At 45.6% G+C, this 115,343-nt stretch carries 87 protein-coding genes, 1 tRNA gene, 4 pseudogenes and 1 CRISPR repeat array (2 of these 93 only partly in view); of the genes and pseudogenes, 45 read left to right on the forward strand and 47 right to left on the reverse strand.

The genetic code is table 11. The annotated features are described in order from the left end of the window. The 4 genes and pseudogenes from D0A37_RS04110 to D0A37_RS04125 form a co-directional block, all read right to left on the reverse strand. Positions 1-176 (reverse strand): annotated as a pseudogene (locus D0A37_RS04110) (IS630 family transposase) (it extends 780 nt beyond the left edge of the window). A gap of 92 nt (positions 177-268) precedes the next feature. Continuing rightward, entirely contained in the window at positions 269-1,393 is a 1,125-nt protein-coding gene (locus tag D0A37_RS04115; protein ID WP_242721424.1) for an IS630 family transposase, read from the reverse strand. A 577-nt stretch (positions 1,394-1,970) separates the two neighbouring features. Next, a pseudogene (locus D0A37_RS04120) lies at positions 1,971-3,567 on the reverse strand (IS1182 family transposase). A gap of 107 nt (positions 3,568-3,674) precedes the next feature. Further along, a CRISPR array of direct repeats spans positions 3,675-4,946; the repeat unit is 37 nt; unit sequence GCCGCAATTAACCTAACTCCCTATCAGGGATTGAAAC. A gap of 183 nt (positions 4,947-5,129) precedes the next feature. After that, entirely contained in the window at positions 5,130-6,230 is a 1,101-nt protein-coding gene (locus D0A37_RS04125) for a precorrin-8X methylmutase (protein ID WP_242721426.1), read from the reverse strand. A 437-nt stretch (positions 6,231-6,667) separates the two neighbouring features. Between D0A37_RS04125 and D0A37_RS04130 the strand changes: the two genes are divergently transcribed. Further along, positions 6,668-8,605, forward strand: a complete 1,938-nt coding sequence (locus D0A37_RS04130) for a heavy metal translocating P-type ATPase (RefSeq protein WP_242721429.1) — start codon at positions 6,668-6,670, stop codon at positions 8,603-8,605. A gap of 674 nt (positions 8,606-9,279) precedes the next feature. After that, positions 9,280-9,636 (forward strand): annotated as a pseudogene (locus D0A37_RS04135) (GTP-binding protein); the annotation flags it as partial. Positions 9,637-9,653: 17 nt separating this feature from the next. Here the strand turns inward: D0A37_RS04135 and D0A37_RS04140 are convergent. After that, complete coding sequence (locus tag D0A37_RS04140) at positions 9,654-10,964, reverse strand: IS701 family transposase (RefSeq protein ID WP_242721432.1); 1,311 nt, start codon at positions 10,962-10,964, stop codon at positions 9,654-9,656. Between the two features lie 143 nt (positions 10,965-11,107). Here D0A37_RS04140 and D0A37_RS04145 point away from each other — a divergent pair, with 143 nt between their 5' ends. Beyond that, positions 11,108-13,588: a type I restriction endonuclease subunit R gene (locus D0A37_RS04145; RefSeq protein ID WP_242721435.1), complete on the forward strand. Its 2,481-nt coding sequence runs from the start codon at positions 11,108-11,110 to the stop codon at positions 13,586-13,588. A gap of 173 nt (positions 13,589-13,761) precedes the next feature. Next, positions 13,762-15,471, forward strand: a pseudogene (locus tag D0A37_RS04150) (elongation factor G); the annotation flags it as partial. A gap of 222 nt (positions 15,472-15,693) precedes the next feature. Here D0A37_RS04150 and D0A37_RS04155 read toward each other — a convergent pair. From D0A37_RS04155 to petP, 4 genes are all read right to left on the reverse strand, one after another. Next, the gene (locus tag D0A37_RS04155) at positions 15,694-16,098 is read right to left on the reverse strand and encodes a HEPN domain-containing protein (RefSeq protein ID WP_242721438.1); all 405 of its coding nucleotides are present in this window, start codon (positions 16,096-16,098) and stop codon (positions 15,694-15,696) included. A 1-nt stretch (position 16,099) separates the two neighbouring features. Next, on the reverse strand, positions 16,100-16,765 hold the full coding sequence (locus tag D0A37_RS04160) for a hypothetical protein (RefSeq protein WP_242721441.1): 666 nt from the start codon (positions 16,763-16,765) through the stop codon (positions 16,100-16,102). Positions 16,766-17,139: 374 nt separating this feature from the next. Further along, positions 17,140-18,234, reverse strand: coding sequence for a Get3/ArsA fold putative tail anchor-mediating ATPase NosAFP (locus D0A37_RS04165; protein WP_242721444.1), 1,095 nt, complete (start codon positions 18,232-18,234; stop codon positions 17,140-17,142). A 184-nt stretch (positions 18,235-18,418) separates the two neighbouring features. Next, positions 18,419-18,619 carry a cytochrome b6f subunit PetP gene (gene petP / locus D0A37_RS04170; RefSeq protein WP_006635715.1) on the reverse strand — a complete coding sequence of 67 codons (201 nt, stop codon included), beginning with the start codon at positions 18,617-18,619 and terminating at the stop codon, positions 18,419-18,421. A gap of 53 nt (positions 18,620-18,672) precedes the next feature. On the opposite strand from petP, the gene D0A37_RS04175 reads away from it, so the two are divergent. The 3 genes from D0A37_RS04175 to D0A37_RS04185 all read left to right on the forward strand — a co-directional run bounded on the left by D0A37_RS04175 (position 18,673) and on the right by D0A37_RS04185 (position 22,784). Beyond that, positions 18,673-18,942, forward strand: a complete 270-nt coding sequence (locus D0A37_RS04175; RefSeq protein WP_242721448.1) for a hypothetical protein — start codon at positions 18,673-18,675, stop codon at positions 18,940-18,942. A gap of 347 nt (positions 18,943-19,289) precedes the next feature. Continuing rightward, on the forward strand, positions 19,290-20,396 hold the full coding sequence (locus D0A37_RS04180) for a FecR family protein (protein WP_242721451.1): 1,107 nt from the start codon (positions 19,290-19,292) through the stop codon (positions 20,394-20,396). 573 nt (positions 20,397-20,969) lie between these two features. After that, a complete protein-coding gene (locus D0A37_RS04185) occupies positions 20,970-22,784 on the forward strand; it encodes a CHASE2 domain-containing protein (RefSeq protein ID WP_242721453.1) in 1,815 nt (604 codons plus the stop codon). Between the two features lie 149 nt (positions 22,785-22,933). Here D0A37_RS04185 and glsA read toward each other — a convergent pair whose 3' ends face one another. Further along, positions 22,934-23,860, reverse strand: a complete 927-nt coding sequence (glsA, locus tag D0A37_RS04190; RefSeq protein ID WP_242721455.1) for a glutaminase A — start codon at positions 23,858-23,860, stop codon at positions 22,934-22,936. A gap of 600 nt (positions 23,861-24,460) precedes the next feature. On the opposite strand from glsA, the gene D0A37_RS04195 reads away from it, so the two are divergent. Continuing rightward, the gene (locus D0A37_RS04195; RefSeq protein ID WP_242721457.1) at positions 24,461-24,805 is read left to right on the forward strand and encodes a hypothetical protein; all 345 of its coding nucleotides are present in this window, start codon (positions 24,461-24,463) and stop codon (positions 24,803-24,805) included. A gap of 8 nt (positions 24,806-24,813) precedes the next feature. Here the strand turns inward: D0A37_RS04195 and D0A37_RS04200 are convergent, their stop codons facing one another. From D0A37_RS04200 to D0A37_RS04210, 3 genes are all read right to left on the reverse strand, one after another. Then, positions 24,814-25,809: a YdcF family protein gene (locus D0A37_RS04200; RefSeq protein WP_242721459.1), complete on the reverse strand. Its 996-nt coding sequence runs from the start codon at positions 25,807-25,809 to the stop codon at positions 24,814-24,816. Between the two features lie 354 nt (positions 25,810-26,163). Beyond that, the gene (gene pap, locus D0A37_RS04205) at positions 26,164-27,651 is read right to left on the reverse strand and encodes a polyphosphate:AMP phosphotransferase (RefSeq protein ID WP_242721461.1); all 1,488 of its coding nucleotides are present in this window, start codon (positions 27,649-27,651) and stop codon (positions 26,164-26,166) included. 498 nt (positions 27,652-28,149) lie between these two features. Continuing rightward, positions 28,150-28,302 (reverse strand): hypothetical protein, encoded by a 153-nt coding sequence (locus D0A37_RS04210; RefSeq protein ID WP_242721463.1) that lies wholly within the window; start codon positions 28,300-28,302, stop codon positions 28,150-28,152. A gap of 102 nt (positions 28,303-28,404) precedes the next feature. Here D0A37_RS04210 and D0A37_RS04215 point away from each other — a divergent pair, with 102 nt between their 5' ends. Beyond that, positions 28,405-29,364 (forward strand): GNAT family N-acetyltransferase, encoded by a 960-nt coding sequence (locus D0A37_RS04215; protein WP_242721466.1) that lies wholly within the window; start codon positions 28,405-28,407, stop codon positions 29,362-29,364. Positions 29,365-29,490: 126 nt separating this feature from the next. Here D0A37_RS04215 and D0A37_RS04220 read toward each other — a convergent pair whose 3' ends face one another. Then, positions 29,491-29,661: a hypothetical protein gene (locus tag D0A37_RS04220; protein WP_242721468.1), complete on the reverse strand. Its 171-nt coding sequence runs from the start codon at positions 29,659-29,661 to the stop codon at positions 29,491-29,493. A 77-nt stretch (positions 29,662-29,738) separates the two neighbouring features. Between D0A37_RS04220 and D0A37_RS04225 the strand changes: the two genes are divergently transcribed. Then, the gene (locus D0A37_RS04225) at positions 29,739-30,449 is read left to right on the forward strand and encodes a TIGR03032 family protein (protein ID WP_242725349.1); all 711 of its coding nucleotides are present in this window, start codon (positions 29,739-29,741) and stop codon (positions 30,447-30,449) included. Positions 30,450-30,486: 37 nt separating this feature from the next. Here D0A37_RS04225 and D0A37_RS04230 read toward each other — a convergent pair whose 3' ends face one another. The 9 genes from D0A37_RS04230 to D0A37_RS04270 all read right to left on the reverse strand — a co-directional run bounded on the left by D0A37_RS04230 (position 30,487) and on the right by D0A37_RS04270 (position 38,242). Further along, positions 30,487-31,386, reverse strand: coding sequence for an ABC transporter ATP-binding protein (locus tag D0A37_RS04230; protein ID WP_242721471.1), 900 nt, complete (start codon positions 31,384-31,386; stop codon positions 30,487-30,489). Positions 31,387-31,511: 125 nt separating this feature from the next. After that, positions 31,512-31,859, reverse strand: coding sequence for an ABC transporter permease (locus tag D0A37_RS04235; RefSeq protein ID WP_445242534.1), 348 nt, complete (start codon positions 31,857-31,859; stop codon positions 31,512-31,514). Further along, the gene (gene tnpC, locus D0A37_RS04240) at positions 31,856-33,301 is read right to left on the reverse strand and encodes an IS66 family transposase (protein ID WP_242715862.1); all 1,446 of its coding nucleotides are present in this window, start codon (positions 33,299-33,301) and stop codon (positions 31,856-31,858) included. The genes D0A37_RS04235 and tnpC overlap by 4 nt, the downstream gene beginning before the upstream one ends. A gap of 49 nt (positions 33,302-33,350) precedes the next feature. Beyond that, on the reverse strand, positions 33,351-33,800 hold the full coding sequence (locus tag D0A37_RS04245; protein WP_445242476.1) for an ABC transporter permease: 450 nt from the start codon (positions 33,798-33,800) through the stop codon (positions 33,351-33,353). Between the two features lie 251 nt (positions 33,801-34,051). Beyond that, positions 34,052-35,095 carry a hypothetical protein gene (locus D0A37_RS04250; RefSeq protein ID WP_242721474.1) on the reverse strand — a complete coding sequence of 348 codons (1,044 nt, stop codon included), beginning with the start codon at positions 35,093-35,095 and terminating at the stop codon, positions 34,052-34,054. 505 nt (positions 35,096-35,600) lie between these two features. After that, a complete protein-coding gene (locus D0A37_RS04255) occupies positions 35,601-36,455 on the reverse strand; it encodes a hypothetical protein (protein WP_242721477.1) in 855 nt (284 codons plus the stop codon). A 63-nt stretch (positions 36,456-36,518) separates the two neighbouring features. Continuing rightward, positions 36,519-36,695: a hypothetical protein gene (locus D0A37_RS04260; RefSeq protein WP_242721480.1), complete on the reverse strand. Its 177-nt coding sequence runs from the start codon at positions 36,693-36,695 to the stop codon at positions 36,519-36,521. Continuing rightward, positions 36,664-37,689: an ABC transporter permease gene (locus D0A37_RS04265; protein WP_242721483.1), complete on the reverse strand. Its 1,026-nt coding sequence runs from the start codon at positions 37,687-37,689 to the stop codon at positions 36,664-36,666. Before D0A37_RS04265 ends, D0A37_RS04260 begins: the two co-directional genes overlap by 32 nt. A 208-nt stretch (positions 37,690-37,897) precedes the next feature. Next, positions 37,898-38,242, reverse strand: coding sequence for a hypothetical protein (locus D0A37_RS04270; protein WP_242721486.1), 345 nt, complete (start codon positions 38,240-38,242; stop codon positions 37,898-37,900). A 316-nt stretch (positions 38,243-38,558) separates the two neighbouring features. Here D0A37_RS04270 and D0A37_RS04275 point away from each other — a divergent pair, with 316 nt between their 5' ends. Together D0A37_RS04275 and D0A37_RS04280 are read left to right on the forward strand one after the other, a co-directional pair. Beyond that, positions 38,559-38,990 (forward strand): hypothetical protein, encoded by a 432-nt coding sequence (locus D0A37_RS04275; RefSeq protein WP_242721489.1) that lies wholly within the window; start codon positions 38,559-38,561, stop codon positions 38,988-38,990. Continuing rightward, on the forward strand, positions 38,884-42,279 hold the full coding sequence (locus D0A37_RS04280; protein WP_242721492.1) for a PAS domain S-box protein: 3,396 nt from the start codon (positions 38,884-38,886) through the stop codon (positions 42,277-42,279). Before D0A37_RS04275 ends, D0A37_RS04280 begins: the two co-directional genes overlap by 107 nt. A 55-nt stretch (positions 42,280-42,334) precedes the next feature. Here D0A37_RS04280 and D0A37_RS04285 read toward each other — a convergent pair whose 3' ends face one another. Further along, positions 42,335-43,402, reverse strand: a complete 1,068-nt coding sequence (locus D0A37_RS04285) for an ABC transporter permease (RefSeq protein ID WP_242721495.1) — start codon at positions 43,400-43,402, stop codon at positions 42,335-42,337. 153 nt (positions 43,403-43,555) lie between these two features. Next, on the reverse strand, positions 43,556-44,689 hold the full coding sequence (locus D0A37_RS04290) for an AI-2E family transporter (RefSeq protein ID WP_242721498.1): 1,134 nt from the start codon (positions 44,687-44,689) through the stop codon (positions 43,556-43,558). A 423-nt stretch (positions 44,690-45,112) separates the two neighbouring features. Here D0A37_RS04290 and D0A37_RS04295 point away from each other — a divergent pair, with 423 nt between their 5' ends. Continuing rightward, positions 45,113-46,900 (forward strand): efflux RND transporter periplasmic adaptor subunit, encoded by a 1,788-nt coding sequence (locus D0A37_RS04295; RefSeq protein WP_242721501.1) that lies wholly within the window; start codon positions 45,113-45,115, stop codon positions 46,898-46,900. Positions 46,901-47,425: 525 nt separating this feature from the next. On the opposite strand, the gene D0A37_RS04300 is transcribed toward D0A37_RS04295, so the two are convergent. Further along, positions 47,426-51,169, reverse strand: a complete 3,744-nt coding sequence (locus D0A37_RS04300) for a chemotaxis protein CheB (RefSeq protein ID WP_242721506.1) — start codon at positions 51,167-51,169, stop codon at positions 47,426-47,428. Positions 51,170-52,069: 900 nt separating this feature from the next. Here D0A37_RS04300 and D0A37_RS04305 point away from each other — a divergent pair. The 5 genes from D0A37_RS04305 (at position 52,070) to dpdE (ending at position 58,482) form a co-directional block, all read left to right on the forward strand. Next, the gene (locus D0A37_RS04305) at positions 52,070-52,408 is read left to right on the forward strand and encodes a HEAT repeat domain-containing protein (protein WP_242721509.1); all 339 of its coding nucleotides are present in this window, start codon (positions 52,070-52,072) and stop codon (positions 52,406-52,408) included. 81 nt (positions 52,409-52,489) lie between these two features. After that, positions 52,490-52,561 (forward strand) — tRNA-Gly (locus D0A37_RS04310). Positions 52,562-53,086: 525 nt separating this feature from the next. Beyond that, positions 53,087-54,034 carry an oxygen-dependent tRNA uridine(34) hydroxylase TrhO gene (trhO, locus tag D0A37_RS04315; RefSeq protein ID WP_242721512.1) on the forward strand — a complete coding sequence of 316 codons (948 nt, stop codon included), beginning with the start codon at positions 53,087-53,089 and terminating at the stop codon, positions 54,032-54,034. A gap of 258 nt (positions 54,035-54,292) precedes the next feature. Beyond that, positions 54,293-54,949, forward strand: coding sequence for a glutathione S-transferase (locus D0A37_RS04320; protein ID WP_242721515.1), 657 nt, complete (start codon positions 54,293-54,295; stop codon positions 54,947-54,949). Positions 54,950-55,146: 197 nt separating this feature from the next. Further along, complete coding sequence (gene dpdE, locus D0A37_RS04325) at positions 55,147-58,482, forward strand: protein DpdE (RefSeq protein ID WP_242721518.1); 3,336 nt, start codon at positions 55,147-55,149, stop codon at positions 58,480-58,482. Positions 58,483-58,596: 114 nt separating this feature from the next. Here the strand turns inward: dpdE and D0A37_RS04330 are convergent, their stop codons facing one another. From D0A37_RS04330 to gatB, 5 genes are all read right to left on the reverse strand, one after another. Beyond that, positions 58,597-59,829, reverse strand: coding sequence for a pentapeptide repeat-containing protein (locus D0A37_RS04330; protein ID WP_242721521.1), 1,233 nt, complete (start codon positions 59,827-59,829; stop codon positions 58,597-58,599). A 107-nt stretch (positions 59,830-59,936) separates the two neighbouring features. Then, entirely contained in the window at positions 59,937-60,575 is a 639-nt protein-coding gene (locus D0A37_RS04335) for a Uma2 family endonuclease (protein WP_242721526.1), read from the reverse strand. A gap of 80 nt (positions 60,576-60,655) precedes the next feature. Continuing rightward, positions 60,656-61,231, reverse strand: coding sequence for a Uma2 family endonuclease (locus D0A37_RS04340; RefSeq protein WP_242721529.1), 576 nt, complete (start codon positions 61,229-61,231; stop codon positions 60,656-60,658). A 43-nt stretch (positions 61,232-61,274) separates the two neighbouring features. Further along, the gene (locus D0A37_RS04345) at positions 61,275-62,441 is read right to left on the reverse strand and encodes a pentapeptide repeat-containing protein (protein ID WP_242721532.1); all 1,167 of its coding nucleotides are present in this window, start codon (positions 62,439-62,441) and stop codon (positions 61,275-61,277) included. Between the two features lie 357 nt (positions 62,442-62,798). After that, positions 62,799-64,301: an Asp-tRNA(Asn)/Glu-tRNA(Gln) amidotransferase subunit GatB gene (gene gatB, locus D0A37_RS04350; protein ID WP_242721536.1), complete on the reverse strand. Its 1,503-nt coding sequence runs from the start codon at positions 64,299-64,301 to the stop codon at positions 62,799-62,801. Positions 64,302-64,843: 542 nt separating this feature from the next. Between gatB and D0A37_RS04355 the strand changes: the two genes are divergently transcribed. The 3 genes from D0A37_RS04355 (at position 64,844) to D0A37_RS04365 (ending at position 73,832) form a co-directional block, all read left to right on the forward strand. Further along, a complete protein-coding gene (locus D0A37_RS04355; RefSeq protein WP_242721539.1) occupies positions 64,844-68,119 on the forward strand; it encodes a PAS domain-containing sensor histidine kinase in 3,276 nt (1,091 codons plus the stop codon). A 371-nt stretch (positions 68,120-68,490) separates the two neighbouring features. Further along, the gene (locus tag D0A37_RS04360) at positions 68,491-71,700 is read left to right on the forward strand and encodes an EAL domain-containing protein (RefSeq protein ID WP_242721542.1); all 3,210 of its coding nucleotides are present in this window, start codon (positions 68,491-68,493) and stop codon (positions 71,698-71,700) included. A 542-nt stretch (positions 71,701-72,242) separates the two neighbouring features. Then, positions 72,243-73,832: a glycoside hydrolase family 57 protein gene (locus tag D0A37_RS04365; RefSeq protein WP_242721546.1), complete on the forward strand. Its 1,590-nt coding sequence runs from the start codon at positions 72,243-72,245 to the stop codon at positions 73,830-73,832. A gap of 67 nt (positions 73,833-73,899) precedes the next feature. Here D0A37_RS04365 and D0A37_RS04370 read toward each other — a convergent pair whose 3' ends face one another. Further along, the gene (locus D0A37_RS04370) at positions 73,900-74,130 is read right to left on the reverse strand and encodes a hypothetical protein (protein WP_242721549.1); all 231 of its coding nucleotides are present in this window, start codon (positions 74,128-74,130) and stop codon (positions 73,900-73,902) included. 32 nt (positions 74,131-74,162) lie between these two features. On the opposite strand from D0A37_RS04370, the gene D0A37_RS04375 reads away from it, so the two are divergent. Continuing rightward, positions 74,163-74,597, forward strand: a complete 435-nt coding sequence (locus D0A37_RS04375; RefSeq protein ID WP_242721552.1) for a hypothetical protein — start codon at positions 74,163-74,165, stop codon at positions 74,595-74,597. Between the two features lie 68 nt (positions 74,598-74,665). On the opposite strand, the gene D0A37_RS04380 is transcribed toward D0A37_RS04375, so the two are convergent. Next, positions 74,666-75,739: a radical SAM protein gene (locus D0A37_RS04380; RefSeq protein ID WP_242721555.1), complete on the reverse strand. Its 1,074-nt coding sequence runs from the start codon at positions 75,737-75,739 to the stop codon at positions 74,666-74,668. A 448-nt stretch (positions 75,740-76,187) separates the two neighbouring features. Between D0A37_RS04380 and D0A37_RS04385 the strand changes: the two genes are divergently transcribed. From D0A37_RS04385 to D0A37_RS04395, 3 genes are all read left to right on the forward strand, one after another. After that, positions 76,188-76,982 (forward strand): ABC transporter permease, encoded by a 795-nt coding sequence (locus D0A37_RS04385; protein WP_445242477.1) that lies wholly within the window; start codon positions 76,188-76,190, stop codon positions 76,980-76,982. Positions 76,983-77,207: 225 nt separating this feature from the next. Further along, entirely contained in the window at positions 77,208-78,071 is an 864-nt protein-coding gene (locus D0A37_RS04390) for an aldo/keto reductase (RefSeq protein ID WP_242721558.1), read from the forward strand. Between the two features lie 268 nt (positions 78,072-78,339). Beyond that, the gene (locus tag D0A37_RS04395) at positions 78,340-79,017 is read left to right on the forward strand and encodes a GIY-YIG nuclease family protein (RefSeq protein ID WP_242721561.1); all 678 of its coding nucleotides are present in this window, start codon (positions 78,340-78,342) and stop codon (positions 79,015-79,017) included. Between the two features lie 278 nt (positions 79,018-79,295). Here the strand turns inward: D0A37_RS04395 and D0A37_RS04400 are convergent, their stop codons facing one another. Continuing rightward, the gene (locus tag D0A37_RS04400) at positions 79,296-80,144 is read right to left on the reverse strand and encodes a DUF3598 family protein (protein WP_242721564.1); all 849 of its coding nucleotides are present in this window, start codon (positions 80,142-80,144) and stop codon (positions 79,296-79,298) included. Positions 80,145-80,162: 18 nt separating this feature from the next. Here D0A37_RS04400 and D0A37_RS04405 point away from each other — a divergent pair, with 18 nt between their 5' ends. After that, entirely contained in the window at positions 80,163-80,972 is an 810-nt protein-coding gene (locus D0A37_RS04405; RefSeq protein ID WP_242721566.1) for an SAM hydrolase/SAM-dependent halogenase family protein, read from the forward strand. Between the two features lie 207 nt (positions 80,973-81,179). Here the strand turns inward: D0A37_RS04405 and leuS are convergent, their stop codons facing one another. The 4 genes from leuS to aat form a co-directional block, all read right to left on the reverse strand. Next, on the reverse strand, positions 81,180-83,738 hold the full coding sequence (leuS, locus tag D0A37_RS04410; RefSeq protein WP_242721568.1) for a leucine--tRNA ligase: 2,559 nt from the start codon (positions 83,736-83,738) through the stop codon (positions 81,180-81,182). A gap of 453 nt (positions 83,739-84,191) precedes the next feature. Continuing rightward, a complete protein-coding gene (locus D0A37_RS04415; protein ID WP_242721570.1) occupies positions 84,192-84,383 on the reverse strand; it encodes a hypothetical protein in 192 nt (63 codons plus the stop codon). Beyond that, positions 84,380-88,780, reverse strand: coding sequence for a HEAT repeat domain-containing protein (locus tag D0A37_RS04420; RefSeq protein WP_242721572.1), 4,401 nt, complete (start codon positions 88,778-88,780; stop codon positions 84,380-84,382). The genes D0A37_RS04415 and D0A37_RS04420 overlap by 4 nt, the downstream gene beginning before the upstream one ends. 267 nt (positions 88,781-89,047) lie before the next feature. After that, a complete protein-coding gene (aat, locus tag D0A37_RS04425) occupies positions 89,048-89,644 on the reverse strand; it encodes a leucyl/phenylalanyl-tRNA--protein transferase (RefSeq protein ID WP_445242478.1) in 597 nt (198 codons plus the stop codon). Positions 89,645-89,690: 46 nt separating this feature from the next. Between aat and D0A37_RS04430 the strand changes: the two genes are divergently transcribed. Then, positions 89,691-90,020: a DUF8822 family protein gene (locus D0A37_RS04430; protein ID WP_006633845.1), complete on the forward strand. Its 330-nt coding sequence runs from the start codon at positions 89,691-89,693 to the stop codon at positions 90,018-90,020. Between the two features lie 139 nt (positions 90,021-90,159). Here the strand turns inward: D0A37_RS04430 and rpsN are convergent, their stop codons facing one another. The 6 genes from rpsN to D0A37_RS04460 all read right to left on the reverse strand — a co-directional run bounded on the left by rpsN (position 90,160) and on the right by D0A37_RS04460 (position 93,534). Next, positions 90,160-90,462 carry a 30S ribosomal protein S14 gene (gene rpsN, locus D0A37_RS04435; RefSeq protein WP_242721574.1) on the reverse strand — a complete coding sequence of 101 codons (303 nt, stop codon included), beginning with the start codon at positions 90,460-90,462 and terminating at the stop codon, positions 90,160-90,162. Between the two features lie 180 nt (positions 90,463-90,642). Continuing rightward, complete coding sequence (locus tag D0A37_RS04440; protein ID WP_242721577.1) at positions 90,643-90,861, reverse strand: hypothetical protein; 219 nt, start codon at positions 90,859-90,861, stop codon at positions 90,643-90,645. A gap of 113 nt (positions 90,862-90,974) precedes the next feature. Beyond that, a complete protein-coding gene (locus D0A37_RS04445) occupies positions 90,975-91,226 on the reverse strand; it encodes a hypothetical protein (protein ID WP_242721580.1) in 252 nt (83 codons plus the stop codon). Positions 91,227-91,357: 131 nt separating this feature from the next. Further along, on the reverse strand, positions 91,358-92,035 hold the full coding sequence (gene nth / locus D0A37_RS04450) for an endonuclease III (protein ID WP_242721583.1): 678 nt from the start codon (positions 92,033-92,035) through the stop codon (positions 91,358-91,360). A gap of 207 nt (positions 92,036-92,242) precedes the next feature. After that, entirely contained in the window at positions 92,243-93,337 is a 1,095-nt protein-coding gene (rseP, locus tag D0A37_RS04455; RefSeq protein ID WP_242721588.1) for an RIP metalloprotease RseP, read from the reverse strand. A gap of 35 nt (positions 93,338-93,372) precedes the next feature. Further along, the gene (locus tag D0A37_RS04460) at positions 93,373-93,534 is read right to left on the reverse strand and encodes a hypothetical protein (RefSeq protein WP_242721591.1); all 162 of its coding nucleotides are present in this window, start codon (positions 93,532-93,534) and stop codon (positions 93,373-93,375) included. 57 nt (positions 93,535-93,591) lie between these two features. Here D0A37_RS04460 and D0A37_RS04465 point away from each other — a divergent pair, with 57 nt between their 5' ends. The 5 genes from D0A37_RS04465 to D0A37_RS04485 all read left to right on the forward strand — a co-directional run bounded on the left by D0A37_RS04465 (position 93,592) and on the right by D0A37_RS04485 (position 100,596). Then, positions 93,592-94,269, forward strand: coding sequence for an ATP-dependent Zn protease (locus D0A37_RS04465; protein ID WP_242721594.1), 678 nt, complete (start codon positions 93,592-93,594; stop codon positions 94,267-94,269). A 115-nt stretch (positions 94,270-94,384) separates the two neighbouring features. Next, positions 94,385-94,939, forward strand: a complete 555-nt coding sequence (locus D0A37_RS04470; protein ID WP_242721597.1) for a hypothetical protein — start codon at positions 94,385-94,387, stop codon at positions 94,937-94,939. Between the two features lie 59 nt (positions 94,940-94,998). Beyond that, positions 94,999-95,556 carry a Uma2 family endonuclease gene (locus D0A37_RS04475; RefSeq protein ID WP_242721600.1) on the forward strand — a complete coding sequence of 186 codons (558 nt, stop codon included), beginning with the start codon at positions 94,999-95,001 and terminating at the stop codon, positions 95,554-95,556. A gap of 213 nt (positions 95,557-95,769) precedes the next feature. Then, positions 95,770-97,200, forward strand: coding sequence for an MFS transporter (locus tag D0A37_RS04480; protein WP_242721603.1), 1,431 nt, complete (start codon positions 95,770-95,772; stop codon positions 97,198-97,200). Positions 97,201-98,238: 1,038 nt separating this feature from the next. Beyond that, positions 98,239-100,596 (forward strand): GumC family protein, encoded by a 2,358-nt coding sequence (locus D0A37_RS04485; protein WP_242721605.1) that lies wholly within the window; start codon positions 98,239-98,241, stop codon positions 100,594-100,596. A gap of 379 nt (positions 100,597-100,975) precedes the next feature. On the opposite strand, the gene D0A37_RS04490 is transcribed toward D0A37_RS04485, so the two are convergent. Beyond that, a complete protein-coding gene (locus D0A37_RS04490; RefSeq protein ID WP_242721608.1) occupies positions 100,976-103,438 on the reverse strand; it encodes a CBS domain-containing protein in 2,463 nt (820 codons plus the stop codon). Between the two features lie 259 nt (positions 103,439-103,697). Between D0A37_RS04490 and D0A37_RS04495 the strand changes: the two genes are divergently transcribed. Beyond that, positions 103,698-104,372 carry a HEAT repeat domain-containing protein gene (locus D0A37_RS04495; RefSeq protein ID WP_242721611.1) on the forward strand — a complete coding sequence of 225 codons (675 nt, stop codon included), beginning with the start codon at positions 103,698-103,700 and terminating at the stop codon, positions 104,370-104,372. A gap of 89 nt (positions 104,373-104,461) precedes the next feature. On the opposite strand, the gene D0A37_RS04500 is transcribed toward D0A37_RS04495, so the two are convergent. Further along, positions 104,462-104,875: a PIN domain-containing protein gene (locus D0A37_RS04500; RefSeq protein WP_242721615.1), complete on the reverse strand. Its 414-nt coding sequence runs from the start codon at positions 104,873-104,875 to the stop codon at positions 104,462-104,464. After that, positions 104,875-105,102, reverse strand: coding sequence for a hypothetical protein (locus tag D0A37_RS04505; RefSeq protein WP_242721618.1), 228 nt, complete (start codon positions 105,100-105,102; stop codon positions 104,875-104,877). The genes D0A37_RS04500 and D0A37_RS04505 overlap by 1 nt, the downstream gene beginning before the upstream one ends. Positions 105,103-105,235: 133 nt before the next feature. Between D0A37_RS04505 and D0A37_RS04510 the strand changes: the two genes are divergently transcribed. From D0A37_RS04510 to D0A37_RS04565, 12 genes are all read left to right on the forward strand, one after another. After that, positions 105,236-105,835, forward strand: a complete 600-nt coding sequence (locus D0A37_RS04510) for a hypothetical protein (RefSeq protein WP_242721623.1) — start codon at positions 105,236-105,238, stop codon at positions 105,833-105,835. An 83-nt stretch (positions 105,836-105,918) separates the two neighbouring features. Next, positions 105,919-106,173 carry a hypothetical protein gene (locus D0A37_RS04515; protein ID WP_242721626.1) on the forward strand — a complete coding sequence of 85 codons (255 nt, stop codon included), beginning with the start codon at positions 105,919-105,921 and terminating at the stop codon, positions 106,171-106,173. A gap of 99 nt (positions 106,174-106,272) precedes the next feature. Continuing rightward, a complete protein-coding gene (locus D0A37_RS04520; protein WP_242721630.1) occupies positions 106,273-106,632 on the forward strand; it encodes an ArsR/SmtB family transcription factor in 360 nt (119 codons plus the stop codon). Between the two features lie 116 nt (positions 106,633-106,748). Further along, positions 106,749-107,777, forward strand: coding sequence for a PstS family phosphate ABC transporter substrate-binding protein (locus D0A37_RS04525; RefSeq protein WP_242721633.1), 1,029 nt, complete (start codon positions 106,749-106,751; stop codon positions 107,775-107,777). Positions 107,778-107,878: 101 nt separating this feature from the next. Further along, positions 107,879-108,589, forward strand: coding sequence for an MIP/aquaporin family protein (locus D0A37_RS04530; protein ID WP_242721636.1), 711 nt, complete (start codon positions 107,879-107,881; stop codon positions 108,587-108,589). Positions 108,590-108,596: 7 nt separating this feature from the next. Continuing rightward, the gene (gene arsH / locus D0A37_RS04535) at positions 108,597-109,256 is read left to right on the forward strand and encodes an arsenical resistance protein ArsH (RefSeq protein ID WP_242721639.1); all 660 of its coding nucleotides are present in this window, start codon (positions 108,597-108,599) and stop codon (positions 109,254-109,256) included. 50 nt (positions 109,257-109,306) lie between these two features. Further along, complete coding sequence (gene arsC, locus D0A37_RS04540; RefSeq protein ID WP_190732266.1) at positions 109,307-109,702, forward strand: arsenate reductase, glutathione/glutaredoxin type; 396 nt, start codon at positions 109,307-109,309, stop codon at positions 109,700-109,702. A 167-nt stretch (positions 109,703-109,869) separates the two neighbouring features. Then, a complete protein-coding gene (arsS, locus tag D0A37_RS04545; protein WP_242721642.1) occupies positions 109,870-110,856 on the forward strand; it encodes an arsenosugar biosynthesis radical SAM (seleno)protein ArsS in 987 nt (328 codons plus the stop codon). Continuing rightward, positions 110,853-111,011, forward strand: coding sequence for a hypothetical protein (locus tag D0A37_RS04550; RefSeq protein ID WP_242721645.1), 159 nt, complete (start codon positions 110,853-110,855; stop codon positions 111,009-111,011). Before arsS ends, D0A37_RS04550 begins: the two co-directional genes overlap by 4 nt. Then, positions 111,011-111,736 (forward strand): TVP38/TMEM64 family protein, encoded by a 726-nt coding sequence (locus D0A37_RS04555; protein WP_242721648.1) that lies wholly within the window; start codon positions 111,011-111,013, stop codon positions 111,734-111,736. The genes D0A37_RS04550 and D0A37_RS04555 overlap by 1 nt, the downstream gene beginning before the upstream one ends. A gap of 302 nt (positions 111,737-112,038) precedes the next feature. Beyond that, positions 112,039-114,594 carry an ATP-binding protein gene (locus D0A37_RS04560; protein WP_242721651.1) on the forward strand — a complete coding sequence of 852 codons (2,556 nt, stop codon included), beginning with the start codon at positions 112,039-112,041 and terminating at the stop codon, positions 114,592-114,594. 248 nt (positions 114,595-114,842) lie between these two features. Next, positions 114,843-115,343: the 5' portion of a class I SAM-dependent methyltransferase gene (locus D0A37_RS04565; protein WP_242721654.1), read on the forward strand. It continues 399 nt past the right edge of the window; the window shows 501 of its 900 coding nt (coding positions 1-501); its start codon is at positions 114,843-114,845; the stop codon falls past the right edge of the window.

Consider the following 115,343-nt stretch of genomic DNA (forward strand, 5'->3'; position numbering starts at 1 on the left):
ACTCCACATCGGTCAGTTCTCGGAGTAATGTTTTTTGTTTCACGATATTGTTTAAGCAATTTTTGTACAAAACTCAGGGCTACAGAAAAACGCTTAGCTATTGCTTTTTGTGAAATGGGTTCAGTATGATAAGTATCAAGGATTTTTTGCCTAAAATCAATCGAATAAGCTTTCATTTTTAACAATGTATGAAGTTTGGTACAAGTAAACGTGTTGTGAGTCAAGCATCGTGTGCTTTCAAAAAAATGCTATTATGTGTGGTAAGCTGCTACGCAGCTAAACCGGATAAAATAGCATTGCCTTTATTTTTGATTTTTCGCTCCCATTTGATAACCATTTCTCCTTCATTTAATAATCTATGTAGTAATTCTGACAATTCTTCTACTGACTTAAACAGTCGATGTGCTATATATTCTTTCGCTGAATGCCAGACCAATTCAATCAAATTATAATCGGGGCTGTAAGGTGGCAAAAATTCTAAAATAATATGAGGCATTTCGGCTGATATTTGGCTCAGAATATCTTTCTTTTTATGAAAACTAGCATTGTCTAAAATAATTACAATCTTTATTCCTGATTCGGCAAAACTTTCAGCTTGATTACCCAGTTCTCTCCATTCTTGGACAATCGAATCATTTAAGGCATTAATTTGCTCATAAAACGTATTCGAGTCTCCTTTTTTTATGACAACAAAATTTAACCTTTTTTTGTCATAATATCTCAATCCACCCATGATATTTACTCTGCCTCTTCTCCTTTGACCTGTGATTTTTTTTCGACTACCTTTTTTACCCCAAGTTTTTCTTCTTATCACTCGCAAGCTAAATCCACTTTCGTCCCAAAACCATACCTGTAAAAGCTCTGGGGTTTGTTTTGTTATTTTTAAATACTCGGATAGCTTCTGTTTAAATACTTCTCTTTCAACGGGATTTTGTTTGTCCTCTAAACTATATTTAGCCCAAATGTAAACGTATTTTTTTTTATGTAATATCCTGGATATTTGGGAACCACTCAATTTAATTCCTGTGACTTTTTCTAAATATGTTGCTAGTCTGGCTGCCGTCCATCTCCCAAATTCATATCCATATTCTGCCGGAGCTTTATCGATTGTATCTATCAATATTTTTTCATACTCTGGAGTGACTTTGCGAAAATTACCTTGGCTTCTTTTATCTAAAAAACTATCCAAATTATCTGGGTCGCCATGAACTGACCAATAAGCTACCGTTGTGTAAGCAATCTCCATGAATTCACTGATTTGTTGATAACTTTTTCCGTCATTTATTAGCAATAAGATTAGAACTTTTTCCCTCACATAATTATCCTCAGACTCTTTTAATAGTTTAATGAGTCTCTGTTTTTGATTTTGAGATAGATGGTTTTTGGCTGGCATACATTATAACTAATTATCGCTTATTTTATATTTATATTATACAATCTAGCTGCGTATCAGCTTATCGCTTTCGCGTGGCTTTACTCAACCATGTAATTATAGTTCATTTGATCTTATCTTCTCTGTTTGACCCTCACGAGTGAGTGTCAGTAACATCATACCTCATCTTTCTGAGAAAGGCTATAACTCCCTATCAGGGATTGAAACCGCAATTTGAACAGGTTTTACTTGACGGAAACCAGGCCGCAATTAACCTAACTCCCTATCAGGGATTGAAACAGAAGATATTTATCCGCTACTAGGTGCAACTCCCAAGCCGCAATTAACCTAACTCCCTATCAGGGATTGAAACAAAGGCTCGGCAAGAAGCCAACAAAGCTAGTGCAGCCGCAATTAACCTAACTCCCTATCAGGGATTGAAACGCAAACAAACCTAACTAAAGCTAAAAAACAATGACTGCCGCAATTAACCTAACTCCCTATCAGGGATTGAAACAAATCGGTTGCACCTGCCGCGCACCAGCATCTAGGGCATCGGTACAGTATTAGGAGTTGACAACAAAAGAGATGTATGCAACTAGCCGGCCAATGAGTTCGACTCTATGCCCGGTTGAATTGGCAAAACCTTAGATATTCGAGCAATGACATGGAGGTTATGGACAACAGCGACTCGACGTAAATCGAAGAGATTTTTCCGTTGTCCAAGATACCGGGCACGGTCTCCCTGCCAATGACCAATATGGGCTAAAGAGTGTTCAACTGTAGTACGCCTTCTCAAGTCGAGACGACCAGAGGCAGTAGATTGACGCGCTCGCAACTCTTGCATTAAAGCTTCATCAGGATGAATTGATACACTACGTCCTCTTTTACTGTTTGTGCAGTCGGATCTCAGAGGACAAATTGCACATTCACTCGGAGGAAAATGAACAACTTTTCCTGGTTCAAATGGGATGCTTACTTGATTGGGACAACTCATTAAATGCGTATCCCAATCCAGGAAAAAGGAATTTTTATCAAACCGGCCAGAATTTCTGACCGGCCACGCCTTGCAAAATATCTTTAATTGCTTATCCCGCTGTATGACCCAATGACTAGATAAATAAGCCCGGTCAATATGTAACTCAGTTAGGTGAATATTTTGGAGTCTTAAGTCACGTTCTAGGTCAAGTGTAGCAGCAGATTCGGGAGTATTTGCCCTCCTTCAATGCCACCGCGCAAACTACACCGCTATCTAAATCTTTAAGGACGTGGCGTTTATACCCATCTATTTTTTTAGACTGGCTTTTCCGTCCATGCCGCATATCTGGGTCTTCAATAGAAATTCGACGGTCTTTTGCTACCCCTTTGCTTAGAGTAGGAACTCCTTGAGAGTCTAATGTCACATTTTGGGATTCAATGACTCGGGCAACATTGAGGGTCTCTTGGGCGAGGTCAAACCCATGACAATGAGACTGACCTTGCATCCATTCTTCTACCGAATCTAAGCTGTTTAGGATGATTGAGAGTGCCTTTTGACGCTCGATTGGATTATCCCAGTTCAAATCTAATGCCGTTTTTAAGCTAGAACTATTGAGGATGGGCGCACCGGCTTCATCGGCAATTTCTGCTGACTCCCGCCCCTGTCCAGCAGCTATCACACTCACTGCTTTACGCAAAGCATGACCCAATAGATTATATGTATCTTCGACTTTCCCGGCTCCCCATAAAGGGGAGGAATCTAAGGCAGCTTTGAGTTGAGATGAGCCAAACCCACCTTTTTGTTTGGCAATCTCTACGGTGCGGTCAATTAAACGTTGGTCCAGTTCTTTTTTAATTAAGCCCTTTCTGAATCTAACCAAAGTGGCTTTGCTGAAAGGGGGACTTTCACACTTGAGACAATCGAGAACTAACTGCCAACGTTGATCCATCAGCATTTCTTCAATTACTTCATCATCAGAAATCCCCAAATATGCTTGTAGAATAATTGCCAAGGCAAGTTGTGCAGGAGGAACTGGGCTGTGACCCACTGTGCTGTCTTTAAAAATTGTAGCGAGTTCGTCTTGAAACTCATCATTAAATATGAATGAACGGTTGAGTCGAAGAAACGTGAATAGCTTGGCTCTTTTGATGCGTTTGATAATCAACTCTTCATGGTCTGATAGTTCAATTGGAGGATGCCATAAGGGAGGACGCATAGGGTTTTTTCTTTCTTCCTGATGGTGAGAATTTAACAGGCTCCTCACTTCACTTATCATATCTACCCGGTTTTGTCAATGTCTAATACTGTACCGACGCCCTAGTAGCCGCAATTAACCTAACTCCCTATCAGGGATTGAAACACAATCCATTCGGTTGCCCTTTCAATGATTCCGCGCCGCAATTAACCTAACTCCCTATCAGGGATTGAAACAACACCGGCATACTCGCTATGCCAGCTTTCACAAAGCCGCAATTAACCTAACTCCCTATCAGGGATTGAAACTTCAATGGTACGCTTACGGTGAAGCCTCCGAAGGCCGCAATTAACCTAACTCCCTATCAGGGATTGAAACTTGGATTTAATGCCTACTTCACCTGATTCGATAGCCGCAATTAACCTAACTCCCTATCAGGGATTGAAACGCAGCCCTGGGCACATTAGAAAGTTACTTTGTGCCGCAATTAACCTAACTCCCTATCAGGGATTGAAACGTGGCGCTCAAGCTCCTGGAACTCAACCCCGCGCGAAAAGCCGCAATTAACCTAACTCCCTATCAGGGATTGAAACCTTGTAAGACAATCGGTAATACTCACCGCCGCGAGCCGTGCCGCGCCGCAATTAACCTAACTCCCTATCAGGGATTGAAACGTAGCTTTAGTGGCGGCAACAGCAGCGTGAGAAGCGCCGCAATTAACCTAACTCCCTATCAGGGATTGAAACGTATTTTGATTTCTGAATCTTGGCCGCCGCCTTTAAGCCGCAATTAACCTAACTCCCTATCAGGGATTGAAACGAGGTTTACAAGGCTCAAACTCAGCAAAACTATGTGCCGCAATTAACCTAACTCCCTATCAGGGATTGAAACGAGATACCACTGCCAGCAGCCGGGCCACCACTTCCACGCCGCAATTAACCTAACTCCCTATCAGGGATTGAAACGGAGTCCATCGGCGTGATTACCGAATCGACAAAAAGCCGCAATTAACCTAACTCCCTATCAGGGATTGAAACAGAATCTGCTGCATTAACCGGGATACCTACAGGCCGCAATTAACCTAACTCCCTATCAGGGATTGAAACTCTTTGGTTTGGATCGAGGTCACCATAACCCATGTGGCCGCAATTAACCTAACTCCCTATCAGGGATTGAAACTATATTCAGCTCGCCGGGGGTTTATCACCCGATTAAAGCCGCAATTAACCTAACTCCCTCTCAGGGATTGAAACGATTAGCTGGTCAATAACTCCCCCAAAGGGGTTGAGCGCCGCAATTAACCTAACTCCCTATCAGGGATTGAAACGCTAAAAGCTTCCTCCATGCGAGAAAGTTCCAGCACGCCGCAATTAACCTAACTCCCTATCAGGGATTGAAACCTTCGGAAGTATTCAGGAGAGGAGGAGACAGGAGGAAAGAGGGTATTCTTCTCCTGACTCCTGACTCCTGACTCCTGACTCCTGACTCCTTCTGAGCCGCAATTAACCTAACTTCCTATCAGGGATTGAAACGAATAAAAGAGCAAAAAACAAATTAAGCCACAATAAACCTAAATCCCATCTTCACTTAAGATGACAATGACAATTCGGCTTTTCAATCAAAGACTCAACCAAAGCATTCAAAGCAACCGCCGCCAACAACCCGCCGCCAAAAGTGCCGACAGTCGTAATATAAGCAACCCCCGATCGCACTAACCGCCGTTTCGCCACCGGAGAATGACTAAAACCGATCGGCATACCAATTACCAAAGCCGGTTGCAGTTGCCCACTCTCGATCGCCTCGCAAACCGCCATCAGCACAGACGGCGCATATCCTATCACTAATATACATCCCTTTTCCAGTTTCAACAACTTTTCAAACCACTCACCCTGCTGCCAGAATTCTTGTTCCGCTTCCGCCGCAGCATTGATGTGCGGATCATCAATTAAAGTTGCAATACTTGTTCCCAAATGCGCCAATCTAGTCCCATCCAAAGCCGCAAAAACAGGCGGCACATCAGCCACAATTTGACACTGATTTTTCAAAGCTTCCCGCGCCGATTTAATCGCCGTTTCGCTCAACTTCACAAATGGCAGCAGCGAACAATCACCGCAGGCTAACACCAGTTTAGAAAGCAAGTCTACCTCAATTTCCGAGCGATCGCGCAAATCCGGCAATAAATGCTGCAACGACTCCCCAAAATCCTCCGGGTGAGTGTGCGCCCCCGCATCCCAACCCTCCCAAAGTTGTTCCAACTCATCCAACCCCCCCTCAGTTTCCGCCTGCAACAGCCTTAATTGCGCCAGGGCGTCCGCTTGCACCGCTTGACAGGAAATATCCCGTCCCAGCAATCCTTCCAGCGCTGATGCCGTTTCTCTGAGGCGAACAATTTGCTGAATAACCGACAGATATTGCCGTTGCAGAGTCGCCATCAGCGCGTCAGGCGAAGCATCCGCGTCTGTTTCTAATAGTTTGCGGATGTGAGACAGTTGAAAGCCTTGCTGCTTGAGTGCGACTATTCTTTGCAGTCTTTGCACATCGCTGCGGGTGTACAGTCTGTAGTTAGAAGTCGATCGCACGGCCGGAGATAGCAGCCCCAAAGCGTGATAATGTCGCACCATCCGAGGGGTAATTGTGCCTTTTACCGCTTCTGTAAGTTGTTTGATTGTCAGGTATTCTTGCATGGGATTTTGGGAATTTTGGGATTCTATATTTGGTTCTCGAATTCAGCCACAGTCCGCCGAGGAATCAATTCCCCGTCTCATAGCAGAAGTCGGTTAAAGCTCACATTTTGCACCAATATCAATTACTTGTTTAGGAACAGGCAAGATGCCTGTTCCACAAGAGATCAATTTTATTGTGGAACAGGCATCTTGCCTGTTCTTGAGAATGGTGCAACATCTCAGTTAAAACCGACGGAAAGATTAAATTCAATTCTCAGCTATCTTCAATCCTCTTTCAGAGGACTTGCGCTATGAGACAGGGAATTCATTCCCTGTCGGACTCTGGGACTCAACGAAGGGCGAGTTGATGCTGGATTTATTTTGGTTTCACTCTTGACATTGACATTAATGTCAAGGTTTAGGGTAAAGGAGTCATTCTACCAAATCAAATTTCCCCAATGACTCCCAATTCCCTCCCAATCTCTCGCCTCTGGCGCCTCGCCGCAGAACATCCCGACGCTTTAACTGCCGCCCTGTGCGGAATTCTAGTAATCTTGGGTTCGCTAGCCCTGCAATTCGGCTGGCTGGGTTTAGCCGTATTCATCTTACCTGCGGCTTATGTTATCGGCGGCTATTCCAGTACCCGCGAAGGCTTAACTACGCTTTTTCAAGAACGCGAATTAGATGTAGATTTGTTAATGATTGTCGCTGCTTTGGGCGCGGCCGGTTTGGGGCTATGGCGGCAAGAATATCATTTAATTGTTGACGGTGCGGTGTTGATTTTAATCTTTGCAATTAGCGGCGCGCTTGAAGGTTATGCTATGCAGCGGACTGAACGCAGCATCCGCAGTTTGATGAGTTTGACTGCGGATACTGCTAGGGTGGTAATGTACGGCGGGGAACGGTTCGTTGCGATCGACAAATTGGAAATTGGCGATTACATTTTAGTCAAGCCCGGAGAAATCATCCCCACAGATGCGATAATTATTGAAGGCTACAGTGCGATCGATCAAGCCTCGATTACCGGCGAATCGATGCCCGTGGAAAAAACCAAGGGCGATGAAGTCTATGCAGGTACAATTAACGGTGTCGGCGCGCTGAAACTCGAAGTTCATAAAACTCCAGAAAGCAGCTTGATTCAGCGAGTGATTCGGCTGGTTCAAGAAGCGCAAACAGCAGCGCCGCCTTCTCAAATGTTTGTGGAAAAATTCGAGCGCGGTTATGCCAAATTAATTGTCGGTTTAGGCTTGCTGCTGGCAACTTTGCCGCCCTTTGTTTTGGGCTGGAATTGGGAAGAGACAATCTATCGGGCGCTGATTTTCCTAGTAGTCGCATCCCCCTGCGCGCTGATGGCTTCGATTATGCCGGCGCTGCTTTCGGGAATTGCTAATGGGGCGAGACAGGGGATTTTGTTTAAAAGTGGCGCGCAATTAGAGATGATTGGTAAAGTCAGGGCGATCGCCTTTGACAAAACCGGAACTCTCACCACGGGAAAACCTGAAGTTATCCAAATTGTACCAGCAGCCGGATATACTGAAACAGAAGTTCTGCAATTGGCTGCAGCCCTAGAAGCTCATTCCGAACACGCGATCGCCTCTTCAATTGTCAGCGCCGCCCACCAGCAACAGTTACAATTGTCAACCGCTACCGATGTACAAGCAAAAATTGGTCAAGGAATTGTCGGCAAAGTCAACAATCAAATCATTGCCATTGGTAAAGCCGAATTTGTCGAAGCAACTTCCGAATTGACTCAAATCAGCCAGCAGTTGCAAGCCGAAGGTAAAACAGTTGTTTGGGTGGCAAAGAGCGATGGCGTCGGGCCCTCGCCCGTGCTACGGCTTTTGGGAATCATTGCAGTAGCAGATACCCTCCGCCCCGAAGCAGCAGCCACGGTAAAACGCTTGCAAAAATTAGGCGTAGAACATATAATTATGCTAACCGGCGACAACGAGCAAACAGCTCAACACATCGCCCGCCAATTAGGCATCAATGAAGTGTACGCCGAACTTTTGCCAGAAGACAAAGTGCAGGCAATTAAACAACTGCAAACCCAGTATCAAACTGTAGCAATGGTGGGAGACGGCATCAACGACGCCCCCGCCCTCGCTCAAGCTTCCGTGGGCATTGCGATGGGGATTTCCGGCAGCGATGTTGCTTTAGAAACTGCTGATATCGTATTAATAACAGATAAGTTAGAGCAACTAGCTAAAGCAATTAGTTTAGGCCGCCGCGCTCAAAAAGTTGTCAAACAAAACATTGTTTTTGCACTCAGTTGCATTGTGCTGTTATTGGCGGCTAATTTTTTCGGAAATATCACCATGCCTTTCGGCGTCATCGGTCACGAAGGCTCTACAGTAATAGTAACCTTAAGCGGTTTGCGACTGCTGAGAAATTAGATAACACGAAAAAACCGCGATTTAATCGAGGCAGAGCCTCTGGAAATGCGTTCCCAGGTAGAACCTGGGAACGAGAATCTGATCCGTGTTCATCGGCGGTTGAAAAATCAAAATATTAAGAAAAAATACAATCTGTGTTTTGTGACTCAAAACACGCTAGGGTCAAAAGTAGTGAATCATACCAAAATCTGAAATTGCTCTAGACAGCAATAGAAATTCACCTGGGGAAAGCCTAGAAAATGATATTTAATTGATTGCACCAAGAGCAATTAAAAACAAGTTTTCTGTTGGAGGCAATGTCAGTAACTCAGGTCAACTAGACACTGAGGTTGGTCGCGAGAAATCTCTCGCAAGCTGTACTGACCAGACCCCTCGTAAGAGGAGCCGTTATTTAGGTCACGACACCGGAGAATGCGACGCCAGTTTTCCGCTCTGTCATCTGCAATTAAACAGTTTTAAAGTCACTGAAACAGTGTTGCAGGTCTAACAAGCCTTTATAACCAGGTCGAGGCGAACATTACCCCGCAAGGGAGAAAGGAGACAACCATATCTCCATCGGAGGGGCAACCATACCCCTCCAGCCCCTCAAGGGGATTCACTCTTGACTAAAGTCCCCCGGGTCGTTTTCCTCTCAGGTATGAAGACTATGAGTTTCCCACTTACCGAGGTTTTTTATGAACCACAAAGTCATTGGGGCTACGCGGAACGTTGCAATTGTTGGCCCTTATTTAAGCGGTAAAACCGCACTGCTGGAAAGTTTGCTGTCGGTGACAGGGACAATTACCCGCAAAGGAAATGTCAAAGATGGCAACACAATAGGTGATAGTTCGCCGGAAGCACGCGATCGCCAAATGAGCGTAGAAGTAAACGCCGCCACCGCTGAATATGAAGGCGTCCGCTTCACATTTCTCGACTGTCCGGGCTCGATAGAATTTGTCCAAGAAACTTACAATGCGCTGATTGGTGTGGATGCGGCGATAATTGTTTGCGAACCCGTTGCCGATCGCACTTTAACCCTCGCACCCCTGTTTAACCCTCTTTTGTCACTCTACGCAGAGGAAAACTTGCCATAAGGGATATTGAGGTTTTGAAAAATTGAACGAGTTAAATTATTGACAAGCATTTGAAGCTTAAAAAAGCCCTCGGATAACTTAGGAACAGTAAAAACTTGTAGCCAAGGTTTAATAAAGTTAAATAGTACAAATGGTTGAAGTATTAAACGGAGGTTGTTAAGAATATTCTTCCACCCCTTTCCTTTATCCCACCAAGGATGTGATGAAAAATTAGATTCAGATTGTGGTGGTAATTTTAGCAGTTGTTCAGAGTGGAGGCTAACCATCAAATAAGCGCTAAAAATAATTTCCCACCATTTTTCTATTTGTGGATAATTAGTTAAGCGAAAATCTGCCCATCCTAATTCGTTTTTACTTTGCTTCAAACCATATTCTACCCAAGTTCTTAAACCATAAAAATTACCTACTTCTCTGGGTGTAATGTTGGGAAATTTACTCATTACATACCAAGTAGTGTTTTTGGGAAGCTCCTCTTTATCAGTTGTGATTTGCCAATATTTAATTTCCGGATTATCACCACAAATAATCTCTCTTATATATCTGTCTTCCGAGCTTAAATCAGAGAAGACACGTTTGAATCTTTGCCACTCTGAATATTTGACTTTCGCGTCTGTAACTCCCCATGCTTTGTGGTTAGAGCGAATTGCCACAATAAAATTTAGATTCAATTCATCTAGTATTTGAATAAAATTTTTACTGCTCTCTCCGTATAAACTATCTGCTAGGACAAGATTAAATTTAAATCCCATCGCACGCAATTGTTTGATCATTTTCGCTGCAATTTCAGGTTTAGTTAGGTATTGATCTCCTGGTTGCAGTCTTTCTCTAGGTTTATAAACTTCAAATAATAGAGGAAAAGTCATGCCAGATAAAACACCATACGCTGTAACTGCAACGATACCATTATCTGTTTTACCTAAATTTCCAATGTACTGTCGTTTTACATAATCAGTCGCATCCCCCTTTTTTTTATCTCCGGTTTCATCAATTATTAGTACTATTGGGCGCCCTTGAAGTACATATAATATTAATTCTAATCGTTGCTGACTTAATTCTTGTACATCCCAAGGTGATTGTGTTAAAAAATGGTGTAATCCTTGATGATTATCTAGCCCTATAACTTTCGCTATTGATGGTAGTGTTTTGCGTTTTATGTCCGATATCATACCGATATGTAAGTACTTAAAAGCTTCAAAGCTCCTAACTTCTGGAAATATGTTTTGGTAAATTTGACAGTATTCATCTATAAATTTGACTGTGGGTACTGGTTTACGAGGCTCTACCATAGGACTGGCAATGCTTTTGGGGTGTGTCACTGCTTATACTACCACGAGAGTGACAAAAGAGGGTTAATCAGCGTCCAGTTATTTTCTACTCTAACGGTTACGAGCATTGGCTGTGGGATGATACTAATTACCCACCGCGACAGGTGCAAGGATTTTATAAAAAAACGGAATTACAATTACTTATACAGCGCCGAGCTACCCGTAAATCTTTAGCAGCAGGCACAATTAACCCTACCATTGCCGAACGCTATTATCAAACTCGTGCCATCCGCCACATTACCGAAGCCTTAGAGACTGATAAAGACCGCAAAGCCCTGATAGTTATGGCAACTGGTGCAGGCAAAACCAGAACAGCGATCGCCTTAGTCGATCTGCTGATGCGTTGTAACTGGGTTAAACGTGTTCTATTTTTAGCAGATCGTGTAGCTTTGGTAAATCAGGCAATCAATGTATTTAAGAAACATCTCCCGGATGCCGCGCCAGTAAACTTAGTCACAGAAAAAGATACCGAAGGACGAGTATTTGCTTGCACCTATCCAACCATGATGGGATTAATTAATGATACCCGTGACGGTCAGCGTCGTTTTGGCGTAGGGCATTTTGACCTAATTATTATTGATGAAGCTCACCGATCGGTCTTCCAGAAATACCGTACCATTTTCAACTACTTTGATTCTGTCTTGCTAGGGCTAACCGCTACACCAAAGGATGAAATTGACCGCAACACTTACGGACTATTTGACTTAGAAAATGGCGTCCCTACCGATGCTTACTCGCTTGAAGATGCCGTAAAAGATGGGTATCTAGTCCCCCTAAAAGCAGTATCAGTGCCGCTTAAGTTCCAGCGACAAGGCATTAATTATGGCGAACTCTCTGAAGCAGAAAGAGAAGAATGGGATGCGCTTGAATGGGACACAGAAGGTAATGCCCCTGAGCGCGTAGAAGCAGAAGCAGTCAACAAATGGCTATTCAATAAAGATACCGTGGATAAGGTGCTAGAGCGTCTGATGACTAGGGGATTAAAGGTTGCTGGGGGCGATCGGCTCGGCAAAACCATTATTTTCGCTAAAAATCAAGATCATGCAGAATTTATTGCTCAGCGGTTCAACGTCAACTACCCCCACCTTAAAGGTGAGTTTGCCCGCGTCATTACCTTCAAAACCTCCTATGCTCAAACCCTGATTGATAACTTTTCCCAAAAAGATAAAGAACCTCATATCGCCATCTCAGTGGATATGCTCGACACTGGGATTGACGTGTCAGAGGTAGTTAATCTGGTGCTGTTCAAAATTGTTCGCTCCAAAACTAAGTTCTGGCAGATGATAGGACGAGGTACGAGGCTATGCCCTGACCTATTTGGGCTAGGGCAAGATAAAGAATTTTTTTACCTGTTTGATTATTGCCAAAATTTAGAGTTTTTTCAACACAACTCAGAGACTGTTAATGCACCAATAACTAAATCATTGGGTCAGCAATTGTTTACCGCTCGATTAGAATTAATCGAAGAGCTAGATAAAAGACAACCGGGAAATTCACCAATTAATCCAGCAAAACTGAGCCAGCTTCCAGAGTATCAAGCTGCCTCTAAAGAACCCAGTACCGATACAGAATTGCGCCAAGAACTAGCCAATTTACTCAATACAGAAGTGGCGGCTATGAATACTGAAAATTTCATAGTGCGACATAAACAACGATTCGTAGAGAAATATGCTAATTCCGCAGCATGGGCATCGCTATCGATCGATGATTTTATGGAACTTAGTCAAGAAATAGCTGGTTTGCCCTCCCAATTGGAAACAGAAACAGAAGAAATAAAAAGATTTGATGTTTTGATGCTGAAGTTACAATTAGCAATCCTGCGCTCTGACTCTACATTTAAGCGTTTACAAGAACAGGTGAAGTCACTTGCAGGGTTGTTAGAGGAGAAATCTGCCATTCCCTTCGTGCAAGAACAGTTAGCCCTGATTCAGGATGTACAAACCGATCAGTGGTGGCAAGATGTGACATTACCAATGCTGGAGGTGTTACGCAAACGGCTACGGGGATTAATAAAGCTGATTGAAAAACAAAAACGCCAACCTATTTACACCGATTTTGAGGATGTAATGGGGGATGAGATAATAGTAGAGTTGCCTGGTTTTACAGCATTAGATAATTTTGAGAAGTTCCGTGCTAAAACCAGGGCTTTTTTGCGATCGCATCAAGATCATGTGGTTATTTTTAAGCTGCGAACTAACAAACAGCTCACTCCATCCGATCTATCGGAGTTAGAGGAGATATTACTAGAAAACAAATTAGGCGTAGAGGAGGATATAGACCGTGCAAAAGAAGAGTCGCATGGGTTAGGCTTATTCGTCCGTTCCTTAGTAGGACTCGATCGGGAGGTAGCCAAGCAGGAACTAGCGAGGTTTATATCTGGTAAAAATCTTAACTCCAATCAGATTGAATTTGTGGATAAGATTGTGAATCACTTAACCGCAAATGGCGCAATGGATGCAGCAATCCTCTATGAATCCCCATTTACCGACATTACGCCACAGGGGCCAGACGGATTATTTACCTCGACTCAGGTAGATGAGTTATTTTCTATTCTTGAAGAAGTTTCTACACGGGCTGCTGCATAACCCTCTTCTGTCACTCTGGGAAAATAAAAGTGAGAGCCAAACCTTAACTGTCGATAGAGCGTGGATTTGAGCGTTTATTTTCTAACAGAATGGCGGAAATCAAGATTTTTGATAAAAGTCTTATGCTATAAGCATCCCAAATTATTTTGTGCCGAGAGTGATAGAAGAGGGTTAAATTCCTCGATGATTGGGAAATTCCCCACCTAGTTTTCATCAACAAGATCGATCGAGCTTGCACAGACGAAACTACTTGTGGCAGCAACTTCACCGAGGTGATCGACGCGCTCAAATCCGTTTCCAGCAGACCGATCGTACCTCACCAATATCCGATCGGCAAAAACGAACAAATCATCGGTTTTATCGACTTAGTAACCGAACAAGCTTACCACTACCATCCGGGCGCCGCCGCAGATCCCGTCCCGCTTCCAGAACACCTCAAAGCACAAGAAAGCGCGGCGCGGCAGCAAATGCTCGAAGAAGTGGCGAATTTTGACGACCATTTACTCGAAGAATTGCTCGAAGAAATCAATCCCGACGCCGAAGAAATTACCCGCGATTTAAAGATGGAATTAGGCGCAGATTTAATTGTGCCAGTATTCATCGGCATCGCCGAACAAGATTTCGGCGTGCGGCCTCTGCTGGAAGCTTTGCTGAGGGAAGCGCCGACACCCGAAACTACAGCCGATCGCCGCGGCATTATACAAAGTGAAAACAAAGTTCTGGCTCAAATCCTCAAAACCTATTACACGCCGCAGGGAGGTAAACTATCGTTAGTGAGAATGTGGCGGGGGACGCTGGCAGACGGAGCAATTTTGAACGGCGTTCGAGTTAACGGTTTGTACCGCTTGACCGGCCAGCAAACGCAAAGTTTGCATTCCGTCAGCGCCGGGGAAATTGTGGCTTTGGGAAGGCTAGAAGGCGTGAAAACAGGCGATACGCTGGCGCTAGACCGATCGGAAGAATTGCCAAAAGCCGAAATCATCCCGCCTGTCTACGCACTGGCGATCGTCCCAGAAAAGCGCAACGATGAAGTTAAGCTGAGCTCCGCTTTAGCTAAATTGCTAGAAGAAGACCCATCTTTAGTCTGGGAACAGCACGGCGACACTCACGAAATTATACTTTGGGGTCAAGGCGAAATCCACCTGAAAGTAGCCTTAGACAGGTTGCGCCGCAAGTATAATTTGCCGATGGTAACTCACTTACCGCAAGTGCCGTACAAAGAAACCATCCGCAAACCCGCATCTTCCATCCACGGGCGCTACAAACACCAAAGCGGCGGACACGGACAGTTTGGCGATGTGTACCTCGACATTCAACCGCAGCCACGAGGCGAAGGCTTCAATTTCACCGACAAAATAGTCGGCGGCGTCGTCCCAAAACAGTACATTCCCGGCGTGGAAGTGGGAGTGCGCGAGTATTTGGATCGCGGCCCGCTGGGTTTCCCGGTGGTAGACGTAGCGGTGACGCTGACGAACGGTTCCTACCATTCTGTGGACAGTTCCGAACAAGCTTTCAAGCAAGCGGCGCGTTTGGCGATGCAGGAGGGAATGGCGAAGTGCGAACCGGCATTGCTGGAGCCGATCGCCAAAGTTGAAATTTGCGCTCCGAACGAGTGTACATCAAAGGTGTTGCAGTTGGTCAGCGGACACCGCGGCCAAATTCTCGGCTACGAAGGTAAACAAGACTGGAAGGGATGGGATGCAGTTTCTGCTTATTTGCCGATCGCAGAAATGCAGAATTTGATCGTAGAATTGCGATCGCAGACAATGGGAGTAGGATTTTTTAATTGGGAGTTCGATCGATTGCAAGAAGTGCCGGAACCTTTAGCTAAGCGGGTTTTGCTAACCACTGGCGGCAATGGAAACGGTAACGGTAAAAGTTAGGTAATAGTCTTAAAAAACCCGGTTTCTTCAAGAAACCAGGTTTTTGCAGGAGTTGCCATTAAAGTTTATTGGGTTCAATTCCCATTTACCTCACATCTTGCACCATTCTCAAGAACAGGCAAGATGCCTGTTCCACAAAGAGTGAATTTTCTTGTGGAACAGGCATCTTGCCTGTTCCTAAAAAGCTTATTGAGAATGGTGCAAGATCTCAGATTTACCGGATTATTGAGTTAACTTACTTAACGCTGAAATAATATTTTCAGCTAACATTAACGCAGTTCTCGCTTCTCTTTGTAAGTTAAACATAGTATCTTCATAATCCGCTTTATTCCTAAGTTCTCTCAATCTGCTTAAATTTTCACCTATTTTGATCATATTTTTCAGTTGAGTTGGGTGGTATATAAATTCTTTTGCTACATATTGATGTTCGTTGATATCGCGATTCTTACGAAAAAGTCTTGGGTCTTTTTCAATGTCGCGTAAGTAATTTCGCGCTAGGCAAAATGTCGAATAGTATGCTCTACTTATCGCCGATCGCAACTTGGCTTCCCTGTTACCTGAACAGTCACTATTTGTGGCAGCTAATTCTTGAGCTAAATTCAAATATTCAGACCAATCAAATCTCATTTTATTCCCATTCAAGCCTAATATGTAAATCATTTTTGGGGGCAGCTCTTTTAGCTTCGAGCCACCAACTATCATCCAGGATGTTTAACTTTGCAAAAGCTTCCTCGACTTCTAGTTTGGTGTAAATGGTAATCCACAGCGATCGCCAGTTGGCAATTTCTGGATCAGTTTTCACTTCTAAGCCTAATCTTGCCGTAGGAAATATCGCTAGAATGCGCTCGCAAGCTTCCAGAATCAAAGGTGCGATCGCTTCTTGTTCCATGATGATTTGAAAACTTTCTAGGGGGTTTTCTACCGCGTACAGGCTTTTGATTTTATTAAAATATGCAATTAAATTGTCAAATACTTTAGCTATTTCAGAGGGATTCTCCACTTCTCCTGGCGGCTGAGAAAAGGAAGGGCTTAAATTTATAGAGTCGGTGCTGTAAATGCTGTCCCTTGTCTCGTTGTAGCGTTTCTCTTTTGATTTTGCTTGGTACTGCTCTTTTAATTCGAGGCGTTCTTTTGTGTAAATTTCCTTCAGAATGTTGTTTTGTTCTGCTAATTTTTCTAAAGCCAATATCTCACGACTTATATTCTCTTCCAACTCGCCAAGCTGGACAGATGAATCTAGTTTAGCTAAAGCAGCGCCAAGGGCTTGCAGACTAATAATATCTGTTTCTTTCATAAGAGTCGATGGTTTGGAAGTTAGGAATTAACTTTACCAGTAATCGTGAAGCCTTTCTGGAGATTGTAGCAGATTTGGCGGTTGAATGTACATTTGGTTGGTAGGGGCGCGCTCACCAACAATATATAACGATGACCAACAATCTATATAAACCCGCCCCCGCCCCACGGCCAATCTGAATGTACATTTCGATTGTTCGTTGGGAGGGGGCGGGTTTTCTAGATGGTTTTTTTCCGGCGATTATGGCTTGTGAAACCCGCCGTTACGATCACACAAATTATACGATCGCGAATCAACGAGACATGATATTAGAGAACTCGATAATTCATCAGTATATCCGTGTCCAAATCTCTTAGAGGGCATTCTTCCTTACCCTAAAAAGAAATAATCAAGTAACCATTCAGGAACTTAGCACCTGTAACAGATTTGCCTGTTAACGCTGGAGGCAGCAAAATATTGCGCCGCTGATCGCCCGCTTCGATCGTCACTTCCGGCCCGGATTGAATCAATTTAATTTCTTTCTTGTCAAACCCCGGCAAAAACAAACTAACTTGACGCTGTGCAATGTTTATGTTAATCGGTTTAGGAGCTTTTGCGGCCTCCGAAAAATCTGGCAAAGCATCAATTAGCGGCTGCCAGTTATTGTCACTGTGCGCCGGAACCGAAACAGCCGTCAAAGGATCAAACTCGGCAGTAATAGCTTCTGTAACCGATGCTTGATTGACAATGACACCGCCCACAGTCAAGCTAACTTGTTGAGAACTTCCCCAAAGATAGCGGGCCGTTGCGATCGCGCTTGCATCCCCAGTCGTCACCAAAAAAGCCGCCGTGCGGTTCGGATCTGCCAGCGCATCCTTACCCTTATCCAAAAGATTATCGACTTGCTTAGTAGATTGAAAAGCATTATCTCCCGACAAATCCACAGTCAACACCGTACTGACAACTGGTTGAATAAAAGGTGAAAGCGCTTTCCCCAAATCCGAATCTACCAAAGCTTGACGGAACCTGCGGATGTACCAACTCAGAATTTCCGGCATTCCCAGCATCCGCAGCGTATCCATGCCGCCATTGCCGTCATAAACAATTACATCGTATTGTTTGCTGTCGTCGTATTCCCGAACTTCGTTCAACGCCAGCGCGCTGTCCATCCCCGGTAAAACTCCTAATTCTTGGCCGTAAATCTGCTTGAAAAAGGGAGTGCGGACATATTGAGCTTCTAGCTGTTTAATTTCGTCCCACCTGCGTTCTAGCAGCGGCGCGCTTTGCACCTGAACTGCTTTGAGGTTGGGGGCGATTTCCTGGGGGCTGAGAGTCAGGGGAACCCCTAGCAGAATACCCAATGCAGGGCCTGGATCTTGGCCGAGCAGCAGAACTCGCTTGCCTTGAGCCGCGTATTTTTTAGCTGTTGCGATCGCGATCGTACTGCGGCCAGTGCCGCCTTTGCCCAAAAATGTCAAAATCAAAGCCATTTTCTTTCCTCACTGCCAAAGCTTACTCTTTAACATTTAAGCGCAACCTTCAGCCAGAGTGGGGGAGGGGGAGAGTGGAGGAAGAGGAGAGTCGGCGAGCCGGAGAGTCGGAGAGGGGAAGAATTGGGAAAATTTTTCCTCTTCCTTCTTCCTTCTTCCTTCTTCCTTCTTCCTTCTACATCTGTTAAACGGGTTCTAGCTCATCTTCAAAGAACCAAGTCGAAAAACCGTCAAACTTGACAACCACGCCTACTCCGCTACCGTCAACCATTTTGAATCCGTCAACAGTCCCTACTGGATTCTCTTTTATCTTGCCCACCATATTCGGAGGTATCCGATCTCTGAGACGGCGCACCTTCACTCTCTGACCTACTTCTATTGCCACTGAAATTGTTCTCCTGCTCTATATAACCTATATACAACCGTTTATTTTACAGTTTGGCGTCTACTTCGGAACAGCAACACCCGCAGGCGATCGCTCCCTATGATTTTCCATCGAAATTTCCACCAACTTTCCCTAAAAAACGCTATTCTAGTCGCGGTTGGTCGATCGTCTACCCGGATTCGCTTGGGTTTGCCTCATCAGGTTCCACAGCGGCAAGCTCAACTCCCAGACTCTGGCACACCACGGAGATAATTATTTTTTATCGCTTCGCAAAAACAATCTTTTTATTAATTGCCACAACTACAGGATTTATTTCCAATTAGTCATCCTTCCGGAAGAAGCCAAAAGACATTCAGAAGCAGTAATTAATTTTATGTTTGCTATATATAAATTTTCCATTTATAACATTGACATCGGCTAATATTAATGCTGTAAAGCACTTGGAGTCTGGCTTGCAAAATTTTCCGCAGGTCAGATTGTAGTAAAGTGCCATGTTGTAACAGTTTACTACAATCGGACAATAAAAAGAAGATTTAATGCTAAAATTTAATGCTGAGAAAGGTTATTTTTGCTGCTGTGTTACGGCATAAAAAGTGGAACGATTGCCGGATTTAGGGTGTCTAATACAGGAAAGGAAGTCTAGAAACTTCAATATGAGAAAATTGAAATTATGAATAAAATTTTTACCTGTGGGCGCTCGACCAAAATTCCGCTCCTAAGTTTGTCGTTAGCTGTGTTCGCCTGTCTGCCGCTTGGTCGTGCCACGATCGCCAGTCCGCTCTCTCCATCCCCCAAACAGCCGTCGAAGGCTACTAAAATTATCTCCGTCGATCGACCGCCAGCACTACCAATCGCCTCAAAATCTCCAAAAAATCCCGCAACAGTGGCGGCGAATCCATCCCCAGCACACACGATAAACGCCCAGGGAACAGCGGCCGGGCGATGGCTTGAAATAGAAGAAATTCGCGGTACAGTCAGCTTTAAAGGGCGGCCAGCGGTCGTGGGCGATCGGCTACTCGCGCCCGGAGACGAAATCATCACCGGCCCCAATTCCACAGCCCGTTTAGGCATCGACAACAACATCGGCGTTGTGGAAGTTGCCGAAAAAACCACACTCAGAATATCCGATTTGTCAAGCAGTGCAGGTGGCGAAAAAGACACAGCGATTTTTGTCAGCAGGGGGCGAGTCAGGTTGTCGATCGGCAAAACTGCTGCGACAACTCCCGCAGCCACCACCTCAACAATTATCCCGCCAAACCAAATAGCCGCCCTCAATACCTTCAGCGGACTCGGCAAATCCAGTCAAATTGCCCAAAAAACCCGTTCTGCTAAAACCGCCCCAGTCAGAGTTGAAACCCCCGAAGGCGTTGCCGGAGTCCGTGGCACCTCCTTTGGCGTCAGCGTCGGCGGCGGCAAAACCGCAGTCGAAACTATTGAAGGTGCAGTCGTAGTATCCGGCAGCACCGACTCGGAAGTAGTTGTCAACGGCGGCAACGCCACGACTATTTTCCCTCAAACCTCGCCCGTGGCGCCCTCAGCGAGCCCTCGCCTAGCTCAACTCAAAGTCCGCAGGTTGGTGAGATTCAGCGGCAATATCTATCGCCTCAGCGGTCAAATTAACCCGATCGACACACTTTATGTCAACAACGAAGAGATTAAGAGCGATCGAAATGGCAACTTCAAAATCCAAGGAATTTTACCTCCAAGCCGCCGCCTCCAAATCGTAGTGCGAGGGCCGTCAGTCACAGAACGGCATTACAGCCTCGCCGTTCCCTAAACAACCTCTCTCAGAGCAAATGGCGCGGCCCATCTCTGAGGATCTGAGTTAGATCGTAAGTTTTATTTGAGTTGATTATTTCCTATAGGGGCGAAGCATTTGGCTGCGAAACTTCGTAAGCCCAGCCGCGTCTAAATCTTAAAGTCAAGTTTGATGCAATTATTGTGAGGTGTCCCGCCCGCCTACAAATATAATTTAGATGGCCAACAGATTAGTCATAATAAAGAAACTTGGCGTTAACCTTTCGCCATTACGGTATTGTGGACCTTCATGACTCTACTAAGGGTTCCGGTTGCATCGAAATAATCAAATCGAGTCAACAGTTAACACTCAAGCCTTCAGTTTTTAGATACCGAGTCAAGAGTCAACAGCCAACAGTCAACAGTTAACAATCCACAGGAGTGCAACCGGAATTGATATATAGCAATCCTCAATCATTTGTGAATTTCTTACTCCCTCCCCTTGATAAGGGGAGGGTTGGGGTGGGGTAAAAAAATTACGACTCATTGAGGAGTGATATAACTCCTCTCGAAGGTCGGACTCAAATGTCAATGATTGCGTCAAATTAATTGCATGAAGTTCAAAGAATGGATCGATCATCTCCAACAACATCAACTGCTCGGCCTGCGGCAATATATAGCAACAAACCCTCCCTGGATGACAGGGGCATTAGTAGGTATAATGTCTGTCGGTATGCTGCAAGTGGGAATGTGGAAACCCCTTGAATATTTGGGATACAAAACTCTCTTTCAAATTAGAGAATCGGGAATTTTGCCAAATCCCGGATGGGATGAGAGAATTGTGGTAATTGCGATCGAACCGCATTCCTTGCAGGAATACGGTCAATTTCCTTGGCCTCGCAACCGCTACGCCCAACTGCTAGAAGCACTGAAAAAATCCCCACCCACAGCCGTTGGTTTTGACATTCTTTTCCTCGATCCAAGTCCGAAAGATGATATTTTAGCCGCGGCAATTGCCGCCAACGGCAAAGTTGTACTCCCTAGAACCCCCAAAGAAGAACCCGTAGCATCTTTAAAAGCAGTCGCCGCAGGTGTCGGCCACATCAGCCAAGAAGCCGATAGCGACGGTATTACCCGCGAGTCAAAAATCTTTCTCAACGGGATTCCTAATTTCGGTTTAGCAATGACTCACAGGTACAATGCTGCTAATCCCCAAGATCCAGTATTGCTCCCACAGTCCAAAAATAAGCAGGATAAAAAAGTCTGGGTTAACTGGCCGGGGAAAACTGAAAATTTACCTACCTATGCTTTTGTGGATGTCGTAGAAGGTAGAATTCCCGCAGATGCTCTGACCAATAAGTTAGTTTTAGTGGGCATAGTTGCTACCGGTTTCGACCCCATATCTTCACCTCTCAACAAGACTACGGCTGGGGTTTATTTATATGCAGCGTTGGTTGACAATGTGCTCAATCAACGCTTGCTGCAGCGGCTGCCGATACTGCTAGAAATTTTGTTATTGTTGGGAATTGGCCCGCTTACCGCTTTTGTTCTGGGCAACCGAGGCGTTAAAGAGAGAATTGCGATCGCTCTCGGTTTGCCTATAGTTTGGATTGCGGCTGCTGCTTTGCTATTTGGCTTCTTTTTTTGGTGGGTTCCGATTGCCGCACCTATCGGCACCCTCATTTTATCTGGCACTGCTTTGCAACTGCGGGAACAGTACGAAAAGCAGCAGTTAATGAGGTTATTTGAAAAGCACGTCGCTCCGGAGACAGCTCAGCTTATTTGGGAACGCAAAGCTGAGATATTTGAACAGGGAGAACTCGAACCTCAAGAACTGACAGCAACGGTGCTGTTTATGGATATTCGTAGTTTTACTTCGATTTCAGAAAAAATGCGACCGCGAGATTTACTCACCTGGTTGAACAATTATTTGGAAGCGATGACTAACTGTATTATGGATCACGGCGGCGTTGTAGATAAATACATTGGTGATGCAATTATGGCAGTTTTTGGGGTGCCTTTTTGCCATACTGAATATAGACAAATTCAACAAGATGCTTTGAATGCTGTTGCGGCTTGTATTGCGATGCACGAACGGCTGCACCAACTTAACCAGCAACTTAGAATTGAACGCAAACCTTTAATTAAGTTTGGCATCGGTTTGCATACCGGACAGTTAGTTGCTGGCAGCGTGGGCGGTTCCCGGCGCTTGAATTATTCTGTGATCGGCGATGCGGTTAACGTTGCTGCTAGATTGGAGGCGATGAATAAGGAAATTGTTTCTGACAGTCCTTTTAATTTGTTGGTGACGGCGAGGACTTTTGCTTATGTACGCGATCGCTACGAAGGCAAAAAAGTAGGCTCGATTCACTTGCGGGGCAAAAAAGAAGAGACTGTGGTTTATGCTATTTTGGGTGAAAAGCATTAGTCAGTTGTCAGTTGTCAGTTGTCAGTTGTCAGTAGGGAAAATTACCTTTTTCCCAATTACCTTTTTCCCAATTCCCCATTAGACATTCCCAATTCCCAATTCCCAATCCCCCATTCCTAATGACTACTGACTACTGACTAATGACCAATCTAATCAAATACGCTTAGCCGCAAAGTTTTAGCTATTTTTTCTAACAGAAATAAGCCGCCGATAGAATTTCCGTCTTTATCCAGGGGCGGACTGTAAAAGCCGATCGCACCTTGACCCGGAATTACCGAGAGCATTGCCCCGCTAACTCCCGACTTAGCCGGCAGTCCCACCCGCAGCGCAAAGCGGCCGGATGCTTCATACAAACCGCAAGTTGCCATCAGTGCTTTGACAGTACGGCAGTTTTCCCCCATTGCTCGATCGCCACTATTTACCAAAACCATCCCCAGCTTCGCTAAATCCTCCACATTTCCCGACAAACAGCAAACGCGATTGTAGGTTTCTAAAGCAATTTCCGCATTTTGAAGATAACCAGATTCTACCATTTTTAAGGCGAGATTCCAATTATTTTGATTCGGGTTTTCCTTCACTGAATCGAGCATTAACTCGTCAACAAATAACTGACTGTTTGCCTGTTGATTCAGCCAACTTCGCAAGTTTTGACAGCGTGACACAGCATTTTCACCGGGAATCAAAGACGCTAGGGCGATCGCCCCGCTATTAATCATCGGATTTCTCGGCTTCCCTTGGTCTATTTCGAGTTGAGTTAAGGAATTGAAAGGCAGTTCCGAAGGCTCACAGCCAACGCAGTCAAATACCCTTTTTTCGCCCAATTCGCACAGCAAATAAAGTAGCACAAAGGGCTTGACTACACTCATCAGCGGGAATGTTTGAGCAATGCTACCCCAGCTCACAATTTGACCATCAATTGCCCGAATTTGCACGGCAAGCCCTTGTCGTTCGGCTTGCGCTAGGAGAGGTATGTACGCAGGGATTTGACCCGCTTTACTGCGATTAATTGCCTCTTTTGCCCAAGCTGCCAGTTGTTCCGGTTGCAAGGAAGATAGTTTGCTGGTGGATATTTTCACTCTCGATTATTTAGATTATTTAAAATTTTAGATTGGCATTCCTGGCGCGATATTGAGCCATAAACCCGGTTTATTAACCGAATTGCGCCATTTCAGCTCTCTGCGGCCAGAAACCGGGTTTCTTAGCTGACAGAAACCAAGGTCGAACTTCAGGTTATTGACGTTTGGGCCCGCCGGGAGCAAATAAACTTTAGGACTAAGACAAACTGTCACAAATAGGGTGAATTTTTAGGTATGTAGTTGCGCTTCAGCGCTCTTTCCTAAGCTAAGAGCGCTGAAGCGCAACTACATACCTTTGTTTAATGTGCCAGTTGGCCTTAGTCGGAAATTTATTGATAATTTTTCATAAAAAACCTGTACTTTGCATAAAAATCTCCCCTTCACCCGGATAGATAAGTAGCAGCTTCAAGGCAACGCTGCTAGCCAAAAAAAACAAGCACTAGCTTGAAATGCCTTCAGATTCTTATGTTTAAGCCCCAGCAAGGGGCGGGGTGCATATTTAACTTAATTCTTTCAGAGTTCGCCAAATCCTTTCCGGAAAACCCCCGAACCTCTGAGAATGTACTATCCAACCGAATCTACCAAAATCAGGATAAAAAAATGCCAGATGAAGCGAAAGCAGAAGCACCAAAGCCCGCTCCCATGATTTTTAAGGGTGTATGCAGCGACGGAGTTCTCAAAGGCAAAGAAATTGAAGGCAAACTAGATATCAAAGTCAACGTCGAATCTGTCAAAACCCCTGAAGCAAAGCCCACAAAATCCAAGTGGGAGCCAGTTATCTTTTGGGTATTGTTTGCAGTCATGGCAAACATGGCCGTCGGCAACCCCGCCGGAATGAGAAAAAACAGCTCCCCACAAAGGTCTCATTCTCATCAGATGTTAAACCAATCTGGGGAGCAGTCGCTGTTGCCTAAGAACATTTCGGCTTCGCTCAGTGACCGTTAGACGCAACTTTAAGCTCTGGGAGCCTGCCAGCCGCGCAAATAGTAATAGAAAGACCCGAAATATTCATCGAATACTCGCGTCGTAGTTACCAAAGCTTCTGCACTAGGCAAAAAATCTCCCGCGTCTAAGCGGAGTCTACTGGATTTCCCTCCTGATGTGGGTTGAAAAGTGTAGAAGTCGGTAGCCCTAGGAATCACCTGGATTCCCATATTCGCAAAAGCGAGGCTGGCACGGCGCATCTGAATCGCAGACGTTACCAGGATTACTTTGCGCGGGGCGCCACGGCTGTCGAGTATCTTTCTCACCTCTTCAGCGCTGGTGCGTATGTTGCTGCCGTTATCGTCGAGAACGATACTGCTGCGCGGCACGCCCATGTTGTTTGCCAGCAAAGTCTCGATATCCTTAGCTTCGCCAACATAACCCTCCAACTCGGGCCTCGGGCCAGCGGTAACGATGACCATAGGTGCGAGTTGTTTTCTGTACAAAACGGCAGCATAGGGCAGGCGATTGCCTGTATCTGTCAGTTGAATCGCTACTCGGTTGGGGATGTGAGGCTGAGTGGTTCCCTTGCCCAGCAGGACGATCGCCGCTGCGGTTTCGTCGCAGCAAACTGTGCGGACGGCTGCGGCGGCGTCCCGTTCTGCTTGCTCGGCGAACCAGTAAGCGACAACTGGCATACTCGAAAGGATTAAAACTAGCAGGGCTGCCAGGATCATTCTCGGCGCCGGGTTGCGGATGCCCCCGTTCGTGATCAGCGCCGATGCTATCACCAGCAGAGTGATGGAAAAACCCAGCGGCTTAAAGAAGAAGGCTATGAGCCCGAAAATCGCTGCTCCGACCGGGGTGTCTGGCGCAAAAAAAGCTAGAATCAAAAGGCTGATCAGCAGCAAAACGCGCAGCCGATCTAATAATGGATTGTCTTTGCCTCCTGATTGCTCCCACCACGATCTGAGCAGTGAGAACAGGAGGAATAGAAATAGAATGCGAGCTAACAGTTCTGGCATCTTGCAATATTCTGTGTCTTCATAAATTAGTACAGAAGTTTTGGAAACGAGCGCGAATTTAGCTGCGGGAGGAAATACGGGAATCGGTGAGTTTTTAAATTTCGCCAATAACGCAGCCCGATCGCATTTATCCTGATGCTCGATTCCGGTCAGCTATCAACTATTGGCTGCAGGGTGAAGCCCGCTACTTCCAGTCACAGATTGCTGACAGTTAATTGGTAATTGATAACTGGTAATAGTTGATTGGTAATTGGTAATGGATCGAGCACGCCGCAGGTGGAATTGACAATTCAAGCCTGCTTTGTTCTGCCTACTTTTTTCCCCATAACCTGTTACCGATTCACCAATCCCAATTTATCGGCGCTTCAGTTGATTCCGAATTGCCTGCGTTACCGTTTGAATTACTTTAACACGAGCATAATACTTGTTATCGGCCGCAATTAGCGTCCAGGGAGCAAGCGGCGTGCTGGTGCGCTGAATCATTTGATTCACCGCCACTTCATAATAATTCCACTTTTCCCGATTTCGCCAATCTTCCTCGGTGAGTTTGTATTGTTTAAATGGATTGTTTTGCCGCTCTGTAAACCGCTTTAGTTGCTCGTCAGGACTGATGTGCAGCCAGAATTTAACTAAGACACAACCGAAACTGGTGAGTTGCTCCTCAAATTCGTTGATTTCCTGATAAGCTCGGCGCCATTCGGGTTCGGTGGCAAATCCTTCCACTCGCTCGACCAGCACTCTACCATACCAACTACGATCGCAAATGCTGATTTTACCAGCCGTTGGCAGCCGCTGCCAGAACCGCCAGAGGTAGTGATGCGCTTTTTCTTCGTCTGTCGGGGCCCCAAAGGTATTAACGATGTAACTGCGGGGGTCTAATATGTCCGTCAAGCGTTTGATTGCTCCTCCTTTACCGGCAGCGTCCCAACCTTCAAACATCACTAACACGGGGATTTCCTCTTCGTAAATGCTTTGTTGCAGTTTCCCAAAACGGGTTTGTTCTTCGCGAAGTTGCTGTTTGTATTCGTCGGGCGACAGGGATTGAGTTAAATCTACTTGGGCCAGCAAGTCGGGTTCGGTGGGTTGCAACCTTTCTTGAGGCGGCAATTTCACAGGTGCAGATTGCATCGGCAGTCTGTCTAAGGCTTCTGTAATTGTCGCTGCCATTTGCGTTAAAACTTTGACTCTCGCCCAGCGCTGACAATCGCCTTCTACTAGCGTCCAAGGTGCGCGACCCGTGCCGGTTTGGGCTACCATTTCTTCGGCAAAAGTTGTGTATTCTTCGTATTTTTTGGCTTGTTTCCAATCTTCGGGCCGCACTCGCCAAGCTTGTAAGGTGTCGTCTTCTAGTTTTTTGAGCCGGTGCTTGAGCTCTTTTTTGCTGAGGTGAATCCAAAATTTGGCAATTGCTGCGCCGTCATCTACCATCTGGCGCTCAAACGTGTTGATTTGCCTGATGGCTGTCGGTACTTCTGCGTCGGAGACTCGATCGAACAACCGATCTTCTAAAACATGAGTGTACCAACTGTGGTAGAAAAAACCAATTTTGCCGCGGGCGGGGAGTTTCTGCCAAAACCGCCACAGGAAATGATAGCCCATTTCTGCATCTGACGGCGGCCAAATCGGATGGACGGCAAACCCCCGCGGGTCCATGTACCCCACCATTTTTTTGACGAGGGCGCCTTTGCCGGCGGCTGCCCAGCCTTCGAGGACGATGATTGCGGGCAATTTTTTTTCCCTGCAGGCCAGTTGGAGCGATCGCAACTGTTTCATTAAAATTTCTATCTTGGCATCATAGGTTTCTTTATCCAGGGAAATATCTAAATCGAGGTTGTCGAGCATATTTACCTCATATAAATCTGTAAAAAACAGTTTAACGTTAGTTTAACGTTTGGATAAAATTAAATCCTAAAGCCAGGAAAAAACGTTATAAAAACTACAGTTACGGTCGCTTAAAAGCGCGGTGCTTCTGCAGAATCCAGGCTCCCGTTAATAGTAACAGAACTTCTATTACATCAAACTTGCAAAAAAGAAACGTAGCGGTTATAGTTGAACTAGGCAACTTTTTAATAGGTTCAACTTCTCCCCTCCCCCAAGCGGGCGAGTTAACAGGAGGAGCAACAAATCCCTGAAACAGGATTTATTGTAAGACAGAGCAAAAGTAAAAACCAACTACCCAGTGGGGGTGACAACTTCTTTACTTAGCTTCATCAAATTTATTTAAACAACAGTTACTCAAGCACCAGCCTTGATAACTTGGAGGAAGCTGCTTGCGAACATTGGGCGCTCCTCCAGTCTGAGACTCACATACAAAACTAGCCCAAAAAGGCAAACCAATTTTTATGATTGCGCTATGAGATAAAACCTGAAAGCCTGGGTGATATAAACAGGTTTCTGAGTTTTATCGACACCATTCTCAAATACTAAAAACAGTTTAGATGCGGGCCCGTGTTCCCGCCCCACAAGAGTATTTATTTCTTGTGGAACAGGCATCTTGCCTGTTAATGACGTTTGTCCAAAATGTCTGAATTACTGTACTTGTTTGCCAATACCAATTAAGAGGAACAGTCCGAAATTACGGATTGCAAGTTTTCTATGAATATCTTAACAACCCGCTCCTACAAGGGCGAAATTGACTGGTGCGCGATCGCAAATTTAATCGACGTTTGCGAAGCAGTCGATCGCCTCGGCGAAGAAGTCTCAGCAACTGAACTCAAGCTAATACTTGATGCACCCAAACTCGACCAAGCCCGCGACGTGCAATTGTGGGAAGATGGTAATTACAAACTAATCGGTTTAGCACTCCTAGATATGCCCGATTCCCCGGCTGAAATCGACGCTTGTCTCTGGTTTTACGTGCATCCAAACGTGCGTGGCGCAGGTTTGGAAAAAGATATCATTAAATGGGGCGAAAAGCGGCTGGCAGAAGTCGCGAAAGAACGGAATTTGCCTGCAAAATTGCGTACCTACAGCCGCGAGGACAAAACCGATGAGATGCGGCTGTTCAAAAAACAGGGCTTTGAGGTCGATCGCTATTTTCTCACAATGGCCCGATCCCTCGCCGAACCGATTCCCGCGCCGGAATTTCCTGCTGATTTTGCACTGACTCACGTATCGGGAGAACAAGACATCCAACCTTGGGTAGAGATGTTCAATCAGTCATTTATCGATCACTGGAATCACCACGATTTAACTGCGGAAACCGTGCGTTATTGGATGCAAGATCCGAATTATCAGCCGGAATTAGACTTGATTGCTGTTTCGGGCGATCGCAAATTTGCTGCTTTCTGCGACTGTCAAATCAAACCCCAAAAAAACGCCCGCAGTGGCACAAAAGACGGCTGGATTGAATTGTTGGGTACGCGGCGCGATTTTCGGAAAATGGGCTTAGGAAAAGCGATGCTTTTAGCGGGTTTGCATAAGTTGAAAGCAGCGGGTGCAAACACAGCTAAACTCAGCGTTGATGCTGACAGTTTGACGGGAGCGACAAAGCTTTACAAATCATTGGGTTTCCGCCCGATGGAAACTTGGATCGAGTGGGCTAAGACTGTGTAGAAAAGGTTTGCCGTGAAGGCTAGAATCCCGACTGCTTAAAGAAGTCGGGGTTTTCAAGTGCGATTTTGTGTCAAGTGCGAGATCCCTTTTGGATCGAATGGGCGATCGTACTTTTCCTTCCTTTCCTTAAACCAGCAGGAAATTAGCAGATCTAATCGAATTGGCACTCACTCCAATCATCACACCCAACTCCTCTCCTGTCAAGACATTTTTGATGAGAGTTCCCTGAGTATTTTGAGTTATTACTAACTGACCAAAACTCAAACCACCACTTAATCCAATCAAATCTTGACCCACGGTAAAATCAGCGATAATATCAAATACTCTACATACCTCGCATCGCCCACACCACAGGAGATATCGACATTCACGATATCGCTGTCGATAAAAATAACCAAATCATTTTTATTAGCACGTTGTTCAATTGTATCGCTACTTTGAGCGATCGCCACAGTTGCAAACCTCTCTGGAAACCCGGTTTCATCTCACAATATATAAATGAAGACCGCTGTCACCTCAACGGTTTGGCAATGGTGGCTGGGGAGGCGAAATATGTCACGGCGTCGAGTCAGTCGGATGTGGTGGATGGCTGGCGCGATCGCCGAAAAAATGGCGGTATAGTTATTGATATCGAATCTAATGAGATTATCGTCACAGGATTGTCAATGCCACACTCACCGCGCTGGTATCAAGACAAATTGTGGTTGCTGAATTCGGGGCGGGGAGAATTCGGTTATGTGGATTTAGAAACAGGGAAATTTGAGGCAATTACGTTTTGTCCGGGATATGTCCGAGGACTGGCTTTTTGGCAAAATTGGGCAATTGTTGGACTCTCGAAACCGAGGGGAGGTGACAACACTTTTAGCGGTTTAGAATTGGATGAGTTGTTGCTGGCCAAGGATGCTGAGCCTCGCTGTGGTATGATGGTGATTGATTTGACTACTGGGGCGATCGTTCACTGGTTGCGGTTTGAAGGGATTGTTACGGAACTGTATGATGTGCAAGTCATTCCGGCAGTGCAAAAGCCGATGGCGTTGGGTTTTCAAACGGATGAAATTGCTCAGTTAATTACTTTGGAACTTTAACCGCAGATGGTGGCGGATGTACGCTGATGAACGCATATTAAGATGCAGTTTGTTTGGTGACTTCGACATAAATATGTTCTAACCGCACCGGATACCGAGCAATTGAATCAATAGAAATGCCGTCGAACAGCAAAATAATCTCTTTTAATTCTAAACGTTCCGGCAGCCAAAAAGCTAAATCGCTACCGTAGCGGCGGGGGATGAAACTGTATTGTTTAGCGCGGGCGATGACTTCAGCTTCTTCGTCGGTTTTTACCACGATAATTTCTTGAGCCGGAATCAGTTTTTGCAACTCTTCTAAACTACCTTCAGCTACAATACTGCCATTTTTCAGAATCCCGATTTTCTGACACAGCCGCTCAGCTTCATCCAACAAGTGAGTTGTCAGCAAAATTGTAGTTCCTTCCGATTGCAATCGCTGAATTAACTCCCAAATTTCATAGCGAGCCTCAATATCTAAACCCGTTGTCGGTTCATCTAAAATTATTAATTTAGGTTGGTGTACCAAAGCTACCGCAATATTCAAACGGCGCTGCATTCCTCCGCTCAAACTTTCCACGGGGCTTGTAGCTCTATCTGTCAAATTTACTGCTTTCAAACAGTGTCTTACTTGATAGCGCCGCTGCTTGCGCTTTAAGCCGTAAATTTGAGCAAAAAAGTTGAGGTTTTCTTCGCAGCTAAGGCTTTTATAAAGCAAATTTTCTTGAGGCGCTACACCGATTAAGGATTTTGTAGAGTCAGAAACAGGTTCGCCATTAATAGAAACTTGACCGCTGTCGGCATTTAGCAAATTACATAAAATATTGATAGTTGTAGTTTTACCCGCCCCATTTGGCCCGAGCAAACCGTAAATTTCTCCAGATTGGATGTGCAGTGTTAAATCTTTAAGCACTGAACGCTCGCCATAGGACTTATTTAGCTTTTCTATTTGCAGCACTGCTTTAATTCTCCGTATTATTTTATATATTTACGGTTGTTTCTGAACGATTAAACCGCAGAGAGCGCAGAGGGCGCTGAGTCAGAGAAGAGAGAGATGAATAATTACGACATAATGAGATAGTTTTAAAGTCTTCTTTCTACTCTCAGCATCCTGCGGTAAGAAAGCCAACCACCTGCAATCATGGCAATAGAAAATATGAATAAATACCAAAAGTGTTCTGCAATATCAGCCAAATCTTTGCCGTCAGCCCACACGCCCATCAGCGCTTCGTTCATGTGATAAATTGGATTGTACTGGGCGAGTTCCAGCAGACTTTGGGGAAAGAGTGAAGTAGGCAAAAATGCGCCTCCTAAAATCAACAAAGGAACGCCGAAAGCTGCTACTAGCGAGTTGACATCTTCAGTGCGCCTCGCAAACTGGGTGCCGAGAATAAAGCCTACACCTACATAAGATACAATGTAAGGATTCAGGTCTGAAAGAAGGGAATGAGGTCAGGCACAGGAAAGTAGTCACAAGAATGGGCAGAAATAGCCTGACGGAAAAAAGCCATTACTGAACGAGCTTGAAAACGACAGGTTTGAATCACACTCAGCAGATTAGCCGTTTCCTCAAATCGTTTCATCGAACGAGAGCCGCCAGAAACTTTCCGTTTAGTTACAGCTAGCCGTAGAGAACGTTCTGCTAAATTATTATCCGGAGGAACCGAGGGGTCATTGAGAAAATACCACCATTGTTCTGCCTTATCCCGTAAGGATTTTAGTAACAGACCTGCGGCATAACCCACAAGGCCGGGCCAAGTCGCCAAAGCTTGATTCAATCGTATTTTGAAATCCTGAGCCCACGAGTGGTAGGTGAGTAGATCCCTCGTCTTTCGCCAGGACTCATGGGCTCTAAAAGCTTCATCTATTAATGACAGAAATATTTGAGCGACTGCTGCATTATTATTGCCAGGAAGTCCCAGCACTTTCTTAAAATGCCGTCGTAAATGAGCCAGACACTTCTGTTGGGCTGCGACTTTCGCACCATTATAAACACTGAAATCATCTGAGCTTAAGACTCCCGCAAATTCTGTACCCAGCATGGTTTCTAATTCCACACGCCCCCTGGTATCTGCTGCATGAAATAAACAGAATCCTTCTCCACTAGCCGTCCATAGCCATTCTTTGACTCCCATGACACACCACGGCGTTTCATCTACATGAACGTTTGATTGTAGAGGTGCCCATTCCCACAGTGCATTTATCGCTGGCTTTACCGCTGCTGCTACTCGTTGATTGGTTTTTTGGAGTGTTCCCACTCCCACTTCTATCGTGCCGAGTTCCCACAACAATTCTGTCAGCTTGGCGTAGGAAAGATGTCCATAATTCCCCAGCCAGACTAAGAGTGCTTGGAGATTAACGCTCAAGTCTTGCCCTGGAATTATGCCCTGGGGTTGTTTTCCTCGAACTACTGCACCACATTCTAGGCATTTACACGATTGTGTCTGATATTCGACGACTTCAATTGGTTTTGCTACTAGACTGGCTACTTGCTGTCTGTGGATGTTAATTACTTCACTTAATTCTTTACTACCACAATTAAGACAGATGTCGGGCGAGCTAATTTCGGTTCTGTCTACTCGTCCAAACCCTTTTCGGGTTTTCCCTTGATGACCCGGTTGTCCGCCTGGTTTCTTTTTTGGGTCTGCTTCTGGTTTAACTGTTGGTTTCTCTGGTTTTTGGAGTAGCTCCGTTGATGGGGGTTTTGATGAAGTCTGACTGGTGGTTCGACTTTTGCCTGTAGCAATAGCTAGTTTTTCTTGCAATTCTTCAATGATTTTTTGCAGCCCCAACACAATTTCCACCAGTTCAGCTTGGCTCAACTGCTCTATCTCGGTTTTTTTCTGCTCTCTGGTGGCTGTGGGCTTTTTCATTCCTTTATTTTACCAGATGCCGCCACTTAAGTTTTTTTGACCTGAATCCTTACGATACAATACTCAGTAAAATAATCGCACATCCTAGCAGGATAGAGCCTTGGAATTGTGCTCCTAAACAAGAGGCGATCGTGTATACTAAAATTACCTGACCGATGCCGATGCAACTGTGAGCCAGGAAAATTCCTAAAAAGTAGGAAGTGCCGCTCAGCGGGGAAATAAACAAGCGTTTGAGGGTATGCTGTTCTCGCTCTGCTACTACTGTTGCTACGCTACCACCGAGACAGCTAAAAAATAAAGCCGCTCCTACTAAGCTTGCAGGTGCAGCAACTTCAAAGGCTTTGGCTGTGCTGAGATTAGCGCGTTCTTTTAAAATTAAACCGTTAATTAACAAGATAGAAACTGGAAAAATACTCCACAAGACTAAGCTGCGTCGCCGCCTCCCCAATTCAATTAAAATTCGCTGTGCTACTGCGAGCGTTTCGTACCAGTATTTCATAAGAAATCTATTAGTATTGTAAGAATGGGGAATTGGTAATGACGCCACCGCATATCATATCATAGAGATGCCAATAAGTTGAATTCTCAATAAAAAACCCGCCGACGCGGGTTTTGTGATTTTAGAGAGATAGGTTTTAACACCAGTTAAAGAAAAGAAGGGAACTTTAACAACTTTCAAAACCATATCGAATCAGTTATTCCCAATCGAAAAGCGAAAATTGTATAACTTGTCGCGGTTTCTCGCTGCTCTCAATTAATACTAAAGTTCTTACCTCTGTAGCATCCTTGAAAGGAAGTTAAACTGGTGCGGTTTGTCTGTTCCAATTTAGTCACCAGGGAGGAAGTATTGGAACTGCCAGCGGTAGCATCCAACTTGTAGATAAAGTCGCCGAGATTGTCTCCGGTTTCTTCGTAGCTGTGCTCTTCTACCGGAATTCCCGAAACTCCTGAAACAGTTTGGTTGTGGTATCCGTTAACGATAATTTTTTCGATAACTGCGCCTGGTTCTGCGGTAATGTTCCATTGCACGGGTTCATAAGCGGAAAGCGCGAGAATTATTGGCTTGTTTCGGCGTTCTACTTTGACTTCGATCGCCCTTTTAGATAAATCTCGGTTCTTGTGATCCGCATTGGCTTCGTAAACGCCTATTAAGTGAAGTTCTTTATTTCCGCTTGAGGAACCGATATAAGCTGAAAAATCGTTGGAACCGCCAAGCCCGCAGTTGGCGCCAGAACTAATTGGGGAAATAAAAGCTGCTTTTTCCGCTAGTTTCTGCTGCACCGCCGGCACTACCCACAATCCGGTGCCGACTCCTAAAGCACCTATCAAAGCGGCGGCGATACCGAAAGGAAGGGCATTTGTGAGGTTGCGAACAACTGGTGTTGCTGTTAGTTGAGATAGCCTTTGCTGCCAAGTTTCACCAGTTTGTCGATCGGCATTCCCGCCATCGAGACAGGCCAATAAACCTAAACTTTCCGGCTGTTCGAGCAGACTTTGAACTGTTTTCCCTTCGCCGACGTAGAGATTTCTAGTTGATGTGTCTAAAAGCAGCCAGTAGCGATCGCCCTCGCCGAGGTTGTACTCTTGTAGCGCAGGATCGACTAAATCGTGCTGCAAAAACACCAGCCAAGCCATATTATTGCCAGTGCCGACTGTTTTGCCGTCGCTGGATATAAGTTGGTCGATGTCTGGCTCCCAGCGCCAAGCTACCCAACGACTATCTCCTCGATAGCCGAGGGATTTTTCTAGTTGCGGATGAGCGGTTATTTCTAAGCGTTGAACTAAGTTTGACACTAGATGTCCTCCTCAAGTGCGATCGGGTCTAGAGCAATTTTGTTCCCATTTAAAACAAATATTTTGCTCATGAAGAGCCTCCGAATAATCGGGTTAATTTTGTCTGGCTAATGTTATCAGCCGGTACTTTCCAAACCACACTGGCTTAACCAAAATATGCCTGTTTAATGGTTTAGCTTGAGAACTTGGAGCTGGCGAGCACCCGCCTGGTAGGTAATAACTTTAACCTTTGCTGATAACTAATCCTGTTACGGATTAAAGCGGGCTATCTATCACTACTTCTACCTGGTTGTCCAGTTTTGAAATCAGTGCTTGGCCCATAGCGTCTACAAGTTCTTAGCTTAACTTTTATTTGGCTACTCTGCTACACAATATGCCGATCGTACCTGACATCAATATTAAGCAGGCAAATAAATATCCCGGCTTTCTCGCGGATGAACTATTCCTGAAAAAGAGAGGGTTTCAGAGAAACCCGGTTTCTGTAAAAGTTCTGACACTTCGCCTCTTACTGGCGGGGGCCATCAATCGCATCTCTAGTCGGTGCAACACCTCCAGGGCCAAAGGAACTCGGCGGCACTCTCGGAAGATTGAGATTGCGATTGGGAACTAAATCGCTGTTGCTGTCGCCAGCAGTTCCACCCGTGGGAGACGCACTATTATTGGGATTGGTATTCGGCGAAGTTCCCGGATTGAGATTATTCTGATTGGTATTCGGCGCAGTTCCCGGATTGAGATTATTGGGATTAGTATTCGGCGAAGTTCCCAGATTGGGATTATTGGGAGTGATATAGGGCGCACTTCCCGGATTGAGATTATTGGGATTAGTATTCGGCGAAGTTCCCGGATTGGCATTATTCGGATTGGTATTCGGCGCCGTTCCCGGATTGGCATTATTCGGATTGGTATTGGGGGCCGTTCCCGGATTGGCATTATTCGGATTGGTATTCGGCGCCGTTCCCGGATTGGCATTATTCGGATTTGTATTCGGCGCCGTTCCCGGATTGGCATTATTCTGATTGTTGGGATTTGCCGTGCCTGCAGGAGTAGTTATCGGCGTGCCGGCACCATCTACGGTGATGGCGTTGGGGTTCGGGGGAGCAGGTGGAGCGCCTCCATTGGGGTTATTTGCAGGAGCATTGGCGGGGTTGCCCGCAACCGGAGCAGCATTGCTGCCGCACAAGCTGACTAAATCAAAAGTTGTGCCGCCTGGAGTTTCAATGAAACAAACAGGCACATTTACTTGCGGGTTTGAGGCTCTGGGAAAATCGGCTGTTCCCGGCATGGGACGGCTAAAGGCAGCTTCAGCCATCAGTGGGGTCAAGGCCGCCGATAGAGCGGCGATTGTTCGCAATAATCTCATCAGCGTTTCCTCAAATGTATAATTTTATTTTCTCCAGTATTGCTCATTAATCGCTAAGTGTCGTCACTCTAAAAGCCGATCGATCTTTTGGACAACTGCTTCTACAGGGCGACCGCTGGCTAAAACATCTGGCGCAGGCAGAAAGGACAGGTAGAAAAAGCCCATAGTGACACATTCGCACATCCTTTTCCCTTCTTCCGTGATATTTTTAGTACCGAATTCGCGGATCGATGTAAGCATTCAAAATATCAATTACAATGCTGGCAATTACGACGATTGCCGCAAAAAATACCACAATACCTTGAACAGTTGGATAATCCCGCAAGCTAATCGCTTCGTAAAGGCGATTTGCCAACCCCGGCCAAGAAAAAGTAACCTCTGTTAAAATAGCACCGCCCAACAGTGCAGCAAAAGTCAATCCTAAGACAGTAATCACCGGAATTAGCGCATTTTTCAGAGCATGAGCCCATAAAATCTGGAATTCGGGAATGCCTCTGGCTCTAGCTGCTTCGACATAATCTGCTTGCAAAGTTTGCTTGAGATTCACTCTGACAATGCGCTCAAAAATGCCGCTCAAAAGAATCCCCAACGTCAAACTCGGAAGTGCCAAATAATGCAAAGAAGTGAGAAACTGACCAGGGTTAGCACTCAGGAGACTGTCAATAGTGTATAGTCCTGTGTAGCCTTCGGGAGCGGGGAATGTCACGGGAAAGCGAGTTCCCAAGGGAAACCATCCCAACTGCACTGCGAAAATCAACTGCAAAACCATGCCAGCCCAAAAAGCCGGCAGCGAGTAAGTGATAATGCCAAACAAACGGCCGACAGCATCGAAAATAGTGTTGGGGCGGGATGCTGCTAAGGAACCGATACTGATGCCGACAATTAAAGCTATGGCCATGCTACAAACTGCTAATTCCACTGTAGCGGGGAAATAATCTCCGATAATTTGCCACACGGTTTGTCCGCGAGTGGTGATGGAGGTTCCCAAGTCAAAGCTCAACAAGTCTTTCATGTATTTGAGATATTGCTCCCACAGGGGTGCGTCGAGGCCGAGTTGGGTTCGCATTGCTTCTTTGGCGGCTGCGGGAGCTCGTGAGCCGAGAATGGCATCTATGGGGTCGCCCGGAGTGGCCCGCAGCAGCAAAAATACTGCTGTGGTGATTGTCCACAACATTAGCGGTGCGAGGAGCAAGCGGAGAAAAATATAAGATTGCAGGGCTTTGGAACGAGACATAATATTTGGGAATTGCCAATTGCGAAGTCATTAGTCATTAATCAGATGTTGAAGGCATCAGGCAGATGGAAGGTAGAAGATGGCAGAAACAGATATTGTATATCTGCGACTTTCCTGTCGCGAATCAGGGGAATTGGGAATTGCTAATAGACAGTTGAGTTGATTTTTGCGAAAAAGTCGATCGACTTTTTCGCAATTGGCGATTTTCCTATTCGCCCAGCAGCGATTCAAAGGCGGCTTGCAAAGACTTGATATCGCCTACTCTGGCTACTAACAAGTTTTCGCTGCCGGCATCCTGCAGCCTGTGTCTCCAATACTGGATGCTATCGGAGTTGTTCATCCAGAAACTAATCACGGTGTCTACAACTCGATCGACATCCCAGCCTCGGTTAGGAGAAACTGTCTCTACGGATGCCACAAACGCATCAAGAGTACACTTCCGGTTTGCCAAGTATTCTACACCGGACGGCTGCTGTTGTTGCAGCAATTCCTGCTGCTGGTTAAAAAATGTTAAAGTTGGAGATACGCCCAGGATTTCAAATGTATAGTTCATGTCATCCTCCACAAGTATTATTTTGCCCCAATGTTGAGCGTCCAAAAAAGCCAAAAACGCTTTACTTGGCTGCTTTTGATGGAATGCAGATGCTTCAATTATCCTCTTTGTAGTCAATCGGGATTTGGGCCGCTTATCTTATTAATAGCAAATTTTTTAACATCAGATTGTCACAGAATTTACATTTGTCCTGCCACTGTAGAAAAAAATAAAATCAAATTTTTATTAAGCAGGTCTAAGGAAGACAAGGCCCACCCGGAGAAAGTGAGCTTATTTTAGATTTAAAAGTTTAGATTAAAAAATTGAATAATTGGCAATGACTGAGGACAACCAGGGTGAGGATCTGGAGCCTAAAGTTGCTTTTTTTACGGGGTATGACTTTTTGACCGGGAGTCTGCAGAGCGATCGCCACATTCTGGCCAGTAGTGGCATGATTAATATTACCAGTTTTTACAGTAGCGGTGGAAACCTCAGCCCTGTTTTGAGCGATCGGCTACCCCACTTCACTATTGCTGTACAATTTTGTAACTTATATCGAGGGCATCTTTATAAACGACAAACGATACGTAAACTAGGTAGGTGTCAGAATATTGATGTTATTGAAAAGTCTGAACAGTTGTCTGATGAAAAGCTCGCCCAAGATGTCCCTGAGCCTAGTTTTGTTGATACCCCTGGTGGTGCAAATCTCCGTAGCAGTCGGCGTGACGGGATGGCTGTCGTTTCGCAACGGCCAGAAAGCCGTCAATGACCTTGCTACTAGGTTAAGCTTGGAAGTCGCAGCGAGGACGAAAGAAAATTTCCGCAGTTTTGGGGATGTGTCTCATTTATTTCTGCAAATGAATACTGCTGCGATCGCCTCTGGAAACTTAGATCCGGAAGACTTCCCCAACTTAGAGCGCTATTTGTGGAACCAGACCAAGCTGAGCGATCGAACTACAACCATCTACTACGGCGACGAACAGGGCAAATTCCTCTTGCTCAGGCGAGAAGCAGAAAACTTAGTATATATCAGAGACGAATCAACCGCTCCAAACCGCCAAATTTATCGCCTGGACAGCCAAGGAAATCGCACTGAGCTAATCCAAACCGTTGCCTATGACCCCCGTACTAGACCGTGGTACAAAGCTGCCAAACAGTCAGGAAAAGCCACTTGGTCTCCCATCTACGTCTTCGCCGCCCCGCCAGTTCTCGGCATTACGCCGGTGATGCCTATTTACAATGAAACAGGAAACCTGCGGGGGGTATTGGCAATTGACCTGACTCTTTCTCAAATCAGCGATTTTCTCAAAAGCATCAAAATTAGCCCGTCGGGACAAGTTTTCGCGATCGAACGCAGCGGCGAAATAGTCGCCAGTTCCACAGACGAATTGCCCTTTGTCACCGACAAAAACGGACAAAAACGGCTGTTGGCGACACAGAGCAAAAATTTGCTAATTCGATCGTCTTCCACATACTTGCAAAAACGATTTGGCAGTTTTGAACAAATTGACAGCCAAGGACAGTTTACCTTTGATATAGACGGCAAACGTCAATTCATTACCGTTGCTCCCCTGCAAGACGGCCGCGGGCTCGATTGGTTGATTGTAGTGGCAATCCCGGAAGCAGACTTTATGGAGCAAATTAACGCCAACACTCGCACAACTATCTTATTGTGCTTTTTTGCATTCGTACTGGCGATCGCACTCGGAATTTTTACCACTCGCTGGGTTGTCAAACCGATTACCCGATTGCTGGAAGCTTCCAAAGCTTTAAAAAAAATGTCCGAATCATCCGACTTCACCTCCGCAGAATTAAACGGCGAAGTCGAAGTTCAAGGCGTCAAAGAACTCGGCCTTCTAGCTCAGTCTTTCAATCAAATGGCCCGACAACTGCGATCGTCTTTTATTGCCCTAGAACAAACCAACTCTAGTTTAGAACAGCGAGTAGCAGAGCGGACTGCCGAACTCGAAGCGGCCGAAGCAGAATTGCGGGCTTTGTTTGCAGCTATGAACGAATTAATTATAGTTGCGGACTCCACCGGGCGCTATTTAAAAATCGCGCCCACCAATCTTTCTCTGCTCTACAAACCAGTCGAAGAATTAGTTGGAAAAACAGTCACAGAGGTGTTCCCGCAAGCTACAGCCGACTATCTTCTCAACCACATCCGAGCAGCTTTAGATACTCAGCAAACTGTCAGCATTGAGTACGATTTAACCATTGACGATCGCGAACTTTGGTTTGCCGCCAGCATTTCACCGCTTTCAGAAGAATCCGTCATTGTGGTAGCCCGCGACATTACCGAAGAGAAGCGAGCCGAATCGGCGCGACGCCAAAGGCAAAAACAATTGCTCAAACAAAATACGGTTTTGGTAGAATTGGCAAGAAATAAAGCGCTATATCGAGGCGATTTAAAAGTAGCTTTGAGGCAAATCACCGAAGCGGCGACTCATACCCTACAGACAGAAAAAGCTGGCGTGTGGCTGTATGATGAGAGTCGATCGAAACTGCAATGTATCGACCAATTTAGCCGCAGCAACCACCAGCATTCCCAAGGTAATGAACTCGCAGCAGCCGACTATCCAGCTTATTTTCAAGCTTTGGAAGAACACCGGACGATCGCAGCCAGGGACGCTCTCTCAGATATTAGAACTAGAGAATTTGTGGAATCTTACTTTGCACCAATGGGTACTACATCAACCTTAGATGCGCCGGTGCGACTGGGAGGACAAACAGTGGGAGTCATCTGTATCGAACAAGTGGGAACTACTCGCAACTGGACATTAGAAGAACAAAATTTTGCTGCTTCCCTGGCAGATTTAGTATCATTGGCGATCGAAGCCAGCGAGCGCGATCGTACACAAATCGCTTTGCGTCAAGCAGAACAAAAATATCGCAGCATCTTTGAAAATGCCGTCGAAGGCATTTTTCAAAGAACCCCCGAAGGCGACTTCTTGAGCGTAAATCCAGCTTTAGCCCGCATCTACGGCTACGCCACTCCCGAAGAATTGACATCAAATCTCACCAACATCAGACACCAAGCTTACGTCAATCCTCAGCAGCGCGAAAAGTTTATGCGAGTGATGGAAGAATTCGGAGAACTTTCGGGGTTTGAGTCAGAAGTTTACCGCGTTGACGGCAGTGTAATTTGGATTTCCGAAAGCGCGCGTGCAGTGTGCGACGGCGACGGCAAGGTACTCTACTATGAAGGCAGCGTCGAGGATATTAGCGATCGCAAAGTCTTTGAATCCGCCTTGCAACTCGCCCTAGAAGCAGCCGAAGCCGCTTCCACCGCAAAAAGCGCATTTTTGGCAAACATGAGCCACGAACTGCGAACACCTCTGAATGCCATCATCGGCTACAGCGAAATGCTCCAAGAAGAAACCGCAGAATTGGGTTACGATGAACTCACCCCAGATTTAGACAAAATCCGCACTTCCGGCCGACACTTGCTATCGCTAATTAACGACATTCTCGACATTTCTAAAATCGAAGCCGGTCGCATGGATCTTTACTTAGAAACCTTCGACATCGCCGCCTTGATTCAAGATGTCGCCTCCACCGCCGCGCCGCTAATTGAGAAAAACGGCAACACTCTAAACTTGGATCGAATTACGAATATCGGCACTATGCACGGTGACATTACCAAAGTGCAGCAGATTTTATTAAATTTGCTGAGCAATGCTGCCAAATTCACTCAAAACGGTACAATTACCCTCACAGCCAGCCGAGAAAAAAGTGCGGGCAACAGTAGCGAAGCTAAACAAGAAAACACTTCTGAACCTGCGGCAAGTTCTCAATATTCAATTGCTAGTAAAGAATTTTTAGTTGTTCATTGTACAGATACAGGAATTGGGATGACTCCCGACCAGTTGCAGCAAATTTTTCAACCTTTTACTCAAGCAGACGCTTCCACCACGCGCAAGTACGGCGGCACCGGTTTGGGACTGGCAATCAGCCAGCGTTTTTGCCTCATGATGGGCGGCAATATTTCAGTAAAAAGTCAGGAGGGCGTTGGTTCTACTTTTACCATTCGCTTGCCGGTTAATCTGCAAAATTAGGGCGCGTAACTGTTACACCGGCTCGGCCTGGGAACGAGAAATTACTAACTCCCAATTACCTTTGAATGCTTCTCGGATCGAGAGCATCCCGCAACCCATCTCCCAATAAATTAAACGCCAAAACAGTCAAAATAATCAGTATCGCCGGAGGCCAAACCAACCAAGGCTGCAACACTAAAATTGAAGCATTAGTAGACAGAGATAGCAAATTTCCCCAAGAAGGATCGGGCTGTTGAATTCCCAAGCCAATTAAACTCAAAACCGACTCCGCCACAATAAAACCCGGAACCGCCAAAGTAGCAGAAATAATTACATAAGTTGCAGTTTGTGGCAACACGTGGCGGACAATAATATAAATTGGATTAGCACCCATTGCCCGCGCCGCTTGCACGAATTCTCGCTGTTTAATTGACAGTACCTGACCGCGAATCACCCGCGCTAAACTCGCCCAACTGATAAATGAAGTAATCAGCACAATCAATATAAATCGCTGAGCACTTGTCAATCCCGGTGGCAATACTGCTGCTAGCGCTACTAATAAATAAAGACCGGGAATCGTCATCAATACTTCTGCAAATCGCATTAAAATACTATCAATCCAACTGCCAAAATAACCAGATATTCCTCCAATTAACAATCCCAATGGAAAAGAAATTGCTATGCCAACTAAACCGATACTGAGGCTAATTCTGCTGCCGTGTACTAAGCGACTGAATTGATCGCGAGCTTGTTCATCCGTGCCTAAAAGGTTAATTTGAGCTTCTCCTGTAGTGCCAAACAGGTGCCTGTCGAAAGGCAAAAATCCTAAAAATTTATAGGGGGAAGCTGTGACAAACAAACCGAGAGCAGAGGGTTTTTCCCAGTCTACAATTACCTCGCGAGCGCCCGTATTCGCATCCACTGGGCCCTGAGTAGTCGGATAAACGTGGGGCCCGATAAAGCGCCCGTCTGGGGTGCTTAAATAAATCTGAGTCGGCGGCAGCAAGGAAGCGTTTAATTGAGAGTCGTAGGGGTCGTAAGGGGCCACAAATTCGGCGAAAAGTGCGACTGTATAAAAAATTAACAGTAGCACGGCTCCCAACCGAGCTAGAGGATTTTTTCTAAGATTTTGCCACCATTTCATAAGTTTTGGGGTTGGAGATTTTAAGTGGGTTAGTAATAAAGACTAAAGTTCTTTGTAGAGACTTTAGTCTGTTCTTAATGGACTCAGCAGCCAAAAGTTGATTCCTGACTTATAAAAGTTTTCCTAACTTAATTAGTTCCTACAAAAATTAGACTACTTTTGTTCTTCTCCGACTAAGATTATTTTAGTTTCCTCTTCTGGTATTTTCCCCAATTCCTCGCCGTTAAAAGGATTGTAGAAAAACGAGCCTGTTTGCGGAGGCAATTTGGGATTGAGTACAATTTCTACTATACTTTTTACAACCCCAGTGAGCGGAATTGCCAGGATCACTCCTAACAAGCCTCCTACTCTACCTCCTAACAGCAAAGCTGTGAAAATAACTACCGGGCTCAATCCGGTGAGATTCCCCATGATTCGGGGAGCTACTAAATTATCCTTGACTTGCTGGAGACCGATCGCCACTACCAACACTTGCAGCGCCAGCCACCAATCAATAAACGCTACAATTATACTAACAGTGCCAATTCCCAAGGTTGCTCCAATAAACGGAATTATTTCCGTCAATCCTATAAAGACGGCAAACAACAGAAAAAACGGAACTTGCAGCCACCAAAAAGCAAGAGTTAGCGAGATGGCCATAAATAGTCCCAGCAATAACTGTCCCGATACAAATCGCTGGAGGTTTCGCTCCAAAGTCTCTGTTAAAACATAGCGAATGTCTGGGGAAAAAATGCTGGTCAAACCCTGCCACACTCTTTTCCCGTCTAGGAGCATATAAAAAGAAATCACCACAATAAAAATTAAGTCCACAAACCAGTTAACAGTACCGACAACTAAGCCTAAACCCGTACCGGCGATCGCCTGGACTTGTCCCTGGACTCTAGCTGACAGTTGCTGCTCCAATATTTGCACGTCAAACGGTAAATTGCGCTCGGCACTCCAGGCTTGAAATTCACCTAGCTGCAGCCGCCCTGACTCCAGCAATTCCGGCAACCTCACCCCCAACTGGCTCGCTTGGTTGAACACCGGCGGCACAATAGTTACACCGATTACTACTACTATCACACCCGCAGTTAAATAAACCAGCCCCGCAGCTACTCCCCGGGGCAAAAATACTTGCAGTCTTTTTACTGCATAATTTAATAAAAATGCAATCAGTCCCGCTGTTACTAAAATGCTGACCAGTTCCCCAACATAACTGACAGCAGTTAGGGTAAACCATCCCGTTACTAGCACTAGCAGCCAAGTAATTAGAAACTGTTGGAGGGGAGAAAAGAGAGTATTCATTTTGATTTTTTTTAAATAAAGTGGCACAATTTTTTCAGCAGATGTGCCGTATTATACAGTAAACACATGAGAGTATAGATTAGGAATAATCTGTTCAAGATTATACTGACTTTTCTGAGCATTGATAGATAGGTGATGGCCAAGTCACTTGCGGAGAGACAATGCCAGCCCGATCGACTCCACGATCGCGAATCACACTCATATTCAGTATGCCCCAGAGGCAGATCAAATTAAATGTCGATCGCACAAACTTTGATCATAATTTAATCAAAATCGCCATTGTAGGGTGAAACGGCGCAACACTCACCCAAAAGGAGGAAGCGCTACTCTAGATGCCCTCCGCTAAAATGAACTAAATAATATCGTAATCTTTCTTTACAATATAAAAAAAAGGAAAGGCTCATACTGGCGAGAGGAACTACCGTGACTAATCAAGTTTTTTCAGAAGCCGAAGAAAAGCAACCCCTTCCCCCCGTGGAGAGCGGGCGCGACAGGAAATCAGCAGTGGATGTAGCTGAAAGTGAAGTCTCAGACAACTCTCGCTGGCAATTCTCCGCCGAGGAAGATGAACGAGAAGTAGCGCTGGAAGTTCCAGAAATCGAGCAGGAACAGGTTTGGGAACCAGAAGCAACTGAAGTTGGGCCCCGCAAAGAAATCAGGTGGCCTGCCTTGTTGGCGGGCGCAGGGGTTGGCGTGGCTGCAACGCTGCTAGCAGTAAACTTGACTGGGGGCAAGCAGAGTTCACCTCCGGCAGCTCCAATTCCATCGGTAAACCAGCAGGCGACGGCTGCGGCGGTGACAGTGGCGTCGGTGGAATCTGCCCAGGTGGGTGAAACTTTGGAAGCGACGGGCACCGTGGCAGCCTATGACTTACTGCCGGTGCTGCCACAAGCCAACGGTTTGCAAATCAAGCAGGTGTTGGTGAATGAAGGGGATGTGGTAGAAAAAGGTCAGACGATGGCGGTTTTGGACGATTCGGTATTACGATCGCAAATTGCCGAAGCGCTTGCGGGAGTACAATCGGCCAATTCTACGGTAGAACAAGCGGAAGCTCAGGTGCAGCAAGCTCAGTCAGCCCAACAAGAAGCCCAAGCCGGCGTCGCTCAAGCCCAAGCTGGCGTTGAAAAAGCCATCGCTGACGCAGCGCAAGCCAAAACAGGCGTCGGGCAGGCAAGAGCAGGTGTGGAACAAGCTAAAGCCGGTGTCACTCAAGCTAAAGCCGGCATTGCCTCCGCTCAGGCTAAATTAGATCAAGCTCAAAGAGAAGTAAATCGCACCCAAGATTTGGCTTCTCAGGGAGTAATTAGTAAGCAAGATTTAGAAAGACGCAAGACAGAGCGGCAGACTGCTGTTCAAGACTTGAACAAAGCTAAAGCTGACTTGAATACAGCTTTGCAAGAACAGAATAAAGCAGCGGAAGAAGTGCAATCTTCTCTTGCTAAAGTAGCTACTGCTGAAGCTAATATCAGTACGGCTAGAGCGGCTCTCAGCAGCGCTCGTGCTAAAGTGAATACGGCCGGAGCTAGTGTCAGCAGTGCGAGAGCAAATGTCGGAAATAACGCCGCAAGTGTCCGCAGCAATGATGCACAAGTCAAACAGTTACAAACTCAACTAGAACAAACAATTGTTCGAGCGCCGGATAGTGGCACTGTGGCTGAAAGAATTGGTCGAGTTGGCGATGTTTCTTCGGGAAGTCAAAAACTTTTTTCGATTATTCGCGGCAACAAGCTGGAACTGCAATTGAAAGTGCCGGAAACTCAGGTTTCGCAAGTGCGGCCGGGAACAGCAGTCCAAATTACTTCTGACTCGGACAAGCGGATTAAGTTGTCAGGAACTGTGCGAGAGATTTCGCCGCTAGTTGACCCGCAAAATCGGCAAGCTACCGTGAAGATTGATTTGCCAACAAGCGAGTTTTTGCGATCGGGAATGTTTTTGCGCGCATCCATTTCGACGGCAACGGCTCAAGGTTTGAAAGTCCCCGCTAAAGCTATTTTACCGCAATCAGATGGCAGTTCTCTGGTTTACAAACTTGTCGGCCAGGACAAGGTGCAGGCTCAACCGGTTGAACTCGGGGAAATTTCCGGGGGTGCTGTGGGTGATTTGACTGCTGCTAAGGTGGTGGTTAAAAAGGGTTTGAAGGCGGGCGATCGGGTGGTTGTTACTGGCGCTGGTTTTCTTAAGGATGGGGCTCAGGTTAAGGTTGGTAAATAGTTATATCGATTCCGGTTGCAGCGGAATCATTGTTGACTGTTGACTGTTGAGGGTGACTGTTGACTGTTGACTGTTGACTGTTGACTGTTGACTGTTGACTGTTGACTGTTGACTGTTGACTGTTGACTGTTGACTGTTGACTGTTGACTGTTGAATCGATTTTATTATTGTGATGCCACCGGAAACGATATCCGATCGCGAGATAAGATGAGAAATAATATCAATTGCGGTTGCGCCGGAATGATATCAAATCCGATCTTCATCGTCCTGATAAAGTCGAATCAAGCTGCCCACAAATATAGGGCAATTTGCAGTTTTTTTGACTCACAATCCACAGTCAACAATCACGGACGGTGCAACCGGAATTGATATCAATTATGTCTTGGGTAAATAGACCTCTTTCAAAAATCCTTTTCATCAATTGATGGGACGGGCAAGATGCCCATCCCACAAGAGTTATTTTTTCTTGTGGGACGGGCATCTTGCCCGTCCTAATTATTTTTGCAAGAGGTCTAATATCAGCGTCTAACTTTGTGGGATATCTGTTCGTAGCGGCAATCTCACGGTAAACGTTGCCCCTTGTCCCTCACCTGAACTTTCTGCACAAACAGTACCGCCGTGGAGTTCTACTAAATGACGGGCGATCGAGAGTCCTAGCCCCAATCCAGCGTCTCTGCGAGAGTAGCTACTATCCGCCTGACGGAAGCGCTCGAACACATAGGGGAGAAAATCAGGGTGAATGCCTTTACCAGTATCGCTAACTTGGATTTGAGCCATGCCATCAATGTAGTCTAATGCGATTTCAATTTTTCCTCCGACTGGGGTGAATTTAATCGCGTTTGAAAGTAGATTCCACACTACCTGTTGTAAGCGGGTTGGATCGCCCAACACGCTTGCTTTTAAAGGACTTAGCCGGGATTCAACTTGAAGATTTTTGGCTTCTGCTGCCAAACGAACCACCTCCATCGCATTTTTAATCAGTGGATGCAGCTCAAGTGCAATAGCATTGAGCCGAAACTGACCTGTGGTAATCCGCGAAACGTCTAATATGTCATCGATGAGCTGGTTTTGTGCTTTGGCGGCGCGCTCGATCGTTTTTAGCGCTTCCTCGGTTTTAGCCTCGTCAAATTTTTTCAGGCGCAGCAACTGTGCCCAGCCAATCATCGCATTGAGCGGCGTCCGCAGTTCGTGAGAGAGGACGGACAAAAACTCATCTTTGACGCGGTTGGCCTCCTCAGCAGCCACACGACCCGATTGTTCTTGCATCCGAAGGCTGCGTTCTGTCTCCAACTGTTTTTGCTTGGTGATATCCTCGATCGCCAACAGAATCATCTGTGTATCGCCCATCGGAGGCATTTTGCGGGCATTGAGCTGCATTATTTTATGCCCGATATGCTCAAAGTCATGCTCGACTTCAAAATTGTGAAACTCGGTCTTTCCTGCCAAAATTTCTTCTAGGAGCGATCGCAACTTAGGAATATTCCACTGTTTGTTACCGAGATCGAAAATCGAGTGTTGCTCAGTGTGGATCGGCATCACCTGAAACGTCTGGTAGAAAGAACGGTTGGCGGTGATCGCCCGTAGGTTTAGATCCAGCACTAGCAACGGTTCCCGCACGGTTTCTACGATCGTTTCGGCGTAATTTTTCGCTTCCGTCAACTGCTGGGCGCTGATTTTGAACTCGTGGATATCCACCAACATCACCACAGCCCCATCAATCTTGTGGTCGATCGTCCGATACGGTCGAATATGCAGATCGTACCAACGACCCTCTCGATCTTGAACCTCCTGAACTTTCATATTGAGGCTGCAGATCACCTCTAAAATCATTGGCTCTAACTCCGGCACTATCAACTTGTGAGTGATGTCGCTCAAAGACCGCCCGATATCGCTAGAAATCAAGTTGAAGATGCTTTCGATTGCGGGAGTAAACCGGCGGATTCGCAGGTCGCCTCCCACCATTAGAATCGGAATATTGATGGTACTGAGCAGATTCTGTAAATCGTTACTCACCTGAGTTGATTCAACATTGCGCCGCTGCAATTCGTCATTAATTGTGTTCAGTTCTTCATTGGTTGCCTGAATCTCTTCTTTTGCGGTTTCGAGTTCCTCATTTGTACTTTGCAACTCTTCGTTGTTCGACAAAATTTCCTCGTTGGCCGCTCTCAAATCTTGGTTAGCGGCTTGATGTTCTAGGATGATCGTTTGCAGGTGGTCTTTTGTAATTTGGAGTTCTTGTTGCAGCCTCGCAATCTCCAAACTTTCACCCTCTAAAACATCGGATTTGACTCTACCATTGTTTACAGCAGCAGGCATTGCAGGGATCGGCGGCTCGTCTTGAAACAAAACTAAAAAATAGTTTTTTGCGGCAGCGCCTGGTGGGAACGGAATCACATTAATTGTGACCTGGCGGACGATCTCGCTTTCTCTAATTTGCACGCCTTCGCGCGTGATCGGCAACTGCTGCTGGGATGCTTGTTCAATTGCAGTGCGGAGTTCGAGGCGCAATCCTTCTTTTGCCATTCTCAGCAAATTCAAGCTAGCCCTACCGGGACACGGTTCTAAGTAGGCATTCGTCTGTCCTCGAAATTGCAGAATGTCCCTGGCTGTGTTAATTACGACGCCGACAGGCGCATACTGATTCAAAACAATGCGATCGGCCTGTCTCTCGATTTCGATTTCGTTTAAGCTTTCCGTCACCAGCGGTAGAGGGTTGATGGCTGTCGCAGGATAGTTGCTACGAGTTAAATCCATGCTTAGCCAATGCGACAGCAGTTTTTTAGTATAAATTTTGTTCTTTTTGTCTAATACCGTAAACAATTCTGAAAAGTCACCAACCGTTTCCGAAGTGCCTAACAGCAAAAAGCCCGCGGGCAGAAGCCCATAGTGGAAAATTGGCAGCAGCTTTTTCTGCAAAGGCGGGCCGAGATAGATCAGCACGTTCCGACAGGTGATCAAATCCATCCGGGAAAACGGCGGATCGCTGATCAGGTTGTGTTTAGCAAAGACGCAGAGTTCTCGCACCGACTGAGCGATTTGGTATCCGCCCTCGACTTGGACAAAGAACCGATGCAGCCGTTGGGGTGAAATATCCGCGACTTGGGCTGGCGTATAAAAGCCGTGGCGGGCCTGGGCGATCGCATTTTCGCTGATGTCTGTCGCATAAATCTGAATCGGCAGATTAGTAGCTCGATCTCCTAAAAACTCTAACAAGCAGATGGCGATCGAGTAAGCTTCTTCACCCGTTGAACAGCCGGCCACCCAAATTCGGATCGGTGTTTTCGACGATTTATTTTTAACGATTTCGGGAAAAACATTGCTGCTTAAAGCCTCAAAGCTTTCGGGGTCACGGAAAAAGCTGGTGACATGAATGAAGATATCGTGATAAAGCGCCGTTACTTCTGTCGGGGTTTCTTGGAGATATTCGGCATAATCCTCGATCCGTTCCAGCTTGTACAGCAACATCCGTCGCTGCATCCGCCGGTGCAAGGTGGTTTGTTTGTAGTGAGTAAAATCAACTCCTGTAGCGGCGCGCAGCAAACTGTAAATGGTGGCGATCGCATCTTTACTTTCGATCGGTTTTTCACTGGTGGTCGATTCTGCCACAGGTAGATCGACCATGTAGGGATGACGGCCGATCTCTGCTATTTTCCTGGCAATTTCTTCCGGTGGCAAGGTAAAGTCTACCTGACCCGTAGCCACCGCAGTGTTCGGCATACTGCTGACTTGTGCCGATTCTTGACATTGGGCAAAAGTAATACCACCTGCAGCCTTAATCGCTTTTAATCCTTGGGCACCATCGCCGTCGCCCCCGGACAAAACGACGCCGATGGCTTGGTTCCCGCGTTCTGTGGCGAGGGAAACCAGAAAAATATCGACGGACATAAATACCCCGTATGTTTTGCCGCGAGGCGTTAGCTTCAGCACCGCTTGATCGATGGTCATGCTGAAACTCGGGGGGATGACGTAGACCTGATTCGGTTCTATGGGCATCCCATCTTTTACCTCATGCACGGGCATCTGGGTCGATCGAGCCAGAATCTCATCCAACATACTGTCCTGAGTCGGCAACATATGCTGAATTATTACAAACGCCATGCCGGTATCGATCGGCAAATGGCTGAGTAATTGCTTAAAGGCTTCCAATCCACCCGCAGAGGCTCCTATTCCGACGACTGGAAATAACTTGTTTTGATTGTTTTGTTGCTTTCCTTCAGCATCCATATCAGCTTGAGGTTGAGATTGTTTGGAATTCTTTTTTTTAGTCATTTTTTATACCCCCTATCTTGCTGTTTGAGTAAATATTATGATGAGAAATTTTTATATTTATTATATTTATAATATATATAATAAAATTAAAGGTCAGGCATCTACCTGGGGATATATTGATCAGGGGTATTCTGCGCCAGCGATTTTCAAATTATTATTATTATTATTATTATTATTATTATTATTGAGAGCCATACTGCCTTGATAAAGGGGGACAATCGTGAGGGTTGAAGTCCGTCAGAAATGGTACTAATTGTACTGTTGAAAGTAGAGCAATAGTAATTTTACTACATTCTGCGATCGTAGCACTTCTATGAATGTTGACCGCCACAGAGTCCAGTTCTCCTAAATCAGCCCACTCATCAAGGAACTTCAAACCCGAATCTTTTACCCCCTTCTCAAGCAGTGGGGCTAGGGAGAAGCTGCGGGGAAAGAAAACAGTACAATTAAGTAGATAAACTTAAAAAAACAGAACGCCCTACAGAAGGGCAATTAATTTCGTTTTTAGGCAGGTTGTGGCATCGCAAATTCGCTGGCGGCGCGTCGATGTAAACTATCTCTGGATAATTTTATAAGTGTTTCATCACTGCTTGTGGGGCCATTTTTAACTTTTTAGTCATTTCCAGGGTATCGTCGATCGGCCCTTGGCAATATTGATCGAACTCAGCAATTTTTGGTTAAACTTCTTCTGGTGTTGAAGTTTGAGGCTCTTAATTTGCAGACAGAATCTAATAACTGAATTTTTGTTAATTTTCCCACAATCCGGCAATCTTTGCTAAACTTTTAAATAAAATTAACAAAAATATATTTTAATTGGCTTCGGGAATTTAGGGAAATCCAAGCAGCGCTGCAAAGTTCGGATTCTCAAGACAGGCTGCCGGAGGTAACGGTTCAGAGAAAGTGCGATTCTGCGGTGGCGCTAGCGATGTTGCTGAGGAAAGTGAACGATGGGGAGTTGAGGGTGCGATCGTTGGTGGCGATGGGATGGCGGCAGACTCAAACTACGGACTCAATGGCTGCGCTGTTAAAAATGATGTAGTGCGATCGCGCGATCGGAATGTGCGATCCGAAGCCACTAACTCTTTGTCAATGTTCGGAAGCGAGGCGATTGCTGATTTAGTGGCAGCTTTTGGCCGCGATGACAATTGGCTCGTCTGCCGTAGTATCATGGCTCCGTTGTGCGATCGGCGATCGGCCAAAATTGATTATCAAAATGCTATACTCAAAATCCGAAAATAGTTGTACAATGTTTTTCTAGTCGTTTTTTACCGCTCCGCCTCGCCAGTCAAAGAAGGTGAAAACAGGTAAAAAACACTAAGCGCGGGCGTAATTCAGTGGTAGAATGTCAGCTTCCCATGCTGAACGTCGTGGGTTCGAGTCCCACCGTCCGCTTGCGAAAAAACTATTTAAAACTCTTGAGGAATCAAGGGTTTTGGCGTTTCTAGGGCTGGGTCTCTGTGGTTGCACAGGATGTTTTTGGAGACAAACACAGGGTTTTTGAGGGCTGTTTGGAGACAATTTGGAGACAATTTGGAGAGTATTCGGAGTGTCTCTAAATATGGCTTTGGTTAAGCGCCTAGCTCTGCTAATACGTCCAGCACAGTTTCCATATCCGCCAAATCAGCCCTCGACTTTTTGCGTTGTGCTTTCAACCCACATTCCGCACCTCTACTAGACGTATGGGTCATGGTAAAATTTCAAAAGCGACAGGACAACGTTAGCACTTTGGAGACAATTTGGAGACCAAACTGGATACAAAAATCAGCTCGGAGGATGTAACCCTTTGCCATTATCGGGTTGCATGAGTGATGCTTACCTATTCCGCTGAACCTCGTGGGTTCGAGTCCCACCGTCCGCTTTGACTGAATTTTCATATAATTTAATTATGAAAATTAATTACTCTTATCCATTCGATATATGGCTGATTTCTTAACCGCTGCTTTATATAAGTTCGTTGAACTACCGGATTTTGCTGATCTGAAAGCACCGTTACTCGATTGTTGCAACAACAACAACGTCAAAGGCACTATCTTGCTAGCCCAAGAAGGCATCAATGGCACTATTGCCGGCCCGTCGGAGGGCGTACACGCAGTGCTGGCATTCTTGCGTAGTGACCCGCGTTTTGCGGATCTCGTGCACAAGGAATCTTTCTCGGAAAAAGCACCTTTTTACCGCCTGAAAATACGCTTGAAGCGCGAAATAGTCACGATGGGAGTACCAGACATTAATCCCCGCCTCATGGCTGGCAAATATGTTAAGCCGGAGGAGTGGAATAAGCTGCTTGACGATCCCGATGTTGTCGTGGTTGATGTGCGTAACGACTTCGAGGTATCTCTGGGGACTTTTGAAGGCGCTATTAATCCAAAAACAAAAAGCTTTTCTGAGTTACCTGAATGGGTGCTGCGGGAAACTGCTTTACGCAATAAACCCAAGGTGGCAATGTTTTGCACGGGTGGTATTCGCTGCGAGAAATCTACTGCTTTTTTGCGTACTCAAGGTTTTGAGGAAGTCTATCATCTTGAAGGTGGAATTTTAAAATATTTGGAAACGGTGCCGGAAGCAGAAAGTCGTTGGGAAGGTGAATGTTTTGTCTTTGATGAACGGGTTTCTGTTGGTCAGGGGTTAAAGCCAGGTAACTATGAACTTTGTCGCGGTTGTCGTCACCCGATTAGTCAGGAGGATAAGGCTTCTGAATTATTTGTGCTTGGTGTGAGTTGTCCTCATTGTCATGACTCCAAAACTGAAACCAAAAAACAAGCCTTATCTGAACGTCAACGTCAGATTGAGCTTGCTAAGCGTCGCAACCAAGTACATATAGGCGCGCGCTACGATGCGAAGGAAAAAGCAGATGGTGCGATCGACTAATATTATTATTCACTAAGTTTAAAGAAACCCCGTTTCTGCGAAAAATCTTGTTTAGCGACGAGAAATCTACGAAGAAACGGGGTTTCTGACCCGAAAAACCCGATCGTGCGATCGACTAATTATATCGTTTCCCGTTGCATCGGAATAATAAAATCGAGTCAACAGTTAACACTCAACCATTCAGTTTTTCGACCCGCCCGTCAACAGTCAACAGTCAACAGTCAACAATAATTCCGGTGCAACCGGAATTGATATAATATGTCAGCAAAATACCCGATTTTGTATTCCTTCCGCCGCTGTCCCTATGCTATGCGCGCGCGCTTGGCCTTAATGGTTAGCAATCGGGTGTGTGAGTTACGGGAAGTTGTTTTGCGAGACAAACCCCAAGAAATGTTAGAGGTATCTGCCAAAGGTACAGTACCAATATTAATTGATGTTGACGGGCGGGTACTCGATCAAAGTATCGATATTATGTTGTGGGCATTGAGACAACATGATCCTGAAAAATGGTTGCTGCCACAGCAAGGTTCTGTTACAGAAATGCTGGAATTAATCGCTCTATTTGATGATAGATTTAAATATCATCTTGACCGTTATAAGTACCCCGATCGTTATCCCGGTGTTGATGCCCAAGTACATCGTTATGAAGGTTCTTTATTGCTGGACAAACTCAATGCACAGTTAAGCGCCACTAAATATTTATTTGGTAACAATGTAGCATTGGCTGATATGGCGATCGCACCTTTTGTTCGTCAATTCGCTCATACCGACCAAGCTTGGTTCAATGAACAGCCTTGGCCTCCGCTACAAGCTTGGTTAGCAGGGTTTACAGAGTCGGAAATTTATACCAGTGTTATGCAGAAATATCCGAAATGGGAATCCGGTAATCCAGGGGTTGTTTTTCCTGCCTCGTAATTACTTATTCTTATTCGCTGCTAGCATATTTATTCACTTACCAAAATGTTATTTACCATGCTAAACTTAGTGTTTTCAGAATACTAGATTGACTGTCACTTGACTAGAAAAGTGACGCAGGCAAAAATCGCATTTTGCTAAAATTTTTAACTGGAAAAGATTTACTGTATTCTAGTAAGTATTATCAGGCTGAAATTATGATTGATGTTGGTTCGTTAGTTCGATCGCCCAGAAACGATTTGGGAGTCGGAAAAGTTGTCGAGGTATCGCGTACCGATGCTGAAGTTGAATATTTTTGCTCAGTTAAAAACCGCATCCGCAAAACTGTGCCTTTGGGTTTGCTGCAAGAAGCGAGACTTCAGCGCCAAACCCGCTGCTACCTCTGGAGTACCACTCAGGAAAGATGGATTATCGGTCGAGTTTATGACTGGGATGAAGATAAATTAGAGTACGAAATTGACCTCCCCGACAGCCAAAGTTTGCAAGCTGTTGAAACCGAACTGTATGTCCGCTGCAATATCCCGATCGCCGATCCGATCGACATTTTAGCAGTCAAAGGCCAAGAAACGCCGTATTTTCACGATCGCCGATTGGCATTCGTTCAATCTGCGATCGAACAGCGGGCCGTCAGCCGCGGCATGACGGGTTTAATTTCTGCTAACATAGACCTCTATCCGCACCAAGTAGAAGTCGTCCGGCGCGTCCTAGAAGACCCAATCGTGCGCTATTTATTAGCCGACGAACCAGGACTAGGAAAAACAGTAGAAGCCGGCACAATTCTCCGCCAATTTCTGCTAGATGAACCTCAAGGACGCGCGGTGGTAATTGTTCCGAAATACCTGCTCGAACAGTGGCGGCAGGAGTTGGAAAATAAATTCTATTTGTCTCATTTTGCTGACCGAGTGCAGCTTGTTGCTGTTAGCGAAATCAATCAAATTAGCCGCAATGCTAACCTGGATTTTCTGATTATTGATGAAGCGCATGATGTGGCTGCAATGGCCAATTCGAGCGATCGCACTCAGCAGCAGTCGTTTGAACTCTGTCAGAAACTAGCTCAGAAAAGCAAAAATGTATTGTTATTATCTGCAACGCCAGTTATCGGGCACGAGCAAGATTTTCTAACGATGCTGCACTTGCTAGATCCCACAACTTACCGTCTTGATGACCTGGAAAATTTCAAAGAACAGGTGCAAAACCGTCAAGAAATCGGTCGCGCTTTGCTGGATTTTCGAGAAAATGCCAAGCCTGCTGTTTTGCAAACAAAACTCGCTCAACTCCGCACCCTTTTTGCCAAAGATGATTATTTAATCGGATTAGCAACAGAGTTAGAAAGTTGTTTGAAAACTAAAGACACCGCAGAACAGGCTCGGCTTGTCCGAACTATTCGCACTCACGTTAGCGATACTTACCGTCTGCACCGTCGCATCCTTCGCAACCGCCGGGATGCGGTAGAAGATGTGATTTTCGATCGAGATGCTGTCCCCAAAACTGAGTATGATCTGAATGATGAACAGTGGTCGGAAATTCAAACCGTACTCGATAAATGGCGCACAGTAGCTCCCAAGTCGAGCGAATATCAGAGAATTTTTCTGCTGTTTTTCCGCGCTTCTGGTACTTGGCTGAATGTTTTAGAACGGGTTGTCAAAGCTCGCTTGCAGAAAAAATCGACTCCAGAACTCGATCGCGAATTTGGACAAAATGACACAGCAATTTTGACCAAAACGGCGCTGTTTCCAGAAGAAAGGGAAATACTAGAAACCTTGCTCAACACCCTGGAAAAGCCCCAGGAAGGACTCGATCGACTAAGTTTGTTACGAATCGCCATTCTGCGATTTCTGGCAGTGGCTTTGAAGGTTCCGCGCGAGTATCACAGCAAACCTCGCGATTTGCTGTCGAGAATTCAACAGCAAATTAAACGACCGATTCCGGGCGAGCGTTTCCCGAAAATTGTGATTTTTACCAGTTTTACGGCAACTTGTAAAGAGATTGCGGAAAATTTAGCGAAAATCTTTGGTAAAAATGCGATCGCCAGCCATGACACCAGCAAATCGGCTGATGATGTTGAGGCTAGTCTCAAGCGATTTAAGACTGAACCGCATTGTTTTATCTTAGTGTGCGATCGATCGGCAGAAGTAGGGGTAAATCTACAAGTGACAGATTGGTTAGTTCACTTCGATTTGCCGTGGTTTCCCCATCAGTTAGAACAAAGACTCGGCAGAGTCGATCGCATTGGTAGCAAAATGGGAGTGCAATTTTGTTTGTTTGCAGGCCCGGATTTGCCGGAGAGTCCCCACGAAGCTTGGTTTCAAGTTTTAAAAGATGGGTTTGATATCTTCAACAAATCTATTGCCAGCCTTCAGTTTTATGCTGAGGAAAAACTTCTCAAACTCGAAGAAAAGTTGTTTGCTGAGGGAGGCAAGGGCTTATCCAGCGAAATTGAAGCGATTAAAACTGAAATCGAACAAGAGAAAATCAAAATAGACGAACAGTACGTTCTCGATGAAATAGATACTCTGGATGACAGCGCATCTCAGTATTTTGAATCTCTCGACAACTGCGATGCTAAGCATAAAGAAATGCAGCGGGCTGCCGAAGGTTGGTTGTGTCAAGCTCTTCACTTCAAACAAATCGAACATCCGAGTATATCGGGGTTGCTGCGCTATCAACCTACTCAAAAAACGTTGATTCCGTCGAACGATTTGAGAACCCGATTGATTCCTTATTGTCAGCAATATGGTAGTTACAATCGCCGCATTGCTTATCAGAATGCGGATGTCGCTCTTTACCGAATTGGTGAGGGATTGATCGATGCACTTGGCTCTTATATTCGCTGGGACGATCGCGGTCAAGCTTTTGCCATGTGGCGGCATGATGAAAGTTGGGATGCTGCGTCTGGGAAGGAGTGGTTCGGCTTTCAGTTTAATTATTCAATCCAGACTGATGTGCAGCCGGCTGAGCAAGTTTTGCAAGCACAAAACATCGAAAATTACAACTTGAAAGCTTTGCAGCGCCGCGCTGATGCTCTGTTTCTCCCAACTTTTGAAACTGTGTTTGTAGATGCTCGCAGCGAAGAAATGTCTTTGGTGGAAGATGCGGAACTTCTGGCGATTTTGCAGCGGGCTTATAAGGGGAAAGGCGGGCCGAATCGGGATTACAATTTGTCGAAAAATCGCACCTCGCTGATTGACAGTTTTGTCGATCCGCTAGAATGGGATGATTTTTGTCAAAAGGGACGGGTGGTATCGGAGGAATTGCTGCGCGGGCGATCGGCTTTTGTGGAAATGTGCGATCGATCTGCTGTCACTGCTGCTATCCAACTCGAAAACCGGGTGAATCAATTGCAATTGCGATTGAATCGACTTTCTAAATCCGAACAACTTTTAGAATCGGTTTTAGCGGATGAAATCAGTACAGAAAGTTTGTTGAGTCAAGCGGTTTTAGCTGGTATTCGCCGCCCACACATGACTCTCGAATCTGTGGGATTTATTGTGATTTCTGGGCGTCCTCCTGTAAAGTCGGAGGATGAAGGATAATTTCTTTGGGAGGGCGATCGCTCTTTTTCAGGGTGATCGCTCTTTTTGAACCGCAGATGCAGGCGGATAAACGAGGATGGACGCAGATAGATGAAGGGGATTCGCACTTACCGACTAAACCTCCTCAAAAATTGCGCCTCGCTGCTGTAAATTCACCTGCATCTCCTCATCCATTCCTGAATTGTTCCCAAACCTCGCTGACTCAACATTCGCACCGCTGAAATTAGTATTTGTTAAGTTCACTTCCAGCAGATTTGCGCCGCTCAAATTGGCACCGCTGAGGTTAGCTAAAGCTAGACTTGCTTTGTGCAAATCTGCGCCGCTTAAATCAGCATTTCCTAAGAAAGCGCCGCTCAAATCTGCACCGCCGAATTTGGCTTTTTGCAGGTTGGCGTCGCTGAAATCGACATCGTTTAAGGTTGCACCCCGGAAATTTACCCGATCGAGATTTGCGCTGCTAAAATCCAGTGCACTTAAAGTCGTTCCGCGCAAGGTGCTACCCGCGAAATCTAGTGCTGGATTGAGATTGGCGATTTTTGCCAACTCCACAAAGTCGTCGGTTTCAGCGGAAATAATGCGATCGACCATTTCCTGCAATTCCGATTCAGCTTCCGGGAGAATCTCCACTTCGCGCGGTTCAACCGGAGGTAAATTGTAGGAGAATAGCGCCCAACTGAGAGCAGGTTGGAGTTTATGTGTTTGCAGATATATAGTCAGGATTCTTTCTAAAACCGAATGTTGATTTGGCGTGATTTCGTGCGGCCACAAACCCTCAGCATCTGTGAGATTAATATCTTCTTTAGCAACTTCAAAAGCCGCTGCAATCCGAAATTCTTTGGCAGCTAATTCTCCCAGCTTAACACTTTTTAGCAAACCTTTTAATACTGATTTGCCTTGTTCTACTGCAAAAATCCAAGCTGGCGTTGTATCATCGCTGATTGTGGAAACGTGACAAAATATGCTCTCTGTTTCCTTGATTTTTTTCGCATTCTCGCCGCCCTGAACTCCCCGCTGACTTTCCGTCACTAAAATTTCTGCACTACTTTGAATGGGCAGGGTTTCTTCTATTGGCAAAAGCTTGAAAGTACCCACTAACTGACGTGATGCTACGGGTATTTCGCAGTTTTCTAGATAGAGTTTGAGCGTCCCGCCTTGCAGACCAAATTTGACGCGACCGCCGAGCAGGGGTTCCCAATGCTCGTTAAAATTTAGGCTCAAGTGAATGTCGAGCTGCTGGGTTTGGGGTGCAACCGATGGAACTGGAATTGCTTCTAATTGCATCCACAAGCAATCTGGGTATTTGTTGTGAGACTCTAGCGATCGCATATCGGGTAGAATTGCTGGCACTACCAGCCTGTAATTGATATTTAAATTAGTTTATCATCTCTATTTTATCACAATACAGCTTTTTTTTGTGGGTAAAATTGTAAATTTTGTTTAATTTGATCCGCAAGTCATTGATTTTGCTGAATTTGGCTTTTTACCCAATTCCGAAATGCTTTCACTAATTCCAAATAGTCCATTGTTTCTGCTTGTTCCAAAAATCTGACAATCTCTAATATCGGTAAGCTGGGAAATGCTAAACTGATCTCGCCCTCAACGTATTCTCCATTTTCTAATCTGTTGATTCTGAGTCGCAGCCCATTATAAATCCAAACTTCCGGCACTCCCAGATCCGCATAAACCTGCAAGCTATTTTCCGAACGGCTGGTAATATCAATTTCCACCACTAAATCCGGTGGCGGATCTTGATTCAGGTCGATTCTTTTTTTGCCTTTAACTGCACTAACATTTTGGATGTAAAAACATTCATCAGGTTCTACACCGCTAAGTTCAGGACGCTTGAAAGTTGTGGAGCCCCGGGGGGCAATGTTGAGTTCCAATTCTTCTGCTAGGGTTTCAACAAATCGACCCATTACTTTTTTGTAAAGTTCGTGTTCTGGAGAAGGTACCCTAATTTCAAGATTGCCGCGATTATATGTCAGTCGAATTTGCCGATCGCCAATTTCGGCTAGCAAAGCTTCGTAGGTTTGCCAACTGATACCCGATAGCTCGACAATTTGTTCCGGTGGAGCGAGAGTTTTAGCTGTCATAGTGCTACTTTGGTGAAGGGTTCGTAGGCGCAAGCCGGGGCGTAGCCATCGCACTTTTGCATTATATCATCGAAGGAAGCCTAGGCTGGAAATACCGAAGACAAATCAAGAGACAACTCTCGACAACCCGGAATTACCACCGTCTGATTTGGCAAAACAACCCGTTGCAATTGATAACTATAACTCCCGTTTTGTTTCTGATAAGGTTCGCTGTGCATTTCCAGTTGATTATCAACCAAATTAAATATCCAATAATTAGAAATCCCAGTCTCAGCATAGAGAGACAACTTGGTTGTGCGATCGTACTTCAACGTAGAATCCGAAACCTCAATTACCAACAAAATATCAGCAGGCTGCGGGTGAGAAGATAAATAACGATCGGCTCGATTGCGAGCAATCACAACATCAGGCTCTGGTTCGCTATCATCAGACAAAATAATGGGTTCTTGACCGCGCACGATCACTCTTTTTCGCAGCAGCGGGTACAATTCTTCTAACAGTAGCGAATTACAAACAGAGTGAAACGTACTTTTAGTAGCCTTGAGGATAATTTCTCCGCGAATCAATTCAACTCGGTCATCGGGGGCGAAAAATCCCAGTTCTCCCAAACGGTGATATTCGGCGATCGAGAATCGTTTTGCAGTTACGGCAGTCATAGCTTTTCTTACCCTCTACAATTACCAACCTTTCCAATTAATTCTACTCAAAAATCCCGCCCCGTGCCGTCAATTCAACCTTCATGGCCTCCGAAATTCCCAAACAACAAAAAAACTTTGCATTTTCCACTACTGTATTTGTCAAATCAGCGCGGCTCAAATCAGCACCGTTTAAATTCGCACCACTCAAATTAACACCACTTAAATCAGCATTCTTGAAATCAGTATTGGTCAAATTTGCATTTACCAAAATCGCATTCGGTAAATAAGCACTGCTCAAATTGGCGTTGGTTAAATTTGCACCGCTCAAATTCGCCCGGGGCAGCTTTGTCCGCAAATCAGCACCGCTCAAATTGGCGCTGCTGAGTTCAGCATCCCGCAAATTAGCATTGCACAAATTAGCATCAATTAAAATAGCAGCGCTCAGCAAAGCACCGCTGAGATCGGCCAAAGTCAAATCTGCGCCTCGGAGGTTGGTTTCGCGCAAATCCGCACCGTTAAAATCAGCGTAGTGCAAGTCAAAACCGCTTAAATTAGCCCCGGCAAAATCCTCAACCGGATTCAAACCAACTGTTTCTGCAAGGTGTACAAAACTCTTATTTTTATCAGTTAAAAACAGTTGCCGGACGATCGCCAATTGCTGCTGTCGGTACTGGTTAGCCTTCTCGTAATCTGCTAAATACTTGTAAGCAAGCTTCAAATTCTTGAGAGCATTGCGCTCAATGCGATCGTCCTTGCTGGCGCGCGCGATCGACAACTGCTGCTGATAACATTCGATCGCACCAGGCAAATCTCCCTTAGCATCGTAAGCTAGCGCCAAATTGCCCCAAGTTTCCAGCTCAGAGCGCCCGTCGCCAGTTTCCCGCGCGATCGCCAAACGCTGCTGCTGGTAATCAATAGCACCAAAAAAATCCTCCAGAGCACAGCAAGCATTGCCCAGATTTCCGAAAGCATTCGCCTCGCCCCGGCGATCGCCAATTTCCCGCGCTAACACCAAATGCTGCTGGTAGCAGTCGATCGCCTGAGCATAATTTCCCAGCGCTTCGTAAGCTACGCCCATATTACCCAGCGCCGCACCCGATCGCCGCTTATCGTCCATTGAGCGATACAGCGCCAGCGCTTCCTGCCAAGAACCCAGCGCCGCCTCAAATTGACGCGCCTGATATTGCGAAATCCCCTGCTTGATTAGCTCGCTAGCTTGTTCGCTCATAATGTCAAAATTAGTTAATAACTAAAGTTGATATTAATCGACTCAAAGCGGTAATTGCTAATCCGTAATCGGGAAGCGGTATGGCCAATCCCCCTCTCCCCCATCCGTATTTTCACGTCCGTACAAAAAAAAAAGACCAAAAAAAGAGAGAGCTACCTAAGTAACTCTCTCTGCCATCAGGGTGCATCTACATAACACAATATAACATGATCGGGATGAGGGGTGTCACCCCCAAACGTGAAGATGTTGTAAAGAAATGTATATTAATTATAAAGTTACCATCCAGGGATCGCGGCGAGCTCAGGAAAAACCGATCGCCCGCCGCTGTATCTGCTACACGACGCCCTTAACGATTGCTTAGCCTGGGGCGTTAAGCTTCGTCGTCAGCAGCTCATTCGTCAGTTTGGGATCAGCCCGGCCGCCCGTTTCCTTCATCACCTTGCCGACAAAAAAGCCCAGCAGCTTAGTTTTACCGGCTCGGTACTGTTCGAGTTCCTTGGGATTGGCGGCTAACACCGCATCGATCGCTTGCTCGATCGCCCCAGTATCCGAAATTTGAATCAAACCCTTGCTCTCAACAAACTTCTGAGGCGAACCACCGTTGGCCAGCAACTCCGGCAAAATATCCTTAGCGATTTTGCCACTGATCGTACCGGCATCAATTAGCCCCAGCAGTTCGGCTAAATCCTGCGGTTGGAAAGGAATTTCTGCGATCGCCAGTTTTTCATTTTTCAGATAAGCAGTAATATCGCCCATCACCCAATTCGCAGCTTGTTTAGCCACAGCACCGGCGGCGATCGATTTTTCAAAATACTCCGCCACCGCTTTGTCGTCAGTCAGCACCCGCGCGTCGTAGGGAGAAAGACCGAGCTCAGTTTCGTAGCGATTGCGCTTTTGGGCAGGCAATTCCGGCAGTTGAGCTTTCCAATCCTGCAATTGGTCGGCCGAAACTTTGATCGGAGGCAAATCCGGTTCCGGGAAATACCGATAATCGCTCGCACCTTCCTTAACCCGCATACTGAAAGTACACTGCTTGTTTTCATCCCAAAGCCGCGTTTCTTGGACGATGGTTTCGCCATTTTCCACAGCTTGAATTTGCCGCTCGATCTCGTAATCGATCGCCCGTTCGATCGCATTAAAAGAGTTCATATTTTTAATTTCCACCTTCGTGCCGAACTCTTTTCGGCCCACGGGGCGCACCGAAATATTCACATCGCACCGGAGCGAACCTTCCTGCATATTCCCGTCGCCAACACCGATGTAGCGCACGATCCGGCGCAATTCTTGACCGTATTCGGCAGCTTCCGCGCCCGATCGCAAATCCGGTTCCGAAACAATTTCGATTAGAGGCACACCGGCGCGGTTGTAATCCACCATTGAATAAGTAGAACCGCTCAACCGATCGCTGCCGCCGTGAACCAATTTTCCGGCATCTTCCTCCATGTGCAAGCGAGTGATCCCGATTTTTTTTCTAGTAGAATTTCCCGTCTCGTCCACCAGTTCAATTTCTAACCAACCGTTAGTAGCGATCGGCAAATCGAACTGAGAAATTTGATAATTTTTCGGCAAATCGGGATAGAAATATTGCTTGCGGTCAAACTTACTGTAAGGTGCGATTTCGCAGTTGAGAGCCAGCCCTGCTTTCACCGCATACTCCAGCACTTTTTTATTTAAGACTGGCAACACTCCAGGCATTCCCATACAAATTGGGTCAATGTTAGTATTTGGAGCATTGCCAAATTCTGTAGAAGAACTGGAGAAAATTTTAGTATTCGTACTCAATTGACAATGAGTTTCGAGACCGATAATGGCTTCGTACTGAGTTTGGTTTTTTATCGAAGAGGGTGCAGCAGCAGTCATAAGCAATTTTAAAGACTGAATAACTTGAGATTTTATTTTAGCTTTTTATTGACCAAAGTGATTGGAGATTATTTGTAGGTAGGGGCGGTTTCATTGGTGTCAACCAGCCCCTCAAACCCGCATTCGGGCTGGTTTAAACCCCTGCCCGACTGTGGGAAAGCGTGTTAAGTTGAGACGAATCGGGAGTGGCATACGCAACCCCCTGCTACAAATTTGCGATCGACCCACGCCCCCAGCCACGCCGCTCTCCTTGCGATCGCCCCCAAACAACAACCCTGTGCAAAAATATATTTAGCGCCAGCTCCGGCCCACCCCCTTCCCTTACGCAGGAGAGTTTTAGATCGATCCACCACAATTGCCGATCGATCTGCACGCCAAATCCTTTGAGTGGCAGTTTTTAATAACGCCGCCCGCCTCCAACGATCGGCTCCGCGCACCAACTAAAAATTAAAAATGTATAATTTAACAGGAAATTACATATTTTTAATTTTTAAGCTTTAATTTTGCATTCTCAAACTAACACTTGCCTAAGTGTCAAAACTATGCCTGAAATTCCAGTTGAAAGTGCCAAACTGTTTCACAACAGCATCACTGAGCTAGAGCAGGCGGAATTAGCCCTCGAACTCGCTTGGAACGAACTCGAAAAACAAACAGCAGAAACCATTGCTCACATTGCCAAGGCCGGCTCAGCAAACACACAGGAAATCAGCGACCGCTTGGCCGAGGCTAAGCAACTTCGCCAGCAACTTCAAACTCAAATAAAAAAAGCCAACTCGCGACGGGAATTTCACCTAGAAAACTTGCCAATGGCAGTTATAGAATGGGACAAGGATTTTCGGGTAGTGCGGTGGTCGCCAATGGCAGAACAGCTATTTGGCTGGAGTGCAGCAGAAGCAATTGGCAAATACTGGCACCAATGGTCAATAGTTTATCAAGAAGACTTCGAGGAAGTGTGCGCTGTCACAAATCAACTGTTAGACAGCAGAGAAACCCGCAACGTTTGCCGCAACCGCAACTATACCAAAGATGGCTCGATAATTTACTGCGAATGGTACAATTCTGCACTCATGGATGAATCGGGAACAGTAGTCTCAATTCTATCTTTTGGTAGAGACATAACCGATTGCCACCGCATTCAAGAAGAACTGCACCGGCGCGAACAAGCTTTCAGCACCCTAGCGGAAAATGCGACCGATATCATCGCCAGGTTCGATCGAGAATTCCGCCACCTTTACATCAACCACGCAGTAGAATCAGCAACCGGAAAACCCCCTGCAGAATTGATGGGCAAGAGCAACAGAGAATCAGGAATGCCACCGCACTTGTGCAACCTGTGGGACGAGACTTTTTTGAAAGTTTTTGACACCGGCAAACAAGAAACCATAGAATTTGAGTTTCCTACTCCCGAGGGCATAAAACATTACCACTGTCGAGTCATTCCCGAATTTGCTGAAGACAATTCAGTAGAAACAGTTTTATCCATCGCCCGCGATATTACAGAACTCAAAAAAGTCGAATTTCAGTTGCGACAAAGCGAATTCAAATTTAGAGCCCTGGTTGATTCTAACATGATTGGTCTAATTTTTTGGGACATTAACGGCCCCATTATAGATGCCAACGCCGCTTTTTTAAACACGGTCAACTATACGCGGGACGACCTGCTTGCCGGAAGAATTAACTGGCAAGAAATGACACCGCCAGAATACGTGCGTATAGATACAGAAAAAGTTGCCGAACTGAGGGAGAAAAATAGGGTCATTCCCTTTGAAAAAGAATTTTTACGCTCCGATGGGAGCTGCGTTCCGGTGATGCTGGGCAGCACATTTTTAGAAGGCACGAAGCAGTTAGGTGTCAGTTTTGTGCTGGACTTAAGCGAGCGCAAACAGGCAGAATCGGCACTGCAAAAACATCAACAACTTTTAGAGAGTATCCTGACAACTATCCCCAACTTTCTTTACATTTACGATGCAGTAGAAAACAAAAATATTTATGCAAATGAATCTGTCACAGCCATACTCGGCTACACTGCTAAAGAATGGCAAGATTTCGGTATAGGTGCTGTCGCTAACTTAGTTCATCCCGACGATCGGTTAAAGCTAACTACAGGTATGGAGCGACTAAAACACAGCAGAAATCCCTCTGAAACGGATGAGAGAGACTACAGAATCCAACACAAAAATGGGGAATGGCGCTGGGTGCATGAGCGCTCTACAATCTTCAAAAGAACCCCAGACGGACAAATTTTGCAATTTATCGGTTCCGTACTCGACATCAGCGATCGCAAACAAGCCGAAGAATCATTAAAACAGCAAAAAGAACTGCTGCAAACTATATTCGATAACGTACCAGTCATGCTCGCATTCTTGGGCAGCAGCGGTGAAGTAAACTGGGTAAACCGCCACTGGGAACAAGTGCTCGGCTGGAGTTTGACAGAAATCAAAAACCGGGATATTTGGGTAGAATTTTATCCGCAGCCAGAATACCGTCAATACGTTTTGGATGAAGTCCAAGCAGCCACTCAGAACTGGAGCGATTTCAAAACACAAGTTAGAGACGGGCGAATTATCGACACTTCTTGGGCAAATGTTTACCTTTCCGACGGCAGTTGTATCGGCATTGGTCAAGATATCACTGAACGCAAACGAGTAGAAGCTGAACTCAAAGAACTCAACGAAACTTTAGAAGCTCAAGTCGCGCAGCGTACCGCAGAATTAGAGACTTTTTTTGATGCTTTGCCCGATCGCATTTTTGTGGTCGAACGTGAAAATATGCGCCAGCCTTTTGTCAACAAAACTGTTGCCAAAATTTGCGGTTTCAACAGCAGCAAAGAGATGCAGGGCAAAACAGTTTTTGAATGTTTTTCCGCCGAACTCGCAGAACGATTTTGCCGGGAAAATTGGCAGGTATTTGAAACAGGGCAAACTCTGCACTTTCAGGAAAAATTCGTGATTTCCGGTGTCCATTCCTACTACGATACTTTTAAAATTCCCCTGAGAAATCTCGACGGCGAGGTTTATGCTTTAATTGGCACTTCTCGCGATATCACTGAGTTGGTAGAGACAAAACAAGCTTTGTCAGAACGCACAGAGCAATTAGAAGCTGCCAATCAAGAATTAGAATCTTTTTCTTACTCAGTTTCCCACGACTTGCGCGCACCTTTGCGACATATTTCAGGTTTTGTAGAAGCGTTGAAGCAGCGGCTAGAATTAACTGAGGCTTTGAGCGATCGCAAAATAGTTCACTACATGGAAATAATTGAAGACAGCAGCCAAAAAATGAGCCTGTTGATTGACGGTTTGCTCGCCCTGTCGCGGGTGAGTCGCACCGAGTTGAGGCAAATTCCGATCGATCTGAGCCGTTTGGTACAAAATGCGATTAAATTGACTAAACCCCCAACCGTTGCAGATCCGGCCCAAACTCTCCACAGCGTTGAATTTGCCGTCGGAAATTTGCCGACGGTAATGGGAGATCCAACCTTGTTGCAACAGGTGTTCAGCAACTTGATTAGCAACGCCGTCAAGTTCAGCCGTGGCCGCACTCCGGCTACAATAGTTATTGAGGGTTTACCTGATGGGACGATTTTTGTCAAGGATAACGGGGTGGGTTTTCCGATGGAATATGCCGATCGCCTGTTTGGAGCCTTTCAGAGGCTGCACTCCCAGAGAGAATTTGAAGGTACGGGCATCGGTTTGGCGATCGTCCAGCGGATTATTCACCGCCACGGCGGCACGGTTTGGGCCGAAAGCCTACCTAGTCAAGGGGCCACGTTTTACTTTAAACTAGGGCAAACAATCTCAAACGGTAATATAGATTCGTAAGTTAAATCTATAAGAGTTTTAAATTCTGAATTTCAAACTCTTATACACTTAAATAAGTCACAATCGGTGAGAGCATCTGAATTTTGCTTTCACAGGAGTGTTCCCTGTCAGAGATGGAAGCCAAAGATCTAGGCTTGGCTGTGCAAGAGGCTCGTACTCCTAAAAAACGCTCTTTTAAAAATTGGGATGATGCCCAATCGGTTCGGTCAGCCCTCGACTACCGGTGTTAAATAAAGGTCTTGCGAGTAGAGTATATAATTGATTTTGCTAAAAATAACTAAAAATATCGAGATAAAATTAACAACCAAACTCAGTCTAAAAAAATACTAGCAAAAACACGAATAACCAATTAAAAACATCCCCAATACCTTATGTTAGATATAAATCAAACCAACTATCTACTAAAAATGGTAGCGGAATCAACATTAAAATTGTTGATTATCGAAGACCTGGCAGAAGATATGGAATTAATAGTGCTCGCCTTAGAAGCGGGGGGGGTAAATTTTAAGTGCGACACTGCCGAAACAGCAACCGAGTGCAGAAAACTGCTAGAAAATTGCCAGTACGATGCTGTACTCTCAGATTATCGCCTCCCCGGCTTCAACGGTTTAGAAGTATTGAAATTAATGCAGGAATTAGGGCAAGACATACCCTTAATTTTAGTAACGGGAAGTTTGGGAGAAGAAGCGGCAGTTGAGTGCATCAAAGCCGGAATGACCGATTACGTATTAAAAGGGCGACTGTTTAGGTTGCCAACAGTCTTAGAACGATCGCTCCAAGAATACAAAATGCGGCGCCAGCAAGAAGAAGCGATCGCCCAAATTCAGCGGCAAGCTCAGCGAGAAGCGATCGTCAACCGCATCCTCCAAGCCATGCGCTTCACCCTTGTACTCGACGAAGTGCTGCAAACCACCGCAGATCAACTGCACGAAGCTTTAGACATCAGCGCCTGCGCCATCTTGCAGCCAGATGCTGAAGGCGGCATCAGAATTCGCTATATCAGCAAAGCAGCCGACAGAGAACGGTTCGTCGGGCTAAATTGCAAAGTGGCCGAACACTTCCGCTCCGGGCTAGCGGCCGGGGAAACCCAGATAATCGACGAGTTATCGACACTTTGCCCGTCCCTGCAAGAATCAGCAGAGTTGGTAGGGTTTCGCGGCGTCGCGATCGCGCCGCTGCTCTACCACCAGTCATTTTTGGGAGGAATTAGCCTCTATCAGTGCGATCGGGCGCGCTCTTGGAGCGTCGAAGAACTGTCGCTACTCACAGCCATAGCCGATCAGTGCGCGATCGCGATCCACCAAGCCGAACTCTACCAACAAGCCCAAACCGAACTCGCAGAACGCAAGCGCGCCGAAGCAGCAGTCTGCGGCATCCAGCAGCAGCTAGCCACAATGGCAGCCAACATTCCCGGCTCAGTCTACCGCACTGTGCTGCATCCAGACGGCACAATTTCCATGCCCTACATCAGTCCAGGCGTGCGCGAAGTTACTGGGTTCGGGGCCGAAGAAGTGATTTCGCACCCGGAACTCTTGACCGAAATCATCCATCCAGAGGACAAAAGCTCGTTTGACAGCCGTGTAGCAGCATCAAGAGCGACTCTTCTGCCGTGCGATCGGCAGTACCGCATCGTTCTGAGATCAGGGGAGGTCAAGTGGGTGCAAGACAGCGCTAAATTTTCCAAAAACGAAAACGGCGACGTAATTATAGACGGAGTAGCCCTGGACATCAGCGATCGCAAACAAGCAGAATCAGCCCTGCGCCAAAGCGAACAGCGATTTCGCTCGCTGATTGAAAACGCCACAGACATCACGATCATTCTCGACGCCGAAGGAATTTTCCGCTACATCAGCCCTTCCGTCAAGCGAATTTTAGGATACGCGCCCCACCAGGCGATCGGTCGCAGCGCCTTAGAAATAGTTCACCCCGACGACTGCGCCACGATCACCGAAACCCTCCACAAAGCCATTGACAACCCCAAAAGAAGCCTGTCCCCAGTTGAGTACCGAGTCCGCCACCGCAACGGTTCCTGGTGTTATGTAGAAGCTGTAGCCACCAACTTGCTGTATGATCCCGCAGTCGAGGGAATCGTGATTAACTGTCACGATATCACTCAGCGCAAACTCGCCGAAGAACAACTGCTGCACGATGCTTTTCACGACGCCCTCACCGGATTGCCTAACCGATCGCTATTTACCGATCGGCTCGAACACGCTCTGAGGATGGCAAAACGGCGCAAAGACTACTTGTTTGCGGTGCTGTTTCTCGATTTAGATAGATTTAAAGTAGTCAACGATTCCCTCGGCCACGCCATCGGCGATCAACTGCTAGTATCGATCGCGCGGCGTCTGGAAGCTTGTCTGAGGGTCGGAGATACAGTAGCCCGCCTCGGAGGAGACGAGTTTGTGCTGTTGTTAGAAGACATCGAGGGCATCAATGAAGCTACCACCATTGTCAACCGCCTGCAAAAGAAAATCACCACCCCTATCCTTCTAGACGGACACGAAGTATTTATCACCGCCAGCATCGGTATAGCTTTGAGTTCTGGCGAATACCTGGAACCGACAACCCTGTTGCGCGACGCCGACACAGCAATGTACCGCGCCAAAGAACTCGGCAGAGCCCGACACGAAGTTTTCAACAGTTCCATGCACGCCCACGCTTTGCGGCTGTTGCAGCTAGAAAACGACCTGCGGCGGGCGATCGAATCAATTAGAGAGCCGGCCACAGAAGAAGAGTTTCCCCCATCCTGCGAATCAGTCTTACCTCCCTTATCGGCAGCGCCCCAATTTATTATTCACTACCAGCCGATCGTGTTGATCGCCAATAACACAATTACCAGTTTTGAGGCTCTAGTGCGCTGGCAGCATCCAGAACGCGGCTTAGTTCCCCCCGGCGAATTCATCACCATCGCCGAAGAAACCGGCTTGATCGTACCCCTCGGCCGCTGGGTACTTCGCACAGCTTGCCACCAAATCCGCCAGTGGCAACAGCTATTTCCCAGCAATCCCCCCTTAAGCGTTAGCGTCAACATTTCTGTCAAACAGTTTTCTCAGCCAGATTTAATCGAATACATCGACCAAGTTCTCGCAGAAACTAACCTCGATGGCAGCAGTTTAAAACTAGAAATTACCGAAAGCGTACTCATAGAAAATTCCGAATCAGTAACAGCAATGCTGGTGCAGCTCAGAACCCGAAACATACACTTGTGCATTGACGACTTCGGCACCGGCTATTCATCGCTTTCCTACTTGCACCGCTTCCCCACCAATACCTTAAAAATAGACCGCTCTTTTGTTAGCAGGATGGGAGGTGAGTTCGATTTCAGTAAAGGAGGGATTGACCCGACCGAAATTGTGCGGTCGATCGTTACTTTGTCCCACAATTTAGGCATGGATGTAGTAGCCGAAGGAGTCGAAGAAGCCTCGCAACTATCTATACTAAAAGGGTTAAAATGTGAGTACGCGCAGGGATTCTTTTTCTCAAAGCCAGTAGACTCTCAAACAGCAGCAATCCTAATCCGACAGCAAGCAGAAAATCAGAATTTGCTGACATTTAGTTTGTTAGAGAAAGGTCATTAAAAAAACACGGCATTTTGTGAGTCCCGTTTCAGCATAAAATCTTAAAATATTTTAAAGCTGTGCCTAACTGGCGTCAGTTAATAACTACGGCATCCAAATCACTGTCAACGACCCACGTCTAAAGACACGCTTGCTTCGGGCCTCAGACTTAAACCATAGTTGACCAGAGGTGTATCTGCGTACTACGTTAACGGTAAGAGTTAAAGGCCTAGCAGGGAATGCGAAGCTAGTTCCTTGCCAAGCGAAATTTAGGATTAAACAGACTTATTGGGTTAAATCAGTTTCCTAGATATAGTACCGGCCCTTAACTAAGGCGCAAGCTAACATTACCCCTCTCAGAGAGGCTCATAAAGGAGCGAACATTATGCGATCGCCGGTTGCGAGGTTGGATGTGGTAATTGTCCCACTGAAAGTACATTACAAAAGTACACTCCCATCTCGCAATCCCCGTGTAATGGAAAGATTCACGGCGGTTCAAACCGCCGGGCCGTTTCCCTCTCAGGTCTAAAGACACGCTCGTTTCCCACTTACCGAATTTTTTTATGACTATTGGCTACCTCGCACTCGTTCTCCACGCCCACTTGCCTTTTGTCCGCCACCCCGAAAGCGACTACGTTTTAGAAGAAGAATGGCTGTTTGAGGCGATCGCGGAAACCTACATTCCCCTGCTGCAAGTCTTTGAAGGGCTCAAGCGCGACGGCATCGACTTTAAAATTACCATGAGCATGACGCCGCCCTTGGTGGCAATGCTGCGCGACCCCTTGCTGCAAGACCGCTTCGACGACCACTTGGCTAAACTCGAAGAACTAGCGGATCTCGAAATCGAACACAACAGCGGAAACGGTCACCTCCGCTATTTAGCAGAACATTACGCCGCTCACTTCTCTCAAGTCCGCAACTTTTGGGAAAAGTACGATCGAGATTTAGTCAAAGCCTTCAAAGAACACCAAGATACCAACAACCTCGAAATCATCACCTGCGGTGCCACCCACGGCTATTTACCGCTGATGAAAATGTACCCCGAAGCAGTTTGGGCACAAATTCAAGTAGCTTGCGACAACTACGAAGCAAACTTCGGCCGCCGACCAAACGGCATTTGGCTGCCCGAATGTGCTTACTATGAAGGCTTAGAGCGGATGTTAGCCGACGCCGGCCTCCGCTACTTTCTCACAGACGGTCACGGCATCCTCTACGCCCGCCCGCGTCCCCGCTACGGCAGCTACGCCCCAATTTTCACCGAATGCGGAGTCGCCGCCTTCGGCCGGGATCACGAATCCTCGCAGCAGGTTTGGTCTTCGGAAGTCGGCTATCCAGGCGCGGCAGAATACCGCGAATTCTACAAAGATTTGGGCTGGGAAGCTGACTACGATTACATTAAGCCCTACATCATGCCCAACGGCCAGCGGAAAAATACCGGGATTAAATATCACAAAATCACCGGTCGCGGATTGGGTTTAGGCGATAAACAGTTGTACGATCCTTACTGGGCAAGGGAAAAAGCAGCCGAACACGCCAGCAACTTTGCTTTTAACCGGGAACGGCAAGTCGAGCACCTCAACGGGATTATGCAGCGTCCGCCGATTATTGTTTCGCCTTACGACGCCGAACTTTTCGGTCACTGGTGGTACGAAGGGCCTTGGTTCTTAGATTACCTATTCCGCAAGAGTTGGTACGACCAAAATACCTACGAGATGACGCACTTAGCCGATTATTTGCGGGGAAATCGGAATCAGCAAGTGTGCCGCCCGTCTCAGTCGAGTTGGGGTTTCCGGGGTTTCCACGAATATTGGCTCAACGATACCAATGCTTGGATTTACCCGCACTTGCACAAAGCTGCGGAACGGATGATTGAGTTGGGAAGCATGGAACCTGCGGATGAATTGCAGTGGCGGGCTTTGAACCAGGCGGCGCGGGAAGTGCTGCTAGCTCAATCTTCTGACTGGGCATTTATCATGCGTACAGGGACGATGGTGCCCTATGCAGTGCGGCGGACTCGATCGCACTTAATGCGCTTTCACAAGCTTTACGATGAAGTGAAAGAAGGGAAAGTTGATTCGGGTTGGTTGGAGAAGGTTGAGGAGATTGATAATATTTTCCCTGAAATTAACTATCGCGTTTATCGATCGCTTTAAGTCTCGTTTCCCCTTTCATCCTGTCCCCCCAGCCCTGCTTAAGGGAGGGACAGGATGTTAATTAAAATTAGAGGTGATGGGGCGATCGCCATGAGTGGAATGAGAAGGGCGATCTTTGGTTGAGAATGTGAGTGCGATCGCATTTTTGGTCTGGAAAGGTCGATCGCACTTTATGTCTTTTTCTCAACGGGCAGGCGCTCCCCTTTTTGGTATGGAAAGGTCGATCGCCAAGGCCAGCAAATAGCCAGCGAATTAGAAAGAAAGCTTTCAGACTTCCCTCAAATAGAAACGGAACCAAATCGAGAAATTTAACTCGCGAAGTTAAAGCAATTGTTAGTTGAAATCCGAAGCCAAGTATTTGATTGTGCTAAAGAATTGCAGCAGTTGCGAGGATACAGCAATACTGTTGATATTAATGCGGAAAATTATTATATCGAAAGTTATGCTAAAATTCAACGTTTGTCCATTAAAGGCGACAATCTGGTGTTTTTGCCGAAGTTCCGGAGTTTGCGATCGCGCAAATATCAAAGCCAAATTGAAAAATACTTAAACTACCTGATTGCTAATCAAGATTTTTTCCCGCAGACAATATCCACAATTCGCGGGATGGTGGAAATCAAACAGGTGGAATTGAACCGGGTACAGGAAGAGAGGGCACGTCAGCGCGATCGCCAACAACTACAATTATACAAGCAAAAGGAACAAGAACAGAAAGATCGCGATCGAGAACAAATGGAAATCGGCAGGAAGAACGAAGACAAATAAACAAAAAACCGGGTTTCTGCTCAAACCCGGTCGCCACAAAGAAAAGCAATATTAACACTGCTCAAACCTCAATTTTTTAATAATTTCACCCCCATTTTTACCTTGTCCAAAATCGTCTTTTGCGAGACACAAGTAATCAGACAAAGCTTGCCGCAATTCAAAGTATCGCGGCGGACTTCCTGAGCTTTTTCGCCGTACCAAATCTCGCGGGCGCTGGCATTTTTCACATTACCAATCACCGGAAACTCATCGCACAATTTCACATCGCCGCGCGTATCAATCCAGTAATTCCGCAGTCCAACGCGACAAGGACGAGTTGAATCAGGAGCTTTTTCTTCGGCAAAGTGAGGAATCATCAATCGCAACACTTCATCGCTGTTCATAATCGGAGCACCGTTATGCTTCATTTCAATTAGGCGCTCGATTACCTGTGAAAATTCCTCCATGTCTTCTTTTTCAATCCACAATTCCTCGTATGTTTCTGGCGTCCAGCGGTTGACGGGTTGGAAGTTCACCGTCGTCGCCCCAATTCCCTGAGCCCAGGTGACTATTTCCGGGAGGTGGCGGAAATTGAGTCGGTTCATCGTCGGTTTGACGTTGATGGGAAATAGGACGTTCTGTTTTTCTTGTTCTTCGCGCAGATAACCGATTCCTTTAGAAAGTCTGTCGAACAATCCCGGTTGACCTCGCAAATAATCGTGCAGTTCTGCATTCGGCCCGTCAACTGACATATTCACATTAAAAGGACGAGCAGCGACAGTTTTGGCTGCGTTTTCTCTGGTCATGCAATAGCCGTTTGTGGTGACGCCGGCGTGAATGCCATTTTTATTCGCAAAGGCCAGTAAGTCGAGAAAACCTTTTTTAATATAAGGTTCGCCGCCGCTAAAGTTGATTGAAAATTCGCCCACAAATTCTTTGACGCTCAAGAGGGCATTTTGCCATTCTTCGATCGTCATTTCGTCTTTATATTCTTTGAGCCGCCAATACTCGCACTGCCGGCATTTAACATTGCAGCGCTCGTTGACAATCCCATAAAAAGTGACTGGGCTTGTAATGTCGTATCCTGTATTGATCCGCAGCGATTCGGCTACTGCACTCTTGGTGTGCTTGACGCCCAGTCTCGATAAAGTTAAAGCATCCATGTCTTTTTTTCCTTACCTGTTGTTAGTTAAGTCAATTTCTCGCACCCTCTTTTGTAGATGTAATTACCCATTGCTGATTACGTACTCCTTTTGAGTACGTATGCCCCATCCTAAGTGTTCCGTTTGGGTATGGCTAGATGTTTTTGAAATATTTATAAGTTTAAGACTTGTAACTTATTAGTATTTCCAATCTGTCCAGCGATTTTTTGTGTTGAAACATGAACCCTGCTTAATAATTGCCAAAATTTATGGGTTTAATATTGGAATTAAATTAATATTCGTAACTTTTATTTAAATATTGTTAAATAACTTAATGACTTTTGTGAATAAAACTCCTTAAGTAAGCGGTATCAATAATTTAAAGTTATAGTTAAATGAGCAGCCTGTACAGCAGTTAACTTCACACAACCTTTAAAATATGGGAATTTAAGTATTTACACGGCAAAAAATGGCTATAAACATGGGACGATATTTCCACGTAGTGAAATTGTTCTGGGGTGCGGCGATCGCAGCGGAACTAGAATACCGCATCAACTTTGTCCTCGCGGCTCTCAGTAGCCTCGGAAATCTTGCTGGCAGCTTGTTTGGGCTGTCTTTGTTCTACCGTACCGGCTACAGGTTTTCGGGCTATTCATGGGAAGAGGCTTTAGTCGTACTCGGTATTTTCACGATTTTGCAGGGGTTTTCGTCAACGTTTCTAGCACCTAATCTCAGCCGTATTGTCGATCGAGTCCAGCAAGGTACTCTCGATTTCGTACTCCTCAAACCCATCAATTCCCAATTTTGGCTATCTGCAAACACAGTTTCGCCTTGGGGAATCCCAGATTTAATCTTCGGCACCGTATTGCTGCTGTATGCTGCCAACAAATTGGGAGTAGGAATCGGCAACTATTTTTTAACAGCAATACCGCTGTTATTCGGAACTATTACTCTTTACAGTATATGGTTTATGTTAGGGGCAACCAGCATTTGGTTTGTCAAAATTTACAACGTTACCGAAGTCCTCAAAGGATTGTTAGAAGCGGGTAGATTTCCAATGGCAGCTTATCCTGCTGCTTATCGATTTTTCTTCACTTTCGTAGTTCCCGTTGCCTTCTTGACGACTGTGCCTGCAGAAGCCATGCTGGGGAGAGGTGAAATCGTTTGGCTCGCAGGGGCGGGAATATTGGCGATCGGGCTTTTATGTTTCTCGCGCTACTTCTGGCAATTTGCACTCCGCTTTTACACTAGCGCTTCCAGCTAGTTAAGTAGGTAGGTAAGCTGATGCACATCTAGATTGTCTATTATGTTTGAGAGGGAGAGGATTTGACACCTGGGGAATATAGAAGTGAAATATACATTTTTAAGGCAAAACAGCTTATCTAAAAAATATTTTTTTCTATTTACTTAGATAGTTAAATAAATGTAATATCTCAACCTATCCTTGAAATGTAAACTGGAAATAAACCACGTAAACGAAGGCAAACCAATGAAAAGAAAAAAACTGGGTAACAGTAATTTTACTATCAGCGCGATCGGTCTTGGAGGTATGCCAATGTCCTTAAGCGGCCGGCCGCCAGAATCGCAATCAATTGCGGTAATTCACCGGGCCCTCGATTTGGGTGTCACCCTAATTGACACCGCAGATTCCTACTGCCAAGATCAATCCGACAAACACCACAACGAGCACCTGATTTCTAAAGCTTTGCAACAATACAACGGAGATGTTAGGGCTGTTACTGTGGCCACTAAAGGCGGCTTAATGCGGCCTCAAGGTGCTTGGACGCGCAACGGCAACCCCCATCATTTACGCAAGACAATTCGGGAAAGTTTTGAAGCATTGGGCGGCAAGGAACCGATCGACCTTTGGCAATATCACTCGCCCGATCCCGCTTATACCATCGAAGCAGCCCTAGCACCCGCAAAAGAAGCAGTAGAAGCAGGAATGATTCGATTTATTGGAGTTTCCAACTTTTCTGTAGAGCAAATCAAACGCGCCCGCGATACAGTAGAAATTGTCTCTGTTCAAAATCAGTACAATCCGTGGCACAGACAGCCGGAATCAGACGGCGTTCTGGAATATTGCGAAACCGAAAAACTGACATTTTTTCCCTGGAGTCCTTTGGGAGGAAGCCGCCGCGTCACCAGCTTGCAAGATATACCCGCGATCGCCAAATTAGCAGCAGAAAAAAACGTTTCAGTTTACTGTATAGTATTAGCTTGGTTGATGGCTCAATCGCCCTGCATCGTTCCGATTCCCGGTGCGACCAAAGTATCGAGTATTGAGGACTCTGTGGGGGCGCTCGAAGTTAAATTGACTGACGAGGAATTGCAACAAATTGCCGCAAGTTAAGTATATAAGGGCAAAAAAACAATAAAACAGGCTTTCCGGCCTGTTCCACGAGAACTTTATTGTGGGGTGGGCATCTTGCCCGCCCCTGAAAGTGGGATTTAACTAAGATATTGCCCCATTCTCAAGAACAGGCAAGATGCCTGTTCCACAAGAAAATTCACTCTTTGTGGAACAGGCCGAAAAGCTTGTTCATAAAAAGCTTATTGAGAATGGTGCAAGATTTCAGATTTAATGAGTAAAGTTGACATTTTTTGAGGAATTGGGTTTTATGGAAGCTAATCAAGTGAATGCCGATCGAGACGTAGCAATTGAACATCAAAACGTACCTGTCGCCCATGAAGGACTGCACAACTTTTTATACAGTTCCGACTCAGAACACAGCGCCGTTGCTGCAACTCCGGCATTAGAAAATGACGGGACGCAAATAATGGCGATCGATACATGGCGCGATTTGGCAACTAACGCGAAAGTCGCCGGCGTTTACGCTGTAATGGACACTTCCCGCAACACTCAGTTTATCGGTTATTCGCGAAATATCCTGCTTTCAATCAACGGCCATATCGCCCAAAATGGTGTCGAAAATTGTGCTTTTCTGCGCGTGCAAACTTTCAAATTCCCGAAGCGGGAAGAAATGGAAAGTTTGCGCGATATGTGGATAGCCGAACTCGGCAGCATTCCGCCTGGAAACGCTGCAGACAGCGAAATGTGGGCGGCTACGGTAGGCCAAGCAGCCCGCGCTGCTATGTCTGCTGAGGAACAAAAAGCTTATGAGGAAAAGAAGCTGAAATTACGCAAAGCAATGGCCGATTCCACTCTTACCAAAGAGTTAGAAACCGCCGTCCAAAGTGACGGCGAACGCGCTAAGGATTTGGAAGCTGCTGTTAATAATGATGACTGGAGTGCGGTGATTCAATCGCAAACCCAGGAAACAAAATCCGGTTCCTAAATCTGAAAAATGTTTGTAGTGCTGATATCTTGTACTATTTTTAGAACGGGCAAGATGCCCGTTCCACAATACATTAAGTTTATTGTGGGGTGGGCTTCTAGCCGGGAGCATCTCATATTTGTAAAAACACTTCTTCTTGCTGCTTCCTTCTTCCTCTTTCCTCCTGACTCCTGACTCCTGGCTCCTAACTCCAATTTCTAGATTGGCTGCAAAAGTGAGATGCTCCCCTCCTATCCCGCCCAAAAGACTCACTATTAATCCTCAACAACTGATCGGGATTAATGACTAATTTTTCGTTCTTTAATTAAAGTCAAACTCACCCATTCACCCCGCTCATTGTAACTGCGAATCATCCGAAACCGCAAGTCAGGTTCTACCAACCAACCAGCCTCAAAAAATAGAGGTTTTCTCAATTCAATCTTGACAGGTAAAGTGCAAGAACCGCCGTCAGGAAGCAGCACAACTTGCACGGGCGAAGCACCTTCGTTAAAGTGCAGAACTGAACCGTCAATGGTGGCGCTAGAACTGATAACAGTAGCATTACGGCCAAAAGTAATTTTTTGAATTATGCGATCGCCACTTTCCAAATGCAATTGTAAATTGGTAGAATAGGAATCAGGAGAACGGGAATCTGGATACATTGTCACCGCCTCGCCCTGCCATTCTCCCAGCAAAGCCTCAACAGTTAAAGGCGGACGTTCGGGGACATTTTTATCAAGCTGCTTTTCCCGAATTAAGGTAAGTTTGGATAAATTGCCGTCGGTATTGTATATCACAGGGAAGCGCAACCGACGATAATTGTAGATAAAACCAAACTCAGCACCGCACTCAGAAAAAGGGGCTAGTTGAATAGTACCCTGAGAAAAAGCTCCATTCTCAAAAAATAGGATATCTCGTCCCAAAGCTTGATATTCTCGAACAAGTTCGCTGACTTCCGGTTCGCCGACACCGCTAGGATTTGGGGAAAAGCGACGGAGTTTCAAGCGCACAGTTTTGTTGTCATTGAAACCTTCAAGAGAAATAATGCTAGGAGTATCTTGAAGTACCTCTCCTCGCGGCGATAACTGGGTAAAGGAACCGTGCCATTCTCCCAAGTTTTGCAGAAAGTTTTCCCATTGTGATACCATATTCTTACCTGTGGATATATGTCTAAAAATAGAATTATAACTCTGCTTACTGATTTTGGATTAAGCGATGTTTATGTGGGAGTGATGAAAGGTGCGATCGCCCAAATTAACCCGCAGTTAAAAGTTATTGACATTACGCACCAAATACCATCTCAAAATATTGCGGCCGCGAGGTTTTGTTTGATGACTGCTTTTGCTTATTTTCCGCCGGAAACCGTACACGTTGCTGTCGTCGATCCGGGGGTGGGAAGCAAGAGACGCGGAGTTGCGATTCAATGTGCTAATTGCTTTCTTGTCGGGCCGGATAACGGGTTGTTTAGCGGGGTGTTGAGCCGGGAAAGTGCGATCGCCTCTGTCGAACTCACGAATTCTCAATACTGGCGAGATCCTCAACCCAGCAGCACTTTTCACGGTCGCGATATTTTCGCTGCTGCGGGCGCTCACTTGGCGAACGGGGTGGCTTTGGAAGAGTTGGGGGAGGATCTCGACCCTGCAAGTTTAGCCGAGTTAGAGATACCAACTTGTGCCGTTACAGCCACAGGTGCAGCAGGCTGCATTCAATATGTCGATCGCTTCGGCAATCTAATTACTAATATCCCCAATAATTGCATTATAGGTAACAATTGGTCATTGACAATTAGCAATAGTTCTGATGCAATTCGCATCCCCCGCGGTAAAACCTACAGCGACAGCGAACCGGGCGATTTAATTGCCATAACTGGTTCTGACGGTTGGCTAGAAATTGCCGTTAATGGCGGCAGCGCTCAATCAGTATTAAAATTGGAATGCGGAGCGATCGTGCAATTGCTTTTTGAAACTAACAATTAAATAGGACTTACGCATGGATACTCAGAAACCGGGTTTTTTACGAAAATACTTTGTTGGAATCAGGAGATTCCGTAAAGAACCCAGTTTCTTTGGCGGAGTGCGTAAGTCATAGTCGGGAATTTTTTAGATTACTCATTTTTGGACGGGCTAATTCTTAAATGCAAGTATTAAAAACCCGGTTTATTCAATAAACCGGGTTTCTCATCTTTATCCCGCTACCACGAAATTAACCAACTTTCCAGGCACGACAATTACCTTTTTAATCTCCTTACCTTCCAGGTGACGCTTGGCTAATTCCGACTCGCGAGCAAACTTTTCCAAAGCAGCTTTATCAGCACCAGAAGGCACTTGAATTGTGCCGCGAGTCTTGCCCATAACTTGAATTACCAGCGTAATTTCATCGGTAATTAATGCAGAATCATCCACACTCGGCCACGTTTGCGTATGCACCGATTCACTGTTACCAGTATTGTGCCACAACTCATCAGCAATATGCGGTGCAAAAGGTGCTAACAAGCGAATCAAAGTGTTGATACCTTCTGCATAAATTGGCGAATCTTTACATTTAGCATCATTCAAAGCATTGCTGAGTTTCATCATCTCAGAGACAGCAGTATTGAACTGATAATCACCCTCCAAATCTTCGCTAACTTCCTTAATTGCGGTGTGAATTGCCCGCCGCAAATCCTTCTCAATTTTACTTAATTCAGCATTTTCTACCCCTTGATCGGGGGTGGCAGGGGGGCGTGCAGCAAACTCTGTCACCACGCGCCAAACGCGATTTAAAAAGCGAAATTGCCCTTCTACATCAGCGTCGTCCCACTCCAAATCCTTCTCTGGGGGCGCTTTGAATAAAATAAACATCCGCGCCGTATCTACCCCATATTTGCCCATAACTTCCAGGGGGTCAACACCATTGTATTTTGATTTGGACATCTTCTCGTAGAAGACTTCCAAAGCTTCGCCCGTTTGAGGATCTTTGGGATTTGCGGGGTCTATATCTGCTGGGGGAACGTATTTGCCAGTAACAGGATTTTTGTAGGCCATTGCTTGTACCATGCCTTGAGTTAACAGGCGTTTAAATGGTTCGTCACAATTGATTAAACCCCGATCGCGCAAAACCTTGGTAAAGAACCGCGAATACAGTAAGTGCAAGATTGCGTGTTCGATGCCGCCGACATATTGGTCTACAGGCATCCAATCATTTGTCTTCGCCGTATCGAAGACTTGCTCTTGATTTTGAGCATCGGGATAGCGCAAGAAATACCACGAGGAATCGATAAAAGTATCCATCGTATCTGTTTCGCGCTTCGCCGGAGTGCCGCAACTCGGACAAGGAACGTTTACCCATTCTTCCATCTTTGCCAATGGCGAACCTTTGCCCGTAAATTCTACATTTTCCGGCAACAATACGGGCAAATTCGATGCGGGGACGGGGACAGTTCCGCAGGTGGGACAGTGAATTACGGGAATCGGAGCGCCCCAATAACGCTGTCTAGAAATTAACCAATCTCTCAAGCGATATTGCACTCGCGCTTTGCCATAACCTTCATTTTCGGCATATTGAATCACTGCTGCTTTGCCTTTAATTGAATCCATGCCGTTGAAGTTTTCGGAATTAATCATAATTCCGGGTTCTGTGTAAGCTTCCGTCAGCGGAATCTCATCATCATCCACAATTACTACTTTAATTGGTAGTTGATATTGATTGGCAAATTTGAAATCTCGCGTGTCGTGGGCGGGTACTCCCATTACTGCGCCGGTGCCGTATTCGTACAGCACATAATCGGCAATCCAAATGGGGATTTCTTCACCGTTGAAAGGATTGATTGCTTTGCCGCCTGTGGGGATGCCGCGCTTTGGTTTGTCTTCGGCTGTGCGATCGATCTCGCTTTGCAGTGCAACTTCTTTGATGAAGGTTTCTACGGCGGCTTTTCTATCTTCGGTTGTCACGCGCTGAGTTAGTGGATGTTCGGGCGCTAAAACAAGGTAACTGACGCCGTAAACTGTATCGGGACGTGTGGTGAAAACGGCGATTTTTTCATCCATTCCGACGATGGGAAATTCTAAGTAAGCGCCGACTGATTTGCCGATCCAGTTGGCTTGCATTAATTTGACTCTTTCTGGCCAATCTGGCAATTTGTCTAAGTCGTTTAATAACTGTTCCGCGTAATCGGTAATTTTGAGGAACCACTGCCGCAATAATTTGCGCTCGACTTTGGCACCGGAACGCCAGGAACGACCTTCGTTATCTACTTGTTCGTTTGCTAAGACTGTTTGGTCTATAGGGTCCCAATTAACTGCGGCTTCTTTTTGATAAGCTAATCCTGATTCTAAAAATTGCAAGAAAATCCATTGAGTCCACCGATAATAATCGGGAGAACAAGTTGTAACTTCTTTTGTCCAATCGAAAGAAATACCCAAGCGGCGAAATAAGCCTTTCATTTGGCCAATGTTTTGATAAGTCCATTGTGCAGGGGGAATTCCGCGCTCGATGGCGGCATTTTCTGCGGGCAAACCAAAAGCGTCCCATCCCATCGGATTCAATACCCGATAACCTTGCATTCGCTTGAGTCTGGCAATTACATCAATGATTGTGTAGTTGCGGACGTGTCCCATGTGCAGGTTTCCCGACGGGTAGGGGAACATGGATAAGGCATAAAATTTAGGCTTTTGCGTATCTTCTGGCATCTGGTCTAAGTTTTGCTCAGCCCATGTCTGCTGCCATTTTTCTTCTATGGATTGGGGGTTATATCTGGAATCCACAACAATTGCTCCGTGCAGGGTTTAGTAATGTTTGCTTCAGTATTTTTACACATTCAAGGGGCTTCGATTCTGATTTTTCTGAGCTCCAAGGATTTTGGCTCTAATATCTGTATTATGTAGTGTAGTATAGGTGATTTTAGCTGGGGGGCGATCGACCAAATATCCCGGTTCGCCCTGAAAAGAATAAGACTTACGCACGGGTGGTCAGAAACCGGGTTTTTACGAGCATACTTCGTTACAGTCGGCCAAACGGCAAAAAACCCGGTTTCTTTGGTCTTGATGCGTAAGTCCTAAAAGCATAAATAACCCCAATTCCCAGAAACCAGATTTCTACGATCGACCGGGTTTCTTAGCATTTATTCCGGCTTAAATGCTATCTGGATCGCATAGCAATGTACCTTTTAATTTGTCATCGGGTGGGGGCGGGTTTACCAGATTATTGGTTTTAGGCAATTATTGTTGGTGAAACCCGCCTCTACATAGATATTGTTCAACCCGCAATTTATCATTGGTAATTGATAATTTTGTCTGGGCTGGTTTTACCAACCATCTATGTTTAAAACCCATAATATCATAAACCCACCCCCACCAAACGACTTCTAAAATTATAAAAAATGGCGATCGGCGATCGAATATATCGCTCATTGGCGTTCTAATTTTGCCAATTTTTTCTGGGCAAATTTGCGGAATCTTTCGTCAGAATCGTTCAGAGCGCGATCGCGCACAAGTTCTAAAGTTTGAGGGCGATCGGGATATAACTTAATCATAGCTGCAAGAGCTGTTTGCCGGGGATTATCTTGCAAATCATCCTCGCGATCGAACGGGTCATTGATAGCAACATCGCACAATAACTCAAATAATTTTGGGTCATCTTTCCACCCCTGTGCTAATTCTTGTACTGCTGCATATCGCACATCCGAATTATCGTCTGATTGAGCGCGTTGTTTGATAATGGGTAAGGTTTCTGGGTCATCTTTCCACCCCCGCGCTAATTCTTGTACTGCTGCATATCGCACATCCGAATTATCGTCTAATTGAGCTAGTTGTTTGAGAATGGGTAAGGTTTCTGGGTCATCTTTCCACCCCCGCGCTAATTCTCGTACTGCTGCATATCGCACATCCGAATTATCGTCTGATTGAGCTAGTTGTTTGAGAATGGGTAAGGTTTCTGGATCATCTTTCCACCGCCGGGCTAATTCTCGTACTGCTGCTTGTCGCACCTCCCCATCATCGTCTGATTGAGCCAGTTGTTTGATGAGAATGGGTAAGGTTTCTGGGTCATCTTTCCACCCCCGTGCTAATTCTCGTACTGCTGCATATCGCACATTCCCATTATCGTCTGATTGAGCGCGTTGCTTGAGAATGGGTAAGGTTTGTGGATCATCTTTCCACCCCCGTGCTAATTCTCGTACTGCGGCATATCGCACATTCCCATTATCGTCTGATTGAGCGCGTTGCTTGAGAATGGGTAAGGTTTCTGGGTCATATTTCCACCCCCATGCTATTTCTTGTACTGCTGCACGTCGCACATCCGAATCATCGTCTGATTGAGCCAGTTGTTTGAGAATGGGTAAGGTTTCTGGGTCATATTTCCACCCCCGTGCTATTTCTTGTACTGCTGCACGTCGCACATACCCATCATCATCTGATTGAGCCAGTTGTTTGAGAATGGGTAAGGTTTCTGGGTCATCTTTCCGCCCCCGTGCTATTTCTTGTACTGCTGCTTGTCGCACACGCGACTTATCGTCTGATTGAGCCAGTTGTTTGAGAATGGGTAAGGTTTCTGGGTCATATTTCCACCCCCGTGCTATTTCTTGTACTGCTGCTTGTCGCACATACCCATCATCATCTGATTGAGCCAGTTGTTTGAGAATAGGTAAGGTTTCTGGGTCATATTTCCACCCCCGTGCTATTTCTTGTACTGCTGCTTGTCGCACACGCGACTTATCGTCTGATTGAACGCGTTGTTTGAGAATGGGTAAGGTTTCCGGGTCATCTTTCCACCCCCGTGCTATTTCTTGTACTGCTGATTCTCGCACAGGCCAATCATCGTCTGATTGAGCCAGTTGTTTGAGAATGGGTAAGGTTTCCGGGTCATCTTTCCACCCCCGTGCTATTTCTTGTACTGCGGCTTGTCGCACATCCTCATCATCGTCTGATTGAGCCAGTTGTTTGAGAATGGGTAAGGTTTCTAGGTCATCTTTCCACCCCCGTGCTATTTCTTGTACTGCTGCACGTCGCACAGGCCAATCATCGTCGGATTGAGCGCTTTGTTTGAGAAGGGGTAAGGTTTCTGGGTCATCTTTCCACCCCCATGCTATTTCTTGTATTGCTGCACGTCGCACATTTAAATTATAGTCTGATTGAGCTAGTTGTTTGAGAATGGGTAAGGTTTCTGGGTCATCTTTCCACCCCCGTGCTATTTCTTGTACTGCTGCTTCTCGCACATGCGAATTATCGTCTGATTGAACGCGTTGTTTGAGAATGGGTAAGGTTTCCGGGTCATCTTTCCACCCCCGTGCTATTTCTTGTACTGCTGCTTCTCGCACATCCTCATCATCGTCAGATTCAGCGCTTTGTTTGAGAATGGGTAAGGTTTCTGGGTCATCTTTCCACCCCCGTGCTAATTCTTGAACTGCTGCTTGTCGCACATCCCAATTATCGTCTGATTGAGCCAGTTGTTTGAGAATGGGTAAGGTTTCTGGGTCATCTTTCCAAGTTGCTGCAATTGCTGCTACTGCTTGTTTGCGAATTTTATAAACTAGGGTGTTATATTCTTGACGTGTAGAATCAGTGATATTTCCGTATTTAGTTAACTCTTTAACTAGAGCGCGCAACTTACTCGCAATAACAGCAATATCATTTCTATTCTTGACTTCGTAAACACACTGCGCCGCCAAAAACAGATTGCTAAACTTTTCTGTTTCCCCATTTTCACCAATCAGGTATTCGAGGATTTTACCTGTAAAATTAGCATCCAGCATTCCCGCCATTAAACGCAGCACTTCATGCCAAGACTCATCTCGCCAATGCTCTCGAAAAACTTCAATCAAACCATCTAACTCAAGCGTTTTTTGTTTCTCAAATTGCCGCACAAACTCCCAAGCACAAAAATATTCCAAAAACGTGCGATGGACAAAAGCAAAATAATCTTCATTATATCCACCCAAGAAGCACAAAATAAAATTGCGATCGCGCAGTTGGTCTACCATCAACTTAGCACAAGCAGTTGCCCCAGTTCCCATCAAGCCGCTCAATGAATCAGTAATAGTTTGCCGCAAATCCTCGCGACTAATAATATTTCCTAATTGTTTGCTACTAGACTGCATTGTGTAGGCGATTCGCCCGCAGATACTTTGTTTGACTTCTTCATCAATTACATAAGGGTCAACTCTGTCATTATTTAGTTTTTCTTTCACTTCAAAGTCCCATTTATGCAGGAGCACTTTTGATGCTTCTTCATAGAGTTTCGCCCGAAAGCGCGGTAACTCCTGATTGCGATTGAGAATTGCCATCATTGTCAGCAACAGCGGATTTCCGGCTAATTCTCGAATTGAATTCGATGCCGCAATCGCTTGCTGCAAGCGTTCTAAAAGAGCCGCTTTTTTTAAGCGATCTATCAATGTCAAATCGTGCCACTTCTGGATAAAATTTTGAATCTGTTCCGGTTCAAAATCTTGCAGCATAAAGTGATGAAATTCGGCATTTTTCAGCCGCTGCTGCTGGTAGCCAATAACGCGAGAAGTAACGATGGTTTTCACCGTTGGATATTTTTGAGTGAAGCTATGAATTTGGTCAACAATTCGATTGCGTTTTTCCAACTCAAACACTTCATCTAGCCCGTCAAACATGACGACAGCGCGGCCAGCTTCCAGCCATTCGTGCAGGATGTTTTTGTCTAAATGGTCGATCCGACTAGAGTCGCACTCGATAAATTCTAGAAAATTATGGCACTTTTTTTCATCTAGACTGCGATTGTATTTCCGCAATTCAATCAGTAAGTGAATCGGGTGCAATGACAAGTCATTGGCAGATAATTTTGCCCACTGAAGCGCCAGATATTTTAACAGCGTAGATTTCCCCGAACCCGGATCGCCTAGAATTACTAGATAACGGTAAGTGACATCATCAATCACGTCGAGCACTGAGCGAGTTTGCTGTTGAGTATAAGCTTTTTGGTGGCGTTCCAAATCTTCTGGACTTACTTCGGCGGCTATGTCCCCCCGTTCCCGCAATCGCTTTTGAATCTCCTTGGGCAATTCATAATCTTTCGGCAAATATTCCTGACACGATCGCGCGTTTTGGGGAATAAATATTTCTTTAATTGTCAGTTTTCCTTCGTATTCTCCAGACCTCTTATCTAAATTGTCTAAATTCAACGAATATTCATATAGTTCTCGCAGTCCTTCTTGATAACTTGCTAAGTTAAATTCAGCCGGAATCGGAGCAATTGTTGCGAGACTGCGCTCCATGCTGGCAAATTGATTGGTGTTTAAAATTTGTCGCAGTTCGGCATTTTGCTCTCTAATTAATTTAACGCTTTTCAGATAGTTTTCTGCGACTTGTTCCCAACTAAACGTATCGGGAAGCGAGGAAACCGGTTGCTCCTGAAAAAGATTAGCCGGTACAATCCGAGTGAAGGTGGGCAAATTCTGTCTCACCGGATGTTGCAAGCGCAAAGTTTGCCAGTGCTGAGCTAAAATACCAGTGTCTAAATATTTACAATTGCCTTGAAACGCAGTTCCCAAAAATTGCCTGACATCAGGTTGTTTGAGAAATTGGCGTAACGGTTGCAGGTATTGCTGGATCTGTTTTTTATCTAAGTGCGATCGCTCTAATTCCTGCTCGAACAATATGATAAAGTCTTTAATGGCATCGCGAACAGCATTTTGAGCGAAGGGCTTTTTTGCAAGTCCTTCAACATCTTTAATAAAACCTTTAAAAAAATCTTTAACGTAGTCGTCTAAAGCTGCTTTAGCCAAGTCTTGCAAAATAGGGCCGACCAATAACCAAACCAAACCCGCGCTGACTGGATCTACCATTGCTTTTTGCTCGCTCGACTTGAATATTCAACATTATACCGGGGCTGAAAATTTTAGCTACGGGCAAGGACATGGCAATGTCCATTAGTGTCAATTTAAAAGTCTTTCGTTGAGTCCGGCAGTCCGGCAGGGAATGAATTCCCTGCCTCAAAGCTAAAGTCCTCTCAAGAGGACTGAATAACTCATTTAGTCCTCATAGCGAGGACTTTAGCTAAAAGCCCCGTGAAATTCATTCCCTGGCGGCCTTTCGGTATTAGCTCAAAGCTTTCAAAATAGCGTGCAGCGACGCTTCAAAGCTGCTTGCAAAAGAGTGTTATACAGTTTTTCCTTAACAGTATAAGCGCCGAATCTTTCCAAGTGCGGATTGTTCATTTGAGCGTCGAACATCAGATAAGATCGATCGCGCAATCTCTCCACCAACTTCACCATCGCTACCTTAGAACCCTCGGGAATTCGGTAAAACATCGACTCCCCAATAAACGCACCGCCGATCGACAATCCTAAAATACCGCCCGCCAATTCGTCGCCGCACCAAGTCTCGAAGCTGTAAGCCCAACCGGCCTCATACAAACCCCAGTAAATCTTCTTGAGCTCCTTAGAAATCCAAGTCGTTTCGCGATCGGCACAACCGTCAACCACCGCCCCAAAATCGCGGTTCACAGCCACCGAAAATCGATTTTGATTGATTTGGCGACGCAGCGATTTCGGATAGGTAAATCTTTCATCCAGGGGAATCAGCGCCCGCTGCCGGCTCGAATACCACCCCAAACTCTCCTCCCCGTCATTGGCCATCAAGAAATAGCCTTGCGCGTATCCTTGTATAATTGTCGGTATATCATATTGCATATATTTATCAGTTCTCATTTGTCAGTTAACTTTTCAAAGTCAACATTAGCAATTAGGAATAATCATGTCTGAAACCATCGAACCTATTACCTTACCGCCCGCCAAAAACCCCGAACAAGAAGGGCAATGGCTCCAACAAACGTTGCTGGCCTGGCTAGACTCCGAGTTTATCCCAGAAGCAGCCAACCAGCAAATAGCTAAAAGGGCTGCCCAAATCTATGTCCGCCAGCGTATGGAAGGCGAAAACGACTTGGGCAGCCTCGTAATTGCGATCGTCACCGAAATGCAGGCCTATGATTTTTCTAAAAGCTTCTACGGCGAATTTGCGATCGCCAATGCCGTCAGCGACTTGTTACTCGAAAGTCTCGGCATCGATAAATGCTGCGGCCAGTGAAGCAAGAAGGAGGAAAATTTAACTCATAAGTCTGAAACAAAAATCAACCCCAAACATAATCCTGCCGATTAATCGTGAGTTTTTTTCTTCTTTCTTCCTTCTTCCTTCTTCCTTCTCCCTTCTTCCTTCTTCCTTCGTGCTACCAGCTAGACTTCACAACACCGGGCAAAAGACCTTCGTGAGCCATTTCTCGCATCACGTTGCGAGACAGTCCGAAGTCACGATAGTAACCTCTGGGCCGTCCAGTTGCCCAGCAGCGGTTCCGCAAGCGAGTCCGCGAACTGCTGCGGGGTAGCTGTTGCAGTTGGCGGTGAATCGCCATTTTGTCCATCTGATTGTTAGCTTGGTCAAACTGGTCTTTCAGGTCTTCCCGCTTGTCGGCGTACTTGTCTACGAGTCTCTGGCGCTTTTTCTCGCGCTCAACCATGCTCTTCTTAGCCATAATCTGTTGATATCCTTAGATTAATCACAATCTACTATTTTACTATATTTTTGTCATTTTGGATAACTTTAGTTTTAAATATTTTTATTTACACACAACAACTTATCTCATTTGCAGGAGGCCTCAGCTAATATTGTGCGATCGACAGTTGCTCTAATTCGAGCTGACGCACCCTAGGAACTACTCCTGGTTCTCGCCAAGAGTTTGTTGTGCAGCGTGTCGAATGTGGAGGATGCGAACTGCAGACACATCTTCACTTTCGGCAATAGTGAAAATAATGCGGTATGAGTTGCGCCCTTTACCGTAAAGTAACTGCCTAATTTCTTTACTGAAGTATTGATTTTCCCTGGCGATAGGACAGCGTTTTGGCATCGCTGATAAAGGCTCGATAGCCTTCAACAATCCCTCCTACCACTCCCTTGCTTTCTCTGGTGATGTCATCTGAGATAATAGCAGGAATGCACTATCAGCTTCTGCTTCTGCAACGCTAGAAATTTCAATGAGATATGTCATCAGTTTGTTGGAAAACTGTACTTGGTGCGCTGTGATTTAGCAAATTCATCAAAAGAACGGAACCGTCCTAAATCAAAATCATTTAACCCCTCCTGAATACCCTCAATAGCTTCTTCAGAGTCTCGGGCTTCCCATTCTAATATCCGAGTTAGCAATTGGGCAGCAACAAGGCTAATATCTTGTCCTTCCCGATCTGCTTTTTCACGAAGTAGTGCCTCTATTTCTGGACTGAGGGAAATCGCAATACTCATATACTTACTTCCTTAGTATTAAGCTGTTGACTAGAATTATAGCAAACTCAACAAACGAGCGACCGACAAAGTTTATTCATCAACTTTTCATCTCAGCAATTGTAAGGTGCGTCAGCTCCTATTATTTAATGCTAGTTGCTAGCCTCCGCACTGACGCACCGGTGCGTAATATTAGCAGAAGGGCACAAATCTGCAAGTTCGCAAATATTGCAAACCGGATTTCTCGCATTACAAACTGCCCTGCCGTGATAAACCAACCGAATCGACCAATTTTCCCAATCAGGCTGCGGCAACAATATCATCAAATCCCGCTCGATCCTTGTAGGATCGGTATGTTCTGTCAATCCCAACCGCTGAGTCAAACGTTTGACGTGAGTGTCTACCGTCACGCCCATATTAATACCAAAAGCGTGGGCGAGAACGACATTAGCCGTTTTGCGGGCAACTCCGGGCAATTCTAGCAGCAGTTCCATCCGCTGCGGCACTTGATTGTTGAATTTATTGACGATCGCCTGACAAGCACCTTTAATGTTTTTAGACTTATTGCGGTAGAAACCAGTCGATCGCACCAGACTTTCCAATTCTTCTAAATCAGCATTTGCCAAAGCAACCGCATCGGGAAAACGCTCAAACAAAGCCGGCGTTACCAGATTTACTCGATCGTCCGTACACTGAGCCGAGAGAATCGTCGCCACCAGCAACTGCACGGGAGTTTCGTAGTTGAGAGTACAAGGAGCTTCTGGATAGAGGCGTTTGAGGCGAATCAGAATTTCGAGCGATCGTTGTTTTAAACTTAACTTTTTAGTCATTAGTCATTAGTCATTAGTCATTAGTTATTAGTCATTAGTTATTAGTTTTTAACTGGTTCCCAGGCAAGACCCGGGAACGCATAACCAGAGGCTCTGCCTCGCTTGCGTAGGAAAAAAAGTAGAGGGAAAAATAGGAAAATAGGAAAACGGAAAATCAGACATAATTCTTCCTTCTTTCTTCTTCCCTCTTCCCTCTTTCTTCATTTACTATTGCATCAAAAATCGAAAATCTATCCCAGCCAAATTAGCTGTATCGCGAATAATCAAGAAAACTCCCAAACCCAGCAACAGCACCAAACCAGTCTGCATCACATTTTCCTGAATCCGGTTCGGTAAAGGTTTACCCCGCAGTCCTTCTATTAATAGAAAAGCTAGCTGACCCCCATCTAAAGCAGGTAAAGGCAAGATATTAATCACAGCCAAATTGACGCTAATTAGCACAGCATACTGAAACAAACTCGCAGCATCGGATTTGGCAATCCCTGCACCAATCGCCACAATCGCCACAGGCCCGGACAACTTGTCGGCAGTTTGGCTGAAATTGCTAAGTAACTGCCCAAAACCTTGAACCGTCAGCACCACAATCCGCTCAAATTCTTTGGCTGCCTTGCTAAACGCCTCTACAATTCCTGCCCTCTGCCGCACGACAGTGCCGTTAGAAGTTAGCTGCACGCCAATGCGACCTTTGCCGTCGGGGGACTGTTCGGGAGTGACTGTCACCACAAATTTTTGTTCTTGGCGCTGAATTTCCAACGCTAGGGGTTGGTTGGGATGATCTTGGATTTCTGTGACCAATAATTTCATAGCTTCGCGGGAAGCGCCCAATTCCTTGCCGTCAACAGACAGAACAATGTCGCCCGATCGAATTCCCGCTTGTTTTGCGGCCGAACTGACTTCGGCGGCGACTTCCGGGACTTTAACTCCCGGTAGGTAGTTCATTTCTGCAGCGCCGACAGTGCTCAATTGCACCACCAGCAGAAAATAAGCAAAAATTAAGTTGGCAATTACCCCTGCACTAATGACGATCGCCCGATCGAGCACGGGGCGATTTTTGAGCAAATTCGGGTCATTTGGGGGAATTGTACTGTCTGGATCGTCGTCCGGGAAACCCACGAAACCTCCCAGGGGAAAGGCGCGGAGGGCGTATTCTGTTTCCGGGCCTTGGTACTTCCAGAGGATGGGCCCGAAACCGATGGAGAAGCGGTTGACGTGGATGTGTTGAAGTCTCGCCGCCAGGAAGTGGCCGAGTTCGTGAACGACAATCAAGATACCTAAAACTGCGATCGCTGCCAAAACTGACATGAAGGATTCCACTAACACTTTTACTGGACTTTGATTTATTTTAATATCTTTTTAATATCGGTGGCTTGGGAGCGACAATTTTCAGTCAAACTGGAAGATGGAGTTTTTGTCGGAAGTCCCGGGTGCTGCGATCGAACCGACGCTGCCAAACCGATCGCGCGATCGTACCTGAGTTTACCTCTAAAACCCATTCCCATTACCAATTCCCTATTACAAATTTTCCATTACCAATTCCCAGTTACCCATTCCCCATTATGAAAGACACTTCTTTGAATATTATCGCTATTTCTATCTTTGCCATCACCGTTTCAATATTGTTAGGGCCCCTATTCAACTTGCCAGAAGCCGTACCTGCGATCGCCACTTTTTGCCTGTTGGGGCTAGCCACCCTCGACAGTTTCCAGTGGCAAGGTCAAGGCGGTACTATTTTATTAGATTGGCTGGGGGGAACTTCCAAACAAAAGCGCGATCGTATCCTTCACCACGAAGCCGGACACTTCCTAGTTGCCCACCTATTGGGAATTCCCATAACCAGCTACGCCCTCAACGCTTGGGAAGCATTTAAACAAGGTCAAACAGCCCAAGGCGGCGTCCGATTTGAAGACGAACAATTAGCATCTCAACTCCAAAGTGGCACTCTTTCCGCCCAACTTTTAGACCAATACTGCACAGTGTGGATGGCCGGAATAGTCGCCGAAAAAATTGTTTACGGCAGTGCACAAGGAGGAGCAGAAGATCGCACAAAAATTAGTGCAATTTTAACACAACTGCGCCGTCCCAGTTCCGAAATTCAACTCAAACAAAACTGGGGTTTGCTGCGAGCAAAAAACCTGCTCGAAAGCCACAAATCAGCTTACGAAGCCCTAGTAGCAGCAATGGAAAAAAGAGCAACCATCGCTGAGTGCTGCGACATAATCCAGCAAAATTTATAAACAAAAATTACGCCTTCTGGCCTTGATCAACCCGGTTTATTTATAGATTCCTCACTAAAACCCAGATTTTGTGTAGAAACCGAGTTTAACAGCGTATTATAGGGATTAAAAATTTATGTCAGAACCCAAAAAATTCCCAACAACACTGCAAACAGCACACCCAAATACAGAAAAATTGTTGTGGCTGTTCGGTTTCCGGATCGACCCCAGCACCGAAATACCAAATCTATATACTCTCATTGTCTATGGAGAACAAGAGCCGCCCTTAGTAGCCGGCGGCCAACTTGTATTTTTTACCCGTCCAGAACTAGCGATTAACGCTCTCCAATTGTGCAATATCGATGTCAGTGAAGTGGGAAAGCCACCCACGCAAATAGACGCTATTTGCGACATTGCAGAAACGCTGTACTTGCTCGATGCCGAAGATTTTGACGAGTCAGCTACTATCCTCAACTGTTTGAACGCGCTTTTCGATTTAGTGAAAGCTACTTTAATACCGATGCCAACTGAATACAAGCGCATACTTTATGATTTTGCAGACCATTTGAATATTGAGGAAGAGTTTGCAAGTTTTTTAGACGCAGAAGATATTCAGCGATCGGAAATTGTCAATGCCATTTTGTGGTGTGTGGGAGCAATTACAGCTAAATCTAGATTGTTGACCGAGTAATTTGAGAAAAACTAGAATGTGAATCGATAATAAATAAAATCGCCCAAGGAAATTGTGCCATGACGGTAAAAGATTTACGCTTGTGGACTGTAGAGGAATACCGCCGCATGACCGAAACTGGCATTCTCAATCCCGATGAAGGAGTCGAATTAATTGACGGGAAAATTATCTCAAGGAGTGCAAAAAATCCTCCCCACGCAGCAACTAACCTCTGTGCAGCCGACTATCTCAGAAATCTGCTGGCAGGACTTGCTTTAATTCGCATCCAAGACCCGGTTACTCTAAGTATAAATTCAGAACCAGAACCAGATATTGCTGTAGTACAAATCGACCCTCGGCTGTACCAAGATTTTCATCCCGCACCCGCCAACATTTTCTTATTAGTAGAAATAGCTGATACCACCTTAGAAACAGACCGCAAGCGAAAAGCATCGGCTTATGCTAAGGCGGGAATTACTGATTATTGGATACTTGATGTTAACACGTGGCAAGTTTATGTTTTTCGCGAACCGGGCGAGGCCAACTACCGACAAGAAACAGTATTTAATGAAGATGATGTTTTGTCAATGCTGGCATTTCCAGAAATAGAAGTTCAGATTTCGCAACTGTTTCCTTAAGTAGGGGCAGGTTTTACTAAGAATAATGGCCTAAGACAAATAATCTCCTAAACCTGCCCCCACCAACCTATCAATTACCAATTACCCAATTATAAATTACCAAATTTTCAGGGTCGTCCCGATCGCTAAAAAAAACTTAGTATTAGGCCGTAGAGCGAGTTATACTCCTACTACAAAGCCCCCACCTGCAAAAAAATTCCGAAATCAAAGTTTATGAGCAACACTTCCCCGCCTCAACCAGCGGCCAACAACCCCGCCACACCAAAACTCAGCCTCTCGACAAAATTAGCTTACGGTGCCGGCGACCTGGGCCCGGCAATTACCGCTAATGTTTTGGCATTTTACCTCCTAGTTTTCTTTACCAATGTTGCTGGTTTACCTGCCGGCTTAGCCAGTAATATTTTGGTAGTTGGCAAGGTTTGGGATGCCATAAATGACCCGATTGTGGGGGTTTTGAGCGATCGCACTTCTCACCCTTGGGGCCGCCGATATCCTTGGATAATATATGGTGGAATTCCCTTCGGTATATTCTTCTTATTGCAGTGGATTGTACCTAGCACGGATCACACAGTGTTATTTTGGTACTATGTTGGGATCAGCATTTTGTTTAACACCGCCTACACGGCTGTCAATCTTCCCTACACCGCCCTGACTCCAGAACTTACTCAAGACTACAACGAACGCACTAGCCTTAATAGTTTTCGATTTGCTTTCTCCATTGGCGGCAGCATCTTTTCATTAATCTTAGCTCTAATTATCTTTGCTGTATTTGAAAAGAACCCAAATCAACAATATTTAGTATTAGGTGCAATCTGTGCAGTTATCTCTGTCTTGCCTTTGTACTGGTGCGTTTTGGGAACTCGCAAGCACGTCGCAGCCCAACTATTAGAAAACGCCGAACTAGATAATTCTACATCCTTGCCACTGAAAGAACAGTTGCAGATTGCATTTAGCAATCGCCCTTTTTTGTACGTTATTGGAATTTATCTTTTTTCTTGGCTGGGAGTGCAGTTGACTGCTACTATTATTCCCTACTTTGTGGTTAACTGGATGCAACAGCCACAGTATGTTTTTAGCTTGGTTGCGATCGCCGTTCAAGGCACTGCATTAATCATGCTATTTGTTTGGAGTAAAGTCAGCGAGAGATACGGCAAAAAAGCCGTATATTTTATGGGCATGAGTTTGTGGATTATTGCCCAAGCTGGACTGTTTTTCTTGCAACCAGGACAAGTATTGCAGATGTACCTATTAGCAGTCATGGCAGGTGTCGGAGTTTCCACGGCTTATCTAATACCTTGGTCGATGATACCGGATGTGATCGAACTCGACGAACTTCAGACTGGAGAAAGACGCGAAGGCGTTTTCTATTCGTTTATGGTACTGCTGCAAAAAATCGGATTGGCAGGGGGTTTGTGGTTGGTAGGCCAAGCATTAGAAAGAGCTGGATTTCTCTCTACAGTTCCCGGACAGCCGGCACCCGTACAGCCAGATTCGGCACTGTTTGCGATTCGAGTTGCGATCGGCCCGCTGCCCACACTTGCTTTGATTGCTGGCATGATTCTTACATATTTTTATCCCATAACCCGGGAAGTTCATGCAGAAATATTGTTGAAACTTAGAGAGAGAAAAGCACATAATCAGTAATATCTAATAATGAGTAGTTGGGAATTAGTAAAATCAAAAAATAACAACTACCAATAGCTAATCCAAGCCCGATCAATAGCAATCCTGCCATCCTGTGCGAACTCTTTTTTTTCTTTGACAATGTGTCATCTTGTTATGGCATCGGTTAATTCAAAAAAAAGCCCGTTGCGCGTTTACCGAAAGGATTGCTATAGCTTGCTTGGAGGGCGAACAAAAGCCATAGTTTTAGTAAGAGTCCCGGAACTCAGAAACCGATTTTTTTACGAAAAATATATAAATCGCGTAGCGCCATCCGCCCCGGTGGAAAGACCCCGAAGGCTGGAGTTTTTCGAGATGTCGATCGATCTTGAAAAAACAAATTATTAAATTTTATGTCGATCGCGCACTATTGAGAGTAGTGTGTGATATAATGGCGAGGATGAGTAACTCGATAAACTTCAACAGTCATCCAGCTACTCAAAAAGTTTATAATTAAAAGAAGAGACAGATTTTTCTCGGAAATTGATTCGATTAGTCGCCGTTCCAAAAATTTGCTGAATGTTACTAATTATATCTACATAGAAAATGCCAAACGTTTTAGCCTGTCAGTTAACGAGTAAGTTAACATATGCTTCTGCAGTTGACTGCCAACCGAAAAAGGTAATAAATTACAAAGCCATACCAGCGGAAGCGACGGCTGAGGTGTTACAGTCAATTGTAAAAGTTTGGTAAAGTTATTGCGCCCCTACCGCGAAGCTGAGCGACACCGGAAAAAGTTTGCTTCCTCGCCCCGAAACCCTACATACAAGCACAACGCAGCAGATCCAAATGCAGTCGGATACAACTCTCCAGAAGTTGTAAAATAACTTTTGCCGTCGGCACACCATAGGAATTTAGTTATTTTTGTATACTATGTGAAAAGAGTGAGAACTATTAGAAGGAATTGGGTTCGACCAACCAAGAATCTCGTGTGATATCCTTAAGCCAATGCTCAAAGTATCAACTAGAAGGCTCGCAGAACAAAGCTGATTTTACCCCCAAAATATCAAAGAGGTCAACATGGAAAGAGAACAGGACGCTCATATCGTACCCATTAGCAACCAGAGCCGACAGGTGCAGCAATTTTCCGTTGACGAGGGAGAAGAGTTAAGCGCGCAGCCTCAGAAAGGATTGAATCTAAAACCGTTTTTAAGGACTTTTCAGCGACAATCCCTAATCATTATTGGGATTATGGGTCTAGTAGGCGCTGGAGCTTTTTATCAGATCAAGGGAGGCAAGAAAACATATCAAGGCGATTTTCGGATGCTAGTGGAACCAGTGACAACGGAGGCAAGAATTGCTGACCCCGCTGCCCTAGCCAATCGCAGCGAGGGGGGAGGAGTACCTAATCGAGATTTTTTTAGTTTGGACTACGCTACTCAACTTGAAATTCTCAAGAGTCCTCAGATGCTTTCTGCTATTGCCAAACAAGTCCAAAAACAATATCCAAAAGTTACCGAAAAAATTCTTGAAAAAGAATTAGTTGTTGTGCGGCGGGGAGAAGATCTGATGACGCTCACTAAAATTTTGGAAGTTCGCTTCATGGGGAACGAGCCTAAATTAGTTGAGTTCGTTTTACAAGAAACTAAAAAGAAATATTTAAAGTACAGTCTTGAGGAACGCAAGACTCGGATTGGTGAAGGTGTTAAATTTATTGAAGACCAGCTTCCGGGACTCAATAAGCGTGTAAACGACCTGAAATCGGAGTTACAGGTTATACAGCAGCAGCAAAAGATTACCGACCCTCAAGAACAAGGCGCGCAATTGATCGAGCAAGTTCGCACCGTAGAAACTTTAGAGTTAGAAACTCAAAGGCTACTGCAAGAACAGAAAACGCTGTACGCTAACTTGCAAAAACAATTAGATTTTACACCAAATGAAGCTATTGCCGCTTCAGCTTTAAGCGAAGAACCTCAATATAAAGAGTTGCTGACCAAGGTTAAGGAAGTAGAAGGTCAGATTGCTGTAGAAACAGCTCGTTTTAAATCTGCTAACCCTATAGTAGAAGCTTTAGAGCGCAAGCGGGCAAATTTAGTAGCTTTGCTCAACCAGCAAACTGATCGAATTTTGGGGCAAAATTTAGTAGGCACCCAAGCTAATTCTAAAGTTCAGAATTTTCAAAATTCTATTCGCATAGGCTTGATTAAACAATTGGTTGATACTGCTAACCAAGTTGAAGTCTTAGAAGCTCGCCTTCAAGCAATCACCCAAAGTAAAAACAATTTAAACAGAAAAGCAACAGAATTCCCCAGCATAGCCCGCCGCTACAACGAACTGCAACAGCAATTAGAAGTAGCCGGCCGCACCCGCGATCAACTTTTAAGCCAGCGGGAAACTCTGCGCGTCCAAGCAGCTCAAAGCCAAGTACCTTGGGAAATAATTTCTGAACCACAGATACCGCGAGATGAGAAGGGCAACCTCATTCCTGTTCCATCGAAAGCTAGAAACAAATTTTTGATGGCAGTTATTGGAGCGCTAGTTTTGGGTCTGGGAGCTGCTATCCTCATTGAAAAGTTCCGCAATATTTTCTACTCTCCTGATGACGTTAAAGATGCGGTTGAAGCACCTTTATTGGGAGCAATTCCTCTTGACAAAAATGCTAGAAAATTGCCGCCTTCTATTGCTAAGGCCTATGCTTATCTTGAAGGAAAAGAGGGTAATAGGAAAAATGCTGCGGAATTTATAGAAGCTTTTGACTCTCTTTATACTAATATCCGCTTTCTTTCTTCAAATCGAACGATTCGCTCTTTGGCCATTGGTTCGGCTACAGTTGGCGAAGGCAAATCTACCATTGCTTTAAACTTAGCTCACGTGGCAGCGCTGGCGGGTCAGCGAGTGCTGTTAGTAGACGCGAATTTGCATTCCCCCAGCCTGCACTTGCTGTTGGAACTGCCTAATGTCAAGGGATTGAGCAACTTGCTCGACAATAAAAACGAACCCCATGAAATTATCCAACGATCGCATCTAGCAGATAATCTTTTTGTATTAACGGCCGGTCTCCCTGATTCTGGTACTGCCCGACGGCTTGCCTCATCTGGGATGCAGTATTTAATGGAAGAACTTCAGGCCAAATTTGACTTAGTTATCTACGATACGCCACCCCTGGCGGACAGTAAAGATGCGAATTTTTTAGCGGCGCGTACCGATGGAATACTGATGGTTGTAGCACTTCGCCAGGTTCCCTTTTCTTTAGTCCAAAAAGTTTTCAGTCAATTAGAAAATTTTGGCATACCATGCTTGGGCACAGTTGCGAATCATGCCTCTAAACGCAAGAAGTATCCAGCATCTAGATCATCTGTTGTTGAAGATAAAAGTGAATATTTGAATTTGACACCAGCACCGTCTCGTATCCGCAAACTAGCTCCTAAAAAAGAGTGACACCCAAAAAAGCTGACCCCCAAAAAAAAGGATACAAGCCCCCGACAGGAGTCATGAAACTCCCAAAGTTTTAGACTCTTGTTCAAACTCCCAGATTCGTCTGTGGAGTAAATCGAAAATCTAAAATCGTTCGACTGAACGCGACTTGACTAAGCGCTGGGCGAACCTCTTATATCAATTCCGGTTGCACTCATACATGATTGTTGACTGTTGACTGTTGACTGTTGACTGTTGACTGTTGACGGGCAGGTCGAAAAACTGAACTGAATGGTTGAGTGTTAACTGTTGACTCGATTTTATTATTCCGATGCAACCGGAAAGGATATTAGGGCGAAGTCTAAAATCTCAAATCTCAAATCTCAAATTGACTGATGGGGGACTAATTTCCATCCGGGTTCGTAGGAAATGTGACGATAAAATTAGTCCAGCCATTCGTGCTTTCAACCTCAATTTTTCCCTGCAACTGTTCGACCAGTTTTTGAACCAAAGCTAAACCCAAACCTGTACCTCCTTGTTTCCAAGGATCGGCGTTGGGAACTCGATAAAATTTCTCAAAAATTCGAGGCAATTCCTCTATGGAAATCGAGGATTGATTGCTGAGTGTGAATTGGATTTGTGAAGCCACAGCACTGGCTTGTCGCGAATTTTTCCTTTGTCCTCCTTGTTCGCCGTCTCCGTTTTTGCACTCGACTTTCAGAAAAATTTCGCCGTCATTGGCAGTATATTTACAGGCATTGTTGAGGAGTTCGGCTAAAATTCGTCCCAAACTAGCGCGGTTGGAACTGATCGTGGGGAGGTGGCGATCGCACTCTACTCGTAAATCCTGGTGGCGGTCTTGGGCCCGGGTGTAAAACGGGTCGATAATAGTAGGCAGCCAGACTTCTAAGTTTACTGGTTCGAGGTCGATCGGACAAGTTGCCGCTTCGAGCCGCTGCAAATCTAGCAAAGCATTAATCAAATCTGTTTCTCTAGTACATTCTGTTTCTAAAATTTCTAGATAAATCTGGCGCCGATCTGCTGTGGGAGAAATTCTCAGCATATGAATAGCCATTTTTATATTAGCTAAAGGCGTCCGCAGTTCGTGAGAAACGGTGCTGAGAAATTCATCTTTGAGGACGTTTAAATGCTGGAGTTCGTGAACTTTTTGCTGCAATTCGGCGGTGCGTTCTTGGACTTGGCGTTCGAGGTCGGTGTTGAGATTTTGGACTTGCTGATAGAGTTGGGCTTGCTGAATGGCGATCGCGATTTGAGTTGCCAGTTGTAGCAGCAAATCCACTTCCGAAGGCTGCCACTGCCGGGATTGGGAGCACTGATGGACACACATCATCCCCCACAAATTGCCGTCTTGCAAAATTGGTACAATCAAATAAGCTTTGATTTGCGCTTGCTGAAACCGCGCATATTTTTCGGCGCTCAAACCGGCTTGGTCGATGTCGGGGACGGCATAAATTTCCTGTTCGATCACCGAAGCTGATTCTTGCCAAATATTATCTGGCAGGATTTCTCCCAAGATTGAAGGCCAATTTTCGGCAACGGATTCTGCCACTACAATGCCGTAATTGCTGGACTCTAAATGCAGGATTGCTACTCGGTCAGCTTGCAAAACTTGGCGCACTTCATCGACGCTGGCGTTGAGAATTTCTTCGAGGTTTAAGGATTGATGAATCCGCAAGGAAATGTGAGTTAACAGCCGATCGCGCTGCAATTGTTCGTGGAGTTTGGCAGTCCGTTCCCGCACCTGCTGTTCTAGTTTGGCGTTGCGGCTTTGCAACAGTTCCACTTTTTCGGCTTGGAGTTGATAAACCGACTGCTGCAACTGTTTGACAACTCGGTACATTTCGGTAGGATCGAGGACTCTGAGCAAGCTGGTCTGACTAATAATTCCCAACAGTTCTCCGCGTCCCCCGCACACGACCAACCGCTGCACTTGTTGCTGCTCCATTTCTTTGTGGGCCGTCCATAAGGAATCGGAAGGTTGAAGAAATTGCAGGGGAGTTCTCATGACTTTTTGAGCTGGGGTTTCCTGGAAATTTAATTCGAGAAACTGTGCCTGCACAAGGTCATATTCGGTAATAATTCCCAGGGGTTGGTGAAAGGAATAGTGAAAAATGGAGGTATAGTCATCTTTTTTGGGCTTCTCCATTGTTAATTCTTTGTTTTTTGTAATCACTACACAACTGACTTGATGCTCTGACATCAGTTCGGTTATGCTCAGCAGTGAGGCGGTGTGGGGCGCTGTAATTGGCGTAGTCATTAATTCTGCTACCCGCCGCAATTTAAGAATGTTTGAAGGCTGCAATACTTGGCGAATTCTTTCCCGTGTCAGCACTCCTACCAAGTGGCGAAATTGATTGACGATCGGCAAATAGCGAATTTTGTGCTGGCGAAATAAGGATAAAGCGGTAAACACGTCTTGGTCATCGGATTCTGTCAGGGAGACAGGCAACGGAGACATCACTTCGGAAATTGGTATTTTGTGCAGACCTACTTTGTGCTGGCTGTCTATTTTGCCAGAAGCTATCAGCCTCACTAGGTCGGCGGGAGTTAATATGCCGATTAACAGCCCGCGGCTGGGGTTCTCGGATAAGTTGCCTGTGATAATAGTCTGCTGGTTCTGCACGACGAACACGCAGCGGGCCCGCACCTTTTCCGGGGCGGATGTTTCGGTAATTGCTCCCCGGTCTGAGGGTAAAGGTGTTTTGACTAGGGGACAACTGTTTTGCAATTGACTCATCAGAGCGATCGCCACTGCTAAGGAAGTTTCTGGCCCGGCAGTGAGGGGGTAGCGATCGATCGCTTGTTCTAAGGCTGAGGAGTAAAAGGGCGGGTGGTAAAACGGCATAGTGGATTGCAGGTTGTCAGAGGGCGGCTAACTATCGGGCAAAGCCTTAGGGAACGGCATAAACACCTCGCCTGTGCTTGGGATTTAAATAATAAACTTTCTAATTAATTATTTCTATACAATCTGAGCTTTAGATTAATGGTTTCACTAATCCGCCACCTCAAATCCTTGGGCGGTTTTTACTGCCTGCTTTTCCCCTGAGACTCCCCTATAATCAAAATAACCCGAATGTAAAGTTTTACTACAAGATTTATCCATAATGACAACTTTAAGCTTAGAGCAAATTGCAGCCAAGTTAGAAAGCCAAAATTCAGCCGATCGAATGGTAGCTTTGGCCAACTTGCGGAACGTGCCTGCTGCTGAGGCGGTGCCTTTGATTAAAAAGGTGTTAAACGACGAAAGTTTGCAGGTGCGATCGATGGCTGTGTTTGCTCTCGGGGTCAAACCCACGGCAGAGTGCTATCCTATTCTAGTCAAATTGCTAGAAACTGACCCGGATTACGGCATTCGCGCTGACGCTGCGGGTGCTTTGGGCTATCTGGAAGATATTAGAGCTTTTGAGGCTTTGGTGCGGGCTTTTTACGAAGATACTCAATGGCTGGTGCGCTTCAGTGCTGCCGTTTCTCTGGGTAATCTCAAAGATCCTCGGGCTCGCGATGTGCTGCTGAAAGCTCTCGACAGCGAGCAAGTGGTGATTCAGCAGGCGGCAATTTCGGCTTTGGGGGAAATTAAGGAAGTTGGGGCGATCGATCGCATCCTCAATTTTGCTCAGTCGGAAGATTGGCTGATCCGCCAGAGGCTGGCGGAAGCTTTGGGCAATTTGCCGAGTGTTAAGAGCGTTTCGGCTTTGAAATACTTAGAAAAAGACAGCAATTCTCAAGTATCTAAGGCGGCAACAATTTCTCTCGATCGCCTGTCAAAAGCAGAAGGATAACAGATACCGATACTTTTTTTGTAAGTGTTTCATTTCCGCGCTTTTAAGGCGGGGATGAAACACCGATGCCTAATTTATTCAGCCCTCTGCTAGATCAACCGATTTCTCAGTTCTTGAGGTGACAAAACGGGAATCGGCGACCCTGCGAATCCATTCACATCCCGAGTAACGATCGCCTCTAACTCTAATTCGATCGCACACGCTATCTGCACCGCATCTTCAAAATCCGGCAATCTCAGCGCGATCGCTTGCTCCAGAACCTCTCGATCCACCGCACAAATTTCCATCAATGCCAACAGTCGAGTTACGGCGGCAATCGCAGCTTCAGAACTCTTGGTTTGTCGTCCAACCAAATAATGCACATCCGTAACCGTGGTCGCCGACATAAACCCTTCTACTCGCCCCGATTCAATGGCATTGAGTAAAAAAGCAGCATCCGCTACAAAAGGTTCGCGGGCAAGCATTGCATCCAGTAAAACATTGGTATCAAATAAAACTTTCATCACAGATACTTTTGGATTAAGCGCTCATCCAACATTGCCTTTACTTCTGCATCTGTAGGTGGTGGCGCGTCCGTTTTTGCAATGCCAATTAAACTCGCGGCTAAACCCTTCGGTTTCACCTTCGAGCGGGGTTTCGGTTGGAGCGATCGCATCAAAGCATTAATTAACTGCCATCGCTCCTCGACAGACAACCTCAGTGCTCGGTCTTGAAGTTCGCGTAACGTCATAGTAATTATCTTTGACAGAAAGCATTGGACAAGCAGGCAAGTATATAAATACCCCCCCTTCAAAATTTTAGCGCCTCAAGTGATATAATGTTAGCTTCTTAAAAACACTTAATTTTTCGGGAGAGGGAGTTAAATGCCCTACAGTCAATTTAGCATAGAACAAATTAAGACAACTTTCGGCATCGCCTTTTCGAGCAAGATGGGCTTATTTGCCGACATTCCCGAAATAGAACCAAGCAGTTTTTTGCAAGAAACTTTGCAATTCAATCTGCCTTTAGCACTAGAAATTAATTCCGAGAAAGCTCGGAGCGAGCTAATTGTCGCGCCAATATTAGTTGAGATCAAAAAACGGCTACCGGAACGGATGAGTTTGTTCTCCGGTCGAGAATTCAATGTAGACGCTGCTAGGGGTTTGAGCGGTTATTGCGATTTTCTAATTAGCAGATCGCCGGAACAGCTAGTCATTGAATCCCCAGTTATCGCCTTGGTTGAAGCCAAAAATGACAACATTCAATCCGGCTTAGGACAGTGCATGGCAGAAACGATCGCAGCACAAATATTTAACCAGCGTCAAGAAAACGACATTCAGACAATTTATGGAGTTATCACAACTGGGAGTATTTGGAAATTTCTCAAACTAGAAGGAATTGCGATGGAGATTGACACCAGCGAATATTTTATTAATAATGTTGGTAAAATTCTCGGTATCTTAATAAATTTTATAGAGTCTTAAGTGAAACCTGAATGTATGATTTAAGCTGCGACGGTAAATCGCAAGTTAGAATAGTTGTTAATATCGTTTAACCAAAGCCAGCCATGAATCAAGCGCCCAATCCTTTTAACTCAAATCCATCCAATCCGCTAGACCCGTTGGAGCAAGAAGTTGACGAGCAAGGTGAAGAGTTGCCGAGACAGTACCACCCCGCCACTAAAAAAACTCTGCAAAAAGTCTTTATCATCCTGGTAGTTGTCGGGGCAATTATTGGGGGAATTCTATCTATAGGAGTGATTTCGCTGCTGCAAAAGACTGGACTCACTGATGTGCCGACCCGGGTACAGAATCCGAAGTAATACCCAGTAGGAAGGATCTGTCGATGCTGAATACACTGATTTTCTGGGATGAAGCTTGAGAAACTATGATGTTTTGTATGGATGTTTTCAAAATAATTGATGCTTAAAAATTCTACGGCTGCGCCCGATCGCATTTCACAGCGACAGATTTCGGAAAAACTTGTCTCCGCAGGCTTTCACGCTCTTTCTGACCCCCTGCGGATTCAGATTCTGGAGTTGCTGCGAGAACAGGAGTTGTGCGTTTGTGAATTGTGCGATCGGCTTTCTGTCCCTCAGCCTAAACTCTCTTTTCACCTCAAAGCCTTGAAGGATGCAGCTTTAGTCCGCAGCCGCCAAGAAGGCCGCTGGATTTACTACAGCCTCAATTTAGCTCAGTTTGTCGCCCTGGAACAGTACCTCGCTGAATACCGCCGCTTCAGCCAGATCCTGCCGGCACGCCCTTGTTCTGACGCAGATTAACCCATCAATATTTCTTAATGTGTTTATTGCCTGTTTGTCTTCCCTCATACTTGACATATCAAATTTTATTGATATGATTCCAGTGTACCCCTTAGTTATGGCATTGGGTGAGGTCAATGAACCCAGTAGAAAAGCCCAAGGTTTCCGCACTAAGTATAATTGCTTTGACCATAGGTGCGATCGGGCTTCTCAACTCTTGCGGACAAGCCCAGTCGCCCGAATCGCAAAGCATAAAAATAGACGGTTCCAGCACTGTGTATCCCATTACGGATGCGATCGCGAAAGAATATCAAAATACCAATCCCAAAAAAGCATCAATTACTGTTGAATTCTCCGGTACTGGTGGCGGATTTAGAAAGTTTTGTGCTGGCGAAACTGACATCAGCAACGCCTCGCGACCCATCAGGCCAGGGGAAATGGAAGCCTGCAACAAAGCTGGCATCCGCTACTACGAATTACCTGTCGCATTTGACGCTCTCACAGTAGTAGTGAATCCCAAAAATAGCTGGGCAAAAGACATCACAGTAGCCGAACTCAAAAAACTTTGGGAACCTGCCGCCCAAGGAAAAATTACCCGCTGGAATCAGATCAGACCCAGTTGGCCAAATCAACCCATCACCCTCTATGGTGCAGGTAAAGATTCCGGTACATTTGACTACTTCACAGAAGCAACAGTAGGTACTGCGAAAGCCAGTCGTACCGACTACACAAACAGTGAAGATGATAATGTTTTAGTGCAGGGAGTTATCAAAGATCCAAATGCCTTGGGTTACTTTGGCTTAAGCTATTACGAAGCCAATCAAACTCAATTAAAAGCATTAGGAATAGACAACGGTAAAGGGCCAGTTCTACCCAGCATCGAAACCGTAGAAAAAGCTCAATATCAACCCCTCGCTCGACCTCTTTTTATCTACGTCAGTTACACCGCTGTCCAAAATAAACCAGAGGTGGGCGAGTTTGTGCAATTCTACATGAAAAAAGCACCAAGTTTAGTCCAATCGGTCGGTTATATTCCACTACCAAGCGAAGGCTATCAACTGATTTACAAGAATTTCTACAATGGCAAGGTGGGGACAGTTTTTGGTGGCAAAGCTCAGCTTGACGCGACAATTGGGGAGTTATTGAGGCAGCAGGCAACTTTTTAGGTATCAGTGGTCATCTGTCAAATGTTTTAGCTTGTTAGCTGTAAGTCTAGATTGGTAACTAAAATCTAACAAGAGAGGTAAATTTATCACGGATCGACTCAATGTTCAAGTCAGTTTATAAGACAGCAAGCAGCTTATTCTCACCCGAGTGCAGGAGAGAATCAATCGCAGAATTCCTCGGTACGTTTATTCTGGTTTTTGCTGGCACCGGCGCCGTGATGGTTAACAAAATTAGCCAGGGTGCTGTTACTCATCTAGGCATCAGTTTTGTCTTTGGAGCCGTTGTAGCCGCGATGATTTATGCTACAGGTCATATTAGTAGCGCCCACCTGAATCCGGCTGTAACATTAGCTTTCTGGGCGAGCGGCTTTTTTCCAAGCAAACGTGTTTTGCCTTATATTTTAGCGCAGTGTGCGGGCGCGATCGCAGCTTCTTTATTGCTGATAATTACTTTAGGAAAAGTAGCACATCTCGGTGCAACTGTTCCTCTCAACGGTAACTGGTTACAGTCTCTAATCCTAGAAACAGTATTGACTTTTATCTTAATGTTTGTTATCTTGGGTTCGGGATTAGATAGACGCGCTCCCATCGGCTTTGCCGGAATAGCAATTGGGTTAACTGTAGGGTTAGAAGCCGCATTTATGGGACCAATTACCGGAGCGAGCATGAATCCGGCACGCTCTCTCGGACCGGCTTTAATTGGAGGCATTTGGGAACACCATTGGGTTTATTGGGTGGCTCCTATTTGGGGAGCACAATTAGCAGTCGCAGTTTATCGGGAACTGTCTAACGGATTTCGGGATTTTAATTGAAACTAGCATGACAAGTTTTACGCACAAACCGAGAATTTTGTTTCTATACGGCTCTTTAAGAGAGCGTTCTTACAGCCGCTTGTTGGCGGAAGAATCTGCTAGAGTTATTGAGGATTTTGGTGCCGAAGTTCGATTGTTCAATCCTCTGGAATTGCCGATCTACGGCAGCGTTCCCGATACGCATCCGAAGGTTCAAGAATTACGGGAATTGAGCCTATGGTCGGAGGGTCAAGTGTGGTCGAGTCCAGAAATGCACGGGAATATTACCGGCATTATGAAAAACCAAATTGACTGGATTCCTTTAAGCATTGGGGCTGTCAGACCGACTCAAGGCAGAACTTTGGCGGTGATGCAAGTTAGCGGTGGTTCGCAATCTTTTAATGCTGTCAATACTTTGAGAATTTTGGGCCGCTGGATGCGGATGTTTACGATTCCGAATCAGTCTTCGGTTGCGAAAGCTTATCAGGAATTTAATGATGATGGGACGATGAAGGATTCGCCTTATCGCGATCGCGCGATCGACGTAATGGAGGAATTGTACAAGTTTACCCTGCTGTTGCGGGAGCAAGCCGACTATTTGACCGATCGCTACAGCGAACGCAAGGAACAAGCCGCTAAAGAGGCGATCGCACTAGCAAATCGCGCCCTTGAATTACCGGGCGCTTAGAAACCGCCGGAACCCTGACAACAACCCATAACCCACAACTAACAAAAACCATGAAAAAAGTAATGTTTGTTTGCAAAAGAAACTCCTGCCGATCGCAAATGGCAGAAGGATTCGCTAAAACCATCGGAGCCGGCAAGATTGGAGTCACCAGTTCCGGTTTAGAATCAAGCAGAGTTCATCCGACAGCAATTCAAGTCATGTCAGAAATTGGTATTGACATCACCGATCAAACATCCAACCCATTAAACGAATTCAATGCAGAAGATTACGATGCAGTAATTTCTCTCTGCGGCTGTGGCGTGAATTTACCCGAAGCGTGGGTATTGCGAGAAGTGTTTGAAGATTGGCAACTCGACGACCCCGATGGACAACCCATCGAAACTTTTCACCGCGTTCGAGATGAAATTAAAGCACGAGTTGAAACATTAGTTGACTCTCTAAAGTAAGATTAGGGTCAAATTTATAACCCTTGCCTTGCAGGTTTCGAGGGCTTCTCTAGCGATCGGTTAAAATTTGGATCTGTCGCATCCACATAATTAATGCTAAATTATCAGAGGCGTTCCGCCAGAACGCCTCTAAATCCGTTGCGAGCAGAGACGAAAAAGTTTAGCACATGATTCAGACAGCAGTCACCCCTTTCAAAAACAAACTCAACTCAGCTTTAACTAAAAAGCAGATTACAGTTTTACAAATTAATCTGGGCAAACGCTGCAACCTCGCTTGCAGTCACTGCCACGTAGAAGCTAGCCCGACACGAACAGAAGAACTTTCCCCGGAAATTTGCGACCAATTAATTGAAATAATTCGCCGCTTTCCTCAAATTAAAACTGTTGACCTCACCGGCGGTGCTCCCGAAATGCTTTACGGTTTTAAACCGCTAGCGGAAGCTGCCAGGGCAGCAGATAAAGAAGTAATTGTTCGTTCTAATTTGACGATTTACTTTGAAAAAGGTTTTGAAGATATTCCCGAATATTGCGCGCAGCATCAACTCAGAATTGTGGCGTCGCTTCCCTGCTATCAAGCTGACAATGTGGACAAAATGCGCGGCAACGGTGTTTTTGACAGTTCGATTCTGGCCCTGCAAAAGCTAAATCAGTTGGGATACGGAAAAAACCCAAATTTAATTCTCGATTTGGTGTACAATCCCCAAGTGCCGGCAACAGACAAGTTTTCGCTAACACCGGAACAAGGCAAGTTAGAGCAAGATTACAAGGTTTATTTAGCCGAACATTTTGGGATTTGTTTTAATCAATTGTTCGCGATTACTAATTTGCCCGTGGGACGGACTAAGTTTCATTTGCAACATAAGAAACTGCACAAGCCTTATCTGGGGTTTTTGGAGGATAATTTTAATCCCGGTACTCTGGAACATTTAATGTGCCGCAACGAATTGTCGATCGACTATTTGGGCAATGTCTACGACTGCGATTTTAACCAAATGGAAAATCTGCCGGCGAAAACTGCCCAGGGGGAAAAGATAACTGCTGCTAAATTGCTCGAATCTGGTAGTTTAGATGTGATTCAAGAGGTGCAAACTGCTGCTTATTGTTACGGCTGTACGGCGGGTAGCGGTTCTAGCTGCGGCGGTACTTTGATTTGAGAAGGAAGAAGGAAGAAGGAAGAAGGAAGAAGGAAGAAGGAAGAAGGAAGAAGGAAGAGGGAAGAAACTATGCTCTTGGGCCCGATTCCCGATTCCCCATGCTTTTGGGCCCAGGGCCCCATGCCCATATTATTGAGAGTGGAGAGTTTAGGTAATGAATGATTCGCGATCGCCCGGTGAAAAGCCGCCAGTATCAAACAGGTGGAAGCTGATTTTAGGGATTGGTTTAGCTGTGGCTTTAATTGCTGCGACTCAGTTTTTTAACTTTCAAGGAATTCTGAAAAATGCGCTGGAGTCGATCGCGAGTCTCGGCCCTTGGGGCCCGGCAGCTTTTATTTTAATTTACATTGTAGCAACGGTTCTATTTATCCCTGGTTCTTTGCTGACTCTCGGTTCTGGCGTTTTGTTCGGAGTCGTTGGCGGTTCGGTGTGTGTTTCCATCGGCTCGGTTTTAGGCGCAACTTGCGCTTTTTTAACAGGAAGGTATTTAACTCGCGACTGGGTTTCCAAACAGATAGAGGGTAATCAAAAATTTAAGGCGATCGATGCAGCAGTTGCTTCTGAAGGATGGAAAATTGTGCTGCTGACGCGACTTTCTCCCATATTTCCGTTTAATTTGCTTAACTATGCTTTTGGGGTTACGCAGGTATCTCTCAAAGACTATTTTTTGGCATCTTGGATCGGCATGATTCCCGGAACAGTCATGTATGTTTATATCGGTTCCCTGGCTGGGAGTTTGGCTGCACTTGGATCTAGCGGGCGATCGCGCACTGCTGCTGAGTGGGCTCTTTACGGCATTGGTTTGCTAGCAACGATCGCCCTCACCGTTTATGCAACCCGCTTGGCTAAAAAAGCTTTAGACGAAAAAATTTCCCCCTGACACCAAAGCACAACTTGGTAAAAGTGTCAAGAGAGTTTCGCTCATACATTATAATACATTGCTAATCTAAAAAACTCCGTATTTTCTCTGTGTTATTTACAATTATTTTGTTATACAAACGAGATAGATATTAAAGATATCGTAAAGCACAAGCCTCAAATAGGTAAACCGAAGGTCGAAATATAAAATTGATGCCAAAATAGAAGGCGAGCGCGCAACCCTAAGAAAAATTGTTTGCAGTCAGGAATGTAAGTAATACCATTTTAGATTTTAGATTTTAGATTTTAGATTTTAGATGGCGAATGACGGATGACTACCAGGATTGGAATCTTGGCTACAGTTGCATTCTTTTCTTAAACTGTCTCACTACTTACCTGAGATTAATTCTGCCGAATGACGAAAGCCGTGTGATGAAGTTGACTCTGAGGGAACATTTGATGATGCAAAACCCAGCAAATCAAGCCGGATCTGTGTCTGCGCCACCACAAACAAAAAAGCTGCGCCGCTTTTGGCAAAACATCAGCAATTCGGCTCAATCGCGGTGGCAGCAAGCGCACAGTCTTTGGCAGCACAGACGGCAGCGCCGCCATTTGCTGACCCTGCTAATTCTGGCCACCACGGCTTTAACCATTAGCACAACTGCTTGCATCAGCTATTTTTTTGTGCGTGGGCTAATCCTCGACAATTTAAAGCAAATAGCACTATTAAAACTAGAAAAAGGCACCGACGAAATTGACCGCTGGCTCAGCAGTCGCAAAGCAGAAATAGAAACCATTGCTTACGATCCTACGGTTAGCACTCTTAATTGGAAATTAGTCGAACCCAGGTTGCAAGGAGAGATATACAGGTTAAAAGAGTATTTCATCCTGTCATTAACTCAACCAGACGGCTCATTTATCAACACTCTAGGCAACCGCGCCAACAGCAAAGACCGCCAACACTTTAAAAAAGCAATGGCAGGGCAGCTCAACGTTTCCGACCCGCTGATCGGCCGCAGTACAAAAATTCCTACGATCATCATTTCAGCTCCTATTTGGACCTTACCCCCCGCTCCCAATCAAGTAATTGGAGTCCTATCGGGCAGCATTAAATTAGACCGAGTAACATCTGTAGCTAACGGCTTGCAGTACGGTTCCAACAGTTATGCTTTTGCGCTCAATTCACAAGGAGTGCCAATTGTTCATCCCAACACTAACTTAATCGGAAATATCGACTGGCCGGCCCCAAGCTTTTTAAAGTCACAAGACCCCGCACTCTCCACAATTGCGCGGCAGATGATCGACCGCCAGACGAACATTGAACTGGTAAAAATAGACAAAAAATGGGTGTATGTGGCCTATGCTCCCCTCAAGGAAGTTAACTGGTCTATGGCTTTAGTAATTCCCCGCGAAAATATTGAATCCAAACTACAAGCATTAAATTTGCTGACATCCGTAGTCGCCGGACTGCTCGGCCCAGCCATGCTAGCAGCAATATGGCTAATTTATTCCTCCGAAAACAATCGCGCTCAAGCGGAGCGAGAAGCCATGCTCAACCGGATTGCTGGACGCATTCGCGCTTCCCTAGAATTAGACAAAATCGTGCAAAGCACAGTCGAAGAAATAGTAAGTTTGCTGCACCTAGAACGGGCGGCTTTTGGGTGGTACAAACCACAAGAAAAAATGTTACAAATCCTATGGGAATGTTGCCCATCTGATGGTGCGACGCCTGCTAAAAAGTTTGAGTCTTACTTGGTCGGAAATTTGTCAATACCGAGTGACCAATGCGAACCCATTATTCTTTCGAGGGACACCTGGGCGGAGGGTGCAGCTCAATCGAGCGAAATTAAACCTAATAGCTATTTAGCCGTTCCTGTCCACACTCCCAACCAGCCGCAGGGTTATTTAATTTGCAGCCACGTTACTCATTGGCTTTGGAGCAAGGAGGAAATCCAACTCTTAAAAGCGGTGGCAGACCAATTGGCGATCGCCATTACTCAAGCTCACCTTTACAGTCAAACCCAAGACCAAGTAAAACTGCTTAATCGTGCCTTAAATGAACTGAAAAAGACTCAAACTCATTTAGTGCAGAGCGAAAAAATGTCATCTCTAGGTCAAATGGTAGGCGGGATAGCGCACGAAATCAACAACCCGGTTAACTTCATTTCGGCTAATTTACCTCACACCAGCAAATATACTAAAGATTTATTAGCATTGGTGAGTTTATACAAACAAACCTTCCCAGAGGTTCCCCCGGAAATCACAGATTTTACAGAAGAAATTGAGTTAGAATTTATCGAGGAAGATTTGCCGCAGATATTGGATTCTATGAAAATAGGAACCGAACGCATTCGCAGCATCGTTCTTTCTTTACGTAACTTTTCTCGCCTCGATGAATCTGATAAAAAGCTGGCCGACATTCACGAAGGTATAGAAAATACGTTACTGCTGCTCTCCAACCGCATTAAAAATAGAATTTATATAGTCAAGAAATACGGAAAAGTGCCTTCAGTGGAGTGCTATCCTTCTCAGCTAAATCAGGTGTTTATGAATTTGCTGAGTAATGCGATCGATGCCTTGAACGATATCGATCGCCTGGATAAAATCATTACAATTTCTACGGGAGTAGTTCGAGAACATGGCGGAAAATTTCTGAAAGTGGCGATCGCCGACAACGGCCCCGGCATTCCCGCCAGCGTTAAAGACCAAATTTTTAACCCATTTTTTACTACTAAAGAGGTAGGCAAAGGCACTGGTTTGGGATTAGCCATTAGCTACAAAATTGTAGTGGATGGACACGGCGGCAGCATCAAAATTTCTCAACCTCCGGGCGGGGGCACGGAGTTTGTGGTAAAAGTTCCTATTAATAACGCGAAGTAAGACTATTTTAGATTTTAGATTTTAAATTTGGGAAAGCCTGATAATACAAGGTTTTGGATATTATCTATAGTTGCAATATTTTTGGAAACTGGTATCAGGAGGAAGTGGGAATGGAAGCCCACGGAGTTTTTAACCGAGGTAAGCGATAGAGGTTCGAGGGAAGATGTTGGAGGGGACAAAAAGTTTTAATTAATGCTAAGTTGACTGGCCTTGGCTAAAATGAGAAGAGTTTTTGTTAAAGGTGTTTTATGGCTGTTGGCAAGGATACAATTTTCGAGCGCTTTTTGTCGCCCCTGATTCGACTGGCGATCGACGAACAAGCACTCAAACGCCTCTACGAAGGTATCGATTGGGAAACAGCGGGCGATCGCTACCGACAACCGGACTTAGTTTATCCCGAATATTACAGCAGCCAAAACTTTCATGGCATTAAACGCGGCTACCTCAACCCCGGTGCCGCGGTTTCCTACGATCCAATCACGCAATATGTTTTGCCTCCCCACGAAACAGTCGTCAGACAAGGCTTAATTGACGCTGTACGGGTAAAACCGCGCCGAATTATCGATTTGGGATGCGGCACTGGTTCGACAACGCTCATGCTCAAGCAAGCCTTTCCCGAAGCGGAAGTTGTGGGCTTGGACTTGTCGCCTTATATGCTGGTAGTTGCCGAAATGAAAGCGCAAAAAGCAGGCTTAAATATCCAGTGGTTGCACGGAAATGCCGAAAGCGTTGCCTTTCCCGATGCTAGC

It is taken from the genome of Microcoleus vaginatus HSN003, assembly GCF_022701255.1.
GTDB lineage: Bacteria > Cyanobacteriota > Cyanobacteriia > Cyanobacteriales > Microcoleaceae > Microcoleus > Microcoleus vaginatus_B.

Bases quoted from the DNA above. Each gene is read 5' to 3' on its own strand.
- nth (WP_242721583.1), bottom strand. From the start codon at position 92,035: ATGACTAAAAAGTTAAGTTTAAAACAACGATCGCTCGAAATTCTGATT.
- D0A37_RS04215 (WP_242721466.1), top strand. From the start codon at position 28,405: ATGAATATCTTAACAACCCGCTCCTACAAGGGCGAAATTGACTGGTGC.
- D0A37_RS04265 (WP_242721483.1), bottom strand. From the start codon at position 37,689: ATGTCTCGTTCCAAAGCCCTGCAATCTTATATTTTTCTCCGCTTGCTC.
- D0A37_RS04520 (WP_242721630.1), top strand. From the start codon at position 106,273: ATGCTTAAAAATTCTACGGCTGCGCCCGATCGCATTTCACAGCGACAG.
- D0A37_RS04360 (WP_242721542.1), top strand. From the start codon at position 68,491: ATGTTAGATATAAATCAAACCAACTATCTACTAAAAATGGTAGCGGAA.
- D0A37_RS04475 (WP_242721600.1), top strand. From the start codon at position 94,999: ATGACGGTAAAAGATTTACGCTTGTGGACTGTAGAGGAATACCGCCGC.
- D0A37_RS04500 (WP_242721615.1), bottom strand. From the start codon at position 104,875: ATGAAAGTTTTATTTGATACCAATGTTTTACTGGATGCAATGCTTGCC.
- D0A37_RS04445 (WP_242721580.1), bottom strand. From the start codon at position 91,226: ATGAGTATTGCGATTTCCCTCAGTCCAGAAATAGAGGCACTACTTCGT.
- arsH (WP_242721639.1), top strand. From the start codon at position 108,597: ATGACAAGTTTTACGCACAAACCGAGAATTTTGTTTCTATACGGCTCT.
- D0A37_RS04485 (WP_242721605.1), top strand. From the start codon at position 98,239: ATGGAAAGAGAACAGGACGCTCATATCGTACCCATTAGCAACCAGAGC.
- D0A37_RS04515 (WP_242721626.1), top strand. From the start codon at position 105,919: ATGAATCAAGCGCCCAATCCTTTTAACTCAAATCCATCCAATCCGCTA.
- rpsN (WP_242721574.1), bottom strand. From the start codon at position 90,462: ATGGCTAAGAAGAGCATGGTTGAGCGCGAGAAAAAGCGCCAGAGACTC.
- D0A37_RS04390 (WP_242721558.1), top strand. From the start codon at position 77,208: ATGAAAAGAAAAAAACTGGGTAACAGTAATTTTACTATCAGCGCGATC.
- D0A37_RS04255 (WP_242721477.1), bottom strand. From the start codon at position 36,455: ATGAGATTATTGCGAACAATCGCCGCTCTATCGGCGGCCTTGACCCCA.
- D0A37_RS04365 (WP_242721546.1), top strand. From the start codon at position 72,243: ATGACTATTGGCTACCTCGCACTCGTTCTCCACGCCCACTTGCCTTTT.
- D0A37_RS04320 (WP_242721515.1), top strand. From the start codon at position 54,293: ATGTCAGCAAAATACCCGATTTTGTATTCCTTCCGCCGCTGTCCCTAT.
- D0A37_RS04415 (WP_242721570.1), bottom strand. From the start codon at position 84,383: ATGAGCGATATATTCGATCGCCGATCGCCATTTTTTATAATTTTAGAA.
- D0A37_RS04280 (WP_242721492.1), top strand. From the start codon at position 38,884: ATGTCCCTGAGCCTAGTTTTGTTGATACCCCTGGTGGTGCAAATCTCC.
- D0A37_RS04525 (WP_242721633.1), top strand. From the start codon at position 106,749: ATGAACCCAGTAGAAAAGCCCAAGGTTTCCGCACTAAGTATAATTGCT.
- D0A37_RS04420 (WP_242721572.1), bottom strand. From the start codon at position 88,780: ATGGTAGATCCAGTCAGCGCGGGTTTGGTTTGGTTATTGGTCGGCCCT.
- rseP (WP_242721588.1), bottom strand. From the start codon at position 93,337: ATGTCAGTTTTGGCAGCGATCGCAGTTTTAGGTATCTTGATTGTCGTT.
- D0A37_RS04495 (WP_242721611.1), top strand. From the start codon at position 103,698: ATGACAACTTTAAGCTTAGAGCAAATTGCAGCCAAGTTAGAAAGCCAA.
- D0A37_RS04165 (WP_242721444.1), bottom strand. From the start codon at position 18,234: ATGGCTTTGATTTTGACATTTTTGGGCAAAGGCGGCACTGGCCGCAGT.
- D0A37_RS04195 (WP_242721457.1), top strand. From the start codon at position 24,461: ATGCCAGATGAAGCGAAAGCAGAAGCACCAAAGCCCGCTCCCATGATT.
- arsC (WP_190732266.1), top strand. From the start codon at position 109,307: ATGAAAAAAGTAATGTTTGTTTGCAAAAGAAACTCCTGCCGATCGCAA.
- D0A37_RS04275 (WP_242721489.1), top strand. From the start codon at position 38,559: ATGACTGAGGACAACCAGGGTGAGGATCTGGAGCCTAAAGTTGCTTTT.
- D0A37_RS04115 (WP_242721424.1), bottom strand. From the start codon at position 1,393: ATGCCAGCCAAAAACCATCTATCTCAAAATCAAAAACAGAGACTCATT.
- D0A37_RS04385 (WP_445242477.1), top strand. From the start codon at position 76,188: ATGGCTATAAACATGGGACGATATTTCCACGTAGTGAAATTGTTCTGG.
- pap (WP_242721461.1), bottom strand. From the start codon at position 27,651: ATGCTCGACAACCTCGATTTAGATATTTCCCTGGATAAAGAAACCTAT.
- gatB (WP_242721536.1), bottom strand. From the start codon at position 64,301: ATGACTGCTGCTGCACCCTCTTCGATAAAAAACCAAACTCAGTACGAA.
- D0A37_RS04185 (WP_242721453.1), top strand. From the start codon at position 20,970: ATGAAGTTCAAAGAATGGATCGATCATCTCCAACAACATCAACTGCTC.
- D0A37_RS04290 (WP_242721498.1), bottom strand. From the start codon at position 44,689: ATGAATACTCTCTTTTCTCCCCTCCAACAGTTTCTAATTACTTGGCTG.
- aat (WP_445242478.1), bottom strand. From the start codon at position 89,644: ATGAGAACTGATAAATATATGCAATATGATATACCGACAATTATACAA.
- D0A37_RS04395 (WP_242721561.1), top strand. From the start codon at position 78,340: ATGGAAGCTAATCAAGTGAATGCCGATCGAGACGTAGCAATTGAACAT.
- D0A37_RS04530 (WP_242721636.1), top strand. From the start codon at position 107,879: ATGTTCAAGTCAGTTTATAAGACAGCAAGCAGCTTATTCTCACCCGAG.
- D0A37_RS04160 (WP_242721441.1), bottom strand. From the start codon at position 16,765: ATGAAAGAAACAGATATTATTAGTCTGCAAGCCCTTGGCGCTGCTTTA.
- D0A37_RS04335 (WP_242721526.1), bottom strand. From the start codon at position 60,575: ATGACAGCTAAAACTCTCGCTCCACCGGAACAAATTGTCGAGCTATCG.
- D0A37_RS04490 (WP_242721608.1), bottom strand. From the start codon at position 103,438: ATGCCGTTTTACCACCCGCCCTTTTACTCCTCAGCCTTAGAACAAGCG.
- D0A37_RS04200 (WP_242721459.1), bottom strand. From the start codon at position 25,809: ATGCCAGAACTGTTAGCTCGCATTCTATTTCTATTCCTCCTGTTCTCA.
- D0A37_RS04260 (WP_242721480.1), bottom strand. From the start codon at position 36,695: ATGCTTACATCGATCCGCGAATTCGGTACTAAAAATATCACGGAAGAA.
- D0A37_RS04380 (WP_242721555.1), bottom strand. From the start codon at position 75,739: ATGGATGCTTTAACTTTATCGAGACTGGGCGTCAAGCACACCAAGAGT.
- D0A37_RS04270 (WP_242721486.1), bottom strand. From the start codon at position 38,242: ATGAACTATACATTTGAAATCCTGGGCGTATCTCCAACTTTAACATTT.
- D0A37_RS04245 (WP_445242476.1), bottom strand. From the start codon at position 33,800: ATGAAATACTGGTACGAAACGCTCGCAGTAGCACAGCGAATTTTAATT.
- dpdE (WP_242721518.1), top strand. From the start codon at position 55,147: ATGATTGATGTTGGTTCGTTAGTTCGATCGCCCAGAAACGATTTGGGA.
- D0A37_RS04300 (WP_242721506.1), bottom strand. From the start codon at position 51,169: ATGACTAAAAAAAAGAATTCCAAACAATCTCAACCTCAAGCTGATATG.
- D0A37_RS04460 (WP_242721591.1), bottom strand. From the start codon at position 93,534: ATGGGAATGGGTTTTAGAGGTAAACTCAGGTACGATCGCGCGATCGGT.
- tnpC (WP_242715862.1), bottom strand. From the start codon at position 33,301: ATGAAAAAGCCCACAGCCACCAGAGAGCAGAAAAAAACCGAGATAGAG.
- D0A37_RS04430 (WP_006633845.1), top strand. From the start codon at position 89,691: ATGTCTGAAACCATCGAACCTATTACCTTACCGCCCGCCAAAAACCCC.
- D0A37_RS04480 (WP_242721603.1), top strand. From the start codon at position 95,770: ATGAGCAACACTTCCCCGCCTCAACCAGCGGCCAACAACCCCGCCACA.
- arsS (WP_242721642.1), top strand. From the start codon at position 109,870: ATGATTCAGACAGCAGTCACCCCTTTCAAAAACAAACTCAACTCAGCT.
- D0A37_RS04340 (WP_242721529.1), bottom strand. From the start codon at position 61,231: ATGACTGCCGTAACTGCAAAACGATTCTCGATCGCCGAATATCACCGT.
- D0A37_RS04285 (WP_242721495.1), bottom strand. From the start codon at position 43,402: ATGAAATGGTGGCAAAATCTTAGAAAAAATCCTCTAGCTCGGTTGGGA.
- D0A37_RS04510 (WP_242721623.1), top strand. From the start codon at position 105,236: ATGCCCTACAGTCAATTTAGCATAGAACAAATTAAGACAACTTTCGGC.
- D0A37_RS04505 (WP_242721618.1), bottom strand. From the start codon at position 105,102: ATGACGTTACGCGAACTTCAAGACCGAGCACTGAGGTTGTCTGTCGAG.
- D0A37_RS04345 (WP_242721532.1), bottom strand. From the start codon at position 62,441: ATGAGCGAACAAGCTAGCGAGCTAATCAAGCAGGGGATTTCGCAATAT.
- D0A37_RS04140 (WP_242721432.1), bottom strand. From the start codon at position 10,964: ATGGTAGAGCCTCGTAAACCAGTACCCACAGTCAAATTTATAGATGAA.
- D0A37_RS04555 (WP_242721648.1), top strand. From the start codon at position 111,011: ATGAATGATTCGCGATCGCCCGGTGAAAAGCCGCCAGTATCAAACAGG.
- D0A37_RS04465 (WP_242721594.1), top strand. From the start codon at position 93,592: ATGAAAGACACTTCTTTGAATATTATCGCTATTTCTATCTTTGCCATC.
- D0A37_RS04125 (WP_242721426.1), bottom strand. From the start codon at position 6,230: ATGCAAGAATACCTGACAATCAAACAACTTACAGAAGCGGTAAAAGGC.
- D0A37_RS04130 (WP_242721429.1), top strand. From the start codon at position 6,668: ATGACTCCCAATTCCCTCCCAATCTCTCGCCTCTGGCGCCTCGCCGCA.
- D0A37_RS04210 (WP_242721463.1), bottom strand. From the start codon at position 28,302: ATGCCTGTTCCACAAGAAATAAATACTCTTGTGGGGCGGGAACACGGG.
- D0A37_RS04400 (WP_242721564.1), bottom strand. From the start codon at position 80,144: ATGGTATCACAATGGGAAAACTTTCTGCAAAACTTGGGAGAATGGCAC.
- D0A37_RS04355 (WP_242721539.1), top strand. From the start codon at position 64,844: ATGCCTGAAATTCCAGTTGAAAGTGCCAAACTGTTTCACAACAGCATC.
- D0A37_RS04180 (WP_242721451.1), top strand. From the start codon at position 19,290: ATGAATAAAATTTTTACCTGTGGGCGCTCGACCAAAATTCCGCTCCTA.
- D0A37_RS04560 (WP_242721651.1), top strand. From the start codon at position 112,039: ATGACGGATGACTACCAGGATTGGAATCTTGGCTACAGTTGCATTCTT.
- D0A37_RS04470 (WP_242721597.1), top strand. From the start codon at position 94,385: ATGTCAGAACCCAAAAAATTCCCAACAACACTGCAAACAGCACACCCA.
- D0A37_RS04405 (WP_242721566.1), top strand. From the start codon at position 80,163: ATGTCTAAAAATAGAATTATAACTCTGCTTACTGATTTTGGATTAAGC.
- trhO (WP_242721512.1), top strand. From the start codon at position 53,087: ATGGCTGATTTCTTAACCGCTGCTTTATATAAGTTCGTTGAACTACCG.
- D0A37_RS04155 (WP_242721438.1), bottom strand. From the start codon at position 16,098: ATGAGATTTGATTGGTCTGAATATTTGAATTTAGCTCAAGAATTAGCT.